The 81714-nt window shown below is 46.0% G+C and carries 80 protein-coding genes, 2 tRNA genes and 2 rRNA genes (1 of these 84 running past the window's edge); 65 read left to right on the forward strand and 19 right to left on the reverse strand.

All coding sequences use genetic code 11. The annotated features are described in order from the left end of the window. Together lpdA and AZI85_RS09180 are read right to left on the reverse strand one after the other, a co-directional pair. Nucleotides 1–891 carry the 5' portion of a dihydrolipoyl dehydrogenase gene (gene lpdA, locus AZI85_RS09175; RefSeq protein ID WP_063243792.1) on the reverse strand. 534 nt of this gene lie to the left of the window's left edge, so only the first 891 of its 1425 coding nucleotides appear in the window; it begins with the start codon at nucleotides 889–891; its stop codon lies off the left edge, out of view. A 24-nt stretch (nucleotides 892–915) separates the two neighbouring features. Continuing rightward, on the reverse strand, nucleotides 916–2559 hold the full coding sequence (locus AZI85_RS09180; protein ID WP_063243793.1) for a 2-oxo acid dehydrogenase subunit E2: 1644 nt from the start codon (nucleotides 2557–2559) through the stop codon (nucleotides 916–918). Between the two features lie 210 nt (nucleotides 2560–2769). Here AZI85_RS09180 and sfsA point away from each other — a divergent pair, with 210 nt between their 5' ends. Further along, on the forward strand, nucleotides 2770–3498 hold the full coding sequence (gene sfsA / locus AZI85_RS09185; protein WP_063243794.1) for a DNA/RNA nuclease SfsA: 729 nt from the start codon (nucleotides 2770–2772) through the stop codon (nucleotides 3496–3498). 34 nt (nucleotides 3499–3532) lie between these two features. Here sfsA and AZI85_RS09190 read toward each other — a convergent pair whose 3' ends face one another. Together AZI85_RS09190 and AZI85_RS09195 are read right to left on the reverse strand one after the other, a co-directional pair. Then, nucleotides 3533–3949: a CBS domain-containing protein gene (locus AZI85_RS09190; protein WP_063243795.1), complete on the reverse strand. Its 417-nt coding sequence runs from the start codon at nucleotides 3947–3949 to the stop codon at nucleotides 3533–3535. A gap of 83 nt (nucleotides 3950–4032) precedes the next feature. Beyond that, nucleotides 4033–4503, reverse strand: a complete 471-nt coding sequence (locus AZI85_RS09195; RefSeq protein WP_063243796.1) for a DUF421 domain-containing protein — start codon at nucleotides 4501–4503, stop codon at nucleotides 4033–4035. Nucleotides 4504–4652: 149 nt separating this feature from the next. Between AZI85_RS09195 and AZI85_RS09200 the strand changes: the two genes are divergently transcribed. Together AZI85_RS09200 and AZI85_RS09205 are read left to right on the forward strand one after the other, a co-directional pair. After that, entirely contained in the window at nucleotides 4653–5699 is a 1047-nt protein-coding gene (locus tag AZI85_RS09200; protein WP_063243797.1) for an NAD(P)-dependent alcohol dehydrogenase, read from the forward strand. Between the two features lie 132 nt (nucleotides 5700–5831). Further along, complete coding sequence (locus AZI85_RS09205; RefSeq protein ID WP_155723976.1) at nucleotides 5832–6587, forward strand: murein L,D-transpeptidase catalytic domain family protein; 756 nt, start codon at nucleotides 5832–5834, stop codon at nucleotides 6585–6587. On the opposite strand, the gene AZI85_RS09210 is transcribed toward AZI85_RS09205, so the two are convergent. Continuing rightward, the gene (locus AZI85_RS09210) at nucleotides 6584–6967 is read right to left on the reverse strand and encodes a HEPN domain-containing protein (protein ID WP_063243799.1); all 384 of its coding nucleotides are present in this window, start codon (nucleotides 6965–6967) and stop codon (nucleotides 6584–6586) included. The two genes, AZI85_RS09205 and AZI85_RS09210, sit on opposite strands and share 4 nt — an antisense overlap. A 134-nt stretch (nucleotides 6968–7101) precedes the next feature. Further along, nucleotides 7102–7884, reverse strand: a complete 783-nt coding sequence (locus AZI85_RS09215) for a DsbA family protein (RefSeq protein WP_063243800.1) — start codon at nucleotides 7882–7884, stop codon at nucleotides 7102–7104. A gap of 164 nt (nucleotides 7885–8048) precedes the next feature. Here AZI85_RS09215 and AZI85_RS09220 point away from each other — a divergent pair, with 164 nt between their 5' ends. The 6 genes from AZI85_RS09220 to eno all read left to right on the forward strand — a co-directional run bounded on the left by AZI85_RS09220 (nucleotide 8049) and on the right by eno (nucleotide 13255). After that, nucleotides 8049–8693, forward strand: a complete 645-nt coding sequence (locus AZI85_RS09220; protein WP_063243801.1) for a hypothetical protein — start codon at nucleotides 8049–8051, stop codon at nucleotides 8691–8693. Between the two features lie 170 nt (nucleotides 8694–8863). Beyond that, nucleotides 8864–9142: a hypothetical protein gene (locus tag AZI85_RS09225; RefSeq protein WP_063206464.1), complete on the forward strand. Its 279-nt coding sequence runs from the start codon at nucleotides 8864–8866 to the stop codon at nucleotides 9140–9142. Continuing rightward, nucleotides 9102–9608, forward strand: coding sequence for a cupredoxin domain-containing protein (locus AZI85_RS09230; protein ID WP_253720923.1), 507 nt, complete (start codon nucleotides 9102–9104; stop codon nucleotides 9606–9608). The genes AZI85_RS09225 and AZI85_RS09230 overlap by 41 nt, the downstream gene beginning before the upstream one ends. A gap of 17 nt (nucleotides 9609–9625) precedes the next feature. Continuing rightward, on the forward strand, nucleotides 9626–10738 hold the full coding sequence (locus AZI85_RS09235) for a CpaF family protein (RefSeq protein ID WP_063243802.1): 1113 nt from the start codon (nucleotides 9626–9628) through the stop codon (nucleotides 10736–10738). A gap of 398 nt (nucleotides 10739–11136) precedes the next feature. Further along, entirely contained in the window at nucleotides 11137–11994 is an 858-nt protein-coding gene (locus tag AZI85_RS09240; RefSeq protein ID WP_253720924.1) for a hypothetical protein, read from the forward strand. Then, a complete protein-coding gene (gene eno / locus AZI85_RS09245; protein ID WP_063243804.1) occupies nucleotides 11987–13255 on the forward strand; it encodes a phosphopyruvate hydratase in 1269 nt (422 codons plus the stop codon). The genes AZI85_RS09240 and eno overlap by 8 nt, the downstream gene beginning before the upstream one ends. Before the next feature lie 93 nt (nucleotides 13256–13348). Here the strand turns inward: eno and AZI85_RS09250 are convergent, their stop codons facing one another. The 3 genes from AZI85_RS09250 to AZI85_RS09260 form a co-directional block, all read right to left on the reverse strand. Next, nucleotides 13349–14011, reverse strand: a complete 663-nt coding sequence (locus AZI85_RS09250; RefSeq protein ID WP_063243805.1) for a hypothetical protein — start codon at nucleotides 14009–14011, stop codon at nucleotides 13349–13351. 99 nt (nucleotides 14012–14110) lie between these two features. Continuing rightward, nucleotides 14111–15547: a catalase gene (locus AZI85_RS09255; RefSeq protein WP_172795325.1), complete on the reverse strand. Its 1437-nt coding sequence runs from the start codon at nucleotides 15545–15547 to the stop codon at nucleotides 14111–14113. Continuing rightward, nucleotides 15537–16046: an ankyrin repeat domain-containing protein gene (locus AZI85_RS09260; protein WP_063243807.1), complete on the reverse strand. Its 510-nt coding sequence runs from the start codon at nucleotides 16044–16046 to the stop codon at nucleotides 15537–15539. Before AZI85_RS09260 ends, AZI85_RS09255 begins: the two co-directional genes overlap by 11 nt. Nucleotides 16047–16216: 170 nt before the next feature. Between AZI85_RS09260 and AZI85_RS09265 the strand changes: the two genes are divergently transcribed. The 3 genes from AZI85_RS09265 to polA all read left to right on the forward strand — a co-directional run bounded on the left by AZI85_RS09265 (nucleotide 16217) and on the right by polA (nucleotide 19533). Next, nucleotides 16217–16522 carry a septum formation initiator family protein gene (locus tag AZI85_RS09265; protein ID WP_063243870.1) on the forward strand — a complete coding sequence of 102 codons (306 nt, stop codon included), beginning with the start codon at nucleotides 16217–16219 and terminating at the stop codon, nucleotides 16520–16522. A 98-nt stretch (nucleotides 16523–16620) separates the two neighbouring features. After that, the gene (locus AZI85_RS09270) at nucleotides 16621–16920 is read left to right on the forward strand and encodes a helix-turn-helix domain-containing protein (RefSeq protein WP_063243808.1); all 300 of its coding nucleotides are present in this window, start codon (nucleotides 16621–16623) and stop codon (nucleotides 16918–16920) included. A gap of 51 nt (nucleotides 16921–16971) precedes the next feature. Continuing rightward, nucleotides 16972–19533 carry a DNA polymerase I gene (gene polA, locus AZI85_RS09275; RefSeq protein ID WP_063243809.1) on the forward strand — a complete coding sequence of 854 codons (2562 nt, stop codon included), beginning with the start codon at nucleotides 16972–16974 and terminating at the stop codon, nucleotides 19531–19533. A 425-nt stretch (nucleotides 19534–19958) separates the two neighbouring features. Here polA and AZI85_RS09280 read toward each other — a convergent pair whose 3' ends face one another. Further along, complete coding sequence (locus AZI85_RS09280) at nucleotides 19959–20597, reverse strand: hypothetical protein (RefSeq protein WP_063243810.1); 639 nt, start codon at nucleotides 20595–20597, stop codon at nucleotides 19959–19961. A 102-nt stretch (nucleotides 20598–20699) separates the two neighbouring features. Between AZI85_RS09280 and AZI85_RS09285 the strand changes: the two genes are divergently transcribed. After that, a complete protein-coding gene (locus tag AZI85_RS09285) occupies nucleotides 20700–21680 on the forward strand; it encodes a flagellar basal body-associated FliL family protein (RefSeq protein WP_063243811.1) in 981 nt (326 codons plus the stop codon). Here AZI85_RS09285 and AZI85_RS09290 read toward each other — a convergent pair. Beyond that, nucleotides 21667–22896 (reverse strand): sigma-54 interaction domain-containing protein, encoded by a 1230-nt coding sequence (locus AZI85_RS09290; RefSeq protein WP_063243812.1) that lies wholly within the window; start codon nucleotides 22894–22896, stop codon nucleotides 21667–21669. The two genes, AZI85_RS09285 and AZI85_RS09290, sit on opposite strands and share 14 nt — an antisense overlap. Before the next feature lie 155 nt (nucleotides 22897–23051). Between AZI85_RS09290 and yihA the strand changes: the two genes are divergently transcribed. From yihA to AZI85_RS09310, 4 genes are read left to right on the forward strand one after another with little or no spacing between them, the layout of a single operon-like run. Further along, nucleotides 23052–23627: a ribosome biogenesis GTP-binding protein YihA/YsxC gene (yihA, locus tag AZI85_RS09295; RefSeq protein ID WP_063243813.1), complete on the forward strand. Its 576-nt coding sequence runs from the start codon at nucleotides 23052–23054 to the stop codon at nucleotides 23625–23627. Then, nucleotides 23624–24352, forward strand: a complete 729-nt coding sequence (gene kdsB / locus AZI85_RS09300) for a 3-deoxy-manno-octulosonate cytidylyltransferase (protein ID WP_063243814.1) — start codon at nucleotides 23624–23626, stop codon at nucleotides 24350–24352. The genes yihA and kdsB overlap by 4 nt, the downstream gene beginning before the upstream one ends. A 15-nt stretch (nucleotides 24353–24367) precedes the next feature. Beyond that, nucleotides 24368–26026, forward strand: a complete 1659-nt coding sequence (locus AZI85_RS09305; RefSeq protein WP_253720925.1) for a CTP synthase — start codon at nucleotides 24368–24370, stop codon at nucleotides 26024–26026. 14 nt (nucleotides 26027–26040) lie between these two features. Then, nucleotides 26041–27021: a KpsF/GutQ family sugar-phosphate isomerase gene (locus tag AZI85_RS09310; protein WP_063243815.1), complete on the forward strand. Its 981-nt coding sequence runs from the start codon at nucleotides 26041–26043 to the stop codon at nucleotides 27019–27021. 4 nt (nucleotides 27022–27025) lie between these two features. Here AZI85_RS09310 and AZI85_RS09315 read toward each other — a convergent pair whose 3' ends face one another. Continuing rightward, nucleotides 27026–28180: an AGE family epimerase/isomerase gene (locus AZI85_RS09315; RefSeq protein ID WP_253720926.1), complete on the reverse strand. Its 1155-nt coding sequence runs from the start codon at nucleotides 28178–28180 to the stop codon at nucleotides 27026–27028. A gap of 131 nt (nucleotides 28181–28311) precedes the next feature. Here AZI85_RS09315 and AZI85_RS09320 point away from each other — a divergent pair, with 131 nt between their 5' ends. Next, entirely contained in the window at nucleotides 28312–29580 is a 1269-nt protein-coding gene (locus AZI85_RS09320) for an APC family permease (RefSeq protein ID WP_063243873.1), read from the forward strand. Here the strand turns inward: AZI85_RS09320 and AZI85_RS09325 are convergent. From AZI85_RS09325 to AZI85_RS09340, 4 genes are all read right to left on the reverse strand, one after another. Further along, a complete protein-coding gene (locus AZI85_RS09325) occupies nucleotides 29547–30830 on the reverse strand; it encodes a cytochrome P450 (RefSeq protein WP_063243816.1) in 1284 nt (427 codons plus the stop codon). The genes AZI85_RS09320 and AZI85_RS09325 overlap by 34 nt on opposite strands. Nucleotides 30831–30899: 69 nt before the next feature. Beyond that, nucleotides 30900–31625: an amino acid ABC transporter ATP-binding protein gene (locus tag AZI85_RS09330; RefSeq protein ID WP_063243817.1), complete on the reverse strand. Its 726-nt coding sequence runs from the start codon at nucleotides 31623–31625 to the stop codon at nucleotides 30900–30902. Further along, on the reverse strand, nucleotides 31622–32365 hold the full coding sequence (locus AZI85_RS09335; RefSeq protein WP_063243818.1) for an amino acid ABC transporter permease: 744 nt from the start codon (nucleotides 32363–32365) through the stop codon (nucleotides 31622–31624). The genes AZI85_RS09330 and AZI85_RS09335 overlap by 4 nt, the downstream gene beginning before the upstream one ends. A gap of 3 nt (nucleotides 32366–32368) precedes the next feature. After that, a complete protein-coding gene (locus tag AZI85_RS09340) occupies nucleotides 32369–33136 on the reverse strand; it encodes a basic amino acid ABC transporter substrate-binding protein (RefSeq protein ID WP_063243819.1) in 768 nt (255 codons plus the stop codon). 78 nt (nucleotides 33137–33214) lie between these two features. On the opposite strand from AZI85_RS09340, the gene AZI85_RS17860 reads away from it, so the two are divergent. The 41 genes from AZI85_RS17860 (at nucleotide 33215) to AZI85_RS09540 (ending at nucleotide 72930) form a co-directional block, all read left to right on the forward strand. Beyond that, nucleotides 33215–33367 (forward strand): hypothetical protein, encoded by a 153-nt coding sequence (locus AZI85_RS17860; protein ID WP_253720927.1) that lies wholly within the window; start codon nucleotides 33215–33217, stop codon nucleotides 33365–33367. Next, complete coding sequence (locus AZI85_RS17865; protein ID WP_253720928.1) at nucleotides 33364–33633, forward strand: hypothetical protein; 270 nt, start codon at nucleotides 33364–33366, stop codon at nucleotides 33631–33633. Before AZI85_RS17860 ends, AZI85_RS17865 begins: the two co-directional genes overlap by 4 nt. A gap of 6 nt (nucleotides 33634–33639) precedes the next feature. Then, a complete protein-coding gene (locus AZI85_RS09350) occupies nucleotides 33640–34173 on the forward strand; it encodes a thioesterase family protein (protein WP_063243820.1) in 534 nt (177 codons plus the stop codon). Nucleotides 34174–34275: 102 nt separating this feature from the next. Then, a complete protein-coding gene (locus AZI85_RS09355) occupies nucleotides 34276–34776 on the forward strand; it encodes a KdsC family phosphatase (RefSeq protein ID WP_063243874.1) in 501 nt (166 codons plus the stop codon). A gap of 6 nt (nucleotides 34777–34782) precedes the next feature. Continuing rightward, a complete protein-coding gene (locus tag AZI85_RS09360) occupies nucleotides 34783–35508 on the forward strand; it encodes an outer membrane beta-barrel domain-containing protein (RefSeq protein WP_063243821.1) in 726 nt (241 codons plus the stop codon). A gap of 13 nt (nucleotides 35509–35521) precedes the next feature. Beyond that, the gene (locus tag AZI85_RS09365; protein WP_063243822.1) at nucleotides 35522–36319 is read left to right on the forward strand and encodes an outer membrane beta-barrel domain-containing protein; all 798 of its coding nucleotides are present in this window, start codon (nucleotides 35522–35524) and stop codon (nucleotides 36317–36319) included. After that, nucleotides 36316–37884 (forward strand): tetratricopeptide repeat protein, encoded by a 1569-nt coding sequence (locus AZI85_RS09370; protein WP_063243823.1) that lies wholly within the window; start codon nucleotides 36316–36318, stop codon nucleotides 37882–37884. The genes AZI85_RS09365 and AZI85_RS09370 overlap by 4 nt, the downstream gene beginning before the upstream one ends. Before the next feature lie 3 nt (nucleotides 37885–37887). Further along, complete coding sequence (locus AZI85_RS09375) at nucleotides 37888–41100, forward strand: tetratricopeptide repeat protein (protein WP_063243824.1); 3213 nt, start codon at nucleotides 37888–37890, stop codon at nucleotides 41098–41100. A 1-nt stretch (nucleotide 41101) separates the two neighbouring features. Further along, the gene (locus AZI85_RS09380; protein ID WP_063243825.1) at nucleotides 41102–41959 is read left to right on the forward strand and encodes a tetratricopeptide repeat protein; all 858 of its coding nucleotides are present in this window, start codon (nucleotides 41102–41104) and stop codon (nucleotides 41957–41959) included. Nucleotides 41960–41974: 15 nt separating this feature from the next. Then, nucleotides 41975–42283 carry a hypothetical protein gene (locus tag AZI85_RS09385; protein ID WP_063206671.1) on the forward strand — a complete coding sequence of 103 codons (309 nt, stop codon included), beginning with the start codon at nucleotides 41975–41977 and terminating at the stop codon, nucleotides 42281–42283. Further along, nucleotides 42280–44382, forward strand: coding sequence for an AgmX/PglI C-terminal domain-containing protein (locus tag AZI85_RS09390; protein ID WP_063243826.1), 2103 nt, complete (start codon nucleotides 42280–42282; stop codon nucleotides 44380–44382). Before AZI85_RS09385 ends, AZI85_RS09390 begins: the two co-directional genes overlap by 4 nt. Nucleotides 44383–44429: 47 nt before the next feature. Further along, nucleotides 44430–45095, forward strand: a complete 666-nt coding sequence (locus tag AZI85_RS09395; protein ID WP_253696992.1) for a MotA/TolQ/ExbB proton channel family protein — start codon at nucleotides 44430–44432, stop codon at nucleotides 45093–45095. Between the two features lie 19 nt (nucleotides 45096–45114). After that, the gene (locus AZI85_RS09400) at nucleotides 45115–45591 is read left to right on the forward strand and encodes an ExbD/TolR family protein (RefSeq protein ID WP_063243827.1); all 477 of its coding nucleotides are present in this window, start codon (nucleotides 45115–45117) and stop codon (nucleotides 45589–45591) included. Further along, on the forward strand, nucleotides 45591–46181 hold the full coding sequence (locus AZI85_RS09405; RefSeq protein WP_063243828.1) for an ExbD/TolR family protein: 591 nt from the start codon (nucleotides 45591–45593) through the stop codon (nucleotides 46179–46181). The genes AZI85_RS09400 and AZI85_RS09405 overlap by 1 nt, the downstream gene beginning before the upstream one ends. Nucleotides 46182–46203: 22 nt before the next feature. Next, nucleotides 46204–47229: an LPS export ABC transporter periplasmic protein LptC gene (gene lptC, locus AZI85_RS09410; RefSeq protein ID WP_063243829.1), complete on the forward strand. Its 1026-nt coding sequence runs from the start codon at nucleotides 46204–46206 to the stop codon at nucleotides 47227–47229. Continuing rightward, entirely contained in the window at nucleotides 47226–47948 is a 723-nt protein-coding gene (gene lptB / locus AZI85_RS09415) for an LPS export ABC transporter ATP-binding protein (protein WP_063209831.1), read from the forward strand. The genes lptC and lptB overlap by 4 nt, the downstream gene beginning before the upstream one ends. A 41-nt stretch (nucleotides 47949–47989) precedes the next feature. Then, nucleotides 47990–49420 carry an RNA polymerase factor sigma-54 gene (rpoN, locus tag AZI85_RS09420; RefSeq protein ID WP_063209833.1) on the forward strand — a complete coding sequence of 477 codons (1431 nt, stop codon included), beginning with the start codon at nucleotides 47990–47992 and terminating at the stop codon, nucleotides 49418–49420. A 363-nt stretch (nucleotides 49421–49783) separates the two neighbouring features. After that, nucleotides 49784–50281 (forward strand): adenine phosphoribosyltransferase, encoded by a 498-nt coding sequence (locus AZI85_RS09425; protein ID WP_063209835.1) that lies wholly within the window; start codon nucleotides 49784–49786, stop codon nucleotides 50279–50281. A 16-nt stretch (nucleotides 50282–50297) separates the two neighbouring features. After that, the gene (locus tag AZI85_RS09430) at nucleotides 50298–50843 is read left to right on the forward strand and encodes a 5'-methylthioadenosine/S-adenosylhomocysteine nucleosidase family protein (protein WP_063243875.1); all 546 of its coding nucleotides are present in this window, start codon (nucleotides 50298–50300) and stop codon (nucleotides 50841–50843) included. Nucleotides 50844–50991: 148 nt separating this feature from the next. Then, a complete protein-coding gene (locus AZI85_RS09435) occupies nucleotides 50992–51489 on the forward strand; it encodes a hypothetical protein (RefSeq protein ID WP_155723979.1) in 498 nt (165 codons plus the stop codon). A gap of 85 nt (nucleotides 51490–51574) precedes the next feature. Continuing rightward, entirely contained in the window at nucleotides 51575–51925 is a 351-nt protein-coding gene (hpf, locus tag AZI85_RS09440; protein WP_063243831.1) for a ribosome hibernation-promoting factor, HPF/YfiA family, read from the forward strand. Nucleotides 51926–52017: 92 nt separating this feature from the next. After that, nucleotides 52018–52629, forward strand: a complete 612-nt coding sequence (locus tag AZI85_RS09445; protein ID WP_063243832.1) for a hypothetical protein — start codon at nucleotides 52018–52020, stop codon at nucleotides 52627–52629. A gap of 131 nt (nucleotides 52630–52760) precedes the next feature. Continuing rightward, nucleotides 52761–53924, forward strand: coding sequence for a methionine adenosyltransferase (gene metK, locus AZI85_RS09450; protein ID WP_081110968.1), 1164 nt, complete (start codon nucleotides 52761–52763; stop codon nucleotides 53922–53924). A gap of 123 nt (nucleotides 53925–54047) precedes the next feature. Further along, nucleotides 54048–55847 (forward strand): translation elongation factor 4, encoded by a 1800-nt coding sequence (gene lepA / locus AZI85_RS09455; RefSeq protein WP_063209844.1) that lies wholly within the window; start codon nucleotides 54048–54050, stop codon nucleotides 55845–55847. Between the two features lie 10 nt (nucleotides 55848–55857). Continuing rightward, on the forward strand, nucleotides 55858–56625 hold the full coding sequence (lepB, locus tag AZI85_RS09460; protein WP_063209846.1) for a signal peptidase I: 768 nt from the start codon (nucleotides 55858–55860) through the stop codon (nucleotides 56623–56625). A gap of 3 nt (nucleotides 56626–56628) precedes the next feature. Next, the gene (lepB, locus tag AZI85_RS09465; protein WP_063243833.1) at nucleotides 56629–57333 is read left to right on the forward strand and encodes a signal peptidase I; all 705 of its coding nucleotides are present in this window, start codon (nucleotides 56629–56631) and stop codon (nucleotides 57331–57333) included. Nucleotides 57334–57374: 41 nt separating this feature from the next. Next, nucleotides 57375–58052, forward strand: a complete 678-nt coding sequence (lepB, locus tag AZI85_RS09470) for a signal peptidase I (protein ID WP_063243834.1) — start codon at nucleotides 57375–57377, stop codon at nucleotides 58050–58052. A 35-nt stretch (nucleotides 58053–58087) separates the two neighbouring features. Next, a complete protein-coding gene (locus AZI85_RS09475; protein ID WP_063243835.1) occupies nucleotides 58088–58993 on the forward strand; it encodes an aspartate carbamoyltransferase catalytic subunit in 906 nt (301 codons plus the stop codon). After that, a complete protein-coding gene (gene carA / locus AZI85_RS09480) occupies nucleotides 58993–60057 on the forward strand; it encodes a glutamine-hydrolyzing carbamoyl-phosphate synthase small subunit (RefSeq protein WP_063243836.1) in 1065 nt (354 codons plus the stop codon). The genes AZI85_RS09475 and carA overlap by 1 nt, the downstream gene beginning before the upstream one ends. After that, entirely contained in the window at nucleotides 60054–60701 is a 648-nt protein-coding gene (locus tag AZI85_RS09485; RefSeq protein WP_063243837.1) for a hypothetical protein, read from the forward strand. The genes carA and AZI85_RS09485 overlap by 4 nt, the downstream gene beginning before the upstream one ends. A gap of 12 nt (nucleotides 60702–60713) precedes the next feature. Further along, nucleotides 60714–63908: a carbamoyl-phosphate synthase large subunit gene (gene carB, locus AZI85_RS09490; protein WP_063243838.1), complete on the forward strand. Its 3195-nt coding sequence runs from the start codon at nucleotides 60714–60716 to the stop codon at nucleotides 63906–63908. Next, a complete protein-coding gene (locus AZI85_RS09495) occupies nucleotides 63905–64792 on the forward strand; it encodes a substrate-binding domain-containing protein (RefSeq protein ID WP_063243839.1) in 888 nt (295 codons plus the stop codon). Before carB ends, AZI85_RS09495 begins: the two co-directional genes overlap by 4 nt. Nucleotides 64793–64796: 4 nt before the next feature. Then, a complete protein-coding gene (locus AZI85_RS09500) occupies nucleotides 64797–65540 on the forward strand; it encodes an ABC transporter ATP-binding protein (RefSeq protein WP_063243840.1) in 744 nt (247 codons plus the stop codon). Continuing rightward, nucleotides 65533–66303, forward strand: a complete 771-nt coding sequence (locus tag AZI85_RS09505; protein ID WP_063243841.1) for an ABC transporter permease — start codon at nucleotides 65533–65535, stop codon at nucleotides 66301–66303. Before AZI85_RS09500 ends, AZI85_RS09505 begins: the two co-directional genes overlap by 8 nt. Continuing rightward, nucleotides 66296–67084, forward strand: coding sequence for a prepilin peptidase (locus AZI85_RS09510; protein WP_063243842.1), 789 nt, complete (start codon nucleotides 66296–66298; stop codon nucleotides 67082–67084). The genes AZI85_RS09505 and AZI85_RS09510 overlap by 8 nt, the downstream gene beginning before the upstream one ends. A gap of 168 nt (nucleotides 67085–67252) precedes the next feature. Then, on the forward strand, nucleotides 67253–68308 hold the full coding sequence (pilM, locus tag AZI85_RS09515; protein ID WP_063243843.1) for a type IV pilus assembly protein PilM: 1056 nt from the start codon (nucleotides 67253–67255) through the stop codon (nucleotides 68306–68308). Continuing rightward, on the forward strand, nucleotides 68305–68904 hold the full coding sequence (locus tag AZI85_RS09520; protein ID WP_063209869.1) for a PilN domain-containing protein: 600 nt from the start codon (nucleotides 68305–68307) through the stop codon (nucleotides 68902–68904). The genes pilM and AZI85_RS09520 overlap by 4 nt, the downstream gene beginning before the upstream one ends. Further along, the gene (gene pilO / locus AZI85_RS09525; RefSeq protein ID WP_063243844.1) at nucleotides 68901–69497 is read left to right on the forward strand and encodes a type 4a pilus biogenesis protein PilO; all 597 of its coding nucleotides are present in this window, start codon (nucleotides 68901–68903) and stop codon (nucleotides 69495–69497) included. The genes AZI85_RS09520 and pilO overlap by 4 nt, the downstream gene beginning before the upstream one ends. Continuing rightward, on the forward strand, nucleotides 69494–70207 hold the full coding sequence (locus AZI85_RS09530; RefSeq protein ID WP_063243845.1) for a pilus assembly protein PilP: 714 nt from the start codon (nucleotides 69494–69496) through the stop codon (nucleotides 70205–70207). The genes pilO and AZI85_RS09530 overlap by 4 nt, the downstream gene beginning before the upstream one ends. 24 nt (nucleotides 70208–70231) lie before the next feature. After that, a complete protein-coding gene (gene pilQ / locus AZI85_RS09535; protein ID WP_063243846.1) occupies nucleotides 70232–72367 on the forward strand; it encodes a type IV pilus secretin PilQ in 2136 nt (711 codons plus the stop codon). 14 nt (nucleotides 72368–72381) lie between these two features. After that, nucleotides 72382–72930, forward strand: a complete 549-nt coding sequence (locus tag AZI85_RS09540; protein ID WP_063243847.1) for a hypothetical protein — start codon at nucleotides 72382–72384, stop codon at nucleotides 72928–72930. Between the two features lie 71 nt (nucleotides 72931–73001). Here AZI85_RS09540 and AZI85_RS09545 read toward each other — a convergent pair whose 3' ends face one another. Beyond that, complete coding sequence (locus tag AZI85_RS09545) at nucleotides 73002–73274, reverse strand: hypothetical protein (RefSeq protein ID WP_063243848.1); 273 nt, start codon at nucleotides 73272–73274, stop codon at nucleotides 73002–73004. 89 nt (nucleotides 73275–73363) lie between these two features. Next, on the reverse strand, nucleotides 73364–73642 hold the full coding sequence (locus AZI85_RS09550) for a hypothetical protein (protein WP_063243849.1): 279 nt from the start codon (nucleotides 73640–73642) through the stop codon (nucleotides 73364–73366). Between the two features lie 144 nt (nucleotides 73643–73786). Between AZI85_RS09550 and AZI85_RS09555 the strand changes: the two genes are divergently transcribed. After that, nucleotides 73787–75100, forward strand: coding sequence for a replication-associated recombination protein A (locus AZI85_RS09555; protein WP_063243850.1), 1314 nt, complete (start codon nucleotides 73787–73789; stop codon nucleotides 75098–75100). Between the two features lie 53 nt (nucleotides 75101–75153). On the opposite strand, the gene AZI85_RS09560 is transcribed toward AZI85_RS09555, so the two are convergent. Then, on the reverse strand, nucleotides 75154–75459 hold the full coding sequence (locus AZI85_RS09560; protein WP_063243851.1) for a cupin domain-containing protein: 306 nt from the start codon (nucleotides 75457–75459) through the stop codon (nucleotides 75154–75156). Between the two features lie 222 nt (nucleotides 75460–75681). Here AZI85_RS09560 and AZI85_RS09565 point away from each other — a divergent pair, with 222 nt between their 5' ends. The 5 genes from AZI85_RS09565 to AZI85_RS09585 all read left to right on the forward strand — a co-directional run bounded on the left by AZI85_RS09565 (nucleotide 75682) and on the right by AZI85_RS09585 (nucleotide 81488). Continuing rightward, entirely contained in the window at nucleotides 75682–76194 is a 513-nt protein-coding gene (locus AZI85_RS09565) for a hypothetical protein (RefSeq protein WP_253696994.1), read from the forward strand. Between the two features lie 155 nt (nucleotides 76195–76349). Beyond that, a tRNA-Ala gene (locus AZI85_RS09570) sits at nucleotides 76350–76425 on the forward strand. Nucleotides 76426–76686: 261 nt separating this feature from the next. After that, nucleotides 76687–78200 (forward strand): 16S ribosomal RNA (locus AZI85_RS09575). 160 nt (nucleotides 78201–78360) lie between these two features. Further along, nucleotides 78361–78437 (forward strand) — tRNA-Ile (locus tag AZI85_RS09580). Between the two features lie 110 nt (nucleotides 78438–78547). Then, nucleotides 78548–81488, forward strand: a 23S ribosomal RNA gene (locus AZI85_RS09585). Together the 16S and 23S rRNA genes with 2 tRNA genes alongside form the textbook arrangement of a ribosomal RNA operon. Nucleotides 81489–81714 lie beyond the last annotated feature (226 nt).

Here is an 81714-nt window from a genome sequence, read left to right on the forward strand (position 1 = left end):
CACTTTAATAAAGCCACGCTCGTCAACCGCGATACCCGCCGCTTTTAAGTTGGCTTGATCGCCATTAGGGCGACGACCTACAGTCACAAGAATCTTATCGCACTTAACAACTTCTTCTTTGCCGTTGATCTCAACAGTCACTTCGTAACCGTCTTTGACTTTTTTCTGACCTTTCGCTTTTGCCCCGTACATGACGTTGACGCCGGCTTTTTTAAGCTTACGTTCAACTACTTGTGCGCAGTCTGGATCAACAACACCTGCAAGCAATGCAGATTGAGCTTCGATCACAGTCACTTCTGTGCCCAATTTACGAAGGTAAGAAGAAATCTCTAGACCGATATAACCACCGCCGATAACAGCGACACGCTTAGGAATAGTATCAAAAGCCAACGCGCCTGTTGATGAACAGATGTCTTTTTCATCAAATTTGAAACCAGGGATTTCAATCGGACGAGAACCAGTTGCGACGATAAAGTATTTTGCTTGAATCGTATCTTCGCCAGCCGAAGACTTCACTGTGATCTCTTTCGAGTTTTTGAAGTTCGCTTCGCCAGGAATGTGCGTAACGCCGTAACCTTTAAGAAGTTGCTTCACGCCACCAGACATTTTATCGCAAACAGATTGTTTCCAAGTCACAAGTTGTTTCATATCAACAGTGATATCACCCTTGATCATTAAACCCATGTCTTTGAAGTTGTGTTGCGCTTTATGCAAAAGGTGAGTGGCTGTGATCATGGCTTTAGATGGGATACATCCCACGTTCAAGCACACGCCGCCTAAAAATTCTCTTTCGATAACAGCTGTTTTAAATCCAAGTTGTGCCGCACGGATCGCAGCGACGTAACCGCCAGGACCCGCACCAATTACTACGACGTCAAAAGTTTGTGCCATTTCTATCTCCAAGCTAGCCAGGGGCTAGACAAGCTCCACCAAAAGTTTACCAGGGTTTTCAATACGCGCGATGAAGGCAGCCAAGAAGCGAGCGGCCACAGCACCATCAATCAAACGGTGATCCGCTGTCATTGTGTAGTTCATCACTTTGATAGCTTTCAACTGACCGTCTTTGATCACTGGTTTTTCATCAATTTTGTACATACCAAGGATCGCCACTTCGGGGTGGTTGATCACTGGAGTCGCGTATGTGCCACCGATAGAGCCGATGTTTGTTACAGTGATAGTTGCACCTTTCATTTCGTCTGGTTTCAACTTACCGTCGCGAGCACGTTTAGAAAGATCCAAGATTTCTTTAGAGATTTCCAAGATCGTTTTTTGGTCTGCATTCTTGATCACTGGAACAACAAGTCCGTTTGGAGTGTCGGCCGCGAAACCAAGGTTGAAGTATTTTTTGTAAACGATTTCACCCGCCGCATCGTCGATAGATGCATTGAACATTGGGAATTCGCGGATTGTCGCGATCAATGCTTTCATCACGATTGGCAGATAAGTGATTTTTGTGCCGTGCTTTTCAGCGTGTTCTTTCAAAGACTCACGCATTGCAACCATCGCATCCACTTTCGCTTCATCCATGATCGTGAAGTGAGGGATCACGTGCTTAGAACGTTGCATGTTTTCAGCAATCTTCTTACGGATACCGATCAATGGAACGCGCTCTTCCGCCGCACCTGCTGGGCCTTGATAAGCTGGTTTCGGGATCGACATACCTGGAACCGAAGCCGGAGCTTTCGCCGCGGCTGGAGCGCCACCTTTTGCTGACAAGACATCTTCACGAGTCACACGACCCGCTAGACCTGTACCACCCAATGAATTGATATCAACACCCATTTCACGAGCCAAACGACGTGTCGCTGGAGTCGCAAGAACTTTCGAATCTGCAACGGGAGGGAAGATCCCTGTAGCCGTAGTTGCTGCTGAAGAAGCTTGCGCCGGAGCAGAGTGAGCCGCTGCAAAGTTCGCATGAGCCGAAGCCGGAACTTCACGTTGCGCACCCGCTGGAGGTTGAGCTGCCGGAGCTGAAGGAGCCGCACCTGCGCCACCTTCTAGAGTAATCATAGTAGATCCGACTTTTACAACTTCACCAGTTTTGAATTTCAAATCTTTCACAACGCCCGCAACGGGAGTTGGAACTTCCACCGTCGCTTTGTCCGTCAAAACTTCTGCAATAGCTTGATCCGCTTTTACAGAGTCACCTGGTTTTACCAACCATTTTACAAGTTCACCTTCAGTAACACCTTCTCCCAATTCAGGAAGTTTGATGTCTTGAACTTTACCGCCACCGGCTGCCGGTTTTGCTGCTTGAGGAGCGGGAGCAGAAGCAGTGGGAGCTGCAGGCTTAGAAGCGGGAGCCGAAGCCGCCGCACTCGCGCCACCTTCAAGAGTGATCATTGTCGATCCCACTTTCACAACATCGCCGGCTTTGAATTTCAAATCTTTGACAGTGCCGGCAACAGGAGATGGAACCTCAACAGTTGCTTTGTCCGTCAATACTTCAGCGATAGGTTGATCCGCTTTAACAGAGTCACCTGGTTTTACCAACCATTTTACCAATTCACCTTCTGTAACACCTTCGCCAAGTTCAGGCAGTTTTACTTCAGTAGCCATGTTGAGAAAGTCCTTTCCAAAGTTCTTCTAAAGTCGTCAAATTTAACAAACACTCCCTTCTAGTCTTCCCCTAGAGTAATTGCACCGAATTACACCCCGCGACATAGGGGTTAAAAGCCCGTACTTTCGGATAATTCGGGGCTTCATGAAAAGCTATCGACAAAACCAGCCGGAACTGACTAATTTGGCGGCCTGTCGAAGGGGAGTTCCATGAAATTTTCTCAAAAGTTGCACGAGGGTGTTTTTCTTAAGCGCTACAAAAGATTTTTTGCCGATGTTCAGTTTCAAGGGCAGGAAGTCGTGGCTCACGTCCCCAATACCGGAAGCCTTAAAAGCGTAAACAATCCCGGGCAGCTGTGTCTGATTTCAGAGACCGACAATCCCGAGAGAAAACTCAAATTCACTTTGCAAGCGATTCAATCTCCGCAAGGCGCTTGGGTGGGTGTAAATACGGCGACTCCGAACACGATCATGAAAGAGACGTTGATGGATGTCGTTGGCAAACCAGGAGTGATGGGAACTTTCGCGCATTGGTCGCAATTTGATGAAGTAAAACCAGAATACAAAATCAGTGCTGAGACTCGCCTGGATTTCGTTCTTAAAAAGAAGAACAGCGACAAAATGCATTTTATCGAAGTGAAAAACGTCACTTTAGCAGAAGAAACGACCGCAAAATTCCCCGATGCCGTTTCTGAACGCGCTCAAAAGCATTTACGCGAACTTATGCAGCTTGTAGAGCAAGGTCACAGCGCTGAAATCGTTTTCACTGTGCAACGTCATGACTGCGACGTTTTTGCTCCTGCTGACGACATTGATCCTGACTATGGTCAACTGCTGCGCGAAGCTCATGGCAAAGGTGTGAAAGTAACGCCTTTGGTGGTGAAGCTCAGCCCCGAAGCGGTGGAGCTTTCTGAACAAGAACTGCCATTCAGATTCTAAAAAATCAGGCCGCCAACAAAGCGGCCTTTTTATTTCAATGATGAGAAACGTTGGAAAGAATTTCGTGACTTAGGCGAGCATCCTTGGCGCGATTCGCAACGTCACCTAAGCTGACCATGCCCACCAAGCGCTTGTCTTTATTCACCACGGGCAGACGGCGATGTTGGTGACGACTCATTTTTTCGTTCACTTCTTCAATACTGTCTTCTTCAAAGCAGTAATTAATACCTTCGCTCATCACTTCTTCCACCTTCGTGCGGCGTGGGTCCTTTCCTTGAGCTACCACACGGATGGTGATGTCTCGATCGGTAATCATGCCGATCATTTTATCGTCTTTTTCCACGGGCACGGATCCGCAATCTTCTTGGAGCATGATTTGTGCTGCTTCAAAAACGCTGTGTTCGAAGTTAATCACTTTGGCTTTGGGGGTCATCACGTCACGAACTTTCATGGGAAGATCTCCTTTTTGCCACCAAGGATAGAGTCTTTCCTGCGACGAGGAATGGAAAATTTTAATGTTTTATAACGGGGGACTTATTTGTCTTCTTTTTTTATTATGCTGATCGCACCATTGTTTTCTAAGACGGCCAATTTCACTTGGTCCAAACGCGTGCAGCCTTCTTGTCGCAAAGATTCGTCAATTTCATGCTTCGTCATTTTTTCTTTTTTCACGAGCTTGTCATTGATTTTACCATTGTAGATTAAAACTTGGGGAATGCCGTCAATGATATCGGCGGCTTTTTTGCTTTTGAACGAAACGATTCCGGTCAGGTGATCGATAGCAAAGAGTGTGGCCGCAGTGATGAGTCCGCCTTGCAACGACTCGTCACCACCACTCATGGAATTCTGAACGCCATCGGCGACGATAAGAAGGAGTACAAAATCAAAGGGAGAAGACTCTGAAATCTGTCTTTTTCCCGTCAGACGAAGAGCGACAAGTAAAAACAGATAAACTATTAAAGCACGGACAATCATTTCGCCCGCAGAAACAGCCATCTCAAACATACTTCGGCCTCCCATTGATTTATTGTACGTCATTGCATGTGAAATAAAGGATATGTGTTTTGCCAGCGTGTCAGAGGAAAAAGAGGTTTGCCTCGAAGAACTCCAGGCATACAATTGTGCCTTATATTGTTACTAATCAGGAGATGATCATGTCTACAACGCAAGCCTTTGCCGCTCACAATCCCAATGAAGCTTTAAAACCATTTTCGTTCGAACGCCGCGAGCCTCGCGCCAATGATGTCGCTATTGATATTCAATTTTGCGGCGTTTGCCATTCAGACTTGCACCAAGTTCGTGATGAGTGGGGAAAAGGAATTTTCCCTATGGTTCCTGGTCACGAAATCGTCGGTGTTGTCAGCGCTGTTGGATCTTCCGTTAAAAAATTTAAGGTAGGCGACCGAGTGGGCGTAGGCTGTATGGTCGACTCTTGCTTAAGCTGCCCCTCATGTTCGGAAGGTCTTGAACAATTCTGCGAGCAAGGAATGGTCGGAACTTATAATTCGATGGAAAAAGACGGAAAGACCGTCACGCAAGGCGGATATTCAACGAAGATTGTCGTGCGTGAAGAGTTTGTGTTGCGCATTCCAGATAATATTCCGATGGACAAAGCCGCGCCGTTGCTGTGCGCAGGCATTACGACTTATTCTCCGCTGCGCCACTGGAATGTCAAAGCTGGAACTAAAGTTGCGGTGATGGGGCTTGGTGGTTTGGGACATATGGCAGTGAAACTTGCCGCAGCGATGGGTGCGGAAGTGACGGTCGTCAGCTCTTCGATGAAGAAAAAAGAAGACGCCGTACGCTTGGGCGCAAAAAACTATGTTGTCGGCTCGGATCCCGAGACGGCAAAAAAGTACAACCGTTACTTTGACGTGATCATCAACACGGTTTCAGCCGGTTTGGATTTAAATCAATATCTGCAATTGGTAAAACGTGATGGCTCCATGGTACTTTTGGGTGTTCCTGAAAAACCAGAACCTGTGCATCCGTTCCCTTTGATCATGGCTCGTCGTAGCCTTGCGGGTTCATTGATCGGGGGAATTGCGGAAACTCAAGAGATGCTGGATTTCTGCGGGTCTAAAAACATCACTCCGGATATCGAGGTGATCCCCATTCAAAAAATCAATGAAGCCTACGAAAGAATGTTGAAAGGCGATGTCCGCTATCGCTTCGTGATTGATATTTCCTCTCTGAAATAAGTCCTGTAAAAACGTCTAGAGTTCCGACAGTTTTCCTCTAAAAAGCTGTCGAGAACTCAGGCGTTTCTAAAATGTTTTAAGTTTTAAAAATGAGTGACCGATGGGCTCTGTGTAACCACACGGAGGATCGGTATGATGTCTATCTCACCTGGTAAAGTCTTAATGACGATAGCTTTCACCTTCACACTCGCAGCTTGCGGAAACCAAATGCCCGCACTTCCTGATGACCCTAACGACGAGCCTGTAGCGACAAATCCTGATGATAATAGCGGGCAGGGAAGTACAGAACTTCCTTCTATCGTTGAGCCCGCACCCACAGAGCCCGTGACGCCACCGACGTTGAGCGAACGTGAACAGATTCTGAAGAACTATGACTACGTGGACCCCACTCACATTGTTCCCACAGAACCTTTGGAAGAGGCCCTTATCTACTTCCACAAAAATAAAAGCAGCTTCAAGAATCAATCCGTTATCTCGGTCTTGGATTTCAGCCAGAAGTCGACCCAGAAGCGTTGGTACTTTATCAATATGTCGACAGGAAGTGTTTGGAATATCCACGTATCTCACGGTAAAGGATCCGACAGCAATCACGACGGCTACGCCGAAAAGTTCAGCAATGTGTCGGGCTCGAATGCCAGCTCTTTGGGATTCTATAAAACGGCAGAAACTTATCAAGGGAGCAACGGCTATTCGTTGCGCTTAGATGGATTGTCTTCGACGAATTCCAATGCCCGTTCACGCGCTATTGTCGTTCACGGGGCCAGTTACGTTCAAGATTCAAGTGTGATTCAGGGAAGAAGCTGGGGATGTCCCGCGGTTTCGTCTACAAACCGCGATAAAGTCATCAATATGATCAAAGGCGGAAGTCTGATTTACGCGACAAATTAAAGAAGCTTCAGTTGTTCGCCAACAAGCTTCTTTAGATTTTCCACGTAACCAACATACTCTTCCATATCCAAGCGCTCATCGGCACGAACGTGGGCGTTTGTTGCATTGTAGGGAGTCAACTCGATCACGTCAGCGTGAGAAGAAATCGCGGCAAAGTTGTTTTCCTCAAGAACCTGCATCAAAGCATCTAGGTCATGACCCTCGTCATCGGAGGGGTATTCCAAGCCACGCATTTCGCACAAAGCTTTCAGGTATTTTTCACAAGCTTGGGCTAAGTTATAACCGACCATGTCGTGCTGCTTTTCATCGTGCAGATTTTTCTTTGCAAGATCCAAATCGTCTTGAGCTTTAAGAATGAGAGATTTTGCGTGAGCGCTCATGAAGACTCCTGTGTTCAAGGGTTGATAGCTCTACTTTAGTCTGAGTCTAAGGGCGCTGCCAAAGAAATTCGCTTTTAAAAATAAAAAAACCCGCGGGGACACCGCGGGTTTTTGAAGTTCCGGTAAGAAACTAATTATTTCTTAGCAGCCAAGTGACGGTCGATGATGTCCTTGAACTCAGAGAATGGGTAAGCACCACGCAAAGAAACGCCGTTGATCAAGAAACCTGGAGTTCCAGAGAAACCGAATTTACGAGCTTCTTCCATGTCAGCTTCAATACGTTTAGTGATTGCTTCGCTGTTAAGATCTTTTTCAAGTCTCTTCATGTCAGCGCCTGCTTTTTTAGCAGATTCTTTCAAAGAGCCTTCTTTTTTCGTACGTAGGTCACCTTGGTTTTCGAAAACTAGGTTGTAGAACTTTTCAGCTTTAGCATGGTCTTGCATAGCGATAGCTTCGAAGTATCTTGCCGCTGGCATTGCCATTGGGTGGAAATCCAAAGGAAGGTGTTTGTAAACAACACGAACGTCTTTTGGATAAGCTTTCATAACTTCATCAACTGTCGCGTGACCTTTAGAGCAGTACGGGCACTCGAAGTCAGAGTATTCGATGATAGTGACTTTAGCGTCTTTTGGACCAAAGATAACGCGGCCTTCTTCAACAACAGGTTGAAGTGGGTTTGCGAATTCTTCGTCACGCTTTTTGCCTTCTTCAGCAACGGCTTTTTCTTGAGCTTTACGTTGTGCATTTTGAGCTGCTTTATTTACAACTTCGATAAATGCTTCAGGGTCTTTTTCGATAGCTACGAAAACGATGCTTGGATCTTTTTCTACTGCTTCTTTAAGTTGTTTTGCAGAAGGAGCACAGTTCACTAGGGAAAGTGCCAACGCGCCGATGCTAAAAATCTTTAGTGCTTTCAATGTTTCCTCCGAGATGGATGATTAAGTTTTTAAGCCCTTTTATTTGACATTATTTTTAGTTTAGAAGGAAGGAAAAAAGCCTCTAGTCAAAGGTCGTGAATTAAAATGAGCCGTCTTATCCTTCTGGTCTTGTTTCATTGCCGGAGGTCTTTAAACTCGAAATTATGAAAAAAGCAAATTTCCTTTTAACAATGATCATCTATGTATTTTGCGCACAGGCCCATGCGGGTTTGTTGTTTAACTACTCTCAACTGGCACTGAAAGATCTTGATCAGATGAATAAATTGGTCAACGACAAGGTGAAAGAGTCCAAAAAATCGAGCAGTGGAAAGGTTGTTCCGCTGAAAGAAGCATTGCAGGCGGTTTATTCTCGGCCGAATGATGATGACATGATCGACAAAATCGTGGCTCCGTTGCGGTCGAATTTAGATGAGTTGGAGTCCTGGGAAAAAACGATCAGTCAATTAACTGACGAAGCGATCAACGCGCTGAAAAATCCTCGGGCTTTTAAACCGGTGGTGCAGACGACGTACGTCATTTTCTTGGAAAATCTTTTGGCAGAGGTCAAACCTTACGTGAAAAGTGAAGGCTTCGAACGCCAGATCGTAGAACGGGTGCGGGATGCAAAGATTGAAGTTTCGAAAGAAGCTGTCAACGAGCGCAAACTGCGCACGATGAAATCGACAGCATCTCCTTCAGAAATTGCGGAAAAAATTCTGTCTCAAAGCACAAAGCCTGCGGAAGCAACGCCGGCTGCGGACGAAAAATCGTCTGAAACTTCGGCAGAAAATACTTCTTCCGGGCAATAATTTCCCTCGACCAGACCGGCTCTTGGCAAATTCGACCACGGGCCAGCGTCAAACGATAGATCTCCTCAAGTCTCAAAAAATCGCCTCAAATTGACTCAAGTTCTCACGAACTCCTACCGATAGAAACAACATGTGGGCTGGATGCCCTAAGAGCAATTAGGAGGATTCGAATGTTTCTGCAAGGCGATTTGCAAATAGTGTTTGATGCGCTTTACACCGTAGGTGCCATTGACCCTGTTTTAAAATTGGATTGGAGCGAAGTCACAAAAGACATGATGGCAAATCCACAGGTCTTGAGTGATGCGTTTCATTTGATTAATTCTTGCAAAGGCGACAAAGACCTCCTGATTCAAAAGCTCCACATGATGGATCCGAGATCCGTGAATTATATCGCTATGGAGGTGGCACGTGAATTTTGTGAGTTCCAAGATCGTACAGAGCTGCACTAAGATTGCATTGCTTCTACTGATCACTCAAAGCGCGTTTGCCTGGGAAGTGGATTTTTCTCGTCGCCAAGTTCAGTTCAACGACGTTAAAAATGAAGACCGCTTGCCTGCGAGCATTAAAGAAGATCAAAGCGTGATCTTGACGAAAGTTTTTGATGCGGTCGAACCCGCTCAAGACGTCGTGATCATGAATACCGAGAAAGGCTTTGTTCCTGAAGTCGTGCGCCTGAAAAAGGGTGGCAACTACCGCATTCACGTCGTGAATGTGAACGGCAAAGAAAAGAACGTCAGCTTTGTTTTGGATGCTTTTTCTGAGCACCACAACACAGTGTTTGGTGAACAGAAAACTTTTTCCGTATCGCCAAAAACAGACGGCATTTTTTCTTACCAATGCCCGGAAACAGCGGTTCAAGGAAAGTTCATTATTTATTCTGATATTGCGGCAGACAGAAAACCTGCCTCTCATTAATTCGGAAGGTCGCACCCATGTCTGATAAGTCGAGCGTTTTCAAACAGACCATTCAGCAGAATTTAGGTCCTGTATTGAAGTACCTTGATGACAAGGGTGTTTCCGAAATTCTTATCAACGGACATCAAGAAATTTTCGTCGAAAAAAAAGGGAAGCTCGAAAGAGTTCCTGAAACTTTTCCTTCAGAAGATGATCTGCGCGCGGCGGTGAACAGTATCGCCCAAAGCGTGGGTCGACGTATCGATGACGAATCGCCTCGTCTAGATGCGCGTTTGCCGGATGGTTCACGTATCGCGGCGGTGATCCCGCCAATGTCCCGCAAGGGCACTACGCTTTCGATTCGTAAATTTACCAATAACAAAATCACTTTTGCTGATTACATCAAGTTCGGCGCAATCACTGAAGATGGCGCGCGCTTTTTGGATATCTGCATGTTCTTAGGAAAAAACATCATCGTCAGCGGTGGTACCGGCTCTGGTAAAACCACGTTGCTTTCACTTTTGTGTACGCGCATTCCTAAAGGACAGCGTGTGATGGTGATCGAAGACTCTTCCGAGCTGCAAGTGGATTACGAACACGTGGTGATGTTTGAAACTCGCCAAGCCGACCAAATGGGGAAGGGTGAAGTTTCCATCAAAGATCTTTTAAAAAGCGCTCTTCGTTTAAGACCGGATCGCATCATCGTGGGGGAGGTTCGTTCTAGCGAAGCCCTTGAACTTTTGAATGCGATGAACACGGGTCACAAAGGTTGTATGGGCACGGTCCACGCCAACACGCCTGAAGATGCCATCGTCCGTTTGGAAGCCTTGGCTCAAGGTGGTGACGGTAAGATCAGCGAAAAGGCTTTGCGCTCGCAAGTCGTCTCGGCCATCGAAATTATTATCCAAGTGTCGCGTTTTTCAGACGGATCTCGCCGTATCGCCGCAATCAGCGAAGTGCGCGGATTTAATAGCGATGGTTCGTACAACGTCGTCCCCATTTTTGAAATGTCCCGTCTTACACGGCGCCCCGACGGAACCCTCGAAGGAAAGCTCCAAGCCACCGGCGCGGTGCCAACGTTCATGGACGAAATCATCGATAACAACCTCCCATTCCCAAAATCCAAATTCAGCAAACCCCAAGCCGCATAGCGCGAGGCTTGTGAAAACGACCCGATCGACTGCGTTGTCGGGCTTTGTCTTCCGCTCCGACGTACTAGGAGTACGCCTCCGCTGCAGCCAAAACCCTCCGCCTTGCGCTCGAGTCGTTTTGACAAGCCTCGTCATTTCTAAAGGTGCCTGCTTCTTTTTTGTAACCCTGGGTGTCATGGGAAATTCGCCATTATATAGTTTAAATGGCTAACGATTTACGCTAAGACTTCGTCGTGCACTTTAGTTGTAAGATTTCAAACGCAGTCTTGAATATTTTAGAGGAGCAGGGTGAAGACCTGAGCCCTCTTTATGAGCAGACCCATCTTCCGGTGGAGCTGCTCAGGGACTCGTCGTATTGGATCAGCGCGCCTGACATGGAAAATTTCCTAGAGTCAGTTTTGCGTTTGCCCCTTAAACGTGACGGCAATGTTTTGCAAAGAGCGGGGCACGAAGGTCCATCCCTGCGTGCTTGGGGTGTGCTCGACAGTGTTCTGCGCATGATGCCTCGTCCGCAAGAAATCTTTAATCAGCCTGAACAATTCCTGTCGTACTTTATTTCGCCGAAACCGCCGATTGAAAATCTGCGTCGTGATGAGTTTTGTATTTCATTCGATCTGCCTCTGCCAGCAGAGCAGTATCCTCACGTCACGACTTACTTGAAGGCGGCTTTTGAGTCGTTGCCCGTTTACGTGGGACAACCTCCGGCAACTTGTGTCTGGGAAGGCATCACGATTCAACTGAATTGGTCGACTCAGCAAAATACCATCTTCAGTGAAAACGTCGGTCATCAAGTCAGTCCCGCTTTGTTCCAAAGCTTGATCGATGATTTGCAACGGACACAGCGTGAACGCGAAGACTTGCAAAAGTACGTCGGGGATCTGGAAGAAAAAATCCGCGATTACGAAAAACAGAAGCTAAAAACTTCTGCCGGCGAAGAGACTTTAATTCCAGCGACAGAAAAAGCGTCTTTGATCCCGCATGAAGGGACCTTGGCGCATTTAAGCTTCGACAGCGATTCTCCAGGTTACAGCCTGAATCAGAACTTGGCCCGCATGCATGATTACATGGTGCGCGCGCAACAACTTATCACCATGCTTGTTTCCCAAGGAAAAATGAATTCCGCGGTGAAAGAGGCCATGCGCCGAGTGGACTGGGAACACGTAAAAACTCAGTACCCGCGCACCGTCTTTGAAAGCATGGAGCTTGTAAAAAAACTTAATAAAACCACCGAGAAAGAAGGAAACCAACATGTCTGAGATTATCAGCGTCGTCTCTCGTGAAATTTTAGATAGCCGTGGAAATCCAACGGTTGAAGTTGAAGTCACTACCGCTGATGGCAATATGGGCCGCGCGGCTGTTCCATCGGGAGCTTCTACCGGAGCTCACGAAGCGTGCGAGCTTCGCGATGGTGATAAAAATCGTTATCTTGGTAAAGGTGTTTATAAAGCGGTGGATAACATCCGCGAAAAAATTGCTCCCGAGATCCTAGGTCTTCAAGTGACCGAGCAAGTTTACATCGACAAAATCCTTCGCGATATCGATGGCACTGAAAACAAATCGAACTTGGGCGCGAATGCGATCCTAGGTGTGTCTTTGGCCGTGGCTAAAGCTGCAGCTGCAGATTCTAATCTTCCTCTTTACCGTTACGTGGGTGGATCACAAGCATGCCGCTTGCCAGTTCCCTTGATGAACGTTCTTAACGGTGGCGCACACGCGAACAACGGTCTTGATATTCAAGAGTTCATGATCGTTCCTACAGTGAATAACTCTTATGCTGAGTCACTTCGTGCGGGTGCAGAGATCTTCCACACCTTGAAAAAAATCTTAGGTAAAAAAGGCCTTTCCACAGCTGTGGGTGACGAAGGTGGCTTCGCCCCGAAGTTGGGTTCAAACCAAGAAGCTTTGGATCTTTTGATGAACGCCATCGTGGATGCTGGGTATGACCCAGGTCAAAACGTGTTTTTGGCTTTAGATGTCGCTTCAACGGAAATGTTCAAAGATGGAAAGTACGAATGGCAAGGTGGTCACATCACGCCAGCAGAACTTTTGAACATCTACAAATCTTGGGGCGAAAAATATCCTCTAGTTTCCATCGAAGACGGCTTTGCTGAAGACGATTGGGATTCATGGGTGAAAGCCACGACAGAGATGGGTTCGACAATGCAATTGATCGGTGACGATCTTTTCGTAACAAACCCAAAACGTTTGCGTATGGGTCTTGAAAGAAAAGCGGGGAACGCTCTTCTAGTGAAAGTAAACCAAATCGGAACTTTGACAGAGACTTTCGAAGCCGTGAACTTGGCACAAAGAAACAAATACCGCACAATCATGTCTCATCGTTCCGGTGAAACAGAAGACGTGACGATCGCAGATTTGGCTGTCGCATTGAACTGCCACCAAATCAAAACAGGCAGCTTGTGCCGTGGTGAACGTACCGCGAAGTACAACCAACTTCTTCGCATTGAAGAAGACTTAGGCGGCATGGGAATGTACTGGGATAAATCCGCATTCCGCTAAAGGTGCCGAAAAGAACCAAGATTTGAAATCTTAAAATAAAAAAAGGCGATCCTTGTGATCGCCTTTTTCGTTTTTAGTCGAGCTAACTACGTCTTACTTAACCAAGTACATCGGAACATTAGCAACCGATAAAGACAGGGTGCCTGAACCCTCTACCGCAGTCAGGTAGTGGAAAAGCTCAAGTCTGTTGTGATTTGTATCGAACAAAGAAGCATTGAAAAGATTCGTTGTATCAAGCTTCAAAGTTTCACCATCTTGTTTTAAAGAAGCAAAGACCGTCAATGTATGGAAAGGATTCAACCATACTTGAACTTGGTCCCAACCTTTCGGTGGAGCTACAGGAAGAACCCAAGGGCCTTGAGAAGTCGTAACATACATCGCCGTTTCTTTGGCGAAGTCAGAAGCCGTAGTCACGCATTCTTCATTGTCGTTTTGGATTGAAGTCGTCGCTGTAAGCTCCATAGTACGAACCAAAGTATTTCCAGTGATAACATTCTTCACTGTCGTTACCAAAGTACCAACCTTGAAGTTCAATGAAGAAACACAGAAGTTTTCGCCATCATCATGACGTTGGCTTCTTTTGATTTCAGAAGTAACCACTTGATTGTTAGCTGTGAACTGCGCTGTCACTTCATACAGGCCTGCATTGAAGCCACCGTAAGTGTTTGTAAGGTCTAACGTTGCTTTACCAGTGAGGTCTGCAGCGAACGCCGTCAAAGAGGTAAATAGAACAGCAAAAAATGCGATTTTTTTCATACGAATCTCCACGTCTTAAAGTGGAGACGTTATGGCCGTCCTATCGCTGAAACTCAAGTTTGGAAACTGTCAGGGTTCTGTCAGGACGGCCAAGGCAGACTATTTAAGTCCCAAGTACGCTAGAATGCGGGCGCCATACTCGGGATCACACTTGCTAAAGTGGGCGATGTTTTTTCTTTGCAACTCTTCTGGAAGTCCCTTCATAGTTCCTGCAATATTGCGAGTCAGTCGATCGCGCTCTTCATTCGTGAAAATGCGATAAAGATTCCCGGCTTGAGTGAAATCATCATTATCTTTGTGAGCATCATAGCGATCGGCCGCTCCTGATAAAGGCAGCGGTGGTTCGCTATAACGAGTGTCTTGAGTTGGACCGCCAAATCCGTTGGGTTCATAATTGTCGACACCGCCTCCGTTATTATCAAAGCGCATGCTGCCATCTCGGTGATAAGTATTCACCACCGAATGAGGACGATTCACAGGCAGATGCTGGTAATTCACACCCAAACGATAACGGTGAGCATCGGGATATGCGAACAGTCGTCCTTGCAACATCTTATCCGGAGAAAATCCTACGCCCGGAGGAACATTGCTAGGTGAAAAGGCGGCTTGTTCAACTTCCGCGAAATAGTTTTCAGGATTGCGGTTCAGCTCTAGGACACCCACATCTATCAAAGGAAAGTCTTTGTGTGGCCAGATTTTCGTTAAATCGAAAGGATTAAAATTTGTTTGCTCGGCCTGTCTTTCCGTCATGATTTGAACTTTTAAAGTCCAGCGCGGAAATTCCTTTCGCTCAATGGCTTCAAACAGATCTCGTCCTGCATAGTCGGGATCGCTTCCCGCAAGCGCTGTGGCTTTTTCAACCGAAAGATTTTTAATCCCTTGCATAGATTTGAAATGGAATTTCACCCAGACGCGTTCATTCTTGTCATTGATGAAACTAAACGTGTGGCTTCCGAAACCATGCATAAAGCGATAGCCATCGGGAATTCCGCGATCACTAAAAAGAATCGTGATTTGGTGAAGGGCTTCTGGGGCCTTTGCCCAATAGTCCCACATGCGGAACGGGTTTTTATATCCTGTACGGGGGTCACGCTTTTGTGAATGGATAAAATCCGGAAACTTCAGTGGGTCTCGTTCAAAGAACACCGGCGTGTTGTTGCCCACGATGTCCCAGTTTCCTTCTTCCGTGTAAAACTTCAAAGCGAAACCACGTGGATCGCGCTCGGTATCGGCAGAGCCTTTTTCACCAGCTACGGTAGAAAAGCGTAAGAACACATCTGTTTTCTTTCCGATTTTGGAAAACAAGGCGGCTTTCGTAAAGCGAGTGATATCGTGCGTGACAGTGAAAGTGCCGTAAGCTCCAGAACCTTTCGCGTGCACGACACGTTCAGGAATTCTTTCGCGATTAAAGTGCGCCAGTTTTTCGATCAAATGAAAATCTTGGATCAAGACCGGACCGCGTTCACCCGCCGTGACAGAGTGTTGATTTTCAGAGACGGGAATACCTGCTGATGTTGTCAGTGTTTTACTCATGATGTAAGGCTCCTTTATTTGTAAACGGGGACTGTAGAAGTTGGAAAACAGCTTTAAGACGGCGCAAAGCCTTCGGTCCTTTAAAGCGCAGGTGAGGGGAAGTTTCGGTTAACATAAGGGCCATGTCTTTTCGACCAAAGGCCTCGGCATACATTAAAGCTGTTTGTCCGTTATTGTTTTTCGCATGAATGTCAGCACCGGCATTGATAAGAACCTGTGCAATCTTGTTATGACCTTTAAAGGCAACGCCCATCAAGATCGTGCTACCGCCATGGTCGCGAGAATTGGGATTAGCCCCATAGCGAAGAAGCAGGTGAACCAAAGACAGGTGGCCGTTGTACGCCGCCAACATCAAAAGGGAATGTCCCTTGTGATTCACCAAATCCGGATCTCCATGTTTTGCTAAATATAATAGGACGTTTTGAATCTGACCTTGGCGAACCGACTCAAATACAGAGTCCTCGCCTTGAGCTGTTAATTTATAATTTTCCCATGTTCTCACCAACGACCTCCAGTGGGTATATGAGTAATTTCGGTCTTTTTGGTTTATAAATCGAATCGATAGTTTTGATTTGAAGTATCGATATTAACTATAAGTGCAAGGGATCGTTTTAGCGAGGACTGGTCTTCAGTCTTGTAGCCAACTCTCGTATAATGAAGCAGAATATTCTCATGTCTTACACTCAGTTTGCTGTCGGAGTACGTCGTTTCTTGAATCATCCCACAAAAGTGGCGACCTGCTGTCTTGTGGTCTTTGCAGTTTCCATCGTTCTAAATGGAAATGTGTTCCGCCTTTGGGGATTGCATCGCGATTTTGACCGCATCAATGAGGAAATCAATTCGACTCGCAAAAATATTGCCGGGTTGTCCGCGCAACTGAAACAAGCTAAAGACCCCTCATTTATTGAGCGCCAAGCCCGCGATAAATTAGACCTGGCGGGCGAACATGATTTGGTCTTCGTTTTCCCTGAGCAATAGTCCATAGCCTATCGCGTTAACTGATGCCTATCAGGTATAATCCAACTAGTATTTCGACTCTAATCCAACCTAGTTTTAGAGTAAATCTAGAGGTTTATATGATTGATAAGCATGAACTGGAATGGACAAAAGAATCTCTTCGCACACTTCGCCTTCGCATGGGCTGGAGTAAGTCGGACCTTGCTCGTCGCTTGCACTGCTCATCTGAAGATGTGGATTCTTGGGAAGATGGAGTTCGTCTGATTGAAACTCCGATCAAGAGTGAATTGGAAATCCTATTAAGACAAGCCGAAGAAGTTTGCGACGAAGTGAAGTACGCTCCATTTGCTGAAAATGAGTGCGATAAAAAAGCGCTTGAGCAAATTCACTTTTCTCGCGTCAAACTAGACTTAGAATAATCGACATTAAGAATCTCCCAGTGTAAAAATAGGCCTTCTCTGGGAGATCTTATGAAAAAGCTTTATCTCATCGACGTCAGTGCCATGTTTTTCCGCGCGTTCTTCGCGATTCGCCAACTGACGTCGCCATCAGGTGTTCCTGTTAACGCCGTGTATGGATTTTTATCCATGCTCATCAAACTTCTAAAAGAAGAAAAGCCTGAATACTTAGTTTTCTGTTACGACCGTAAAGAGCCTTCTTTCCGTAAAGATATGTATGCTGACTACAAAGCACACCGTACGGAAATGCCCGACGATCTTCAAAAACAAGTCCCCTACATCAAAAAGTTCGCGGAGCTTTTGGGAATTCCAGCATTCGATATGCAAGGTTATGAAGCCGATGACATCATTGGTTCGTTGGTAAAATGGGGTCGTCATCACAATATGGAAGTTTTCATTGTCAGCGGCGATAAAGACTTCGGACAGTTGGTGCAAGAGCACGTGTGGCTTTACGACACCATGAAAGACGTTCGTTACGACGCTAAGGGTGTTTTTGAAAAGTGGGGAGTCAGCCCCGCACAATTCATTGATTACCTCGCGATCGTGGGCGATGCCTCAGATAACGTGCCTGGTGTAAAGGGTGTCGGTGAAAAAGGCGCAATCAAACTTCTAGAGCAGTTTAAAACTTTAGAGGGTATTTACGAAAATATCGACAAGGTCGAAAGCAAAAGCGTGCGCGAAAAACTTTTAGCTTCTAAAGACAATGCGTTTTTATCGAAAAAACTAGTCACTATTTCCACAGACTGCAAAGTTCCCGAAGACTACAACGCTTATAAACTTCAGCCTTTTAAATCAGACGAATTAAAAGCCCTTTTGCAAGAGCTGAACTTTAAGACGTTCGAAAAGAATTTGTTCGGTTCAACTACCGAAGTGCCCTCTTCTACGCCTAAAGTATCTGTTCCGAGCGAAGCTGTGGCGGAAGGCGAGATCCAACCAACATTAGTTATCACAAAAGATGATAAGCATTTCCAAGAGCGCACCGTAACGACACGCGACTTGGCTGAAATGCTCGCTGAAAATCAGACCCTCTGGGGATTTAGTGACACCCGCGGAGTTTTCATTGGCACAGACTCTGAGGTTTTAGAGGTTTCTGACTTTGAATATCTCGGAAAGCTTTCTGATACTTTCAGAATTCGCTGGAGTGGCTTCGATCTAAAAGCCTTCTGGTACAAAATCGGAGCCAAATCTCCTATCGCCGCTTGGGATTCCCAATTGGCGGCCTATGTGCTTAAAGCGGGCGACACTTCTGATTTCAATAAGATCTACACTCGCTACATGCTAGAGAATATTCCGGAACTGGTTTCACCATCGGCTTTGTACAATGCTCATCGCAACTTTGCGGCGACTTTGCAACACGAGCTAAAAAAACTGGCTAGTGAAAAAGTTTATCAGGAGTTGGAGCTTCCCTTAGTGCGCGTTCTTCTTTCAATGGAAAGATGGGGCGTGCGTATCGATAAAGACCTTTTAGCAAAGCAAAGTGCCGAGCTAGAAAGCGAAATCGCGACATTAGAGCAAGGCATCTTCAAAGAAGCCGGCGAAACCTTCAATGTCGGAAGTCCTAAGCAATTAGGAGTGGTCCTTTTTGAAAAAATGGGATTGCCAGCCGCGAAGAAAACAAAGACAGGTTATTCCACAGACGAAGAGGTTCTTTCTGGTTTGGATCACCCGATTGCGAAGCTCATTTTGCAATGGCGTGAACTTTCTAAGTTGAAATCGACTTATGTAGATGCACTTCCAACAATGATTGATGCTAAAGATGATCGCGTGCATACAAGCTTTAACCAAGCTTTGACGACAACCGGTCGTCTTTCCAGCACGCAACCGAACTTACAGAATATTCCGATCAAAACAGCTCGCGGCCAGCAAGTGCGTAAGGCCTTTGTGGCAGCTCCAAGAATGAAACTGCTGTCCGTAGACTATTCTCAGATCGAACTAAGAATTCTAGCGCATATTTCGGAAGATCCGAATTTATGTAAAGCCTTTGCAGAAGACTTAGATATCCATGCAGCAACCGCCGCAGAAATTTTCAACGTGTCTTTAGATCAAGTCACTTCAGACTTAAGAAGATCGGCAAAAGCCGTCAACTTCGGTATCGCCTACGGCCAAGGAGCGTTCGGTTTGGCTGAAAACTTGGGCATCTCAAGAACTGAAGCTAAAGATATTATCGAACGTTACTTTACAAGATTTAAAAACGTTCGCGAGTACATCGAAGGCACGGTGAAGAAAGCCCATGAACAAGGTTACGTAGAAACTTTGTTCGGTCGTCGCCGTTACATCGAAGAGTTGAAATCAAAAAACATGGCTCTGAAAAAATTCGGAGAGCGCGCCGCCATCAACGCTCCAATCCAAGGAACAGCAAGCGATCTAGTGAAAAAAGCCATGATCGAAGTCTTCGAAAAAGTCCCCGTCAGAATGCTACTGCAAGTGCACGATGAATTGATTTTCGAAGCAACGGAAGAAGACCTACAAAAGTATTCTCCAGAGCTAGTGAAGATTATGGAAAATGTGGCGCAACTCAAAGTCCCACTAAAAGTGAATTATGCGATAGGAAACAACTGGGACGAAGCCCACTGACCCGCGCTGATGAAAAAGGCCCATCTGACTTCGTTGGAGGGCCTTTTCCTTCACTCCGACGTGCCTCCAGCACGCCTCCGTTTCGGAAAAAACCCTCCGCCTCGCAGCTGAACCTTTTTGATCAGCGCTAGTGTTCGGTGGGGTGAAGTTAGTAGACGGTGGGGCGTGAAATTGGTTTTGATCAAAGTCAGATTTTTCTTTTTAAGAGGAGCATCGCGCACGCTCAGCTAGCGCGGCAGCCGGCCACCGCGACTGGCGTGGAGACGAGAGACTTGTTCCTTGGTAAGGGCTTTTAGCTAAGCTTCCCTGCAGCGAGTTCCGCAGCGAAGCAAGAAACACCAGCGGTAGCCAAGAAGAAAAGAAAAGAGCGAGGACTGTCCGAGCGAAAGGGAAGCTTAGCTAAAAGCCCTTACCAAGGAAGCAATCTACTCCGTCTCCCACCCAACAACGCGACCGCCTTCGAAGTAGACGAATCGTGTTTCCTGTCTAAACCCCGAAGAAGTAGAGACATGTCTTTGATATTTCCAGCGTTCATTTTTATAAATCGGATTTCCTGAAACTTCGACGGCTAGGGGTTCGCCCCAGGAGCGGCGTACGTATTCTTGGGGCATTCCGACGGCGATGTCTTGGGTTTCTACGAGATCACGCATTTCTTGTTGCGGGGCTTGGCTGCGGCTCCAGATTTCGTTGCGGTTGATCCATTGTTGACGGCCTTCAATAGAAGGAATTGAAAGAAATTGGATTTTTTCTTCGTCGTTTTTTAGCCACGGAAGAATTTTTGAATACTGTTCGCGCTCTTTCTTTGATCCCAGGGCGCGTTCTAATTCGCGCACTTTTTGACGATTGCGAATATCTTCGATGTCTCGCGAAGTCAGCGATGTGGGGTCTTTGCCCATTTCATAGGCGGTTTTTCTGGTGTCGCGGTCAAGATAGTTGGAATCACCCGAACGGCTGTCAGAAGAATATTGAGTGGTTGAATCACTATAGCCACTGCCGGTAGATCTTTGGAAATTCGCGCATCCTGAAAGTAAAACAACGGGAATCAGAAGCAAAACAGACTTCATTGAAGGTCTCCTAGAACTTTATGCTAGCCGATGAGCTTCTGTTTATAAATTGTTCTTGCGACGTATTTGGTTCTTTTCTTACAATCGTCTTGGGAGTGGGGCTTGGCAGATAAAGAAAGCACGACCAAAGTTGAGGAAGAAAAAAAGGACGGCGCACCCGAAGGGGAGGCCGAGGACGTTCTATCCTTAGAGTCGTTAGACGAAATTATTGCCAATGAAGATCCCGAGTTTGCTAAAGGCCTTATTGATATCGGCCCTGATGATCCTTCAAACACCATCTATGAAGAAGGTGTTGAGCTTGAATACACTCTGGAAGAAGAAATAAAACTGTGGGAGCGCTCAACAGGTCTTCGTCAGAAAATTTATAAGCTTCTGCGTTTCCTTCCGAAAATTTCTTATAAAATAAAAATGAAACGCACGGTTCTTCGCTTAAGTTGGATTAAGTGGAAAGAACAAGCGATTCAAAGCCTTCGAAACGCGGGCCCGAATACGCTGGCATGGTTGAAGAAGTCAGCGGCGTCAATGAAAGCTGGAATCGGCACAGGGCTCTCTGCGTTTAAATCTTTTAGTTTGATAAAGAAATTGGCTTTTGTAGGACTCATTGTTTTAACGGGGGCATCTGCCTATCTGATCTATCGTACGGTTACAAAAGGCTTAGTACCTCATGAGCAGGAACTTTTCATCGGCTCATTTGCAGATTGGTCTCAGGGAAAATATCAGTATGATCCCAAGGCCGAAATGGAGTCGTTCTATGATTCAACTCGTACGACTCAAAATATTCTTTTAATGAAAAAGATGGTGGTGAACCTCAAACGCTCCTCAGAGTCTGGACCGAATCCGATGGGAGCATTTGAGTTTTACGTGGAAGGCACGGCCTCTGAGGTCGTTGTCGAAATCAAAGACCGTGAACCTGAAGTAGAAGATTTATTCCTGAGAACGATCGAAGAAACGACATTCGATCAGGCCTCCTCAGGGGAGGGAAAACAACTTCTTTGCGAAAGATTGCGCAAAGAAGTGAATAAGATTCTTACCAAAGGATACGTACGTCGTATCTTTATCAAGACCGCTATTATAAAGCCTTAAAATTTGAAATATCGATGTTGTAGTACTTCAAACGATCATGAAGAGTGCTCTTAGGCATTCCTAAATCCTGAGCCGTGCGGCGTTGATTGCCACGGTTCGCCGTCAATCTTTTGATAATCATCTGCTTTTCAATCTCTTTGATCACGGGGATGTCATTGACGACCTTTTCTGTGGGCTCTAACAGTGTGCGATCCAAAAGTTTTTCAATATGGTTTTCAGTGATGTGCTCGCGCGGATAAAGAGCTGCGGCACGGTTCACTAAGTTTTTAAGTTCACGAATATTTCCCGGCCAAGAGTGTTTCTTCAATCTTGCGATCGCGCCAAAAGAAAAACGCACGCGCATTTTGCGGGCAAAGTTATAAAGAAGCTCTTCAAAATCCTCCATGCGGAATTGCAGAGCTGGAGGATTGACGGCGATAACGTTCAAACGGAAGTACAAGTCCGAACGGAATGCACCTTCACGAATTTTCTCACTCAGATTTTGGTGAGTCGCTGCGATGATTCGAACATCGGTTTTAATATTGCGATCGGCACCGACGGGACGGATTTCGTTGTTTTCTAAAGCGCGCAAAAGCTTTGCCTGCAAGCTGTAAGAAAGATCACCGATCTCGTCTAAGAAAAGAGTTCCGCAGCGTGCGGCTTCGAAAGCTCCTTTACGATCGTTGATCGCGCCAGTAAAAGATCCTTTTACGTGTCCGAAAAGTTCACTTTCGATCAAGGTTTCGCTTAAGGCGCTGCAGTTGACGCTGACAAAGGGACCGCGATGGCGATCGCTGGTTTCGTGTAAAGCTTGAGCGATGACGTCTTTACCTGTGCCCGACGGACCTAACACCAAGACGGGGAATTCTGTTTTAGCGACATTACCCAAAGTTTTAAGTTCGTCATTCCAAACTTCGTTGCGGCTTGAAAGTGGAAAGGCTGTTTGAGTTTCTTCTTTTTCTCGATAGACAAGTTCTAAAGTTCCAAGGCGAATGATGTCGCCATCTTGCAGAACGGCTTCGACAACGCGGGCATCGTTCACATAAGTGCCGACGGCAGAGCGAAGGTCGCGGATGATATAATAAGAATCTTTTTTCTCGATACGGGCATGACGATCTGAGATCTGTTCCGCCGTGAGCTGGATCTGACATTGAGGGTCTTTTCCCAAGGTCATGAATTCCCCAAGGGAAAGGTTTTTTGAGTTTTCATCGAGTACTTTTAAGAAAGGTTGGTGCATGTGTGCCTCCTGTTATGGCAGGGGCTTATTTCAAGAGCTTCGCCGACCTCAGAACGAAATAAACGGGGTTACAGGGTTTTCGACTCGCCAGATTATTGGTGCAGGGACCCCTTTCTCAGAATTGAGAAAAGGACCGAGCTCTGATAGCCTTAGCTATGCCGAAAACGATTGAATTCATTAAAAGTGCCGTTCTGGCAAAAGATTATCCGCTCCACAATTTAGCTGAAGTTGCCATCGCCGGTCGCTCCAATGCCGGAAAGTCTTCTTTCATTAATGCGTTGGCGAAGGGAAAGGTAGCGAAGGTCAGTTCGACTCCAGGTAAAACTCGCCTTTTGAACTTCTTCAATATGGAAGATTCCTACGTGCTGACGGATATGCCTGGTTATGGATTCGCCGCGCGTTCCGTGGATGAGATTGAAGAGTGGAATGCGATGATCGAAACTTATCTTATGACTCGCGAAAATTTAGTGGGTCTTCTTCTTGTGATGGATATTCGTCGTGATTGGACAGCGGATGAAGAACTTCTAAAAAAGTTTTCGGATCGTCGCGGATTTCCGATGGCTGTGGCTTTGACGAAGTCAGATAAGATGACTCGCAATCATATGAATCAAGCCGTGGCTAAAGTGAAAAAAATGTCAGGCTTAAGCGCGGTCTTCCCGGTGTCTTCTTTGAAAAAAGAGGGACAAGACGAGATCGAAGAATACATGTACGAAAATTGGGTGAAACCATGAAAATAGTGGGCGTCATTCCCGCTCGGTACGGATCGACTCGCTTCCCAGGCAAACCACTGGAGTTGTTAAAGGGTCGCCCCCTGATCCAGTGGACAATTGAAGGCGCCCGCAAATCCAAATTGATCAGTGAGCTGATTGTAGCCACGGATCATGAAGGCATTAAAGCCGCGGCGGAAGCAGCCGGTGCAAAAGTCGTTATGACAGCTAGCGAACTTCCTACGGGAAGTGATCGTATCAACGCCGCCGTTCAAAATATTGAGTGTGATATCGTCGTTAATATTCAAGGGGACGAACCGCAAGTGACGGGCGAGCTTATCGATAAGCTCGCGCAAGTGTTCCTCGAAGATAAAAATCTGGATATGGCAACACTGGCTCATCCCATCAGTGAGGAAGAGCTTCAATCCATGAATTCTGTGAAAGTTGTTTTGAATAAAAATGACGAAGCTCTTTATTTCAGCCGCTATGCCATGCCGTACTCTCGTAAATCAGCGAAGGACATGGGCTCGCTTGAGGGCTGCATGAAGCATATTGGTATGTATGCTTATACTAAAAAGTTTTTAAAAACGTTCTGTGCGGCTCCTCCTGCTTTCATTGAAAATGCCGAAAGCTTGGAGCAGTTAAGAGCGTTGTATTTAGGTGCAAAAATTAAGGTCATTCGAGTCAAGGAAGCTCTCGTCGGGGTGGATACTCCCGAAGATTTAGCGCGACTCGAAAAAATGTTATAATCGTCAGGAGACAAAATGGCGAAAAAGAAAACCACGAAGGTGTCGACAGCAAAGTCGACGAAGAAAGCTTTGAAACAAAAATTCATCTTTGTCACCGGGGGCGTTGTTTCCTCGATTGGTAAAGGTCTGACAGCAGCGAGCTTAGGCTCTTTGCTAGAGGCCCGTGGGCACCGTGTGACGATTATGAAATTCGATCCGTATTTGAATGTGGATCCAGGAACGATGTCTCCTTTCCAGCATGGTGAAGTTTATGTCACCGAAGATGGAGCAGAGACGGATCTTGATTTAGGTCACTACGAACGTTTCACTTCAGCCGTAATGAATAGAGCGAACTCTGTTTCTACTGGCCAAATCTATGACACGGTTTTAGCGCGCGAACGTCGCGGAGACTACTTGGGCGGAACCGTGCAGGTCATTCCGCATATCACGGAAGAAATCAAAGCACGTATTTACGAAGCTGCTCAGGGAAGCGAGATTATTCTGGTTGAAATCGGTGGAACCGTCGGGGATATCGAAGGTCAGCCGTTCTTAGAAGCCATCCGTCAGATGCGTTTGGATGTAGGGCAAGAAAATTCTGTGCTCGTGCATGTCACGTATGTTCCTTACATCGCTGCCGCGGGAGAACTAAAATCAAAACCGACTCAGCACTCGGTGAAAGAGTTGCGGGAAATCGGTTTACAACCGGACTTCTTGGTTTGCCGCAGTGAAAAAGTTATTGATGAAAATCTAAAAAGTAAGATCGGTCTTTTCTGCTCGGTGAAAGCGGAAAACGTTATCGCCGCTCAAGACAGTCGTTTTATTTATGAGGTTCCATTGGCACTTCATCGTGAAAAACTGGATGAGCTGATTGTGGAAAGATTAGGTCTTTCTTCATCGAAACCCAACCTTAAAGGGTGGCAAAATCTAGTGAAGGTTCTAAGCAATCCAGCTCACACCGTAAAAATCGGTGTTGTTGGAAAGTATGTGGATTTGAAAGAATCTTATAAGTCTTTGCATGAAGCTTTGGTTCACGGTGGTATTGCCAATAATTCTCGAGTGGAAATCATCTACGTCGATTCTGAAAAAGTGACCGATAAAACCGTGAATCAGTTACTGGGAAAAGTAGATGGCATTTTAGTTCCGGGAGGTTTCGGAACTCGTGGGGTGGAAGGCAAAATCACAGCGATCAAATACGCTCGTGAAAAACGCGTTCCCTTCTTCGGCATCTGCTTCGGTATGCAGCTTTCCGCGATTGAGTTCGCGCGCAACGTGTGTGGTATTAAAGATGCGACAAGCCGTGAGTTCCATGCAGAAACAAAACGCAGTGGCAATTTCGTGATTGATACCATGGTTGAACAACGTGGCATCGTCAATAAAGGCGGAACGATGCGCTTGGGGGCTTTCCCTTGTAACTTGGCGTCGGGAACTCGTGCGCATTCGGTGTATAAAGCCTCGAATATCATGGAACGCCATCGCCATCGTTTTGAATTTAATAATAAATATAAAGCTCTTTTTGAGAAAAACGGGATGGTTGCTTCAGGAATCTGTAAAGAGCGCGATCTGGTTGAGATTGTCGAGCTTCCAGATCATCCGTGGTTTGTGGGTGTGCAGTACCATCCTGAGTTTAAGTCTAAACCGCTTGAGCCCCATCCCTTGTTCGTGCATTTTGTAAAAGCGAGTTTGAAGAATAAGTAAGAAAGGTCTTTGCAATGTCAAAGGTAGTTCAGCAAGGTCTTAAAGTGTTGGAAGTAGAGGCTCAGGCAATTCTGGGTTTACGGGACCGTATCGGTGTTGATTTTGAAAAAGTCGTTCAGATGATTAAAGACTGTCAGGGAAAGCTCATCCTGACGGGAATGGGAAAGTCAGGACAGATTGCGCGTAAACTTGCCAGCACGTTTTCTTCTACGGGAACTCCTGCCGTATTTTTGCATCCGGCAGAAAGTTCTCACGGAGATTTAGGTATTGTTGAAAGCAAAGACGTGGTCATTGCTATTTCTTATGGTGGTGAATCTCCTGAGTTTGCCGGCATCCTGAAATATGTGGCTCGCAAGTCTATCCCACTGATTGCGTTAACCGGGAAGCCGACATCTTCTTTGGCGAAAGCGGCGCAAGTGACTTTGAATGTGTATGTTTCTGAAGAAGCGTGTCCGTTGAACTTAGCCCCCACGGCTAGCAGTACGGCTACTTTAGCTATGGGTGATGCCGTAGCGATGGCCGTGATGACGGAAAAGGGGTTCAGTCCTCAGGACTTTGCCGAATTCCATCCTGGCGGAAGTTTAGGTTATCGTCTTCTGACTCGCGTGAGTGATGTCATGCATGCCGGGGACGCATTGCCAACAGTCGGTCTTGAAGCACCTCTTCGTCAGGTGTTTTCAGCGATGACTCACAAAGATGTTCGTGGAGCCGCTGGCGTGGTTGACGAAAAAGGCGATCTTGTCGGAGTGATCACCGACGGTCAAATCCGTCGTCGCTTGGAAAAAAGTGATGATCCACTGACGGGAACCGCAAAGGATCTTATGACGACGAATCCGCGCACCATTGATGCAAATGAATTCGCCGAAAAAGCCTTGTTCGTGATGGAGCAATTCCAGATCAATATGCTCTTTGTTCTAGATAAGGATTCCGCAACTCCGAAGAAGCCGGTCGGAATCCTGCATGTTCAAGATTTATTGAAAGCGAAAGTTCGTTAGTCGTTTAAAGGCGAGGGCGGAGGTTGATATACTCCTCCATCGCATTCACGATGTGATAAAGAGAACTGGCTTTGGCGAAAGTGCCATTGAATTCATCTTTATCTGAAAGCATGTCGTACCAAGTTCCACGCAGAGGTGTTTGGAAAAACTTGAACAGGGTTTCCATCGCCTCGTCAGCCCCTCGAGCATAGATTTCTTTTTGATCCGCATTTGCTTCAGTACCTAAGCGGCAAGCCGCTTTAATTCGTTCACATTGAGGCCAGAATCGCGACGATTGGGTTTTGGGAGTATAGTTGCTCCGCATTTCGTCAAAGACCACTTTGCGTGTGCGGGATGTTCCGTATTTTTCAGCTAACAAGAATAAATTATGGCGAACAGATTTTAAATCTTGTCCTGTCAGACCTTCATACAAAGACATCAACCATGCCCACTCGTATTGGTGACCAGGTTCATAGACGAAAAGACCGTTTTCACGAAGGTGATTCCAGTCTTTATCGAAGTATTCGCCCAATACGCCAGTCTCTGGGTCGATAAATTTATTCAGGCAAAGCGTGATTATATTGTGACCCAGTTCTTTCCATTCAGGATCTTGATCAATCTGCATCCAGGCAATGGCGGATTCGAACATATGCATGTGCGGGTTGGATTTGTAAGAAAGATTTCCTTTTTCGTCCATCTCGGTGAAGCCGCCACCGCTGACGGCGCGTTCGCGATTGAGATACTGAACTAATGATTTTGCGCGGTCTTTGATTTCGGCACTGGGTTTCACGATATAAGCTTGAGCCAAGGCAAAAAGGGCGAAAGCTTCGGTATAAAGATCTGGATTTGAGCTTTTTGGAGTGCCATCGAGATTGATGGAGTGAATGAAAGCCCCGGAAGGCACAGAATAATTCTGCATCAAATAACGGCCACCCATCTCGACAAGCGAATGCGCCACCTCTTTTTTACAAACCCCTAGATTTGCACCCGTGACGAAAGAATACATCTGGCGAGCTTGCACCATCGAGCGACGAGGAATGTCCATAGCGCTTCCATCAAACGAGATGTTTTCGATAAAGCCACCCTTTGTCTTATCCACTCCCGTGGTAGACCATAAAGGGTAAACGTCATTCGCCAGCCATTGTTTCGATTTTTCAATCAAAAAAGTATGTGATGTCATTCTCACACCTTTGCGCGACCCGACAATTCGGTCAAGGGATGACGAGAAGGGTCCAATAAAATGGCATCTGGCAACGCAGAATTTGTTTAGTGAGATAATCTGAAATTTTGAAGTATCTTTTGAGTATGCCCATGAAGAAATCATTGAGTCTTTTTCATCTCATTTTTTATGGCACCGGCATGATTTTAGGTGCCGGAATCTATTCTGTTATTGGTAAAGCGGGCGGCGTGGCTGAGAACGGTCTATGGATCAGCTTTCTGTTAGCGGCTCTTTGCGCATCCCTCACCGCACTTTCTTATGCGGAACTTGCAACGATGTTTCCGAAAACAGGTGGCGAATATATTTATGTAAAGAATATTTTTCCGCAGTGGCCCTATCTGGCCATGTTGTGTGGATCCATGATGATATTTGCGGGGATTAGCACCGCTACGACAGTAGCCATTGCGTTCTCTGGTTATATCCAACAGTTTGCTGACATACCCGAGTTTGTGACGGCCTTTTGTTTGCTGGGCGTTTTCACACTCGTGAATATCCTCGGTATAAAAGAATCAAGTTGGGTGAATGTTGTTTTCACATTAATAGAAATCTCAGGCCTTTTAATTTTCGTTTGGGTTGGCCTGCAGTCGCCCAAGTTTGGAGAAGCTCTTGCCGAACCTAGATTTGACGGTGCGATCATTTCTGGGGCGGCCCTGGTTATTTTTGCCTATTTTGGCTTTGAAAATATTGTGAATCTGGTGGAGGAATCGAAGGCTCCCGAAAAGGATCTTCCTAAAGGCATCATTATCAGTCTTGTGATTTCGACAATATTGTATTTGCTTGTCAGCCTGACGGCTTTGGCCTTGGGAAGTCCTGAAGAGTTGAGTCGCAGTAATGCTCCGTTAAGTGATCTTACCCGAAATGCAGCATCGTGGATTCCCAGGACTCTGGGTGCCATAGCTTTGTTTTCGACGGCCAATACGGTGCTTATATCGATGATCTCAACCAGTCGGATTATATTCAGCATGGCGCGAGAAAAAGATTTACCCCAAGTGTTTTCTAAACTTCTAAAAAAACGTGCAACACCTTGGATGGGAGCTTTGGCTGTATTCGCTCTGGCTATAGCACTACTCCCATCAGGTGGAATTGAAGTGGTGGCCAGTGCGTCTTCTTTTGCCACGATGATAGCCTTCACAGTCATCAATCTGGCGCTGATTTATTTGAGATTTAAAGATCCAGAAAGAAAACGGCCCTTCAAGGTTCCTTTTACCATAGGTCGGTTGCCATTAATTCCGACCTTCGCAAGTTTTGTTTCCGTCGCCCTTTTATTTTTCTTCAATCGCGAAGTTTATGTGCTGGGGGCCGGAGTGATCGTGTTTGTGACGCTTCTTTATATATTTCTGAGATCCCGCAGGTCGTCTTGAGTTTTCGGTTTGTATTGAACATCAGAAATAACAAAGTGACTGCCGGGGATTGGGGGCATGCGAGACAAGCGCAATGTTAAGTCTTGCTCGGGAACGCGATACAGAATTTCTTTGGAAAAGATATGGGCCGCTTGTTTCATCAACTCGCGCGTGATCCATTCTCCGGGGCAGCGATGATTTGTTTCTTGAAAACCACCGCCTTGAGGAACGAAGTTGTAAAGACTGCCGTCCCATTTTTTAAACCGTTCTGGATAAAAGCTTTCCGGATCTTGCCACAGGATAGGGTCGTGATTGATTCCATTGAGATCTAACAGGACCCGCGTGCCTGCCGGAATTGCTACATTGTTCCAGCGCAGATTTTTAGCGGCCACAGCGGCAATTGCCGGGAAGAACGGATAGAACCGCCGCACTTCTTGAATAAAGAGCTCTGCGTATTTGCCATCTTCCGAAATTTTAGTGCGATGACCTGGAAAATAGTGAAGGGCATGGGCCACAAATAAAATGAAAACTGAAACAGCGACAGTAGGGCGAAGCAAATTGAGAAGTTCGACGGCAGCAACACGCAAGGGCAGCAAGCTCCCATCTTCTTCTTTAAAGTTTGCGACAGTATAAAGAGCTGAATCTTTTCCGACTTTGAGTTTTCCTTCGCGAACTTCTGAAATCAAAGACCCCATCCAGCTTTCAGCCTGTTTTCTTCGTGCGCGCGCACGAAAGTGACGGCGACTGAAGCTTCCTGCGTCGTCGAACATAGATCGCAGAATTTCTGTTTTTTCGGACAGTTCTGAGTGTTTTACAGGAACGCCGGTCCATTCACATACGGATAAAGTAAGAATTTGTTGAGCTTGTTCATACAAGCGTACTGACTTCTGTCCCTGCCAGTCACGAATTGCCTTCATCCAGTGACGCTCACTGATTTGCAGCAAATTCTGAATACTCGCTGCCGTCATAAAAGAAAGAAACATTCTTTTACGATGAAGATGCTTCTTGCCATCCAGTCCCTGCACACCCCCTTTGCCCACAAGAGTCGCCTGCAGTGGTTCCGGCATCGCACCTTTACGAATGAAGTTTTCTTCATTGTAAAAGAACTTCGCGGCATCCACACCAGTAAGACAGAATGTTTTTCTGAGGCCGATACGAGTCTGAAAAATATCTGTGTTTAAAGCTTCACAAGTCTCTTGAATGAAGTAATAGGGATTTTTCAAGAATTCAAATGTGCTATCCCACTGCGGGGCTTTAGGAATGTATGCCATAACCTATACATATCGAGCTTAAGAATAGGAGGCGATCAATGAGGACCTAATGTGATTAAAAACAGGAACTCACTTCAGTATTTTGCTAAGAAAAAGTTTCGTGCGCTCGTTTTGCGGGTTTTCGAACAGTTTTTTAGGTGGTGCCTCTTCGACGATCTGGCCATCGTCCATGAATAGAACTCGATCTGCCACTTGTTTAGCAAAACCCATTTCATGAGTAACGACAATCAGAGTGCGCCCACTATGAGCCAAAGATTTAATCACGTCCAGAACTTCACCCACCATCTCGGGGTCTAACGCGGACGTGGGTTCATCAAAGAGGAGAACCTGAGGTTCCATGGCCAAGGCGCGCGCAATGGCCACTCGTTGTTGTTGTCCACCGGAAAGCTCTTGAGGGTAAGAGTTTTCTTTTTCACTTAGACCGACTCGCTTTAATAACTCGCGAGCTTTCTGTTGAGCCTCAGTCAGTGAAACATTTTTTACTTCCATCGGTGCTAGACAGATATTTTCTAGGACGGTCCTATGAGGAAATAAATTAAAACGCTGAAAGACCATGCCCGCATGAGCCCGAAGTTTATTGAGATCTGTTGATGGGTCGGTAACAACAAATTCATCCACAACAATTTTTCCTTCTTGAGCATGCTCAAGAGCATTTAAGCAACGAAGAAAGGTGCTTTTGCCTGATCCCGAGGGCCCGATAATGCAAACGACTTCGTTATCTTTGATTTCACAACTCACATTCTTAAGAACATGGCGTTCACCGAAGTACTTTTGAAGATGTGTTACTTGAATCATGTTGATTGGTACTTTCTTTCGAGACGGTGAACGACGTAAGACATGCCTAACGTGATAATTAAATAAATGGCGGAAATAAATAAATACGGTTCCCAGTAGCGGGCATAGGCGCCGGCCGCGGTTCTTGCCGCATAAGCAAGTTCTGCCAGTCCGATAGCAGAAACCAATGACGAATCTTTTAAAAGTGTAATAGCTTCATTTCCTAAGGGAGGAAGCATACGGCGGAACGCTTGAGGAATGATGATATGCCTCATGGTCTGGGAATAATTAAGACCCAAGGATCGAGCTGCCTCGGTTTGGCCTCGATCAATAGATTGAATTCCGGCGCGGAAAATCTCAGCGATGTAAGCCGCTGAGTTCAGGCTTAAAGCCAAAGCGCCTGAAATCAAGGCGCCATATTCGCGCTTCAAATAAAGAGCGGCGTCTCCGGAGATCAGAACTCCGGTGTCGGCATGGATAAGCCAAGGCACCAGAGCAAAGTGGATCAGAAGAATCTGGACAAAGAGAGGCGTGCCGCGAAAAAATGAAATATAGATTTGTGACGGTGTTTTTACTAGAAGCTTTAAGGGCCAGCGCCAAGGGCCTCGCTCGGCGTAGGCGATTTTTCCTAAACCTAACATCAATCCTAAAATTGTGCCGAAGAATATTCCAATGGCAGTCAGAGCGAGAGTGGTCCACAAACCTCGGATGAATAGAGGCATGTACTCAGCAATAATGTCCGTGCGAAACCACTCAAACATGCACTAATTCTTTCCAAAATATTTAGCGTAGATCTTTTGGTAAGTGCCATCTTTTTTGATGGCCGTAAGAGCGCCATTAATCTTGTTTAAAAGTTCGGTATTTCCTTTTTTTACCGCAATTCCATAGTGCTCTTTAGCGAAGCTCGGGTCGGCGATGGTTTTAAAGGCCTTTGTATTGTTCGCTAAGAAGTTGTCGATAACGCCATTATCGGCGACGACGGCATCGACTCCGCCATTCACGAGTTCTTGCAAAGCCAAGGGGGTGCCTTCAAATCGCTTGATGTTGGCGTCAGTTTTTCCAAGAAGGCCGCTAACAACTTCATCGCCGGTAGTTCCTGTTTGTACTCCGATTTTCAGTCCACGCAGCTCAGTAAATTTCGTGACCTTGGACTTTAACGGCAGGGCGATCAACTGTACGGCTTCAAAATAAGGTTCGGAAAAATCCATGACCTTTTTTCTTTCGCTGTTGATCGTAATCGCAGAAATCAGGATGTCACGATCTCCAGAAGCTAATTGGCTGAAAAGACCTTCCCAAGGAGTATTGACAACTTTAATTTTGAATCCGGCTTTATCGGCGATGGCCTGGATGATGTCGATATCGAAACCTTCGACGGATTTATCGGCATTTTCACTTTCAAACGGGGCATAGGCAGCGTCGGTACCGACGATGAATTCTAAGGCCGTGGACTGAGTGGTTGCGGACGGGGCTTCCTTTTTCGTGCAAGAAAGGAAAATGGGAAGTACTAGAAGTAGCAGCCAAGAAATTCTCATGAAAACCTCGTCCAGAGTTTATATGGCTCACTTGACCATTCTTAAGACCTTGAGTCAAATTCATTTCAGGAGTTCGAAATGCTTCAGGCTTTAGGGAAAATTGCAGGCTCCGTTCTGCGCAGTCTTTTTATTTCCATCGTGATGTTCATCATCGTCTTTTCCGTTATTACCGGAGAGTTTCCTCCAAATTTAAACGTGTTACGAACACGTTTAAAAATCTGCAACAAATGACCCAGTTAAGCCGTCAGATCCAAGAGCAACAAAAAGCTTTAAAGAATCAGTACACAGCCCATGGCGAAGTGGATGAAAGCGATGTCGAGGCTTTGCAAGAACTCAACTTGAAAAGAGCGGAACTTGGGGCGGGGCTTTTACAAGCTGAAAATGCGGTTTCTGATTCACAAGAAACCAGCGAATTAAAACAGAAAATGAAAGAGTTAGAAACGCAGCTTTTCCGATTGCAACAACGGGTGAGTCAGCTAGAAAGTAAAACAAAGTAGGACGCTATGAATTTAATTTTCCGTCTTTTGCATGTGTTTTTGTTTTCAAGATTCCGCAAATCCGTCGGGGTGATGGAGGAGTGCGCGACTCCGTTTCGCGTTTGGCCGACGGACCTTGACGTGCTCATGCATATGAACAATGGCGTTTACTTATCTTTGCAAGATTTAGCTCGCGTTGATTACATGATTCGAGCCGGTGCAGCCAAAAAGATTTCCGAAAATGGCTGGTACCCTGTGGTGGCTTCTGAAATGATTCGTTTCCGCCGGTCTTTGCAGCCGTTTCAAAAATTTGAATTGCGCACACGATTGATCGCGTGGGATGAAAAATATTTGTATCTAGAACATAAGTTTACGAGCCGTGGAGAAGTCATGGCGTTGGGAATGATTCGTGCCCGTTTTTTAAGTAAAAAGGGTGGTTTGGTGTCACCGCAAGATCTTTTGAAGGCATTGGATTTAGATATTCAATCTCCGCCAATGCCCGCTCATCTTCAATCATGGTTGAATGCTGACCAGGAGCATTCGAAGTCTTTGGGTTTATAACTTCAAAATTGCAGGACGAACGTCGGGCTTTTGTCACAACCCTAAGTCCTGTATCAAGGTAGGGCACTTGCCGCCTTGTATATAATTTTCAACAATGATTCTGTGACACTAGAAATATCAAAACTGAAAAATATCAAGATGTTGGTCCTCGATGTGGATGGCGTCTTAACGGACACTCGCATGTGGTTTGACGGCAAAGAATGGCGCCGCTTTTATTCCGTTCGTGATGGCGTGGGCATAAAACGCATCATGGAAGCGGGTTACAAAGTCGCTGTGATCACTGGCAGTAAAGCCGAAGACATACGCGCGCGTGTGAAATCTCTGGGAATTCATTTCCTCTTTGAAGGGGCTCTCGACAAAGAACCTTCTTTCTTACAGCTGCAAAAGGAATCAGGCATTCGTCCCGACGAGATGGCTTATGTCGGTGATGATATTTTCGATATTCCTCTTCTGCAAGCCGTTGCTTTCGGAGCGACAGTTCCTGAAGCCGTCGATGAAGTTTTAGAAATAGCGGATTACGTGACTCGCAGACCCGGTGGATGTGGGGCTGTCAGAGAGGTTTGTGATTACATCTATAAATATGGGGCCTTTTCCTCTAGGTAGGTATTCATGCTGAAAAATGGTTTCAAAGCCGTTGCGATTATTATTCTTGCGTTGCTACTGCATAAAGCGGCTTTTGCTGCGGAAGTGATCGAACTTCCTCCTGAAGAGCTGGCGCAAGAGTCAGTTCTTCCTGTTTTCGACAAACCGGTGAGTGTAAAAAACCGCAATGTCGTCACAAATAAACGCATCGAAGCCGATATTTTTTATGGCTATGCGATGACAGAGCCGATTGCGAACGTCAGCAAGCTGGGATTGGGTATCTATTATAATACCAGTGAAAGCAGTGCTTGGGGATTATTGCTAGCGAAGAACTTCGCCGGTCTTTCAAGCTATGCAGATCAGTTGGATGAGCAGTTCAACCTGAAATTCGATCGCGCTCCTTCTCCCGAACTGACGGCGATGCTGGATTATAACTTAAAGGCTTTCTACGGAAAAATGAGTTTGTCCAAATCTTTGGTCATCAACACGATCCTTTTTGGCTCGGCCTCTGCCGGGATTGTCAAATATGTGCATAAAACCTATCCCGCGGTGGCCGTGGGTTTAGGACAGAAATTTTACTTTACAAAAAATTGGTCGCTGCGTTTTGACTTACGCCTTTACGCGAACCAAGCGCCGGTTCCTTTCTTAGCGGGTCACTTAAAACCCGCTGAGCCGGTACCTGATTATTCAGATTTTGAAGAGCGCGTAACTTTCACGACAAACCTTGATGTGGGCTTGTCGTATTTGTTTTAAGAGGAGTTAGCAGATGTTGAATAGGAATTTGACGAAAGTGTTTTTACTCCTCGCTCTGACTGCGCCCGGTGCTGTGCACGCGCAATCTTCAGAGGGTGACGAGTTGGATGTGATTGAGTTAGAAATCGATAGATCTGCGCCAAAGCAAAATTCGATTTCAAACTCGGCACCAAGTTATTCAGAGACTTCTCCTCGCGACAATACGCTGAGTGATTTTTCTGGTTTGGGATCGCTTTCTCCATTTCAAGAAGTTTCCGTAATTCAGAAGCGCTTTCTTCCGAAAACGGGCCGTTTTCAGCTCTTTGGTGGATTGACGACGGTGACAAATGATCCGTTCTTCCTGACGTTCGGTGGTGTGGCGAAAGCCAGTTACTTCTTGAACGAATCCTGGGGTGTTGAGCTGAACTATTTCGGTTTGACCAGTTCGGATCGCACATCGACTGAAGAGTTGCGTGATATCCAAGGCGTTTCGACAGAAAACCTGGTTTATCCGAAGTCTTATTTTGGCGTGGACGTGATGTACATCCCGATTTACGGAAAAATGACTTGGTTCAACGAAAAGATCGTTCCTTTCGATCTTTATATCTCTGCAGGGTATGGGACGACAAATACTCAAGCCGGTGAAAATGCAGGAACTATTCACTTGGCGACAGGACAGATTTTTGCCCTTAGCAAAGCGTATGCTATTCGCTGGGATTTCAGCTGGAACTTCTTTAACGCAACCGGCATCGACGGTTCGACAAATTCATTTAACAACCTCTTCCTCACTGTGGGCGTGAGTTGGTTCTTTCCGGAGGCTAGTTACCGATGAAGAAATTATTACTACTCCTGATCGCTTCAAGCTTGGTTGTGCCTTTGGCAAGTTCAGCGCAAAGAAAAACGAAACCGCGCGCTCGTTCGACGGCGCCGTTATACAATTCCAATACGCGTGAAGCGACTTTGAAGAATCAATTAAGCAACGCTTTGCGCATGGCTCAAGGCGGGCAGTATGAAGCGGCGGCGAACAATTTGTTCACTTTAAGCCGTCGTTCTGAATTGGCCGCGGAACGTCCGCAAATCAAATACATTTTGGGAACGATGTTGATGGAGCTTAAACTCAATCAAACAGCGGCTTTCCAGTTTGTGGATGTTATTCGTACAAAGCATCCTAAATATTCGAAGCTGGCGATCGAAAAACTTTCGATCGTGGCCGATACTTTGGGTGATGACACGATTTTGAACTACGCGATTTCTCGCGTGGATTTAAACGACTTCCCAAGTAACTTGCGCGATATGATCAATTATCGCTTGGGTGAAATTAAACTTCGCAATCGTGAGTTCCGTCAATCCGCAGAGCTTTTTGGTAAAGTCAGCTTTGGAAGCAGTTATTACTTCCAGGCTCTTTATAACAAGGGCCTCGCAGAGCTTGAAGAAAATCAACCTTCTTTGGCGATTGGAACTTTCAATAAAATGTTAGACGCTCGCAGAAAAGCTCCCGTGACGGACACTAATAAAGTGGCGGCACAAATGGGTTTAGCGCGCGCGCTTTATCAAAAACAAGATTGGGAAGCTTCCATCGAAGCCTATGCCCAAGTTCCGCGCGACACATTGATGTGGCATGATGCGGTTTTTGAACAAAGCTGGGCCATGCTTCGTGCCGCTCGCTTCCGTTCTGCTTTGAGTAATTTCCAAACTCTCCATTCGGCATATTACGAAGACTTTTATATGCCGGAGAGTTTACTTCTTCGTGCCATCGTCTATCTTTACATCTGTAAATATGACGAAATGGAAAAGGTCCTAAGCCTGTTTGAAAAAACTTATGGGCCGGTTCGTGCGAAGATCGGGGACTTCTTGAAATCCACAAATGAGGCGAGCGCCTTCTATGCGGAAATCGAAAAAGCTCACTACATGAAAACAACGGATAAGAGCTCCAACCTTCGCCTTCCGTACATCGTTCTTCGCAATGTCTTAGATCAAGGGGATGTGAAGCGTTCAATGCATTATCTTGATAAATTAAATCAAGAAAAAGCACGTGTGGAGTCAAACCCGGCATTCCGTGCTTCTCCGTTAGGTCAATACGCTTTGAAGATTCTTGCCAACCGCGGAAAAAATACGAAGTTCGCGGTGGGCGATATGGTGAAAGCGCACTTGTTAAATATGCGCGTGGAACTGCGTGATCTTTATGAACAAGCCGGATTCATTCGCTATGAAATGATCACGGGCCGTAAAGAAAGCATTAAAAAGAAAATTTCTGGAAAAGATATCGAGCAGATCGACGAAAACATCGACCGTCAGTTCTATATCCAGAATGGATATGAATATTATCCGTTCCAAGGCGAGTACTGGCTCGATGAAGTTGGAAACTACCACTATCTTGGAAAACAAAGCTGCGAGTAATATATGAAATTCAACAGGCATCAACTTCTTATTCCGAGTCTTCTTACTACTTTGTGCTTAAGCCCGATGGCTTTCGCACAAAGATCGACCGTAAAAACTACTAAGACTGTTAAGAAAAAGACAGTGGGTGAACTGTTGTCGCAAGCAAGCGAAAGCAGCCGTGGCGGACGCTTGCAGATGTCCAAAACGGACACGTCCCTTCCGGCTTCGAATCTTGGATTTAAACAAGATGTTCGTTCTTACAATCTCGAGTCCGTTAAACCTCCACGCTCTTCCGAACTTATGCAGCATGAGTCTTCTGGAGCGAGCAGTGAACAAGCTCAGTACGAGCGTGTTTTGGATCAACAAATTCAAGAGCTTTATAAACTGACGCAGAAATTTAAAACCAGCCCGAATCGTGGTGAATTATGGCTGCGTTTGGCAGAACTGTATGTTGAAAAAGCCAGTCTCATCGACTCTCGTAAGCAAGATGAATACGATGCGAAGCTGCGTGCCTTTCAATCTGGGAAAACCAAGAAGAAGCCGCGTTTAGATACTGCGGATGCACGTGAATACAATAAAAAAGCCGTTCAACTTTATGAATGGTTTCAAAGAGACTTCCCTCGTGACGAAAAGAACAGCCAGGCCTTGTTCTTCTTGGGTTACAATTATTTTGAACTTGGTGAAGTAAAAAAAGGGGCTCAATACTATGAGCAACTGACTCGCGGATATCCTAATTCTCCGTTTGTTGGCGAAGCCCATTTTGCTTTGGCCGAATACTACTTTGAGAACGAAAAGTGGGCGCCGGCTTACAAAGAATATTCTTACTTAATTAAAGAAAAGAAACACCGTTTACACACGTTTGCTCTTTATAAAGGGGCTTGGTGCTTATTCCGTATTGGTAAAGTTCAGCAAGCCATGAACTATCTTGAGTTCATCATTAAAAGTGGCAAAGCTGAAACCGGGGATCAATTGGCAGGTCGTCGTACAGTCAACCGTACGCGTCTGGAGGGGGAAGCCCTTCGCGATATCGTCATCTTCTATGCCGAAGGTGGCGACCCCAACAAGGCGGCTTCTTACTTCAAAAATCTAGTAGGAAACGACTATCTTCCTTACTTGGAAAAGCTGGCTTATCAATACTCAGATCGTGGGAATAAAGATGCGTCACGTGACGTATTTAAGCTTTTGATCTCTCAAGCCCCGACGGCGCCAAAAGCTTTCGAGTATCAATATCAAATTGTTCAAAACTATTATTATGCAAAAAACACGTCGCGCTTCAAAACTGAACTCTATAGCTGGGTGAAAGATTACGACGCTTCGGGTGCATGGTATGCCGCGAACAAAAATAACAAAGAGTTGATCGAAAATTCGTACAAACTTCGCGAAACGACTCTTCGTAACTACGTTTTGCAGCAACATCAAACGGCGCAGAACTCGCGTGCGCCGTACTCTCAGTCTTTAGCTAACGAAGGCTACCAATTGTATCTGCGTGAATTCCCGGATTCGGCTTCGGCAGGGGATATGCACTTTTACTATGGTGAGCTTCTTTATGACATGCAGAAGTATGACGAAGCCTCTGTGCAGTACAAGTGGGTTGTCGACAATGCTCCGCAAAGCAAGTTTTATGGAAAATCGGCGCAGAACTTAATCTTGTCGGTGGAAAGAAGTATTCCTTCTGACCAAGAGATGCAAAAGCGCGTAGGAAATTCTTTGGATCCGGTACCTTTGGAGCCGAAAGTGGACCGCTTTATTAAAGCGGGTCAATGGTACATTGAAAAATTCCCAACCTCTGAAAAAGCGGTTGAAATTAAATTCCGTATCGGTCGCTTGTATTATCAAAGCAATCACTTTGATGAAGCGACAAAGCACTTCCGTGAAATCGTGCAACAACACCCGAACACGAAGTATGCGGAATACTCGGCCAACCTTCTTTTGGATATCTATAACTTGAAGAAAGACTACGTGGGATTGGAAAAAACGGGAGCAGAGCTTCTGGCAGTTCCTTCCATCGCAGCTTCAAAGGCAGGGTCTGACATTCGTGGCGTTCTTGAAAAGGCGTCCTTCAAACGTGGCCAAGATTTAGAGCTGGAAAAGAAATACGCAGACAGTGCGCAGGTGTACCAAGCGTTTGCCAAACAAAATCCAAAATCGAACTTGGCAACCACGGCGTTATTTAATGCCGGTGTTAACTTTGAGCGTGCGGGAATGAATGGTCCAGCGATTGAATCCTACCAAGGGGTTATTGATTCGAAAGACCCTTCTGCAGAAAAGTTGAAACCAAAAGCGCGTCGTCTTTTAGCGAAACAGTATCAAGACTCTGCCCAATTTGAAGAGGCGGCAAAGCTTTATAAACAATCGGCTCAAGAAAATCCGACGGATCCTTTGGCTCCGAACTTGATTTTCAATGCGGCTGTTCTTTATGAAGCTCTTGGTAAATCTGACGAAGCGATTCGTGCTTACACGGAATTTACGAAATTAAATAAAAAACACGCTGACAATATCGAAGCCGTCTTTAGCATGGCGCAAATCCATCGCAAAGCCGGTCAGAATGGAGCCGCTATCGCTCGTTACACTGAATACGTGGAAAACGGCGGTCGCGATCAAGAAAAAGTTGTCGAGGCGGCTTACTGGGTTAGCGAGCTTTCGGAAAGATCGCGTGCGAAAACCAAAGCCGACGAGTGGAAGCAGAAAACTCTGTCTATCCAGAAACGATTTGCACCAAACAGAAAAGGTGTGGGCGCTTCTTGGGCCGCGAAACTAAAATTTGGTGAAGCACAAGAGACTTTCAAGGAAATGAAAGCCATCACTTTCCCAGCGGATCCGAATAAACAAAAGGCCGCAGCGGATAAAAAGATCGCTTTATTGACGAAACTGACAGGTGAGCTTGCGGATATTATTAAATATGACAGTGCCGAAGAAATCGTCAGCTCGTTGAGTGTTCTTGGTGAAGCCAACCAAAACATGGCGCAAGCTATCGTGAATGCACCACTTCCTCCGGGATTGAACGCAGAAGAAACGAAACAGTATAAAGCGGGCGTTGAAAAGTTCGCAGAGCCATTCAATACCAAAGCCAAAGAGAGCTTTAAGCTGGCCGTGGAACGTGGATGGGAGCTTGAAGTTTACAACGACGGTTTTAAAACGGCTTATGAATACATGAATAAGCTTGATCCAAAGACATACTACAACGGTGGCGAAGTAGGATCTGACATCCGCTTGGTGAATTGGATGGGGCAATAAGATGAAAAAGCTTGGACTATTACTGACATTGCTAGCGTTAACAGCGTGTTCGTCTTCTTCAAAGAAAGAAACTAAAACAGACGCGGCGGAAACTCGTCCTTCTGTTATGGATGCGCCTTCGGTTCAAAAAGAAGAACCAAAGCCTGCACCGATTGCTGAAGAGCCGGTTCGTCCTCAAGTTCCGACAACGCCTTCGCAGTACGCCGCTTTGAACGAAGCTATTAAATCACAAAGTGACGACAAGATTTATCAGGCAGCGACACAGATCCTCACGCAATCTCCGAATGATGCAAAGGCCTTGAATGCGCTGGCGATGTACCACTATAAGCGCGGTCGTTATGATCTTTGCCGCTACTTACTTTCGAAAGCGATCAGCTCGAGCCCGAAAATGGCAGAGCTTCATTCGAACTTAGGTATCGTGCAACTAGCGCAAGGTGAAAGAAGAGACGCAATTAAATCTTTCCGTAAGGCTTTAGATATCAACAACGATGAAGCGGTGGCGGCAGCAAACCTTGGTGCAATTTACGTTCAAGAAAAAGACTATGGCAAAGCGCAAGTCGTTCTTGAGACTGCTTACAGACGTGGCGTGCGTGATCCGCGTGTTTTGAATAACTATGCGATCGCATTGTCGGCTCATCGTAAGTACGACAAAGCGGCAGATCTTTATGCTCAGATTTTGAAAGACAACGGCAATAACAAAGAAGCTCTTTATAATTATGCAACACTGCTAGTAGAAAATATGGGCAAGTATCAAGAGGGGCTGGACGTCATTAACAGACTAAAGTTTGTAGGTGGGCCTTCAGATACTCGGAATAAAATTATTGCTTTGGAAAATAAGGCGAAAGCTGGTTTAAAATAGGTGAAGGTGGAAACTATGTTGCGATTGGTTAAACAACTTACTGTAATGGTGGCAATGATCTTGGCTTTTGACGTGAGCTTTGCCCAATCAACCAGTCGTTCATCCACTACAACCACGACAACGACGACGGTTAAAAAAGAAAGAAAGGCCACGCTGAACTTCGAAGACGAATTGATCGAAGGTTCTACGCAAAAGCCGGATCTTTTCTATCTCTTCCAAAAGAAGAATTTTAACTACAAAAGATTGATTAAGCTTAGAGAAAACTTTTTACCCGAGATGAGACGTACAACAGAAGATATTCAGCGGGTTCGGGGTGGTAATTGAGAGCGCCTTTAATATTTAGAATTTTCAAAAACAATCAGCTCGTCGGTGTTAAGCAGTTTGATCAAGATCAGATCGTGATCGGTCATAACGCCGAAGTGCATTTGGATTTAGACGGTGACGGAGTTTCTCCGATTCACTGTTTGATTGAGTTGCGCGACAGTGGTTACTACGTCTGTGACTTAGGTTCTTTTTCTGGAACATTTAAAAATGGTCAGGCGGTTTTAGATGAAGCCGTCAGTTCTGGTGATGAGATCGAAGTCGGTCCTTTCAAAATTGCATTCTTCGTGGGAGTCCCAAAACCAAAAGTGACTCCGGGGCAAGCCGTGACGGCAGCGCCGGTGATCCCAGAGGCTCCGCCAGTGAAGGTTGAAAAACCTGCGGCTGCTCCAATGCCTCCGGCAGCGGTTGTAAAAACAGAAGAAATCAAAGTGGCTCCACCGGTGATTCCTGTGGAAGCGCCGAAAGTGGAAGAAAAGCCGGTTATTACGGCAGCTCCGGTGAAACCGGAAATTCGCCGCGAACGCACTTCGTATAAGAAACTTAAAAAATCAAAAACTTTTGCTCCGCCAAGTGAAGTACAGGATCTTCGCACGCACTTGAAGCCGGGTAAAGGAAACACCGTTGAAGTCTTAGTAACGTGGAAAGAGCGTATTCTTACGACTTATCACTTTAAAGGAAACAAAACTATCCGTGTCAATGCGGGTGGTGATCATTCTGTTTCTCTTCCAGATGGACTTGTTCCTCGCAATTTCCCTTTGTTGGATATGGCGGGTGGATTGAAAGTCAATACGACAGCAGATATGGGTGTGGAGCTTGTGTCTTCGGCGGGGATTCAACCGGTTGAAGATTTAGCTCGTAACGGAAAAGCTCAACGTGGTGGGCAAGGTTACAACGTTCGCGTCGATCAGAACGAAATGTTGTGCGTGACTTTGCCAGGTGGAAATATCTGCATCTACGTTCGCTTTGTTCCGCAATCTCCCATTGTCCCCATGTTGCCACCGTTGATGTTGACGGGTTCTGAAATGACAGGCGTTGTGATGTCCATCGTGATGGTATCATTGCTAGCACTGTATATTTCGGCAACGATTCCTAAAGATTGGCAAGAAAACAAGCAAGAGGAAGTGCAACGTATTGCTCAAGTGGTATTCACAAATCCACCACCGGCAGCAACTCCGGTGCCGACACCTCCTCCACCAACGCCTCCGCCGGTAGCGACTCCGACGCCAACACCTTCGCCGACACCACAAAAAGTCGTGGTTTCAGATCAAACGAAGGAAGCCCAGAAGAAAGGGCAAACAGGCCAGAAAGCGCAAAAGGCGCAACAGGCTGCGCGTGCTAGTGAAGTGGCGCCAAAACCAAATGCCAAAGATCGTACGAAGAAGTTTACGTCCACTCGTCAAGGTGGCGCGATTAAAACGGGCAACACGGCCGGGGCCAATGCGCAATCTTCGAATAAAGATCTTTCGAAAGTGGGACTTTTCAGCGCCTTCGGTGGTGGCGGAAGTCGCGCGAACATCGACAAAGCTTACTCGGGTGCGGGTGAGGTTTTAGGTATGGCGGATAAAGCGACAGGAACTGCCGGTTTCAATGAAGACCGCGCGGGTGATGATCTAGGTTCTAGATTTAAAGATGCCGGTGCCGGCGGTAAGGGAACAGCCACTCAAGGTATCGCCAACATCGGTACTAAGGGACGTGGTTCGGGCCAAGCGGCTTACGGTGCCAGTGATGGATTCGGAAGTAAAACAACGGTCGCTATTGAGGGCGGTGGTTTTGAAGAATCCTTCGATGGAACTATTGATAAAGAAGCGATTCGCCGTGTGATTCGTGCAAAAAAACACGAACTGCAAAGCTGTTACGAGCGTGCTCTGAACACTTTGGAAAAAGGCCGTCGTCTTGAGGGTAAAATCGTATTGGGTTGGGAAATTGTAGCGCAAGGCCAAGCCCGCAACGTGAAGGTGAAGAGTTCAACTTTAGGTAACGCCCAAGTTGAAAACTGCATTCGCGATCGTTTGGCCAGCTGGACATTCCCAGAACCTCCACCAGGTCTTGTGGCCGAAGTGCAGGCGTACCCGTTCGTGTTAAACCCAGCTAGTAACTAATATTTAAACCGACACCGTCGGATAAGATTTTTTAAGGAGGAGTCCCCGTGAACCCAACAGTAACAGCAGACAACATGAATTTCATCCAGCGTGCTTTCGCTGAGGGTGGCTTCGTCATGTACGTAATCGCGGTCATCGCTATCTTGGCTTTGTTCGTGATCGTAGAACGATTGATGAAACTAAAAAACCTTTCTGTGGATAAAAAAGAATTCACAGATCAAATCTTCCGCATGGTTGTTGCCGGTGATCTTCGCCAGGCGATCAGCTATTGTGATGCTCGCCCCGCTCCTTTGACAAACACGGTGAAAGCCGGTCTTGTTCAAGCGATGAACAAACGCCCCGACGAAGAAGTTCAAGTGGCGATGGATGCAGCGGTGATGAGAGAAATGCCAAAAGTGGAAGGTTGGACATCTTTCCTAGCAGTTTTCGGTAACGTCGCCGTACTTGCCGGTCTTCTTGGAACTATCATCGGTATGATCGGTTCATTCCGTGCCGTAGCGGCGGCGGATCCAGCGACGAAAGCTTTGGAACTTTCAAAAGGTATTTCGCATGCCTTGAACTGTACCGCTTTCGGTCTTTTGGTAGCGATCATTTCTATCGTTGCTTACGGTTTGTTCCAACATCGCATTCAAAAAACAGAAAACGAAGTTGTTGAAACAAGCATGAGTCTTTTGAATCTGGTAGTTGCTAATAGAGAAAAGATTAAAGACTAAGTCATCTTAGAGGTTTTCAATGGCTCACATAGATAGTGGCGATTCCAGCGGCAGAAAAAAGAATATCGAGTTGAATCTCGTGCCTTTCATTGACTTGATGAGCGTGCTTATCACGTTCCTCTTGATCACGGCCGTATGGACTCAAGTGTCTATGATTCAAATTGGCAGTTCTCTTTATGGGAAGAAGTCAGACACGCAACCCAGCCCGACACCTCCACCGAATGCCGATGTGGTATTGAAAGTGGATGTGAAAGAGGGCGGTTATGTCTTAACTGTTGGAAGACAAGTGATCAGTCTTCCCATGGTGAACGAACAATTTGACGATGCGGGCCTTGTCGCCCAATTGCAGCGCGTGAAGCAGCTTTATCCTGAAAAAGTGGATGCAGTGGTGAGCGTTGCAGATGCCATTCCGTATGAACAGCTTATTAAAGCCATGGATAATTGCTTAAGCGCCGGCTTTTCCGCAATTTCTGTCGCAACAGGAGGGCCTCAATAATGGCCATCTTTAGACCTGGTGAAAGACATCGTTATCATAATATTTTGAGCAAGCGTAAAGGGAAGCGTGATGTGACGGCTTTGCTGTCTTTGACGGCGATGGTGGACATGTTCACGGTTCTCGTGATCTTTCTATTGCAGAACTACAATGCGACCGGAGAAATTCTTTATATCCCGAAAGAAGTTGTTCTTCCGAAAGCCTCCAGCGTGCGCGAACTGAAACCTGCGCATGTGGTAACTATCTCCAACAAAGAAATTCTTTTGGATAAAGACACTGTGGCGACTTTTGAAGAAGTCAAAGCGGCAGAAGACTGGAATATCCAAAGACTGAAAGAGTCCTTGCAGGAAGCTTTGGCGAAATCCAAAGCCGAACAGGACAGCAAGCTGCAAAACAAAATTCGTGACGTTGTTGAAACAACACGTGGCGAGGTCGAAGAAGATCCTAATGCTTGGAGTAAAGTGACTATCCAAGCTGATAAAGGCGTAGATTTCCTAACTGTTAAGAAAGTCTTATTCACGGTGACAGAGGCCGGAGCGGGCGAGATCAATTTCGCAGTGACTAAACAGCCTCAAGAATCGACTTCCAATTAAAATTCCGATATGATGCGCAAATATGGCGAAATTTAAGAATCTCATATTTGCTGCACTTCTCATCATTCTGTTTGTTGAGATTCTGATTATTTTCCCAAACCGTCTTGAACATGAAGACGAAGCCGAAGTTCGTAAGCGCGTTGAAGCACAAGAACAGTTGGCCAAACAACGCGACGAAGCTATCAAGCGCGGCGAAAAGCCTCCGGAACAACCCACCAGTCTTATGGAGCAAAAGATGCAGGGTGTGCATCTTGTTGAAAGTCAGCAAGGCACGCGTGATTGGGAACTTTTCGCGGTCTCTGCCGAAGGCAGTCAAACCGAAGGCACCTGGAAACTTCGTCAAGTGCGGGTGCTTTTTTATAACAATGAAAAAGTAGAATTCACCGTGACCGGAGACACCGGAACTATCAACGACAAAACAAAAGATTTGAGCGTTGAAGGAAACGTGGTGACTCGCTCTGAAAACGGTTACATTTTCAAAACTCCGTCGATCTATTACTCATCTAAAACTCGCCAGATCGACAGTCCCGAAGACGTTATAATGCAAGGACCCCAGGATAACTCGGGGGGCGGAATGAATCTGAAGGGGCGCCGTATGAAGGTGCTGGTGGATCAGTCAAAAATGTTGATTCAGGATCGAGTCAGTGCTGAAAAACCTCTTAAAGACGGAAAAAAGTTTGATATCGTAGCCGACGGTGCAGAGTTCAGTGGAAAACACAACGAAGCAAAGTTTTTCGGCAAGGTTCGCATGAACTACGACAATATGAAGCTTGAAGGACCCGCGGCCTCGTTTCTTTATGATCGCGCTTCGAACTTTTTAGGGTCCGTGGCTGTTACAGGTGGCGTGCGCGTCAGTGATGTGGATAAATTTGCGACATCTGAGAGTGTGAACCTAGACCTTTTAGCCGATAAATACACTTTTAAAGGTCGTCCGAAGGTTATTCAGAACAATGATGAGCTCACGGGAGAGGAAATCATCTTTCTTGAGGGCGGAAAAAAGGTTAAAGTAGAACGAGTACGTGCGCGCGTGGAGAACAAAGAACAATGAGCATGCTCACCATCAAAGACATTTCTAAATCTTTCAAAAAACGTAAAGTCGTTGATGGCGTTTCTTTTTCCGTGGAATCGGGACAGGTTGTCGGTCTTTTGGGGCCCAACGGTGCGGGTAAAACGACGTCGTTTTACATGGTAGTGGGATTGGTTCAATCCGACTCGGGCACTATCAATATTGATGAAACAAATATTTCGTCTGAACCCATGTATCGCCGCGCTCGTGTGGGTTTGAGTTACCTTGCGCAAGAGCCCAGCATCTTCAGAAAACTGACGGTGGCTGAAAATATCACGGTGGCCTTAGAGGCCCACGGGTACTCGGGCGCTCAACGTTCAGAAAAATTAGAACAATTAATCGGTGATTTCCACGTCGGTCATATCCGCGATAGTTATGGTTATGCGCTGTCGGGTGGTGAGCGTCGTCGTGTCGAGATCGCTCGTGCTTTAGCGGGATCACCGAAGTTCCTTTTGCTCGATGAACCCTTTGCGGGGATCGATCCGATTGCGGTCGCTGACATTCAAAATATCATCCGCGACCTTAAGGCCAAAGGTATAGGAGTTCTTATCACGGATCATAACGTGCGTGAGACTTTAGGTATTTGCGATTATGCTTATATTCTGAAGGACGGGAAGATTCAGGTTAGCGGAAGTTCTGATGAAATCGCAAATTCTGAGTTGGCTCGCAAATTCTATCTTGGGGAAAACTTTAAGTTATAATTCTATAGACGCGCTCTTGTGCGCACGAAAGGATACTCTTAATGGCTCTCAGACAGACCATGAACCTGAGCCAGTCTCTGGTGATCACGCCGCAGCTGCAACAGGCGATCAAGCTTTTGCAGATGTCGCGTATGGAATTGGAGTCTGCGGTTCGTTCTGAGCTGGAAGAAAATCCTATTCTTGAAGAAGCAGAAACCCTCAAGGAAGAAGATCTTCAGCGCACAAAAGAAGCTGCAACTGAAGTGGAGCACTCTGAAGCTCCTGATCACAACGTTCAAGATCCCCAGAAGCAAGATGAGTTCGAGTGGGAATCCTACATCGAAGCCAATCAAAAGCCTCCTCAATCAGGAATGGCGGGTTCTGAAGAGATCATGAATTATGAGAACGTCATCACGGCGTCTCAAACTTTGCATGACCATCTTTACTGGCAAGTGAAAATGAACGGCTTTTCCGAAGAAGAGGAAAGAGCCGCAGACGCATTGATCGGTGCGATCGATGACGAAGGCTACATCAAAGTTCCCCTTGAGCAAATTGCTGAAGAAGAAAAGCTGGATCTGGGTCTTTTGGAAGACACACTGACGTTGATTCACGAGTTTGACCCTCCGGGTGTCGGTGCTCGTGACCTTAAAGAATGTCTTTTGATTCAAGCAAAGCACTTGGAAGAAGACACTCACGATCTTGTCAGCCTGATCAACAATCATCTGAAAGATCTTGAAAAAAAGAACTACGAAGCCATTGCAAAAGCTTTAAGCCGCGACGTCGAAGACGTTATCGAGATGTGTAAAATCATCTATGCGATGGATCCAAAGCCGGGCCGTGCTTTCGTTAGCAGTGACACACACTATGTGACACCCGACGTTTACGTTTACAAAGTGGGCGACGATTACGTCGTTTCTTTGAACGAAGACGGTTTGCCTCGTTTGAAAATTTCGAATTTCTATAAAAACATGCTCAAAGGTGGAAAATCCACCGGCGATAAAACTCAAGACTATATTCAAGACAAATTGCGTTCCGCAGTGTGGTTGATTAAGTCAATCCATCAAAGACAGCGCACGATCTACAAGGTGGCCGAATCCATCGTGAAGCATCAGCGTGAGTTCTTTGAAAAAGGATCTGAGTATCTAAAACCGATGGTTCTGCGTGATATCGCCAACGACATTGGCATGCACGAATCGACAGTGAGTCGCGTGACAACCGCGAAGTACGTGCACACACCGCAAGGCATTTACGAGCTTAAATACTTCTTTAACTCCGGGATCAGTTCTTCAGACGGTGATGCTTTGGCGTCAGAGTCGGTGAAGATTAAGATCAAAGATCTTGTGGCTAAAGAAGATCCTAAGAATCCGCTCTCGGATCAGAAGATTGTGGATCTTCTGAAGGTGGAGGGGATTCAGATTGCTCGTCGTACGGTTGCTAAATACCGCGATATGCTTAAGATTCTTCCTTCTTCTCAGCGTAAGAAGTACTTCTAGTCTTAGTTCCCGGAGTGCTCGTTTGCTTGAAGGGTGGGCTTGGTAAAACCCCATGCTTCGAGCGGCACGCATCCGTGCTCAGTCAGCGCCGCCCGTTGGGCGGTTCGGGCATCCTGCCCCGCTGAAGGCCGCTCTTCGATGGGGTTTTACCAAGCCCACCCTTCAAGCAAACTTTGTGTCTCGGTATCTACTTCGGTTCTTCTTTTCTGGAATATGAAATTCATCTTTGGTGCTTTATTAAGTCTATCTTTTTCGTGGGCTGGATCTGTTTTGGATTTGTGTTGGCTAAACTTTACTCGACAGGGTTCTGTATCTAAGATATGGCTTCGTGGTCGTTTTTCTTTTTCTGCTAGGAGATTTGCAGTGGATTTGAAGAATTTGATTCGGGATGTGCCTAATTTTCCTAAAGAGGGGATTCTTTTTCGGGATATGTCGCCGCTTTTGCAAAATCCGGAGGCGATGGATTTTGTTTCTCGGAATTTGGTGAAGGATGTGGATCTTTCGCAGATTGATTATTTTGCGGGGATTGAGTCTCGTGGGTTTATTTTGGCGGCGCATATGGCGGCGACTCATAAGAAAGGATTTCTTCCGATTCGTAAGGCGGGGAAGTTGCCTCCTCCGACTTTGAAACTTTCCTATGCCCTGGAGTATGGTTCGGCAGAGATTGAGCTTCCCTTGGGGAATTCGCGCATTATGATTATTGACGATGTTTTGGCGACCGGTGGGACTTTGCAGGCGGCTATTGATCTTAGCAAGCTTGCTGGTTATGACGTGAAAGCGGTGGCGGTTCTGGTGAACCTGACATTCTTGAATAAGATGAAATTTAATAACAAAGAGGTACATTCCCTTGTTCAATATTAAAGATGTGGCTTTGGTGATGGCTCTTCCTGGAGAGTCCCAAGGTTTTTTTGAGAAAGAAAATTTTCAGATTTACTATACGGGCATTGGTAAAGTGAACGCAGCGGCAACGGCTATGGATGTGATCCACAAAACCAAATGCAAAGTGATGATCAATCTTGGTACAGCCGGCAGCTCTAAATTTAAAACTCATGATTTAGTGGAAGTTTCGGCTTTCGTGCAAAGAGATATGGATATTTCTCCTCTGGGATTCAAAGTGGGTGAGACACCTTTTGATCCGCTTCCGGCGGGGATTGAATTGATTCCTTATTTTAATGAACTCTCTAAAGGAGTTTGTGGAACTGGTGATAGTTTTGAAACAGGTACTCCGAAAGTGGCTTGCGATTTAGTTGATATGGAAGGCTATGCACTGGCAAAAGTGTGTCGCAAAATGGGAGTTCAACTAATTTCGCTTAAGTACATTACAGACGGCGCCGATCATAATGCCCATAACGATTGGCAAGAAAATCTCGTTCACGGCGCGAGAAAACTTTTAGAGTACTACAAAAAAATGGTGACGCTTTAGTCATCGAACCATGGCTGAGGCTCTGTTGATCAGGGCTTCAGCCTTTCCAAAAAAATCTCTGCTGAAAATTTTAAAAAAATGAAGTCAGTGTCTCGAGATGAGACATGAATTTACTCATCTTTGGTCCTGGATTTCCGATAAGTTCTTCATGGAAAAGCAGCGTTCTTCATTCGTGCAGTGGGGAGTTTTATCCGTCACGGCCGTCATCGGATTAGGTTTAGGATTTGCGAAAAATCCCTTTAAAAATCGTACGCCTTCACAAAACCCTCAGGAAGTGGCGCAGTTTTATTCAAAAGCGCACCAGTATTTTGAGGCGGGAAATTTCGAAGGGGCTTTAGAAGTTTCAGAAAAAATCAAACATCCTGTTCCTCCACGATATGCGGATATCGAACAGTTGCAGCGCAAGGCGCGAGCGCAGCTCAATGAATACCAAAAGAAATTGAAGGAAGGAAAATTAAATCCCACCCACGTGGATCGTCTTCCCGCGGCGCTGCGAGATTCTTATTTCGATGCCCGCATCGAGGCGGGGCAGGGTCGTTGTCGTGCGGCTTACGATAATATGGCCCCAGTGAGTAAATATTTAAAAAATAGAGAAGACCTCGAAATTTTTAAGCGCTGTCAATTAACCCAAAATAAATCCAAGTGAGTCTCAAAATAAGGCTCATCTTTAGTCGGGTCTGGCCGATAAAGAGTTAAGGGCTGAATCAGCAGCCAATAAGGAGAAGAAAACAATGAAACTCAACTACACATTTAAGCACCTAGATCACTCCGACGCTCTTGTGACCTATACAGAGGAACGCATGGAGGAAATCGGGCGCTTTTTGCTTAGAGAAGGCTACGGCAATGTCTATTTCTCTAAAACAAAAAATGAATTCTGTGTTGAAGTTTCCATAAATACCCGGGAAAAATACTTTAAAGCCAGCGCCTTCGGCTCTGATGTTTATGGTGCCGTCGACGGTGTTGCGGAAAAACTTGAAAAACAATTCCTGAAAACAAGCAAGCAGTACAAAAATCATAAAAAGCCGGAGCTTTCAAAAGAGGGTCGTTTGGATCAAGCGATTCGCTTCAAAAAAGCAGCTTGATCTTTCTTGGTTAATAAACGAGATTTTATGGAACAACGACAGGGTGGTTTTAAACCGCCCTGTTTTTTTATCCGGCACGTTTTTGGAATAATATGAACACACCTGATTCTCATCACTATTGGGAGAGTATTCTTTTTTCTGCGACCACGGTCACGGACGATAAAATGACTCTCCTTTATAAATACCGCCTCTTACTTTTGATCACCCTGATCACGGGCTTGTTGATGTGGACGTATTCGTTCATTTCGATTTTCTTCGTTCAAGGTAAAACTTTGGGTATGATCGGCGTGACGTGTTCCACGATCCATTTACTTTCTCCGGTGGTATATAGACTGACCAAATCGATGACGGTCGCGGCCTACAACATGGTGATCGCCGGCATGATCTTCCAATTTTCCTTTTCGTTTTATACCGGCGGATTTTATTCTCCGACTCTTATTTGGTTTGCGATTCTTCCGCTGATCGTGGGTCTTCTGACCAATAAAATTCATGCGGCCGTTTGGACCCTGATCTGCGCGGCGGCCTACGTAACCATGTTTTTCCTTGAAGAGGCGGGCTGGGTGCCAGAGTCTTCTCTTTCAGAGCTAGGGCGTACGTTAGCTCAGTTCATGATTGGTTTGGGTCTCATTGGTTTGGTCGGCGGTTTCACCTTATTCTTCTTAGAGCTGAGCTATTTTTATTACCACAAACCCAAGGGTTCTTGACCCCTTTTGAGTCGTTTGGTAGGTTGGCCGTTCGCTAAATGCGAAGGGCATTTAGGATGGTTTGAGGTTATACTTTTCAAGGCCTCAAGCCGAGCTCATTAACACCTTTCTCTAATGAGGAAACGAAAGCAGTGAAAAACTACCTTTTTACGAGCGAATCCGTATCTGAGGGGCATCCCGACAAAATGGCAGACCAAATTTCCGATGGCATCTTGGATGCGATCTTGGCTCAAGATCCCAAGGGCCGTGTTGCCTGCGAAACTTTGCTAACAACGGGTTTGGTTGTTGTTGGTGGCGAAATCACAACATCAGCGAAAGTGAACTTCTCTGAAGTCGCTCGTGACGTTGTAAAACGCATTGGTTATGACCATTCTGACAAAGGTTTCGACTATAAAACTTGCGGCGTGATGATCGCCGTGGGTCAGCAATCTCCCGATATCGCTGTCGGCGTGAAAGAGACTTTGTCTGACGATCAAGGTGCGGGCGACCAAGGCTTGATGTTCGGTTATGCCGTGAATGAAACTCCGGAATTGATGCCTCTTTCTATCGCAATGTCTCACAAACTTGTGAAAGACCTTGCGCAACTTCGTAAAGACGGTCGTGTGGACTGGTTGCGCCCGGATGCAAAATCCCAAGTGACTGTGCAATACGAAAACGGCATTGCAAAACGCATTGATGCTGTTGTTATTTCCACTCAACACTCTGACAGCGTTTCTAACGCCACAATCAAAGAATTTATCACTGAAGAGTTGATCAAAAAATCCATCCCAGGAAACTGGATTGATGCGAAAACAAAATTCTTCATCAATCCAACCGGCCGTTTCGTAACGGGTGGCCCTATGGGTGATGCGGGTCTAACAGGTCGTAAGATCATCGTTGATACTTACGGCGGCCATGGTGCCCACGGTGGTGGAGCGTTCTCTGGTAAAGATCCTTCGAAGGTAGACCGTTCTGCGGCTTACGCATCACGTCATATTGCTAAAAACATCGTGGGTGCGGGCTTGGCTGACAGATGTTTGGTTCAAGTGGCGTACGCAATCGGCGTGGCAGAACCTGTGAGCATTACTGTGAACGATTACGGAACAAGCAAAGTTGGACCGGAAGTGCTTGAAAAAGCCGTTCGTCAGGTTTTCGATCTTCGCCCGGCAAGAATTACGAAAGAATTGGATCTATTACGTCCAATCTACAGTAAAACAGCAGCTTACGGCCATTTTGGTCGTAATGAAGAAGGTTTCACTTGGGAAAAACTCAACAAAGTGGACCAATTGAAAGACGCTGTTAGCACGCTAAAGTAAGCCCTAGCGAAATCCCGGCAAAATAAAGCGGGAAGCGGAAAAAAAGCTTAATCATTGCGCCGAGTTGTCTCTAGCAACTCGGCGCTTCTTTTATATAATGGGCGCACGAAAAAAAGAGGCTCAATGGATCCTAAGTTTATACGAAATTTCTCTATCATTGCTCATATCGACCACGGTAAATCAACGTTGGCGGATGGACTTCTTACTGCCACCGGGGCGCTTTCTGATCGAGAAAAAAAGGATCAGTTTCTAGACAACATGGAGCTAGAACGTGAACGTGGTATCACGATCAAAGCACAAACTGTCTGCCTTGATTTTAAATCTAAAGATGGCAACACCTATCAAATCAACTTAATCGATACACCGGGGCACGTGGACTTCTCTTACGAAGTGTCGCGTTCTTTAGCGGCGTGTGAAGGTGCCATTCTTGTTGTCGATGCGGCTCAAGGGGTGGAAGCACAAACTTTAGCCAACGTATACTTAGCTCTAGAAAATAATCTAGAGATCATTCCTGTTCTTAATAAAATCGATCTTCCTTCTGCAGATCCAGAGGGTGTGGCAAAACAAATCGAAGACACTGTGGGCTTGGACTGCACGGGTATCATCCACGCTTCCGCGAAAGAAAAAATCGGTATCACCGATATTCTTGAAGCTATCGTTGAAAAAGTTCCGCCACCGAAAGCAGATCGCTCGCTCACTCCGCGCGCTTTGATTTTTGACTCTTGGTTTGATGCTTACCAGGGCGTGGTCGTTCTGGTTCGTGTTATGGATGGAGCGATCAAAAAGGGCGACAAGATCAAGTTCATGGCCACAGACCGTGATTACGAAGTTTTGCGCATGGGTAAATACAAACCATTCCCTGCAATGCAAGATACTTTAGAAGCGGGCGAAGTGGGTTTCATTATCTGCGGTATCAAAGATATCCGTGACGTTCAAGTGGGTGACACTGTGACGTCGGCAAAGCATCCAGCGACAGAGCCTTTAGCGGGCTTCCAAAGAATCAAACCGATGGTTTTTGCCGGTATCTTCCCGGTGGTTGCTTCAGAATACGAAAACTTGAAGGATGCCTTAGATAAACTTTGCCTGAATGACTCCTCATTGACGTTTGAAATCGAAAAATCGGCGGCGTTGGGCTTTGGCTATCGTTGTGGTTTCTTGGGTCTTCTTCATATGGAGATCGTGCAAGAGCGTTTGGAGCGTGAGTTCAATCTTGATCTCATCACGACAGCGCCAACGGTTGTTTACCGAATTACCAAAACAGACGGCACAGAGTTGATGTTGGAAAATCCTTCGGGAATGCCAGCGGAAACTCAAATCGTAAAATTCGAAGAGCCGTACGTAAAAGTAACCTTGCATACTCCGACAGACTACATCGGCGGTATCCTGAAGCTTTGCGAAGATAAACGTGGTATCCAATTGAAAATGGAATACGTCACCGATAAAAAAGTCATCATCGAGTACAAGCTGCCGATGAATGAAATGGTGATGGATTTCTATGACCGCTTGAAATCAATTTCTAAAGGGTATGCTTCTTTGGAATATGAATTCATCGGTTTTGAAGAATCCGACCTGGTTAAGTTGGATATTTTGATCAACGGCGAAGCTATCGATGCTCTGTCTTTGATCGTTCACCGTTCTAAAGCTCAGAACCGTGGCCGTTTGTTAGCAGAGAAGATGAAAGAATTGATCCCTCGCCAACAATATCAAGTTGCGATTCAAGCAGCGATCGGTGCGAAGATTATTGCTCGTGAAACCTTGGGTGCGATCAGAAAAGACGTGACCGCGAAGTGTTATGGTGGTGATATTTCTCGTAAGCGTAAACTGTTGGAGAAGCAGAAAGAGGGTAAAAAGCGCATGAAGGCCATCGGCCATGTGGAAGTCCCTCAAGAAGCCTTCCTAGCAATCCTCAAAGTCGAAGACTAAGGAGATCAGCATGACAAACAACAAGAATGGCTGGAACTGGCGCACGAAATACTTTTGGACTGAAGGTTGGGGATCCCTTTTCCTGGCCGTGTTCATTGCTCTTTTCATCCGCTGGGGATTTATCGAAGCTTATGTGATCCCTTCGGGCTCTATGCTTCCTTCCTTGTTGATTCATGACCATATCTTCGTGAACAAGCTGACTTACGGTTTGCGTGTTCCATTTAGCGAAAACTGGCTGGTTAAATTTAACGAACCGGTGCGTGGCGAAGTGATTGTCTTTAAATACCCTAAAGACATGAGCACGTTCTTCATCAAACGTATCGTGGGTGAGCCTGGCGATAAGATTTACTATGAAAACGGCACTCTTTATATCAACGACAAACCAGTTGATAAAAAAGTTCCGGCGAACATGGACGACTTCAACTGGCTGCGCGATGCGGATTTCCAACGTGACGGAAATATCAACGACAGCAAAGAAAACTACGTCGAGTTCACCGAAGATCTTCCAGGTGGAAAAAACCACGCGATTCTTCTTCGCAAAGGTGACATTTATGAAACTTTCGGACCGGTGACGGTGCCGCCTGATCACTTATTTGTGATGGGTGACAACCGTATGAATTCTTCGGATGGTCGCGTTTGGGGTTTCTTACCTAAGCAGAATATTTTGGGTCGTGCGATGTTCGTATGGCTTTCTTGTGAAGAGACGATTCCGGCATTGCCATTCCTGTGCAATCCTTTGACGATCCGCTGGGGACGTTTCTTCCATCCTGTTAATTAGTTGATGAATAAAAACGGCGAAACACGCAATTTAAAAGGAACGTGGAATCAAGCGATTCTAACGTTCCTTTTTCCTATTTTGCTGGTGATGGGACTTCGTTGGGCTTTGATTGAGCCCTTTGTGATTCCGTCTGGAAGTATGATTCCCAATCTTTTAGTGCATGATCATATCCTGGTAAAAAAACTTGCCTATGGATTGCACGTTCCGTTTAGCAACGAGTGGCTTTTGCAATGGGATCAGCCGAAGCGTGGTGATATCGTTGTTTTTAAGTATCCTGAAAATCCTGATGTTTATTATATCAAGCGGCTTATTGGTCTTCCCGGCGACAACGTCGAGGTGCAAAGTGGCCGAATCACTCTGAATGGTGAAAAGCTACCGTTAAGCTCATTTGAGGATCCTCAAGGCGAAAACGGTTTTCACTATTTTCAAGAAACTCTCGACGGCCAAAAACACATCGTTCGTTTTCTTTACGAAGAAAACACCGGTGAAGTCCAAGTTTTCAAAGTGCCCGAAAATCAGTACTTCTTTATGGGAGACAACCGCGATCAATCCAGTGACTCGCGTTTTTGGGGCTTTGTTAAAAATGACTACATCGTCGGAAAAGCTTGGATGATCTGGCTTTCCTGCAACAGCACTTTGCCGACAATGACATTCGTCTGTGATCCCTCACAGATTCGTTTCAATCGCCTTTTCCAAAAACTCCAATAAAAAACCTTTTCGCACCACTTCGGATTAGGTAGCATTTAGGCATGAATCGTTGGCGTGAGTATTTGACCACATTAATTCTTGCAGTCGTTTGTGCCCTGGTTGTGCGCAATTTTTTGGTCACGGCTTACAAAGTGCCAACGGGTTCCATGCAGCCCACTTTAAAGCCAGGCGATTTTATTTTTTCTTCGCGCATTTCTTATGGCTTTCCGATCCCTTTTTCACAACAACGATGGGGAGCCACTTTGCCCGAACGCGGGGACTTAGTGGTTTTTAATTATCCCAATCAACCTGGCGTTACTTATGTGAAACGAGTTGTAGGATTGCCGGGAGACCGCGTTCAAATCGTCAAAGGGCGTTTGGTTTTGAATGATGAAGCTTTGAAATACGAAAAAGCTCAGGAAGTTCCCGGCGACAATCCCAATCCAGAGCTTTTTGATATCTATGAAGAAATCACTCCTGAAAAAACCTGGAAAGTGATTTTCCAAAAACAACCGGAAGAAAAAGATTTCGGCCCCCTGGTTGTGCCTCCGGGAGAAGTCTTTTTATTGGGCGACAATCGTGACGCAAGTGACGACTCGCGCTATTGGGGAACAGTTCCGATGCCTCAAGTGATCGGCCGAGTCGTGTTTATTTGGCTCTCGCTGGATTGGCAACGCAAATGGGGCGGTGATCGTTATCCTTCAGTGCGTTGGCAAAGAGTTTTTTCCACGGTGTATTGACATCTATTTGGCCGGGCCATAGGCTTGGGTTCTAGATGTCATCTAGAAACAATAAATCCATTCTTGATCTTCGTTCCCTTGAAAAAACAAAAATCGACTTTCTATTCTCTGTGGCGGACAAGATTGCTGCCTTTGACAAGGCGTTGACCTTTGAGGGCTTCGGAAAATCCGGAGCCCTTTTGTTTTTTGAGGCGAGCACTCGCACAAGAATGAGTTTTGAAACCGCTTGCGCTCGTTGGGGGATTTATCCTCTTCGTCTTGATGGAAAATCGGGCACTAGCTTAGAAAAAGGCGAGACTTACGAAGACACGGTTTTGAATGTGGACGCGATGAAGCCGTCATTCTTAGTGATTCGTTGCGGAGACGATTTAGATTTAGAAGACCTCGCAAAAAAAGTTCAAGCGCCCATCCTGAATGCGGGTTGGGGAAAGAAAGGTCATCCGACGCAAGCTCTGTTGGATGCCTACACTATCCGTAAGCATTTAGGAACTTGCCAGGGGCAAAAGGTCTTAATCGTCGGTGATGTTCGTCACAGTCGTGTGGCTTCCTCGCATTTTGAACTGGCTGAAAAACTGGGTTACGAAGTGGCTTTGTGTGGCCCCTCTGAATTCTTACCGGAAAATCCAAAATGCAAGGTATTCTCTTCCTTGAAGGAAGGGCTTTCTTGGGCGACGGTGGCGATGGCGTTACGTGTGCAGCTTGAACGTCATTCAGCAAAATATTCTTTATCTGATTATCGCGATCAATATGGGTTTACTTCGAAGAATTTGCAGTCATTGTCTGCGAAGGCTTTGATCATGCATCCAGGTCCGATCAATCAGGGGACTGAACTTGACAGCGAAGTTTTGCAAGATCCTCGCTGCCAAGTTTTGGATCAAGTTTCTAATGGAGTTTTAATTCGCCAAGCCATCGTGTATGCGACGGTCACGGAGGGGAAATAATGAAGGGTTATCTCGTACTTGAAAGTGGTGAAGTTTACGCAGGTCTTTGGCAAGGTGGTGAAAATCGCGCCGGAGAAGTTGTATTCAACACATCTCATTCTGGTTACGAAGAAATCGCAACGGATCCCTCCTACTTCACGCAAATCGTGGTGATGACAGCCCCCATGCAAGGTAATTACGGCGTTGAAGACGATGTCTGGGAGTCCAATCGCCTTTGGATCGAAGGTTTTATCTGCCTAGAGATTCAAGATACCGAGCGTGACCAGGCGTGGAAGAAGCGTCTGACTGAAAATAAAATTCCTCTCTTAACTGAAATTGATACCCGCAACTTGGTTCTGCGTTTACGCCAAGGTGGAACTCCTTGGGGAGCTCTTGTTCAGGCGACTTCTGAAACGGACGCTCGTCAAAAAGCGGAAGCTCTGATTGCAGAGAAAAAGAAAATGGACAAAGACTGGGTTTATCTCGCTTCTCGTAAAGAAGCAGAAACCCGTCGCGGCGACAACATGGTCGGTCCTCGTGTCGCAGTTCTTGATTTTGGCAGTAAAGAAAATATCCTTCGTGAATTGCAACAGCGTTGCTCGGAAATCCGCATTTTTAACAGCCGTTCCACGGTGCAAGAGATCATGGACTACAATCCAGACGGAATCATGCTCACGAACGGTCCCGGCGATCCGGCGGACGTGAAAATGGCAGCGGGAACTATTCGTGAACTGATCGGCGTCAAACCGATCTTTGGAATCTGCATGGGGCACCAGGTTTTGGGGCTCGCTTTAGGGGCTAAAACCTATAAATTGAAGTTTGGCCATCGCGGAAGCAACCATCCTATTCGCGACACTCTGCTTAATCAGATTTACATGAGCAGTCAGAACCATGGATATGCTGTTGAAGCCAGCAGTTTGCCTGCGGACGCGCAAGTCACCCACACCAACTTAAATGATGGCACTGTGGCAGGTTTTTATAGTGAAAAGAACAAGTATTTAGGAATACAATATCACCCTGAAAGTTGCCCAGGACCGCATGAAGCTTCCGGGCTGTTTAGTTTCTTTATTGAGCGGATGATATGAACGAATACGAAAAACTGATTGAAAAAATTCTGAATCACTTTGTCAGCGACTCTTTCAAAGATGAATTAGTCATGGCTAAAAAAGAGTTCTTCGATAACGCCGGAACTCTAGATGAAAACTCAGAGCACTACGAATCCCGTATGGCTCAGTTTTATGATTGGTATTTTTTCACTCGCGAGCTGAAAGGTTTCGGACAGACTCCTTTGGATGCTTGTTTGCTGGTGCGCGAGCTGCGCTTTTCTGACGAAGAACTAAAAACTTTGGAAGTTCTTAAGCAGCACCGTCATTCTATTTTTGAGTTTATCAAAATCAAAAACGGCGACGTTTATATCAAAGATCTATTGGCGAATAAAAAGCTGATCGTGAAGCAGTCGTCTTATGTTTTTGGTTTTGATCCCGACGAGCTTTTTGAAGTGCGTTTGATTCCTCACGGGGATTCTTATGTTTTCACACGCGGTTTCTGCTTCCATCCAGAAAGTGCGAAGAAGTTTATCTTGAGCGAAGTGAAACGCCATCGCAAGGATCCGGATTTGGATCCTGATATGTTGATGCTTCGCTTGATTAAAATGCGTTATAAATTTGAACAGTACAAACATGTAAGGCCTGAAATGATTTACTCCAATGAGGGGAAATTAGGCATTTAAAAGGGGGAAAGAGTGTCGCGTAAGTCCAGCCTAAAACGGGTATTAATTATTGGATCTGGACCCATCGTAATTGGACAAGCCTGTGAGTTTGATTACTCCGGCACTCAAGCCTGTAAGGCTCTGATGAAAGAAGGATTGGAAGTTATTCTTGTAAACTCCAATCCGGCGACCATCATGACAGACCCCGAAATCGCTACTCGCGTGTACGTTGAACCTCTGAAGGTCGACTATCTAGAAAAAATCATCGAAAAAGAAAAGCCAGATGCCGTCATTCCCACACTGGGAGGACAAACGGCTTTGAACTTAGCGCTGGATCTTCACGCTAAAGGCATTCTGCAAAAACACAAAGTGCAATTGTTAGGCGCGACTCCCGAAGTGATCAAAGCCGGAGAAGACCGCGAAATCTTCCGCGGCCTTCTAGATAAAATCGGCGCACGCTATCCGAAAAGTCACTTGGTTCGCACATTCGAGCATGGAATGCAAATCGCCGAAGATCTTGGTTACCCGATGATCCTTCGTCCGAATTACACTTTGGGCGGTGGCGGAGGTGGGATTGCTTACTCTCCTGAAGAATATAAAAAGATGTTAGTGACAGCTCTTCACGAAAGCCCGACGTCGGAAGTTTTGGTTGAAGAAAGCATCTTGGGTTGGAAAGAGTTTGAACTTGAAGTGATGCGCGATCACAAAGGAACCTTCGTTGTTGTTTGTAGCATCGAAAACTTGGATCCGTGCGGCGTGCACACCGGCGACAGTATTACGGTCGCTCCTCAACAAACATTGAGCGATCGTGAATACCAACACATGCGTGATGAAGCTTGCAAAATCATCAACGAAGTCGGCATTCAAACGGGTGGGGCCAACATTCAATTTGCGGTTCATCCAACCACGCGTGAACGCGTCGTGATTGAGATGAATCCGCGAGTCAGTCGCTCTTCTGCGCTTGCAAGTAAAGCCACTGGATTTCCTATCGCAAAGATCGCAGCCTTGCTCGCCATCGGTTACAGTCTTGATGAACTTCAGAATGACATCACAAAAGTAACGCCTTCTTGTTACGAGCCGGCACTTGATTACGTTGTCACTAAGATCCCTCGTTTTGCATTTGAAAAATTCCCAGGTTCGAAAGACTCTTTGACGACCCAGATGAAAAGCGTCGGTGAAGTCATGGGGATCGGTAGAACTTTGCAAGAATCCCTGATGAAAGCTTTAGCGAGTTTAGAAAAAAATCCGCAAGGCATTCCCGAAGTGGCTTTGGAAATCGGAAAAGTCTCTTACCCCAACAGCCAGCGTATTTACCATCTTTTCCAGGCCTTCCGTGACGGAAAAACTGTGGCCGAGATCGAAGATCTAACGCGTATTAATCCCTACTTCCTAGAGCAGATTGATGCGTTGATTAAGTTTGAAGCAAAAATTAAAAAAGACTTCAACGAAGGCAATGCAGATCTCTTATTAGCCGCAAAAAGAAAAGGTTTTACAGACGCTCGAATCGCGGCTTTGACTGGTAAAAAAGAAACCGACGTTCGCGCTCTTCGTGAAAAGCACGGCGTTTTACCGAAATACCAACAAGTCGACACTTGTGCCGGCGAGTTTGAATCCACAACTCCTTATTTCTATTCTTCTTATTGGCCTTCTGTATCCGCAAAAGTAGATGCTCCGAATGCCGTCGTTGTTATTGGCAGCGGTCCGAATCGCATTGGACAAGGAATCGAATTCGACTATAGCTGCGTGCGGGGAGTGAAAGCGTTCCAAAAAGCGGGCAGCAAAGTCGTGATGGTTAACTCCAACCCAGAAACTGTGTCTACCGACTACGACACTTCGGACGTTCTTTTCTTTGAACCGCTAACGGCAGAAAGTCTTTCAGAAATTATGCGCTTTATGAAACCGATGGGATTTGTGGCTCAATTAGGCGGACAAACTCCCATCAACGTGGCTCCAGAATTAGTCAAAGCGGGATTCAAGCTTTTAGGTTCGTCACTGGAAACTATCGATCTTGCTGAAGATCGCGGATTATTCTCTAAAATCTGCCGCGAGTTGAACTTTGAGATTCCCAATTCTGCCATGGCCGGATCGGTTGTCGAAGCACTTCAACATGAGGAAGCTGTCGGTTATCCTATGATTTGTCGTCCCAGCTATGTTTTGGGCGGTCGTCGTATGGAAGTAATTGAAAGTCGTGACGAGCTTCTTTCTTACTTCCAAAGACACAAAGATTATATCTCTGCTGACAAACCTTGTTTGATGGATCAGTTTCTTGCCGGAGCTCTTGAAGTCGACGTGGATTTAGTTCGCGGTCAAGATTGGACTGTCGTCGGCGGAGTGGTTGAACATATCGAAGCCGCCGGAGTTCACTCTGGTGACTCGATGGGCGTTTTACCTCCTCATCGCTTAAAACCTGAAACTTGTGAACGCATTGAAGATCTAAGCAAACGCTTAGCTGATCGTATCGGGGTTATTGGTCATTTGAACTTACAATTGGCCGTGAAAAACGATGTGGTCTTCATGCTCGAAGCCAATCCGCGCAGCTCTCGATCTGTCCCTTTCGTGGCAAAAGCTACAAGCATCCCACTGATTGATTTGGGTGTGGCGGCGATGCTAGGTAAAAAGAAGAAAGATTTAAAACTCGATAATTTGAAGTGGAGAAACACGCAAACCGTATCGGTTAAAGGTGTGGTGTTCCCATTCAAAAAATTCCCAGAGGCTGATTCCTTGTTGGGTCCAGAAATGAAATCCACGGGTGAATCTATGGGCCGCGGAAAAAATTATTCTGAAGCTCTGTCCAAGGCTTTCCTTTCAAGTAACATAAGACTTCCAAAGATGGGTCAGGTCTTTTTCTCTCTTCGTGATAAAGACAAAGAGGGAATGCTTTCTTTAGCAAAAGAACTACAAAGAATGGGTTACGGCGTTTCTGCAACGACGGGAACGGCAACCTTCTTCAACGATCACGGTGTGAACTGTCTGTCGTTAAGAAAAGTCGATGAAGGCCGTCCTCACTGCGTGGATAAAATCCGCTCGGGTGAAGTGGCATTCGTGATCAATACGACGTCGGGTCGACGCGCGATCGAAGCCAGCTTCGACATTCGTCGAGCTTGCACGGATTACAATATCCCTTGTCTAACGGAAAGTGATGCCGCTGAAGCCTTCGTTCTTGCTTTGAAAAATGAAAGAAATGAGTCATCATCTGTCGAGGCCCTGACCCCGATGGAGGAATTTTGAAAAGACTTATTCTAGGACTTTGTACGCTGTTGGTTTTTTCAACTGTTCAAGCTGCAGAAACTAATGGTGCGGAAGCCAATCCACCTGCGATCACCATCGGTGTGATTCCAGGTGGAAATCCAGAAATTCTCAGAGAACAAAGTTTGGCTCTTGCCAAAGAGCTGCAATCCAAGCTCAGCATTCCCGTAAATATCTATGTTTCAAAAAATTACGAAGGTTTGATCGAGGCCATGAAGACGAAGAAAGTGGACTTCGCCTTTTTCTCTTCGATGACGTACGTAGTTGCGGAACAACAAGCCCAAGCCAAAGTTCTGCTTAAAAAAGTATGGCACAATCCCTATTATTTTTCGGCCATTATTACGCCTGAAAAATCGGGGATTAAGAAACTCAAAGACCTTAAAGGGAAACGCATCGCTTTTGTGGATGATAAATCTTCTTCAGGCTACCTTTATCCACGAGTGGCGCTAAGAAAAGCGGGTCTTAAAGACAAAGATTTTAAGGAAGTTGCATTCACAGGAAATCATCAAGCCTCCATTCAATTCTTGGAAGCCAAAAAAGTCGAAGCCGCGGCTGTCTTCAGTGATGACGACAAGGGTGAACAAGGTGCGTGGAAGCTTTTTGCCACGGATAAAAAGGCAAAATATCGTGTGCTGTGGATGAGTGCTCCGATTCCAAATGACCCTTTCTGTGTTCGTCAGGATTTTTATGACCTTTATCCGAAGGCGACCCACACTTTGATGTTCACGCTCATCGATATTTTGGAATCCTTGCAAGATAAAAACACTTACTCAGAAATTTTAGGGACTCGCGACTTGATGCCTGCCACTTCTAAACAGTATGATCCTGTTAGGGAGATGGTAAAAGCACTTGAGCTTAAACCTTAAATTCATGTCAGTACTTACAGTCCGTAAGCTAAATAAGACGTTTAAAGGCGGTCTCTTTGAAAAAGATCGCCACGTTCTTCGTGACGTGAGCTTTTCTTTGCCCGAAGGACAAACTTCGGGCTTTGTCGGCAGCAATGGTTCCGGCAAAACCACTTCTATCAAATGCATCTTTGATTTCATTCGGCCCGATAGCGGCGAAATTCTTTTTTTCGGTAAGCCCTTAAGTAGCGAAAGCAAGACCCGTATTGGTTATTTGCCTGAACGCCCGTACCTTTACGAGTTTCTGACGGGCATGGAGTTTTTAAAACTTCATTGGAATCTTTGTTATGGTTCGTCACTGAAAGATTTTTACGAACGCGCTCATGAAGCGCTAAAAAAAGTCGATCTGATGGAAGCAAAGGACCGCCGTTTGCGCACATACTCTAAGGGGATGTTGCAAAGAATCGGAATTGCGCAAGCGATTCTAACTCGCCCGGAACTTCTTATTCTCGATGAGCCGATGTCTGGTTTGGATCCTGATGGTCGCGCCATGGTGAAAGATATTCTACGCGAAGAACAAAAACGTGGGGTCACGCTTTTCTTTAGCAGTCACCTGCTTCAGGATATGGAAGAGCTTTGCAGTCATCTCGTCGTCATCAATCGCGGGCAAATTCTTTATGATGGTGTTTTAAGCTCCTTCATGTCGGAATTCCAAAGCCTGGAGCGTGCTTTCTCTGTCCTTAAAGGCAAGGAGGAAGCTCATGGCTAAGGTGTGGGCTTTGGCTCGAACCACATTAAGAGAAATGTTGCGAGAGCGTGTGTTCCTAGTCGTGGTTCTTATCGCGGTGGCACTTTTAGGTCTGAGCTTTCTTTTGGGTGCCTTATCTTTCGCCGAACAACAAAAAATTCTGACTGACTTCGGTTTTCTTGCGATCCAAGTGGCCGCGTTAGGTGTTTCTCTTTTTTCAGGTTCTTATCTGCTTTCAAAAGAAATAGAAAAACAAACCTGTTTGTTGATTTTATCTCGGCCCGTCAGCCGTGATCAATTCATCTTAGGTAAGTTATTGGGCGTTCTTGCACTCAATACACTTTTGATCGGTGCTTTGGCTTTGCTTTTGTGCGCGCTTTTAGGTCTTTGGAAAACTCCGGAAGTCTTAGGTACCTACGCCGTCATCTGTTTAAGTTTATGGTTTGAAAGTGCCATCATTCTTTGCTTAGTCATTTGTTTCAGTCTTATCGTCCGTCCCGTCCTCGCATTAGGTGCGGGCGTGATGGTGTTCTTATTAGGTCATTGGCTTGGCGATCTTTCTTTTTTTGCAGAAAAAAGCAAAGAGGCTCTTTTCATTCAAGCGGTTCAAGTTTTCCATTGGATCACTCCCAATTTTTACCGCATGAACTGGAAGTCTTTTTACTTTCTGGAAAATGGCATCCCGGCTCAAAATATTGTTTGGATGGTGGCGCACATGAGCGGGTGGGCGCTTTTATTAGTTTTAATTACGAATTTCTTCTTCAGGAGAAAAGACATTGTTTGATCAGGACGTTTTCTTTCTTATTGTCTTCTTTATTCTGGGTGCCATTTTCGGAAGTTTCGGTAACGTTGTTATTTACCGACTTCCCAAAGAAGAAAGTGTCGTCAAACCTCGTAGCTATTGTTACAACTGCAAAAAAACCATTAAATGGTACGACAACATCCCTATTCTGAGTTGGTTTATCCTGCGTGGCCGTTGCCGTAACTGTGGTGCCAAATTTTCTTTCCGTTATCCTTTGGTCGAAATCATCATGGCGTCGCTTTTTGCTCTCAGTTACCACTATGTGGGTTTTTCTTGGTCATTACTTGAGTATTTGATTTTCATCTTCGGCTTGGTGGTTTGCACCTTCATCGACTTCGATCATATGATCTTGCCTGATGAGTTCACTCTTTCCGGCATCGTGATCGGGCTTGTCGGAGCCGCTTTGAATCCTCACCGCGAATTTATGGACGCTCTTTTAGGAGTTCTGATGGGCGGCGGATTCTTGTGGGGAATGGCCTATGTCTATTACCTACTCACAAAAAATGAAGGTATGGGTGGGGGAGACATCAAACTTCTAGCTTGGATCGGCGCTCTTTTAGGGTGGAAGGCCATTCCTTTCGTCATCATGTCATCTGCCATCGTGGGAAGTGTGGTCGGCATCATCATGTCGAGAAAGCAGAAAGCTGGACTAAAGACGGTGATTCCTTTCGGTCCTTATCTAGCGTTAGGCGCGATCTTCTATCTTTTTGGCGGTGAAACAATCGCTCTTTGGTACTTTGATCTCTTCTTACCGGGAGTCTAGCTTCGGCTAGACTTAGGACTATAAGCTCATATTCATCTGATTTGCTAGACCCCTTATTTGACATTCACGTTTCAACCAGAAATAATTTTATTATTTAGGACTTGTGTCTAAAGGACGTAAGTCTTTGAAAATACATCTGGTAGATACAACTGGGGAAGCAGCGTAAGCATGTTTTTTAAGTCAAAGAAAGTTATCGGACTCGACATCGGAACGAGTTCCATCAAGCTTGCTGAAATGGACTTCAATGGCAAAGGAGCCCAACTGCTTTCTTTTGGTTTCGCGCCAACGCCTCCCAATGCCGTATCCGGTGGAGAGATCGTCGACATCGGCTCAGTCGGGGTGGCGATTCAATCTCTGGTCAACGAAGTAAAATCCAAACGTAAAAGTTTAGCGACAGCAATGTGGGGAACTGCGGTGATCGTAAAGAAAATCACCATCCCTCGCATGGATAAAAAACTTATCAAAGATCAAATTCGTTTCGAGGCAGAGCAGTACATTCCTTTTGATATCAACAATATCAGCTTAGCTCATCACATTCTTACTGGAAGTAGCTCTCCAGATACGATGGATATTTTGTTGATCGCCGCGCAAAACGAACTTGTGACCCAGTACACTCAGGTTATCGAAATCAGTGGACTTAGTTGCGGCGTTTTAGATGTCAGCGGTTTTGCTCTGGCAAATGCCTTTGAACTGAACTACGGAAAAATTCCTGGTGAAGTGATCGGTCTTCTTAATTTCGGAGCCGCGATCACTAACTTCGTTGTCGTTCAAAACGGCGAAGTTATTTTCTGTCGTGATATCCCTGTTGGTGGTGCGAACTACACGAATGAAATCCATAAAGCAATGGGTGTGACGGTGGCTGAAGCCGAAGCGCTCAAGCTAAGTGCCATTTCTCGTCGTGAAGTTCCTGATGAAGTTCACTCGATCATCAGTGCAACCAATGAAGCCGTCACCGAAGAAATTCGCAGCAGTTTGGATTTCTTAAGCGCGACAACAAATGGTTTGGTTTTAAACCGTTGTTTCTACACCGGCGGAAGTTCTGCGACTTCAGGTCTTACTGAAACCGTATCTCGCGTGACAGGCATCTTGATGGAGCCTTTCAATCCGTTCCTACGTGTGAAGGCCAATCCGAAAAAGTTTTCTCCGGAATACTTAGAACAAATCAGCTCTTTCGCGGCTGTAGTGACTGGCTTGGCCTTGCGTGAGGTGGGGGATGCGACATGATTAAAATTAATCTTGCCACATCCACAGTCAGTCCTTCGGTTGGAGCGTCTTTAGGAATTTCTTCAGACGGATTTGTTTCTCCGGATGAGGCTCGGAAGGAAGCGCTGAAACGTTTGGTTCTTCTTTTGGTGGGACCAGCCGCTTTATACATTTATGAAAATCAAAACATTCCGGGAAAGATCGCTGATCTCAATGCTAAAACTCAGGTTTTAAGCGAGTTGCAAAGTTATAATTCTCGTCAGGCTGCTTCCGTTGCCGAAATTAAAAAGTTCAAAGAAGATGAAGCTTTGATGGCCGCCCGGATTTCCGCATTGGAAAAACTGGCAAAAGACCGTCAAAGAGAAGTGCGCGTTTTGGACTTGTTACAGTCCGTGATTCCCGAAAAGGCCTGGTTGACTCGTGTGCAGATCAACCCGGACCGCGTGAATATCCAAGGTCTGGCGCTCAGTGATTTTGAAGTTTCCGCCTTCTTAGAAGCTTTAACAAAGAGCGTGTTCTTAATGGACGTGAATCTTGTAAGCTCTAGCGAAGTCACCCAAGATGGTTCTGTACTTAAAAAGTTTGAGATCAGCTGCTTGTTGGAGAGACCTGAATGAATAAGTTTTTTGAAACTCTCGCAGCTCAACAAATCAGTAAGATTCTGCTCATCGGTTTAGCGCTGACAGGATTTTACTGGTACGCACTTTACGATGACGGCTCTGCTATTGATGCCCAAATCGTCAGTGTGACCCAGCAATTGCAGGAAGAAGAAAATAAGAAGAAAGATACGGACGCGACTTTAAAGCAAGTGCAAGAGATGCAGGAAAAAGTCGGTCAGCTAAGTCAAAAGTATCAAGAAATTTCTCGTCGTCTTCCTTCGGCTTTGTTTTCTATTGATATCAATAAAGCCATTGATGATTTTGCTCGTAACTCCGGCGTCAGCGTAAAAGCAAAGAAGCCTGCGGAAAACGTGAAAAAAGAAGTTGTTGAAGAAGTTCCCGTGGATGTGACATTAGAGGGAACTTATGCTGAGCTGGCGCAGTTCGCGTTCATCGTTTCCAACGCAGAACGTATGTCACGAGTGAAGAATGTTGTCGTAACAAGACCGGAACCGGTGACGGGCGGTAAGTTAAAATTTGAAGGTCAGGTGGTTGGTTATAAATTAGCACCTGAAACTAAGAAACCTGAAGGTACGGAGACTCCCAAGTGAAATCTGTAAGATGGATTGTGTCTTACATTTTAGTCGCAGCAATTGGACTCTGGCTGGCATTTGCAGTCAGTGTGCGTTTTATTACGCCTGCGCAGTCACAAGAAGCCCCTTCAGCTGGGGAGCTTCCTCCTGAATTTTTAAAAGAAGTGGAAGCGACGCAAGTTCCACCAACAGGTGGTACACCGAAGCCGACAACACCTCCGGCGGGGACTCCTCCAGCGGGGGCTCCTCCGATGGAAAATCCCGCTGCCCAAGTGCCGCCTCCGGGACAACCGAATGTACCTCCTCCACCGATGGAAAGTCAGTTCGGAGATGGAGCAACGGCTCCGGCGCCGCAGACATCAAGTATTTTGCCAGGTGATGGATATTCTTACGATCCCACTGGAAAAAGAGATCCGTTTAAGCCATTTAGAACAATTCGTCCTGCAATTACAGATGCAGGTAAAGCGGCCGCAGAGATTTTAGAACCTTTGCAACGTTGGGAAATTGATCGTCTGCAAATCGTCGGCATCCTATGGGATGTAACAACGCCGCGAGCGATGGTTCGCGATCCAGATGGTGCCGTGTTTACAGTAACTAAGAACTCTAAAATTGGCCGAAACGAAGGATTTGTAGCGGCGATTCGCGAGGGTGAAGTTGTCGTCGTAGAAACGAAATATGACGATGGAAAATCCATCAAAGAAACTCGCGTGTTGGAGTTGAGAAAATAGTTTTAATACCTTAAGGAGGAGCTAATGAAAGGATTCATTAGATTATTAATCCTAAGTGCAATGATTGCATCTTTGACCTCTTGTGCAAGTCGCCCGGTGGAAGACGATGATTTGTCTTTGGACGGAGGCGAGTCTGCAGAAGTAGCGCCGGCTGATTCTGGTGCGCAAGATGATTTCGCCGAATTTGAAGATTCCGGTTCACAACAACAGGCAGAGGCCGCTCCAGCACCAGAAGGTGACCAGGATCTAGCGATTGAAGAAGAAATCAATCAGTCGAGCGATGTGCCTCAGCAGGCGGAAACTCTTCCTCCAACTCCGGCTCCGGAAGAAACATCACCGACGGAAGATCCTTTCGCGGATACGACCGTAGCGGATGCGCCAACGCCAACTCCTGAATCTGCTCCAGCACCCGATGTGCCTGCAGAATCGACGGTGACAGAGACAATTCCCACTCCAGTTGCAGAGTCGGCTCCGCAAGTCGTGAACAACGGTGAACCTGCAATGATCACGGACCTTCAGTTCAAATCCAATGAGACGGGTGGAACTGTGATCGTGAATGCGAACAAGCCTTTGACGTACACGACACGCACGAACCCTGATTTGCGCCAATTTATTATTGAAGTGGACAATGCCACTTTGCCTGATCGTCTGAAGCGTTCATTGAACACTCGCGATATTAAAGGCAGCGTTGGTGCCATCGATGCTTATCAGAACCCAGGTTCGTCGACAGCTCGTTTTGTCATCCAACTTCGTGAAGGCGTTTCAGAGCCGACGGTGCAATCTGAAGGCAATGCATTGTTAATCGTTGCAAACAGCTCGGGGGATGCAGGTTCCGTAGCCGAGGCGGCTCCAGTTCAAGAACAACAAATTCTTCCAAGTCAAAACTTGCAAGAGTTCTTGGCAGGAAACACGCAGTTCTACGGTAAAAAGATTTCGATCGAAACCAACAACATGGATATCCGCGACGCTTTAAACTTCATCACTGAAGAAAGTGGCGTGAACATGGTTCTTTCTGAAGATGTGAAAGGCAATATCAGTCTGAAACTTCGCCAAGTTCCTTGGGACCAAGCTTTGGTTGTTATCATGAAAGCGAAAAAGCTAGGCTACACTCGTCAAGGCAATGTATTGCGTATCGCTCCTTTGCAAGATTTAAGAGCGGAAGAAGACGACGCCAATAAGCTTGCTCAAGCCCGCAAAAACATTGAACCGTTAAAAGTTCGCATGTTCCCAGTGAGCTATGCCCGTGTCGACGAGCTAGAAAAGAAAATCAAAGATTTCTTAGGTGACCGCGGTCGTGTGGTGGGCGACGTCCGTACAAATGCGTTAGTTGTAACTGACATCGAAGAAAACCTAGAGCGCGCGGCAAAATTGATTGCAAGCTTAGACACTCAACCTCCGCAAGTCCTTGTCGAAGGTAAAATCGTTGAAGCCAAAGAAAGCTTCACACGCAATATCGGTGTGAACTGGGGAGCCACAGGTTCGCCCATCAAATTGGGTTCCACATCTCGTGGCCCTGTGAACATGAATCCTAGCTTCAACGTCAATCCGACAGCGACAACGCCCGGCAACTTCAACTTCAATTTGAGTGTGGGTACATTGGACGTTTTTGGAACTTTGCAAGCGGCTTTGGCGTTGTCTGAAACTGAAGAGCAAGTAAAAGTGATCTCGGCTCCAAGAATCATGACGATGACGAATGAAAAAGCCGACATCACTCAGACGACAGAGGTTCCAGTCCGTCAAGTGACTCAAAACGGGACAGCGACTCAGGAAACGTTCCAGTTCAAACCGTTAACAATGAAACTTGAGGTCACTCCTCAGGTGACCGCTGACGGTTCTGTTATAATGAAAGTGAACGTGAATAGACAGTTCCAAGGTGCCGACACGAGCGGCGCGGGCCAAGGCGCTTTCGCGGTGAACAGTCGTGAAGCCAACACTCGCGTGCTTGTGAAAAACGGTCAGACCGCAGTTATCGGTGGTATCTATCAAAGTGATGCCACAGACGGGGAAACTGGAGTTCCTTGGCTGCGTGAAGTCCCTTATCTCGGCTACCTGTTTAAGACGAAGAACGTGAGAAAAGACAAGACGGAGCTTTTGGTTTTCTTAACTCCAAGAATTATTGGAGTGGTTGATTCATCAGGTCCGCAAACTCAAGACTTCTAAAAAAAGGAACGCGTATGAAGAAAATTATGTACGTTCTGCTCCTTCTAATGAGCGCGAACCTCGTAGCTTGTTCCCAGGAAGATAGTAACGTGGAAGTGTCGATCACTTCCTCGCCACTTCCTCTGATTCCAGCCACAGCGATCAGCTGCTTGGCTCAAGAAAATGCGGGTGAAGACGTAGCTACGGCAGATATTTCAGCGAGCTACTTCAAAGTACCGACAATCACTTTCAATAGAAAAGATACGAGCAAAACCCTGATCATCGCTTTCATTCGCGTATCGATCCAGATCCCAGGAAGCGCCACTCCAGTAACTTGTGAATATGGTGGGGACCAGTTAGCAGCATTGCGAGGGAATTGGTTTGATAGTCTTACCAAAGAAGCCGCTATACCTGTAGGCGAAGCATCTTATGCTACTACGTGTCCAATGTATTGTGGTGGAATCAACGCCACTAACCAATTCGTTGCGACCGGCACGATGGAAGTCTTCGGACTAGAGCGCGATGCTAACCAGGATGAAACTCCAGTGAAAGTTCAAACATCAATCACTATTCAGAGCTACTGACTTTAGAAGCAAAAAAGGCCCTCAACTGGGGCCTTTTTTGCTTCTTCATTTTTTGAAGTCTTGAGTTTAGGTTACGGTCTTGTACAAGAAATTGTAGGATTACCTGTAGAAGATCCGGATGGGTACTCGCCAATCCCATAGCATACGATTCCGTTAGCCTGTTTGATTTGTATCAGTTGCATATGCTTCTCGACAGGAGAGCCAGACCCACCCAGCATAACTTTTACTTCATAGGATGTTCCATCTGCAAAAGTACCTACGGACTGAGCGGAAATTTCATTTTTTTCTGTTTGAGCAAAAGAAAATTGGGCTGCAAACAAAATCAATAATGTGAATAGTTTCATAAATCCTCCTTTGATTATATAAACAAACTAATGATTGGTTTTCAAGAATATTTTATTACGCAGTCGCGAGAAGGATTCATACAGTGCACCTATTTCACACAAGAGATTTGTGGACTTGAAATGACGTTGCCTGAAACTCCAGAAATTCCATAGCAAATAGTTCCATCAGACTGTTTAATCTGATAAAAAAAAGCGTTAGTATTAGACCCAGTAACCACTAATGAAACTGTTTCAATAAGTGTTCCATCCGAAAAAGTTCCATTGGCTTTCAATCCGATATTCTGACTTTGCCCTACAGCTTGATAAGCCGCCACAGATCCGCCGATCAACATAGCGATGGCCGCCACAATAATTAAAGACTTTTGCATTTGCTCCTCCGATACATTCAGTGAACAAGCACCACTTTGCGTCGGCAACACAAACTCCTGCAATGTCAGCGTGTTAGCTAGCACTTCCCAAAAGTCACACAATCTTTCAGTGATTTCTGCGAGCAAATGGTTTACGACAGGGGCATGGATCTTTTCTCATCTTCCAATGCCGCCTTAAGTTCATCCCCGCTGTCAGAAATTCTTCGTCCGAAGAATCTGGATGAAATCATTGGCCAAGATAAAACCTTGGGGCCTAAATCAAAACTGGGTCAAATGTTGCGAAAAGGATATCTGCCAAGCCTCATTATTTGGGGGCCTCCGGGAACGGGTAAAACGACTTTCGCCTTGGCGTTGTCGCAACACTTCAATGCGCATTTCGAAAATATCAACGCGGTCGATGCTGGCGCCAAAGTCTTGCGCGAAGTCGGTGAAAAAGGCCGTGATCGCCGACTGCAATTCCAACAAAAGACTGTTCTGTTTGTCGATGAAATTCACCGTTTCAATAAAGCTCAGCAAGATGTCCTTCTGCCGTTCGTTGAAAAAGGCGATCTGGTTCTCGTGGGTGCGACAACGGAAAACCCAAGTTATGAATTAAACCGGGCCCTTTTAAGCCGCTGTCGTGTCGTGGTCTTCGAACGTCTTTCTGAAGAAGATCTTAGCAAAATCGTCCTTCGCGCTGAAACTCACTACAAAAAGCCGTTGGAGCGCATCCTTACAAAGGATGCCATCAACAACCTTTTAGAATACTCAGATGGAGACGCCCGTCGCCTCATCAACAGTCTCGAAATCCTTTATAACTTTACAAAGGATCAAGAAGACGGGGAACGCCTCGACGTCAATGATATGCGCGAGCTTTTGCAACAAAATCCATTGGGTTACGACAAAAGCTCCGAGATGCACTATGACCTCATCTCTGCCTTCATCAAAAGCGTTCGCGGCAGCGATCCCGATGCTGCCGTTTACTATCTAGCTCGTATGATCGACGGGGGAGAAGATCCTATCTTTATCGCCCGCCGTCTCATCATCCTCGCCTCTGAAGATATTGGAAATGCCGATCCCCGCGCGATCTCTGTGGCTGTTTCAGGTTTGCAGGCCGTAGAAGCTATTGGTCTTCCCGAAGGGGCTATCACTCTGTCGCAGGTAACGACTTATCTAGCTTGTTGTCCGAAATCCAACGCTTCTTATATGGCGTTAAATAACGCCCGCGCCTTAGTGGAAAAAACACGCACTCAACCAGTGCCTCTTCATTTAAGATCTGCGAAAACGGCGTTAGCGAAAGACTTGGGCTACGGTCGCGACTATAGATATCCCCACAATTATCCAACGGGCTGGGTAGAACAAAATTATCTGCCTGAAGAGTTAGAGACGGGACCGCTCTATGAACCGACGAATCGCGGGTTCGAGAAAAATATCCGTGATTATCTGAATTGGATGAAGGGGCAAAAGCCAGAGAAATAAAAAAAGAGAAAGGGATCACCTTTCTCTTTTTTCGTTTTGGGAGCTTCGGAAGTTTAAATTGCTCTTTGCGCGCAAACGCAAACACAGCCTTGCGCACCTTGAGCGGTGTGCGAGTGTTTTGTGTTCGCAGGAATCTCCACGCGATCGCCAGGACGAAGAACGAACTGATTTCCAGAAATATTAAAGATCATTTCTCCAGAAACAATAACACGAACTTCTGCGAACGGGTGACGATGATCCTGCACTTTCATTTGCGGCTCATAAACTTCGTCGTACGGTTCCAAGCCTTCAGACTCAAGAATCATATGAACTTGTTCTTTGCTTGGAACGATCGGAGCTTGCCAGCGTGTGATGATCATAAGTTGCCTCTTTCGCTTCCTTTATCTCAAATCGGCACAGCGAAAACAAGTCACGGTGCCGCTGAATCTCTTGATGAAACACTATCACGAAACTTTGTTCAAATTGCGACAGGATAAGGGACCTGTTTATTATCTTTTTTTGTTTTCTCGTTAAGTCCTTTTGTGGATTGTCGATACCTAACATGTAAGAGAGGGACACCCTTTAATTAGGGGAGGGGTATTTTGAGCATTAAATCTAAATCGACACATGCTGAATTAGATCACATCTTGAATTTTGTCGATGCATCGAAGGGTCTTCGTGCAAAGATCAACGAGTCAGGACGAGTTCAAATTCGTCAGGACCTGGACGGAAAACTATTCAGTTTTAATTCTCAAGACGTTAACGAAGTCCTTCATCGTGCAGACTCTGAAGGTAAGCCGTTCGTGCAAGTGAACTTCAAGAATGGAACGAAAGTTCTTCTGACGGAAACACTTGTGGGATTCAAACCTCTAGAGACATTGGGTCTGGACATGGGTCGCATCCCTAAAGTGGTGACGACGCCTGATTTAGTCAGTGTTTTTGATGCTATTGAAGAGTCCCTTGGGGCTGATAATGGCCTTGATCACGAGGTAGAGATCCTTAAAAAGGTCTATATGGCGATAGTTTCTGGAGGAGAAAAGGTCGGATTCGATCTAACTACAGAAAGATTATGGCTAAACAGACTTATTGCGTCAAAATTTAAAGCCAGCGCTTAATTTTACGTAAAATCATACACTTATATAGAAGTTGCTAAAAACCGGGGCAGAGACCTCGGTTTACTTATTAAGCAACTTCGACCGCGGAATTAAATTTTCGAAAAAAAGCTATTGACCTTTTGGGGCCGTTACGAGAAAACAGCTCCACTTTGTTCGGGGGCATAGCTCAGCTGGGAGAGCATCTGATTTGCATTCAGAAGGTCGCAGGTTCGATCCCTGTTGCCTCCACCAATTTTCTTTATTTCATGACGTTCGTCTCGGACCGAAAAAAATAAAGAAAGAACATTGACGGGGACAAAAAAATCATTAAGATTGGTTCCTCGCGCTTCGGTAACGAAGCTTTGAATTAAGAATTTTCGCTCTTTGAAAACTGAATAGCTAGAATGATAGATTTTTGGGCTCTTAGAATATTAAGTAATTAATATTCACAATTTCAAAAATAAATTCGAACAAACACAGCGTAAGCTAGTTGTTTGCTTGAGAACAGAATTATAACTGGAGAGTTTGATTCTGGCTCAGAACAAACGCTGGCGGCGTGCCTAATACATGCAAGTCGAACGGGGAAAGTAGCAATATGAGTACTAGTGGCGCACGGGTGAGTAACGCGTGGATAATCTGCCTTGAAGAGGGGGATAACTAGTCGAAAGATTAGCTAATACCGCATAAGACCACAAGAACTGAGGTTCAAGGGGTCAAAGGTTTTTCGCTTCAAGATGAGTCCGCGTAAGATTAGCTAGTTGGTGAGGTAATGGCTCACCAAGGCAACGATCTTTAACTGGTCTGAGAGGATGATCAGTCACACTGGAACTGAGACACGGTCCAGACTCCTACGGGAGGCAGCAGTAGGGAATATTGCACAATGGAGGAAACTCTGATGCAGCGACGCCGCGTGAGTGATGAAGGCCTTCGGGTCGTAAAGCTCTGTCGCAGGGGAATAACACAATGAATGTACCCTGTAAGAAAGGATCGGCTAACTTCGTGCCAGCAGCCGCGGTAAGACGAGGGATCCTAGCGTTGTTCGGAATCATTGGGCGTAAAGCGGGTGTAGGTGGCTTTGTAAGTCAGATGTGAAAGCCCAGGGCTCAACCCTGGAAGTGCATTTGATACTGCGAAGCTTGAGTGCTAGAGAGGTTACTAGAATTCTTGGTGTAGTGGTGAAATACGTAGATATCAAGAGGAATACCGGTGGCGAAGGCGGGTAACTGGCTAGACACTGACACTCAGACCCGAAAGCGTGGGGATCAAACAGGATTAGATACCCTGGTAGTCCACGCCGTAAACGATGGATACTTGTTGTTGGAGGTATTGACCCCTTCAGTGACGAAGCTAACGCGTTAAGTATCCCGCCTGGGGAGTACGGTCGCAAGATTAAAACTCAAAGAAATTGACGGGGGCCCGCACAAGCGGTGGAGCATGTGGTTTAATTCGATGCAACGCGAAGAACCTTACCTAGGCTTGACATGTACTGGAAGACTGGCGGAAACGTCGTCGCCCGCAAGGGCCGGTACACAGGTGCTGCATGGCTGTCGTCAGCTCGTGTCGTGAGATGTTGGGTTAAGTCCCGCAACGAGCGCAACCCCTGCATTTAGTTGCCAGCATTCAGTTGGGCACTCTAAATGGACTGCCGGTGTTAAACCGGAGGAAGGTGGGGATGACGTCAAGTCCTCATGGCCCTTATGCCTAGGGCTACACACGTGCTACAATGGTGGTCACAAACTGAAGCGAAGCCGCAAGGTGGAGCAAATCGGAGAAAAGCCATCTAAGTTCAGATTGATCTCTGCAACTCGAGATCATGAAGTTGGAATCGCTAGTAATCGCGGATCAGAATGCCGCGGTGAATACGTTCCCGGGCCTTGTACACACCGCCCGTCACACCATGAAAGTCGGCTGTACCAGAAGTCGCTGCGCTAACCGCAAGGAGGCAGGCGCCCAAGGTATGGTCGATGATTGGGGTGAAGTCGTAACAAGGTAGCCGTAGGGGAACCTGCGGCTGGATCACCTCCTTTCTAAGGATTATCCGGTCAATCTTCATTAAGACTTGTTCTTAATAAGTTAAAATGACCCAATCTTAGGTCAACTCACTCTTCCCGAGTGGGTGAGTCCCAAAAATCTTATCTAGCTATTTAGTTTTGAAAGAGTGAAAGCTCTTTACCTCGCATCTAACAAGGGCCAGTAGCTCAGTTGGTTAGAGCACACGCTTGATAAGCGTGGGGTCGGAAGTTCGAGTCTTCCCTGGCCCACCAACTAATTGAGTTGGACTGTTGGTGTGAGAAGAGTTTTTGCTGAACGATTTTCGTTCTTTGACAATTGAATAGATTGATTTAGTTGATTTTTAGCGAGGTTAGTTCCATTTTTTTAAGCTACAAAGGGCTTACGGTGGATGCCTTGGCACTAAGAAGCGATGAAGGACGTGGTAAGCTGCGATAAGCTTCGGGGAGTGGCACACACACTTTGATCCGGAGATGTCCGAATGAGGAAACTCACCATTTATGGTATCTTTCACTGAATACATAGGTGTAAGAAGCGAACGAGGGGAAGTGAAACATCTCAGTACCCTCAGGAAGAGAAATCAAATCCGAGATTACCCTAGTAGTGGCGAGCGAACGGGTAACAGCCTAAACCTTGTTCATTAATTTGAATAAGGGGTCGTGGGACCGCAATGTGGGACCGGAGAAGTTAGAAGAACAGTCTGGAAAGTCTGGCGAAACAGGGTGATAGCCCCGTAATTGAAAACTTCAATGGCCCTAGCGGCATCCCGAGTACCACGAGACACGTGAAATCTCGTGGGAATCCAGGAGGACCACCTCCTAAGGCTAAATATTCCTTAGTGACCGATAGAGGACAAGTACCGTGAGGGAAAGGTGAAAAGAACCCCGAGAGGGGAGTGAAATAGAACCTGAAACCGTAAGTCTACAAGCAGTTAGAGCCCTTTATATGGGCGATAGCGTACCTTTTGCATAATGAGTCAGCGAGTTATGTTTGCATGCGAGGTTAAGCCGTTGCAGGTGGAGCCGTAGCGAAAGCGAGTCTGAATAGGGCGATTTAGTATGCAGGCATAGACCCGAAACCCGGTGATCTAATCATGGACAGGTTGAAGCGAGGGTAACACCTCGTGGAGGACCGAACAAGTTGAGGTTGAAAACTCTTTTGATGATCTGTGATTAGGGGTGAAAGGCCAATCAAACTGGGTGATAGCTGGTTCTCCCCGAAATATATTTAGGTATAGCGTCGAGTAAAAAGTATCGTGGAGGTAGAGCACTGAATGGGCTAGGGGTCTTTACCGGATTACCAAACCCAAATAAACTCCGAATGCCACAGATATGTTCCTCGGCAGGCAGACTCAGGGTGATAAGGTCATGAGTCGAGAGGGAAAGAGCCCAGACCAACAGCTAAGGTCCCTAAATGCACGCTCAGTGGAGAACGTTGTGGAGTTACTTTGACAACTAGGAGGTTGGCTTAGAAGCAGCAATCCTTTAAAGAAAGCGTAATAGCTCACTAGTCTAGTGACTCTGCGCGGAAGATACAACGGGGCTAAGCGTGTTACCGAAGCTTTGGATTAAGATATTTTATATTTTAGTGGTAGGGGAGCGTTCTAGTGTAGGATGAAGGTTGACCGGTAGGACAGCTGGACGAACTAGAAGTGATCATGCTGACATAAGTAGCGTTGAACTCGGGTGAAAAACCCGGGCGCCGAAAACTCAAGGATTCCTGGGCAAGGATAATCCTCCCAGGGTTAGTCGAGTCCTAAGACGAGGCCAAATGGCGTAGTCGATGGCAAAACGGTTAATATTCCGTTACCTAGCTAAGTGTGTTTAAGGAATGACGGTGTAGGATATCACAGCCTCTTATTGGATTGAGGTGTAAGCATGTAGGAGGATCAGTAGGCAAATCCGCTGGTCGTAACTCTGAGGTGTGAATGCGAGGGACTTTGTCCCGGAAGTGTGAAAAGCCATGCATCCAAGAAAAGTTTCGTAAATTTAGCTTAGTTAGCTCGTACCGTAAACCGACTCAGGTGAGTGGGGTGAATATCCTAAGGCGATGGGGTGAATTTTGGTTAAGGAACTCGGCAACTTAACACCGTAACTTCGGGAAAAGGTGTGCCTGAGAGAGTGTAAGGACTTGCTCCCCAAGCTTTTTCAGGTCGCAGAGAAATGGGAGTAGCGACTGTTTATCAAAAACACAGGTATGTGCAAAGTCACAAGACGACGTATACATACTGACGCCTGCCCGGTGCTGGAAGGTTAAAAGGATTAGTTAGCGTAAGCGAAGCTGAGAATTGAAGCCCCAGTAAACGGCGGCCGTAACTATAACGGTCCTAAGGTAGCGAAATTCCTTGTCGGGTAAGTTCCGACCTGCACGAATGGCGTAACGACTTCTCCGGTGTCTCAACCAAATGCCTCGCGAAATTGAATTCTCGGTGAAAATGCCGAGTACCCGCAGAAAGACGGAAAGACCCCGTGAACCTTTACTGTAGCTTGGCAGTGATTTTAGAGTTGGCATGTGTAGGATAGGTGGGAGACTTTGAAGCCAGGGCGCTAGCTCTGGTGGAGTCAACCTTGAAATACCACCCTTGGCAACTTTGAAATCTAACCTGCTCCTCGAAACGAGGAGAGGGACACTGTCTGGTGGGCAGTTTGACTGGGGCGGTCGCCTCCCAAAAAGTAACGGAGGCGCGCGATGGTCCCCTCAGCCTGATTGGAAACCAGGCGTCGAGTGCATTGGCATAAGGGGGCTTGACTGCGAGACCTACAAGTCGAGCAGGTGCGAAAGCAGGCCAAAGTGATCCGGTGGTCCCGCGTGGAAGGGCCATCGCTCAACGGATAAAAGGTACTCCGGGGATAACAGGCTTATTCCATCCAAGAGTCCATATCGACGATGGAGTTTGGCACCTCGATGTCGGCTCATCACATCCTGGGGCTGGAGCAGGTCCCAAGGGTTTAGCTGTTCGCTAATTAAAGTGGTACGCGAGCTGGGTTCAGAACGTCGTGAGACAGTTTGGTCCTTATCTTCTGTGGGCGTATGAGATTTGAGCAGACCTGTCCTTAGTACGAGAGGACCGGGATGGACGAACCTCTGGTGTTCCTGTTGTCGCGCCAGCGGCAATGCAGGGTAGCTATGTTCGGAATTGATAACCGCTGAAAGCATCTAAGCGGGAAGCAAACTGCGAGATTAGATCTCACTGGGGCTTCGGCCCCCTAAAGACTCCTTGGAGACTACGAGGTTGATAGGCGGAAGGTGTAAGCGCTGTGAGGCGTTCAGCTGATCCGTACTAATAGGTCGTGAGGCTTTTTTAAATTTTTTCTTCTTAATTTAATTAACGAAGAATTCCGTCTCTATAGTAACTCTCTTACGAATGTAGGAACGAGCGAAAGAGACTAGTTCTCTGGACACATCCCAAAAGGATGAGTCAATGAGCAGAGAATGAAGATTTGGGACTAACCACAAATCGCTAAAAATCAATTAAATCAATCATTCGATTGCTAAATCAAAAAAGTAACTTCTCCATTTGGATTGGAAGTA

Source organism: Bdellovibrio bacteriovorus (assembly GCF_001592755.1).
GTDB classification, from domain to species: Bacteria; Bdellovibrionota; Bdellovibrionia; order Bdellovibrionales; family Bdellovibrionaceae; genus Bdellovibrio; species Bdellovibrio bacteriovorus_E.

Bases quoted from the DNA above. Each gene is read 5' to 3' on its own strand.
- AZI85_RS09180 (WP_063243793.1), bottom strand. From the start codon at position 2,559: ATGGCTACTGAAGTAAAACTGCCTGAACTTGGCGAAGGTGTTACAGAA.
- sfsA (WP_063243794.1), top strand. From the start codon at position 2,770: ATGAAATTTTCTCAAAAGTTGCACGAGGGTGTTTTTCTTAAGCGCTAC.
- AZI85_RS09190 (WP_063243795.1), bottom strand. From the start codon at position 3,949: ATGAAAGTTCGTGACGTGATGACCCCCAAAGCCAAAGTGATTAACTTC.
- AZI85_RS09195 (WP_063243796.1), bottom strand. From the start codon at position 4,503: ATGTTTGAGATGGCTGTTTCTGCGGGCGAAATGATTGTCCGTGCTTTA.
- AZI85_RS09200 (WP_063243797.1), top strand. From the start codon at position 4,653: ATGTCTACAACGCAAGCCTTTGCCGCTCACAATCCCAATGAAGCTTTA.
- AZI85_RS09205 (WP_155723976.1), top strand. From the start codon at position 5,832: ATGATGTCTATCTCACCTGGTAAAGTCTTAATGACGATAGCTTTCACC.
- AZI85_RS09210 (WP_063243799.1), bottom strand. From the start codon at position 6,967: ATGAGCGCTCACGCAAAATCTCTCATTCTTAAAGCTCAAGACGATTTG.
- AZI85_RS09220 (WP_063243801.1), top strand. From the start codon at position 8,049: ATGAAAAAAGCAAATTTCCTTTTAACAATGATCATCTATGTATTTTGC.
- AZI85_RS09225 (WP_063206464.1), top strand. From the start codon at position 8,864: ATGTTTCTGCAAGGCGATTTGCAAATAGTGTTTGATGCGCTTTACACC.
- AZI85_RS09235 (WP_063243802.1), top strand. From the start codon at position 9,626: ATGTCTGATAAGTCGAGCGTTTTCAAACAGACCATTCAGCAGAATTTA.
- eno (WP_063243804.1), top strand. From the start codon at position 11,987: ATGTCTGAGATTATCAGCGTCGTCTCTCGTGAAATTTTAGATAGCCGT.
- AZI85_RS09250 (WP_063243805.1), bottom strand. From the start codon at position 14,011: ATGAAAAAAATCGCATTTTTTGCTGTTCTATTTACCTCTTTGACGGCG.
- AZI85_RS09265 (WP_063243870.1), top strand. From the start codon at position 16,217: ATGTCTTACACTCAGTTTGCTGTCGGAGTACGTCGTTTCTTGAATCAT.
- AZI85_RS09270 (WP_063243808.1), top strand. From the start codon at position 16,621: ATGATTGATAAGCATGAACTGGAATGGACAAAAGAATCTCTTCGCACA.
- polA (WP_063243809.1), top strand. From the start codon at position 16,972: ATGAAAAAGCTTTATCTCATCGACGTCAGTGCCATGTTTTTCCGCGCG.
- AZI85_RS09280 (WP_063243810.1), bottom strand. From the start codon at position 20,597: ATGAAGTCTGTTTTGCTTCTGATTCCCGTTGTTTTACTTTCAGGATGC.
- AZI85_RS09290 (WP_063243812.1), bottom strand. From the start codon at position 22,896: ATGCACCAACCTTTCTTAAAAGTACTCGATGAAAACTCAAAAAACCTT.
- yihA (WP_063243813.1), top strand. From the start codon at position 23,052: ATGCCGAAAACGATTGAATTCATTAAAAGTGCCGTTCTGGCAAAAGAT.
- kdsB (WP_063243814.1), top strand. From the start codon at position 23,624: ATGAAAATAGTGGGCGTCATTCCCGCTCGGTACGGATCGACTCGCTTC.
- AZI85_RS09305 (WP_253720925.1), top strand. From the start codon at position 24,368: ATGGCGAAAAAGAAAACCACGAAGGTGTCGACAGCAAAGTCGACGAAG.
- AZI85_RS09310 (WP_063243815.1), top strand. From the start codon at position 26,041: ATGTCAAAGGTAGTTCAGCAAGGTCTTAAAGTGTTGGAAGTAGAGGCT.
- AZI85_RS09315 (WP_253720926.1), bottom strand. From the start codon at position 28,180: ATGACATCACATACTTTTTTGATTGAAAAATCGAAACAATGGCTGGCG.
- AZI85_RS09320 (WP_063243873.1), top strand. From the start codon at position 28,312: ATGAAGAAATCATTGAGTCTTTTTCATCTCATTTTTTATGGCACCGGC.
- AZI85_RS09325 (WP_063243816.1), bottom strand. From the start codon at position 30,830: ATGGCATACATTCCTAAAGCCCCGCAGTGGGATAGCACATTTGAATTC.
- AZI85_RS09330 (WP_063243817.1), bottom strand. From the start codon at position 31,625: ATGATTCAAGTAACACATCTTCAAAAGTACTTCGGTGAACGCCATGTT.
- AZI85_RS09335 (WP_063243818.1), bottom strand. From the start codon at position 32,365: ATGTTTGAGTGGTTTCGCACGGACATTATTGCTGAGTACATGCCTCTA.
- AZI85_RS09340 (WP_063243819.1), bottom strand. From the start codon at position 33,136: ATGAGAATTTCTTGGCTGCTACTTCTAGTACTTCCCATTTTCCTTTCT.
- AZI85_RS17860 (WP_253720927.1), top strand. From the start codon at position 33,215: ATGCTTCAGGCTTTAGGGAAAATTGCAGGCTCCGTTCTGCGCAGTCTT.
- AZI85_RS17865 (WP_253720928.1), top strand. From the start codon at position 33,364: ATGACCCAGTTAAGCCGTCAGATCCAAGAGCAACAAAAAGCTTTAAAG.
- AZI85_RS09350 (WP_063243820.1), top strand. From the start codon at position 33,640: ATGAATTTAATTTTCCGTCTTTTGCATGTGTTTTTGTTTTCAAGATTC.
- AZI85_RS09360 (WP_063243821.1), top strand. From the start codon at position 34,783: ATGCTGAAAAATGGTTTCAAAGCCGTTGCGATTATTATTCTTGCGTTG.
- AZI85_RS09365 (WP_063243822.1), top strand. From the start codon at position 35,522: ATGTTGAATAGGAATTTGACGAAAGTGTTTTTACTCCTCGCTCTGACT.
- AZI85_RS09370 (WP_063243823.1), top strand. From the start codon at position 36,316: ATGAAGAAATTATTACTACTCCTGATCGCTTCAAGCTTGGTTGTGCCT.
- AZI85_RS09375 (WP_063243824.1), top strand. From the start codon at position 37,888: ATGAAATTCAACAGGCATCAACTTCTTATTCCGAGTCTTCTTACTACT.
- AZI85_RS09380 (WP_063243825.1), top strand. From the start codon at position 41,102: ATGAAAAAGCTTGGACTATTACTGACATTGCTAGCGTTAACAGCGTGT.
- AZI85_RS09385 (WP_063206671.1), top strand. From the start codon at position 41,975: ATGTTGCGATTGGTTAAACAACTTACTGTAATGGTGGCAATGATCTTG.
- AZI85_RS09400 (WP_063243827.1), top strand. From the start codon at position 45,115: ATGGCTCACATAGATAGTGGCGATTCCAGCGGCAGAAAAAAGAATATC.
- AZI85_RS09405 (WP_063243828.1), top strand. From the start codon at position 45,591: ATGGCCATCTTTAGACCTGGTGAAAGACATCGTTATCATAATATTTTG.
- lptC (WP_063243829.1), top strand. From the start codon at position 46,204: ATGGCGAAATTTAAGAATCTCATATTTGCTGCACTTCTCATCATTCTG.
- lptB (WP_063209831.1), top strand. From the start codon at position 47,226: ATGAGCATGCTCACCATCAAAGACATTTCTAAATCTTTCAAAAAACGT.
- rpoN (WP_063209833.1), top strand. From the start codon at position 47,990: ATGGCTCTCAGACAGACCATGAACCTGAGCCAGTCTCTGGTGATCACG.
- AZI85_RS09430 (WP_063243875.1), top strand. From the start codon at position 50,298: ATGGCTCTTCCTGGAGAGTCCCAAGGTTTTTTTGAGAAAGAAAATTTT.
- AZI85_RS09435 (WP_155723979.1), top strand. From the start codon at position 50,992: ATGGAAAAGCAGCGTTCTTCATTCGTGCAGTGGGGAGTTTTATCCGTC.
- hpf (WP_063243831.1), top strand. From the start codon at position 51,575: ATGAAACTCAACTACACATTTAAGCACCTAGATCACTCCGACGCTCTT.
- AZI85_RS09445 (WP_063243832.1), top strand. From the start codon at position 52,018: ATGAACACACCTGATTCTCATCACTATTGGGAGAGTATTCTTTTTTCT.
- lepA (WP_063209844.1), top strand. From the start codon at position 54,048: ATGGATCCTAAGTTTATACGAAATTTCTCTATCATTGCTCATATCGAC.
- lepB (WP_063209846.1), top strand. From the start codon at position 55,858: ATGACAAACAACAAGAATGGCTGGAACTGGCGCACGAAATACTTTTGG.
- lepB (WP_063243833.1), top strand. From the start codon at position 56,629: ATGAATAAAAACGGCGAAACACGCAATTTAAAAGGAACGTGGAATCAA.
- lepB (WP_063243834.1), top strand. From the start codon at position 57,375: ATGAATCGTTGGCGTGAGTATTTGACCACATTAATTCTTGCAGTCGTT.
- AZI85_RS09475 (WP_063243835.1), top strand. From the start codon at position 58,088: ATGTCATCTAGAAACAATAAATCCATTCTTGATCTTCGTTCCCTTGAA.
- carA (WP_063243836.1), top strand. From the start codon at position 58,993: ATGAAGGGTTATCTCGTACTTGAAAGTGGTGAAGTTTACGCAGGTCTT.
- AZI85_RS09485 (WP_063243837.1), top strand. From the start codon at position 60,054: ATGAACGAATACGAAAAACTGATTGAAAAAATTCTGAATCACTTTGTC.
- AZI85_RS09500 (WP_063243840.1), top strand. From the start codon at position 64,797: ATGTCAGTACTTACAGTCCGTAAGCTAAATAAGACGTTTAAAGGCGGT.
- AZI85_RS09505 (WP_063243841.1), top strand. From the start codon at position 65,533: ATGGCTAAGGTGTGGGCTTTGGCTCGAACCACATTAAGAGAAATGTTG.
- pilM (WP_063243843.1), top strand. From the start codon at position 67,253: ATGTTTTTTAAGTCAAAGAAAGTTATCGGACTCGACATCGGAACGAGT.
- AZI85_RS09520 (WP_063209869.1), top strand. From the start codon at position 68,305: ATGATTAAAATTAATCTTGCCACATCCACAGTCAGTCCTTCGGTTGGA.
- pilO (WP_063243844.1), top strand. From the start codon at position 68,901: ATGAATAAGTTTTTTGAAACTCTCGCAGCTCAACAAATCAGTAAGATT.
- pilQ (WP_063243846.1), top strand. From the start codon at position 70,232: ATGAAAGGATTCATTAGATTATTAATCCTAAGTGCAATGATTGCATCT.
- AZI85_RS09540 (WP_063243847.1), top strand. From the start codon at position 72,382: ATGAAGAAAATTATGTACGTTCTGCTCCTTCTAATGAGCGCGAACCTC.
- AZI85_RS09545 (WP_063243848.1), bottom strand. From the start codon at position 73,274: ATGAAACTATTCACATTATTGATTTTGTTTGCAGCCCAATTTTCTTTT.
- AZI85_RS09550 (WP_063243849.1), bottom strand. From the start codon at position 73,642: ATGCAAAAGTCTTTAATTATTGTGGCGGCCATCGCTATGTTGATCGGC.
- AZI85_RS09555 (WP_063243850.1), top strand. From the start codon at position 73,787: ATGGATCTTTTCTCATCTTCCAATGCCGCCTTAAGTTCATCCCCGCTG.
- AZI85_RS09560 (WP_063243851.1), bottom strand. From the start codon at position 75,459: ATGATCATCACACGCTGGCAAGCTCCGATCGTTCCAAGCAAAGAACAA.